The sequence below is a fragment of the Terrabacter sp. GCM10028922 genome (assembly GCF_042666095.1).
GTDB lineage: Bacteria > Actinomycetota > Actinomycetes > Actinomycetales > Dermatophilaceae > Terrabacter.
This window is the reverse complement of sequence record NZ_JBHTFG010000001.1, coordinates 57,672-170,387: the sequence shown is the minus strand read 5'-3', so window position 1 is coordinate 170,387 and position 112,716 is coordinate 57,672. Positions and strand designations below refer to the sequence as shown.

Genomic DNA, 112,716 nt, shown 5'->3' with positions numbered 1-112,716 from the left:
CCCCGAGGTGGCCGCAGATGCGGTCGGCGAGCGCCGGGTGCGCCGAGCCGCTGAACACGACGACATCGTTCACTTCGAGACCATCCCTCTCGAGACCCGCGTGCGTTCGCAGACTATCCGACCTGGCCGGGCCGTGCGTGCCGGGTGACCCAGTCGACCAGCTCGGTGCGGGCGGCGGCGCCGGACAGGGTGGCTCCGGGGAAGCTCAGGAAGCCGTGCGGCACACGCGGGTAGTTCGTGTGGTGCACCGTGACCCCCGCGTCGTGCAGGGCCAGGGCGTACTGGGCCCCCTCGTCGCGGAGCGGGTCGAGGTCGGCGGTCTGGATGAGTGTGGGTGGCAGACCGCTGAGGTCGCGAGCGTGCAGAGGTGAGACGAGGGGGTCGCGCACGTGGAGGGCGTCGTCGGCGTCGCCGAGGTAGTGGGCCAGGAACGCGTCCATGTCGGCCCGCGTGAGGATCGGGGCCTGCGCGTGCTGGGCCACCGACGGCGAGCTCATCGTCGCGTCGAGGGCGGGGTAGACGAGCGCCTCGTAGGCGACGTCGACGCCACCCTCGCCGCGGAGCACCTGGGCGACGACGGCCGCGAGGTTGCCGCCGGCGGAGTCGCCCGCGAGGCCGAGACCCGAGTGCCGGATGCCGGCTCCGGACGCGTCGGAGGCCGCCCAGCGGGCGGCGTCGACGCAGTCGTGTGCGGCCTGCGGGGCCCGGTGCTCCGGGGCGAGGCGGTAGTCGACGTTGAGCACGGCGACCCGGGCGCGGTGCGCCACCCAGGCACAGATGGGGTCGTACCCCCGCGTGTTGCCGAGCACCCATCCGCCACCGTGGAACCACAGCATCGCGGGCAGGATCTCGTCATCGGTGTGTCGTGGGCGGTAGGTGCGCACGTCGACCTCGTGGCCGTCGCGCGCTTCGAAGCTCGTGCCGGAGATCTCGACGCCGGTCGGCACCGGGCCCGTGACCCAGGTGAACGGCACCCTCGCGGGGGCGAACCATGCTCTGCTGCGGGCGATCTCGTCGGCCGACTGCATACGCTCGGCCCCGCGCGACCGACTCAGCGCGCGGACGAGCAGCTTGGTCCGCAGAGGCATGTCCCACGAGTCGGTGGTCGTCACGGGCGCCAGTCTGGCACTCGGGGCACCTGACTGCCTTGGTGTGCCACGGCTGTGCATACGGTGCCGCTGCAGCCATTCCGCGGTGGGCTCAGGCAGGATTGGCCCATGCCCGGCAACTCGGAGCGGACGCGGAGCCCCACGGAAGGGCCCCCGACCCCCCACGCCGCGCAGCCTGACGACACCACGGGGGAGACCATGCGCCGAATGGCGGAGGACGTGCACGAGAGCGAGGAGCGCGAGGTCCACGACCTCGCGGAGCCCTTGGCCGGGACACCGGAAGTCAACGAGGCGACGGAGACGGCGGACACGACGGAGAGCGCGGACAGGACAAGGACGGCGGACACGACCGAGGGGTCGGCCGGCGCGCCCGCCTCACGCGAAGCCGAGGCGCCCGGCGTCGAGGTCGTGGAGCCGCCGATCCCCGAGCGTGTGCGGCGCCCGATCGACGGCGTACGCCTTGCCGCGGCGGTCGTGCTCCTGGTCGTCGGTCTCGTCGTCGCCGACCTCGCCGCGGACACGCGCGGCGCCGTCGAGCAGGACCTCACCGAGGTCACGAGCGGCCTGCCGCGCCTCGTGCTGACCCTGCTCGGCTGGATGAGCGGCATCGGCGTGCTGCTGCTGCCGATCGGCGTCGGGGCCGACCTGCTCGCGCGTCGTCGTCCGATGCAGCTGATCCAGGCCCTCGGTGCCGCGGTCGTAGCCGGCATCCTCGTCATCGTCCTCGCCGTCCTGGTGCAGTCGGGCAACGGCGGGTTCGTCACGGACGTCCTGACCCGCCCGACGGCGACCGGCCACACCGGGCCCCTCGACATCGTCATCGTCTCGATGGTGGCGCTGCTCACCGTGGCCGACATCTCCGGACGCAAGTGGATCTCGCCCATCGCCACCGGGGTCGTCATCGCCACCCTCGTCACGACGCTCCTCTCGGGCGCCATGACGTTGGCCGCGCTCGCCTGCTCCCTGCTCGTCGGCTGGATCGTCGGCCTCGCGTTCCGCCTCGGTTTCGGAGTCACCTCGACCCGCCCACCCGCGACGGAGGTGGCAGCGGTGCTCGTCGCGGGCGGCATACCCCTGACGCGGCTCGAGCTCGTCGACGCCAACGACGCGGGCGACCGGAGGTATGCCGGCACGACCCCCGAGGGCCCCCTCGACGTCCACGTGATCGACCGTGACACGTTCGGTCTCGCGTCCGGTCGACGCCTGCTGCGCGTCCTGCGGCTGCGCAGCGGCTTCACCCGCCCGCCGGCGCTGACGCTGCGCTCCGAGATCGAGCACCGCACGCTCATGGGGCTCGCGCTGCACGATGCCGGCATCGGAGCACCACGCCCCGTCGCCGTCTCCGAGGTCGGCCCGTTCTCGGCCGTCATCGCCTACGTCGAGCCGGTGGGGACACCCGTCGCCGACCTCGGCGACCGGATCGACGACGCCCAGCTCGCGGGCATGTGGCGACTGGCCGCCACCTTGCACCAGCGGCGCATCGTGCACCGCCATCTCAGCCCGTCGACGGTGCTCGTCGACGACCAGGGCCGGGTGTCCCTCGCCAGCCTCGGCAGCGGCGACGTCGCCGCCGACGACATCAGCCTGCGCATCGACCTCGCGCAGCTGCTGACGACGGTGGCCCTCGCGGTCGGCCCCGAGCGGACCGTGGACTCGGCCGTCGCGGCACTCGGCGAGGACGCGGTCCTGCGCGCCGTCCCCGTGCTCCAACCCGTCGCGCTCAGCCCCGACACGCGTGAGGCGCTCAGGCTCTCGAAGTCCGTCATGGGGGAGCTGCGCGAGCTGCTCGTGGCGCTACGCCCCCGGACAGAGGCCGTCGAACCCGTCCAGCTGCGACGCATCTCGGCGCGCGGCGTCGTCACGATCATCGGTGGCGGCATCGCCGGGTACCTGCTGCTGACCCAGCTCGCCCAGGTCGACATCGGCCAGGTCGTCAGCACCGCGGACTGGCGGTGGGCCGCGCTGCTCGTCGCCTTCGCGGCTGCGACCTTCGCCGGAGCCTCGCTCGCCCTTGCCGGCGCCGTGCAGATCAGCCTGAAGTTCATCCGCACCTACATGACCCAGCTCGCGGTCGCCTTCAGTGGTCTCGTCGCGCCTGCGGCCGTCGGCAACATCGCGCTCAACACCCGCTACCTGCAGACGTCCGGCCTTCCGCCGACGGTCGCCGGCGCGAGCGTCGGCGTCGCCCAGGTGGCCCAGTTCTGCTCGTACTTCGTGCTGCTCGTCATCTCGGGCGTGGTGGCCGGCACCGGGCCTGCCGTGTCGTTCAGCCCCTCGCCCGTCCTCGTCGCGGGCATCCTGGTCGTCGTCATCCTCGCGCTCGGCCTGCTCGCCGTGCCCAGGATCCGGGGGCTGCTGTTCGACCGCGTGCTGCCGCAGGTGAGGTCGGCCGTGCCGCAGGTGCTCGCCGTGCTTCAGCACCCGAAGAAGCTGACCCAGCTCCTCGGGGGCGCGCTGCTGCTCGACGTGTCGTTCGTCGCCGCGCTCGTCTGCGCGACGAAGGCCTTCGGCGCAGACGCGTCGATCGCGGCGATCGCCGTCGTGTACTTCGCGGGCGCCATCGTCGGCTCGGCGGTTCCGACCCCCGGTGGCCTCGGCGGCATCGAGGCGGCCATGTCGTTCGGTCTCATCTCGATCGGCGTCGACAGCGGCACCGCGGTCTCGTCCGTGCTGCTCTACCGGCTCGCGACGTACTGGCTGCCGATCCCGTTCGGCTGGTTCTCGCTCAACCGCCTCCAGAAGGTGGGGGCCATCTAGCCGGGCCCGCTGTCCACGGCACAGGGCGACGGACCGGCGACGATGACCGGGAAGCGGGCGGTTATCGTCGGGCCATGACGGTGCGGCGGATCATGGGGCTCGAGACCGAGTACGGCATCTCGGTGCCCGGCGACCCGATGGCCAACCCGATGTTCCTCTCCGGGCAGGTCGTCAGCGTGTACGCAGCCGCCCAAGGGATCCGCTCCAACCAGTCGAGCTGGGACTACGCGTTCGAGGACCCGCTGCGCGACGCGCGCGGCTGGCAGCTCGACCGGCAGACCGCCGACCCGAGCCAGCTGACCGACATCGAGGACCCGACCCTCGCCAACGTCGTGCTGACCAACGGAGCCCGCTACTACGTCGACCACGCGCACCCCGAGTACAGCTCGCCCGAGGTCACGCTGCCGCGAGACGCGGTCGTCTGGGACCGCGCCGGCGACGCGATCGCCCTCGAGTCCGTGCGCCTGCTCGCGGCACGCCCCGGGCAGGCGCCGGTCAACCTCTACAAGAACAACGCCGACGGCAAGGGCCAGTCCTACGGCACGCACGAGAACTACCTCATGCCGCGCCGCACCGCCTTCCCCGACATCGTGCGCCACCTCATCCCCTTTTTCGTGACGCGTCAGGTCGTCTGCGGCGCGGGCCGTGTCGGGCTCGGGGTCGACAGCAGGGGAGTGGGCTACCAGATCTCCCAGCGCGCCGACTTCTTCGAGACCGAGGTCGGGCTCGAGACGACGCTCAAGCGGCCGATCATCAACACGCGCGACGAGCCACACGCCGTCGCCGACCGCTACCGCCGCCTCCACGTCATCATCGGGGACGCCAACCACCTCGACGTCGCGTCCCTGCTCAAGACCGGGACGACCTCGCTCGTGCTCGGCATGATCGAGGACGGTCACCTCACCGAGGACTGGTCGATCCGCCGCCCCGTCGCCGCCCTCCAGGCGATCTCCCACGACCCCGGTCTGACTGCGACGGTCGAGCTCGTCGACGGCCGCACGATGACCGCCGTCGAGGTCCAGTGGATGTATCTCGAGGCGGCCCGAGCCTGGCTCGACCGACGCGGCTCGGACCCCGAGCCCGAGGCCACAGCGGAGGTGATGACGCTGTGGGAGGAGGTCCTGACCCGCCTCGGCAGTGACGTCATGTCGTGCGCGCCCATGCTCGACTGGGTGGCCAAGCTGAAGCTCCTCGAGGGCTACCGCGCACGCGACGGACTCGCGTGGGACGACCACCGTCTCTCCGCGATCGACATCCAGTGGGCCGACGTGCGCCCGGAGAAGGGTCTCGTGCACCGCCTCCGCGACCGCGGCATGCTGCACGACCTTGTGACACCCGAGGAGATCAAGGCCGCCCAGACGACGCCGCCGGAGGACACCCGGGCGTGGTTCCGGGGAGAGTGCGTCCGGCGCTTCACCCAGCAGGTCTTCTCCGCGAGCTGGGACTCCGTCGTGTTCGACGTGCCCGGACGCGCGAGCCTGCAACGAGTGCCGATCCTCGAGCCGGAGCGTGGCACGCGGGCGCAGGTCGGCGCCCTCCTCGAACAGAGCGCCGACGTCGTGGAGCTGCTTCGCGGCCTCGCCACGCCCGAGTAGTCGGTCCGACTGCCTGACCGCGCCAGGGCCGTGAGGAAGCGAGTCCTGCCGGGGCGGAGGCGGCCGTCGGCGTACGCGTGTCCACCGTGGGCCGTGGGTGCTCGGAGTGCGAGGTGGGCACGCGTTAGGGTCAGGGCAAGAGGTCTTACACGTCTGGGAGGTAGCCATGCCGGGTCAGGAGCACGCCAAGCCGCAGCGTCGTGACGAGGAGCCGCCGGAGACTCCGGAAGCCCCTCCCGCCGCACCGGCCGGGGCGGCCGTCAAGGAGGGCCTGTCCGACGACATCGACAGCGTCCTCGACGAGATCGACGGCGTTCTCGAGTCGAACGCCGAGGAGTTCGTCCGCGGCTTCGTCCAGAAGGGCGGCCAGTGACCCACTCCGACCCGGGGCGACCTCGGCGTCTCGACGACGCCTTCCTCACGGCCGGCTCGTCGTCGTTCACCGACTTCGTGTCTGCCTACCGTCCTGAGCTGCTCCCCGCAGGCCGGCGCCTGCCCTCGGGGGCGAGCATCGAGGCTCCGCACGGCACGACGATCGTCTCGCTCCTCTTCGAGGGCGGCGTCGTCATGGCCGGTGACCGTCGCGCGACGATGGGCAACATCATCGCCAACCGCGACATGGAGAAGGTCTTCGCGGCCGACGACTACAGCGTCGTCGGGATAGCCGGCACCGCAGGCATCGCCATCGAGCTCGTCCGGCTCTACCAGGTCGAGCTCGAGCACTACGAGAAGATCGAGGGCGCGATCATGTCGCTCGAGGGCAAGGCCAACCGGCTGGCCTCGATGATCCGCAGCAACCTCGCCCTCGCCATGCAGGGACTGACGGTCGTGCCGACGTATGCCGGCTTCGACCTCGAGTCCGCGACGGGTCGGATCTACTCCTACGACGTCACGGGCGGCTGCTACCAGGAGAACGGCCACCACTCGTCGGGGTCGGGCTCGGTCTTCGCGCGAGGGGCCCTCAAGAAGCTGTGGCGCCCCGGGCTCGACGAGCAGCAGGCCGTGGCCATCGCCGTGGAGTCGCTCTACGACGCCGCCGACGACGACTCCGCGACCGGCGGGCCCGACCTCGGCCGCCAGATCTGGCCGACGGTCGCCGTCGTCGACCACTCCGGCGCGAGGTTCGTGGGCCAGGACGCCCTCGAGGAGCACGTCCAGCGCATCGTGGCGGCACGTCGTGACAACCCGGGAGGCGCCCGATGACCATGCCGTTCTACGTCCCGCCCGAGCAGGTCATGAAGGACCGGGCGGACTTCGCGCGCAAGGGAATTGCCCGTGGCCGGTCGGTCATCGTCATCGGCTACGACCGCGGCATCGCCTTCGTGGCCGAGAACCCCTCCCGGGCCCTTCACAAGGTCTCCGAGATCTATGACCGCATCGCCTTCGCTGCGGTCGGCCGCTACAACGAGTTCGAGAGCCTGCGCGTCGCCGGCATCCGCTACGCAGACCTCCGGGGCTACTCCTACGACCGCACGGACGTCACCGCGCGGGCCCTGGCCAACACGTACGCGCAGACCCTGGGCGCCGTCTTCACCCAGGAGTCCAAGCCCTTCGAGATCGAGATCGTCGTGGCGGAGGTGGGCGCCGACAGCGACGCCGACCAGATCTTCCGGCTCACCTACGACGGATCGGTCGCCGACGAGCAGGGCTTCGTCGCCATGGGCGGCGCGAGCGACGCCGCAGAGGAACGGCTCGGCACAGCGTGGCGCCCCGGCATGACGCTGAGCGAGGTCCTGCGCCTCGCCGTCGACGTGCTCGATGCCGGCGACAACGGCGAGCGGCGCGCCCTCGACGCCGGCCAGCTCGAGGTGGCCGTGCTCGACCGGGACCGGCCGCGTCGGTCGTTCCGCCGCGTGGTCGGCCCGCTGCTGACGAGGCTGCTCGGCGACCGGGCGGAGGTGACCGACGCTCCCGCCCCTGCCCTGGGAGCCGAGCCGGAGTCACAGGCCGATGCAGGGACGGACGAGGCCTTGCCGGGCGCGGGGTCCGACGGGCCGCCTTCCTGACGACTCCTCCCAGCGCCCGGGCTCCCGCGAGCGAGGATGCGGCGGATGGATGCCAGCGGCATCCGTGAGACGACACGACGGAGGCCGCCCACCCGGTTGGGTGGGCGGCCTCCGTCGCGCGCGGAACCCCTGGCGGACGGTCAGCGTCGCTGGGAGCCGACCTTCTGTCCCGACGCGCTGCCCTCGTAGTACGACGACTCGTCAGAGCCGTACGACGAACCCTCGCCGTCACCGGCGTCCGACTGCTCGCCCTGCTCGGTGCTCTCGTCCGCGGGCTGCTCGTCTGCCTCTGACGTCGCGTCCTCGTCGGACTCGGCGGCAGCGGCCTCCGGCGCGGTGTCGGCCGCCTGCTCGGCCTGTGCGGGCTCGACGGTCGCGGGCTGCGCCTCGGCCACCGGGGCCGGCTGCGCGGGCTTGTCGGGCGCACCCAGCGAGTCCATGAGCGCGCCGCCGCCGAGAGTGGCGAGCATCTGGCGGACGTTGCCGAGCTGGGCGGTGATGCTGTCGCGCTGGGCCGTCGCAGCCGCGAGCTCGCGGTCGGACTCCTCCCGCAGGCGCGACGCGTGGTCGCGCGCCTCGGACACGATCTGGTCGGCCTGGGCCTGGGCGTTCTCGAGCAGCCGCTCGGCCCTGGCGCGCATCTCGTGCGCGTCGTGCTCGGCCCGCTCGGTGACCTGGCGCAGGCGCGACTCGCTCTCGTTGAGGGCGGCCTCCTGCTGCTGGCGGCGCGCCTCGAACTCGGCGTCGGCCGACTCGCGGCGCGCGGCGAGCTTGACCTCGAGCTCGGCGGACGCGGTCGATGCCCTGAGGCGGTGGGCCTCGTACTCGGCCGCGGCCTCCTGGCGCTGCGCCGAGGTGACGCTCTGTGCCTCGGCGACGACGGCCTGGGCCTCGCGGTTGGCCTGCGCGATGATCCGCACGGCCTCCTCGTCGGCGCGGGCGCGGGCCTGCTCGGCGTACGCGCCGGTCGTCGCCTTGAGGTCGGCGGCGGCACGGTGGGCGCGATCGCGGATCTCGTCGGCCTCAGCGGCCGCGCGGGTGCGCATCTCGCCGGCCTCCTGGTCGGCGAGCGACAGGATCTGCCCGATGCGCTCACCGAGGTCGGCGAACGTCTGTGCGGGCGCCGGTGCACTGTTCTTCTTGAGGTCGGCCATCACGCGCGATTGCTGACCGAGCTGTCCCCGCAGGTCGGTCAGGGCGGCGTTGAGCTTGGTCAGCTCGACGCTGCGCTCGGCGGCGTCCTTCTTGGCGGCCTGGAGGGTGCGGTTCTGCGACTCGATGAAGGCGTCAACCTCTTCGGGCTCGTAGCCGCGTCGGGAGAACTTGAAGTGTGGTCTGTCGATCATTTCCGTCCAATGCAGGGAGGTGGAGGGGTACGGCGGAGGGGACAGCCGTCATTGTGACAGCCGCACGTGACTGACTATCACAGAGATCGGCACGTCGGACTACCCGTCGGGACGAGGTCGTGACCCGTCCGTGAGCACCGAGCCGCGCCGAGTGACAACGGCCGCCGACGGTGCAGGCCTCGCGCCGCCTAGAGTTGGTTCATGGAGCGGCGGATCTTCGGGATCGAGAACGAGTACGGCGTCACCTGCACGACGCAGGGCCAGCGCCGTCTGACTCCCGACGAGGTCGCCCGGTACCTCTTCCGCCGGGTCGTCGCGTGGGGTCGGTCGAGCAACGTCTTCCTCGGCAACGGCGCCCGCCTCTACCTCGACGTCGGCTCGCATCCCGAGTACGCCACGGCCGAGTGCGACTCCGTGCGTGAGCTCGTCATCCAGGACAAGGCGGGGGAGCGGATCCTCGAGGGCCTCGTGGAGGACGCCCAGGGGCGTCTGCGTGACGACGGTGTCGAGGGCGAGATCTTCGTCTTCAAGAACAACACCGACTCGGCAGGCAACTCCTACGGCTGCCACGAGAACTACCTCTACGGCCGCACGGGCGACTTCCAGCGCGTGTCCGACATGTTCATCCCGTTCCTGATCAGCCGTCAGATCACGTGCGGTGCCGGCAAGGTCGTCGCGACCGCGCACGGCGCGAGCTTCGCGGTCAGCCAGCGCGCCGACCACATCTGGGAGGGCGTGTCGTCGGCGACGACACGCAGCCGGCCGATCATCAACACGCGTGACGAGCCGCACGCCGATGCCGAGAAGTACCGTCGCCTGCACGTCATCGTCGGCGACTCCAACATGTCGGAGACGACGAACCTGCTCAAGGTCGGCAGCGCCGACCTCGTGCTGCGGATGATCGAGTCCGGGGTCGTGATGCGGGACCTGTCGATGGAGAACCCCATCCGGGCCATCCGCACCATGAGCCACGACCCGACGGGTCGTGCGACCGTGCGCCTCGCCAACGGGCGCGAGCTGTCCGCCCTCGACATGCAGCGCGAGTACCTCGACAAGGCGATCGAGTTCGTCGACCGCGAGGGCATGGACAGCCCCGACACCAAGCAGGTCATCGACCTGTGGGGGAGGGCTATCGACGCCATCGGCAAGGGCGACCTCGATGCGATCGACACCGAGATCGACTGGGTCATCAAGCACCGTCTCATCGAGCGCTACCGCGAGCGCCACGGTCTGGCGCTGACCGAGGCGCGCGTCCAGCAGCTCGACCTCGCCTACCACGACATCAACCGCAGACGGGGCCTCTTCTACCTGCTCCAACGGCATGGCCGGACGGCCCGAGTCGCCTCCGACGTGGAGATCTTCGAGGCGAAGGTACGCCCGCCGCAGTCGACGCGGGCCAAGCTGCGCGGCGACTTCATCCGCGCTGCGCAGGCCCACGGCCGCGACTTCACGGTCGACTGGGTGCACCTCAAGCTCAACGACCAGGCGCAGAGGACGGTGCTCTGCAAGGACCCGTTCCGCGCGGTCGACGAGCGCGTCGAGCGTCTGATGGAGACCATCGACCGCTCGCCGTCGATCCAGCGACCCCTCTGACCCGAGACCCTCTGACCCGAGACTGGCGATCCCGGCGGGCGTGCCCCCGGGTGGCCGAGACGTCCACCACGGGAACCTGTCAGTGCGCTGTGTGTCCCCCACATGGGAGGGCGTTACAGTGGCTGGGCTTTGCCCTGCGGGACCTCCACCACCCGCCCGCCCCGACCGAAAGTCATTCCCTGTGCGCCCCAACCGCCCGGCCGCTCGCACGGCCCTCGCCCTGATCGCTGCCCTCGGGCTCACGACCGTCGCCGCGTGCGGCAGCAGCCCGAGCGGGTCGTCGGGCTCGACCACCACCGCACCCGCGTCGGTCGCACTCAAGAGCGTGACCGCCACCGGCGCCGTCGATCTCAAGACCGCCCCCAAGATCTCGCTGGGCAAGACCCCGATCAGCTCCAAGGCCGTCGAGCACAAGGTGCTCACGGCGGGCACGGGCAAGGCGGCGACCAAGGCCGACACCGTTCGGCTGCGCGCGCAGATCTACAACGGCACCAGCGGCAAGCTGATCGACGACGGCTACGCCAAGGGTCGGGGGGAGGAGGCCTACCGCCTCGGCCGCACGGACATCGTCGCCGGCTTCACCGAGGGCCTCGTCGGGGCCACGAAGGGCGGCCGCATCGCGTTCACCATCCCGCCGGACAAGGGCTTCGGCGCGGCGGGCAACGACCAGCTCGGCGTCAAGGGCACCGACACCATCGTCGTGGTGGCCGACATCGCCGACGTGCACACGCCGTTGACGCAGGTCGACGGCACCCAGACCGCGGCTCCCGCGGGACTGCCTGCCGTCGAGTTCAAGAACGGTCCGACGAAGGCGCCCACCGTCACCGTCCCGAAGTCGGCGGCTCCGGCGACGACGCAGCAGGCGACGCTCGTCCAGGGCACCGGCGCGACCGTCCAGAAGGGCCAGACCATCAGCGCCCAGTACCACGGCGTGCTCTGGAAGGACGGCAGCGTCTTCGACTCCTCGTGGCAGCGCGGGGCGGCGGCCGACTTCCCCATCGGTGTCGGTGGCGTCATCCCCGGTTGGGACAACACCCTGGTGGGCAAGAAGGTGGGGAGCCGGGTGCTGCTCGTCATCCCGCCCAAGGACGGCTACGGCACCGCGGGCCAGCCCCCCAAGATCTCCGGCACCGACACCCTCGTCTTCGTCGTCGACATCCTCGACGCGTACTGACCGACCGCCACAACGAAACGGAGCACGCAGCATGGCACTCGACCCGAACCGCACCAAGCCCGAGATCGACTTCCCGGAGGGCGACGCACCCGCCGACCTCGTCGTGGAGGACCTCATCGAGGGCGACGGCCGCGAGGCCAAGGCCGGCGACACGGTCAGCGCCCACTACGTCGGCGTAGCCCACTCCACCGGGGAGGAGTTCGACTCGTCGTGGAACCGCGGCAACCCGCTCGACTTCCGTCTCGGCGTCGGCATGGTCATCCCCGGCTGGGACAAGGGCATCGAGGGCATGAAGGTCGGGGGCCGTCGCAAGCTGACCATCCCGGCCCATCTCGCCTACGGCGACCGTGGTGCGGGTGCGGCCATCGCACCGGGAGAGACGCTCATCTTCGTCGTCGACCTCGACGACGTGCGCTGAGGTCAGCCACCACCGACCAGCAACCGGGCGGCATACCGCCCCGCGACGGCCGCGCCGAGGAACCCGGCGCGGTCGTCGTCGTATCCGCGCCCCATCGTGCGCAGCGGCACGGGCGCCGCACGGAGCGCCGCGTCGAGCCCGTCACACGCCACCTCGTGCAAGGCGAGTCGACCGCCGGTCGAGGCGCACAGCTCGCGTGCCTCGTGCAGCACGCGCTCGCCCACCTCCCCGTCGAGCACCGGCACCGCCACGGCGGCCGGCACGAGCGCCACGCGTCCGTATGCCGTGTGGCTGTGGTGGGAGACGCCGCGGTGGCGTTCGCGCGGGTCGGCCTCCGAGATGCGGAGGGAGCACACGGGACGGCCGCCGAGCGTGCCGGCCGCGTTGACGGCCTCGCCCGCCGAAGTTCCCGAGAAGCCCCAGCGGGTGCCGGTACCGAGGTTGCCCGGCCCCTGCGAGACGACGACGAGGTCGGCGCCGACGACGTGCCGGGCGGCGAGCAGCCCGGTGTGCACGTTGACCGCCTCGAGGTCGCCGCCGAACGACTGGCCGACCGTGACCGACGCCGCGAGCCAGCCCGACTCGCGCAGCCCGGCGACGGTGCGGGAGAAGTCGATCGGGAGGGCGCCGCCGTCGGTCATCACGTAGGCGACGCGGAGCTCGGGGTCGGACTCGCGGATCCCCGCGATGATCGCCGGGAGGGCTGAGTGGAGGTCGGCGACGACCACGGGCATCTCGTCGAGGTCGTCGGCGTCAGCGAGCAGGCCGTGGTGCTCGCTGTCCTGCTCGTCGACACCGAGCACCATGGTCTGGCTCGGGGTGTAACGCGCCTTGACGAGGTGGCCCGCGACGGAGGTGACGTCGACGGGGTCGGGCAGGGCGTCGGGTGCGGCGACGACGATGGCGAACCCGCCCGTGCCGAGCCCCCGCTCGAGGGCGGTCGTGTTGAGCAGCACGTCGGTGCCGGGGCCGAGGGTGCCGACGACGTCGACGTAGCCGAGGGCCCGGACGACAAGGCCCTCGCCGCCGCCGTCGCGGGGGTCGACGCGGACGGCGTACTCGACGGCGCCCGCCCAGCGGGCGCGAGCCTCGACGACGACACCCCGGCGCCACTGGATCATGTCGTGACCCTATCGATCGCATGTTCGGGTAGCGTCGGACTGCCCGCCCGCGCCCGCCGCGCATGCCCACAGGAAGGTCTCGATGAGCCCTGCGTCTGCCTCCTCCGAGAAGACCGAACGGCTGCTCAACCTCATCCTCGCGCTGAAGTCGGCCCGCCGTCCCGTCTCGAAGCAGAAGATCCGCGAGTCCCTGCCGGCCTATGCCCAGGCGAGCTCCGACGAGGCGTTCGACCGGATGTTCGAGCGCGACAAGGACGAGCTGCGCGAGATGGGCATCCCGATCTCGACGACGGTCATCGACGTCCTCTTCGACGACGAGGTGGGCTACCGCATCGACTCGAGCGAGACGACGCTGCCGGCCATCTCGTTCGAGCCGGACGAGGTCGCAGCCCTCGCGCTCGCGGCTCGCGCCTGGTCGACCGCGTCGATCTCGGGGGCCGCGTCCGCAGGCCTGCGCAAGCTGCGGCTGTCGGGCGTCGAGATCGACGAGTCGATGGCCGCCGGCGCAGAGCCGCGCATCCGCACGAAGGAGCCCGCGTTCGAGGCGGTGCACGCCGCCGTGTCGGCCCTGCAGCCGATCACGTTCGACTACCGCAGGAACGACGGCGAGCTCTCGACCCGCCACGTGCAGCCCTGGGCCCTGAAGAACTGGCACGGCCGCTGGTACCTCACCGGCTTCGACGTCGACCGCGGCGAGGAGCGGGCCTTCCGCCTGAGCCGGTTCGAGGGGCAGGTCCGCAAGAAGGGCAGGGCCGGCACCTACGCCGTCCCGGCCGACCACGTGCCCGAGGTGGCCCTCGAGGGTCAGCCGGCCGAGCCGGAGGGGGTGGCGGTCGTGCGGGTGCGTCACGGACGGGGTCACACCCTGCGACGCCACGCCCAGCGCACGACCGAGCTCGACGAACGGTGGGCCGAGGTCGAGCTGCCCTACCGCCGGGGTACGACCGAGCGCGACGTCGCGGCTCTTGGCACGCACGCCGTGGCCGTCTCGCCACCGGAGCTCGTCGAGGGCGTGCGTTCGGCACTGCTCGCGGTGCTCGGCGAGCATGCCTCGGTCCCGAACGACGGCGACTCGAAGGGGGAGGGCTCATGAGTGGCGCACGTCGAACCGCAGCACGGCGACCGCCCGAGACGGCGACCCAGCGGCTGGGACGCCTGCTCGACATGGTCCCGTGGCTGCTGCAGCACCGCGGCGTCCCCATCGCCGACGCCGCCCGCGAGTTCGGGGTGTCCGAGGACCAGATCGTCGAGGACCTCGAGCTGCTCTTCGTGTGCGGCACGCCGGGCTACGGTCATGCCGAGCTCATCGACGCCCAGTGGGACAGCGGGCACATCTACCTCGACAACGCCGACGACATCGCTGCGCCCATGCGTCTTGGCAGGGACGAGGCCGTGACCCTCACGGCTGGGTTGCAGGCCCTCGGCTCGACACTTGTCGGCTCCGACGTGGCCGAGCGCACGCTCGCCAAGATCCGCGACGCGGCGGGCACCTCGGTCGGGACCCCCACGGGCCGCATCGACCTCGACCTCGACGATGGCAGCCAGCACGCGGCGATGGCCACGCTCAAGGACGCCTTCTCGCGCGGTCGCCGAGTGCATCTGCGCTACTACGTCGCGACGCGGGACGAGTCGACCGAGCGCGACGTCGACATCATGCGCATCCTCAACCTCGACTCCCAGTGGTACGTCGAGGGCTACTGCCACCGGGCCGAGGACGTGCGACTGTTCCGGCTCGACCGCATCGAGGATGCCTCGGTGCTCGACGAGGACGGCACGCCTCCTGAGAGCGCTCGTCCCCGCGACCTCGATGACGTCTTCGTGCCGGGCGAGAACGACCTCACCGTGGTGCTCGAGGCGAGCAGGTGGGCGGCGTGGATCGCCGACTACTACCCCAACGAGGGCGTCGAGCGGCGTTCTGACGGCTCGCTGCGGGTCACGCTCAAGGTCGCCGACCCTGCCCTCGTGCGCCGGCTCGTGCTCCGGCTCGGGGGAGAGGCGCGCGTCGTGGAGCCGCCCGAGCTCGTGGACGCGGTGGCCGAGGAGGCCCAGTCCGCTCTGGCCGCGTACGACGAAGCCGGCTGAGCGGGCACGTCCGGACCCCCCGACGACGGCGCGCCTGACGGCATCCGGACACGGCATCCCACATGGCGGTCACATCGTGAGCTCATGGCCACCGCACAGGTCACGTTCACCGAGCGCACGTATGCTGGACACCTGCAGCATCGAGGCTGCACCTGACGACCGATCGGGTCGCCAACCGACGAGGAGAGAACCACCATGCAGCTTCCTGGCGCCCCCGAGCTGATCATCATCGCGATCGTGCTCATCGCCCTGTTCGGATGGAAGAAGCTGCCCGACATGGCGCGCAGCCTCGGCCGCTCGGCCCGGGTGTTCAAGTCCGAGGTCGACGAGCTGAAGAAGGACGGCAAGCCGGTCCCGAGCGACGCCTCCGAGACCACGGTCAAGGGTGACGTCGTCGACGCCGAGGCCGAGCGCCGCGCCGCGGACGCCAGGCTCGCCGACGCCGAGCGCCGTGCCGCCGAGGCTCGCGCCGAGGCCGACCGCCTGCGCGCCGGCGACCCGTCCACCACGCCCACGAGCAGCACCGAGAGCGACGTCCGTCGCGACACGACGCTCTGAACGTGGGGCGGACCACGCGCCCTGACGCCAACGGCCTCCCACACGGACGTATCTGAATATGCCCTCGCTCCGACGCAAGCGCGACCCCGAGGGGCGGATGTCGCTCGGTGACCACCTCCGAGAGCTGCGCAACCGCATCACCATCAGCGCGATCGCGATCCTCATCGGCGCGATCTTCGGCTGGATCTACTACAACAGGATCATCGGCAAGCTCATCGAGCCGCTCAAGGAGCTCGCCGACAAGAGCGACGGCCTGATCAACATCAACTTCGCGGGGATGACTGACCCGTTCGCGATCCAGATCACGGTCTCGCTCTTCGCCGGGCTGATCATCGCCTCGCCGATCTGGCTCTTCCAGATCTGGGGCTTCATCGTCCCGGGCCTGACCGGCAAGGAGAAGCTCGTCGCGCGCCTGTTCGTCGTCGCGGCGGTCCCGCTCTTCCTCGCGGGGTGTCTCTTCGCGTTCGTCATGGTGCCCAAGGCCGTCACCGTCCTGCTCAGCTTCACGCCCACCGGGACGGCCAACCTCCAGGACGCCACGGCCTACCTCACGTTCGTGCTGAAGTTCATCATCGCGTTCGGCTGCGCGTTCCTGCTGCCCGTCTTCCTCGTCGCTCTCAACCTGGTCGGTGTGCTGCCGGCACGGTCGATGCTCAAGGGCTGGCGCCCGGCGGTCATGGTCATCCTCGTCTTCGCCGCGATCATGACCCCCACGCCCGACGCGTACACCATGCTCTTCCTCGCAACCCCGATGGTGCTGCTCTACTTCGCGTCGGTCGGTGTCGCGTTCCTGTTCGACCGCCGCAAGGAGGAGCACAAGCCGGACTGGCTGGACGTCCCCGACGACCAGGCCTCCTCCCTGTAGCGTTCGGGTGTGTCCCAGCGTGTCGCCCTGATCGTCAACCCCACCTCCGGGAAGGGCGTGGGGCGGGAGATCGGCGCCGAGACCCGCCGCCTGCTGCGCGAGGCCGGCCACGACGTCCTCGACGTCTCGGGCGACGGGTACGAGCAGGCGCGGGACCAGGCGTCCGCGGCGGTGGCCGACGGTGTCGACACCGTCGCCGTCGTCGGCGGTGACGGCATGGTGCACCTCGGTGTCAACGCCTGCGCGCAGACCTCGACCCGGCTGGCGGTGGTGGCTGCCGGCACCGGCAACGACTTCGCCCGCAACCTGGGTCTGCCCATCCGTGACGCGCGGTCGGCGGTCGCGCTTCTGGCGTCCGGGCGCACCCGGGAGATCGACCTCGGCCGGGTCAGCCACGGCGTGGCTGGGGAGAAGTGGTTCGGCGGGGTGCTCGGTGCCGGTTTCGACGCCATCGTCAACGAGCGTGCCCGGCGGATGACGTGGCCGTCCGGCCAGCTGCGCTACGCGCTTGCCGTGCTGCGTGAGCTGCCCGTCTTCCGGCCCATCCCGTACGTCGTCGAGCTCGACGGGCATCGGCTGGAGACCCGTGCGATGTTGGTTGCCGTGGCCAACACGTCGTCGTTCGGTGGGGGCATGAGGGTCTGCCCCGACGCCGACGTGGCCGACGGACTCTTCGACGTCATGGTGGTCCACGCTCTGTCCGTCGCTGCCTTCCTGCGGGTCTTCCCGAAGGTCTACTCCGGCACGCACACCACCCACCCGGCCGTCGAGATCCATCGCGCCCGGCGAGTTCGCTTGGAGGCGAGCGGTATCCACTCACAAGCCGACGGCGAGGCCTTTGCCGAGCTCCCGATCGACGCCGAGGTGGTCCCCGGCGCGCTGCGTCTCGTCGTGCCGTCGGAGGTGGCCGCATGATCGCCTCGTGGCCGCGCCTCGCGGAGTTCGCGGCGCAGTTCGACTTCCCGCTCGACGACTTCCAGATCGAGGCCTGCCGGGCGGTCGAGGACGGCCGCGGTGTCCTGGTGGCGGCCCCGACGGGCGCGGGCAAGACGATCGTCGGCGAGTTCGCCGTCCACCTCGCCCTCGCGACGGGGCGCAAGGCGTTCTACACGACGCCCATCAAGGCCCTGTCGAACCAGAAGTACACCGATCTCGTGCGCCGGCACGGAGCGGACCGGGTCGGCCTGCTGACCGGTGACGCCTCGATCAACGGCGAGGCGCCCATCGTCGTCATGACGACCGAGGTGCTGCGCAACATGATGTATGCCGGGTCGACCACGCTGCGTGGTCTCGGCTGGGTCGTCATGGACGAGGTCCACTACCTCGCCGACCGGTTCCGTGGGGCCGTGTGGGAGGAGGTCATCATCCATCTGCCGCCCGACGTCAGCGTCGTCTCGCTGTCGGCGACGGTGAGCAACGCCGAGGAGTTCGGGGCCTGGCTCGACGAGGTGCGCGGCGACACCGAGGTCATCGTCTCCGAGCACCGGCCGGTGCCGCTCTGGCAGCACATGATGGTGGGTCAGACCCTCTTCGACCTGTTCGTCGAGGAACGCGACTCACGCGAGGACGACGAACACTTCACGGCCGCCCCGGGCCGCTTCTCGGTGAGCGTCAACCCCGACCTCGTCCACGCGATCCGCGGCACCGAGGGCCGGGGCGCCTGGGACTCCCACTGGGTCAGCAACCGCGGCGGCCGTGACAAGGGCAGGTCGAAGTCGCGAAACGGGCGTGGCCGCGACGCGCGAGGTGGTCGCGACGACTGGGCCGGCCGCGGCCGGCGGGGGAGCGACTCCTCCGGCGGTCGTGGACCCGGCGGCGGGGACGGCGGGCGCGGCTTCGCCCGCGGCGGTCGCCCCGGAGGCGGGGCCACCCGGGCAGAGGTCATCGAGCGCCTCGAGCGGGAGGGTCTGCTCCCCGCCATCACCTTCATCTTCAGTCGTGCCGGCTGTGACGCCGCGGTCGGCCAGCTGCTCGCGAGCGGGATGCGCCTCGTCCCGGAGTCGGACGGCGAGGCCAACCGCCGTCTCGTGGAGGAACGCATCCAGGGGCTCGCCGAGGAGGACCTCTCGGTGCTCGGCTACTGGGACTTCGTCGACGGCATCTCGCGGGGTTTCGCCGCTCACCACGCGGGCATGCTGCCGACCTTCCGCGAGATCGTCGAGGAGCTCTTCACCGCGGGCCGCGTCCGCGCGGTCTTCGCGACGGAGACGCTCGCCCTCGGCATCAACATGCCGGCGCGCACGGTCGTGCTCGAGAAGCTCGTCAAGTTCAACGGCGAGAACCACGTGGACATCTCACCGGCCGAGTACACCCAGCTGACCGGTCGAGCCGGACGCCGCGGCATCGACATCGAGGGTCACGCCGTCGTCATCTGGAACCGTGGCCTGGATCCCGCCGGCGTGGCGGGTCTGGCCTCCACGCGCACGTACCCGCTGCGCTCGAGCTTCCGCCCGACGTACAACATGGCCGTCAACCTCGTGCGGCAGTTCGGCCGCGAGACTGCGCGCGAGATCCTCGAGACGTCGTTCGCCCAGTTCCAGGCCGACCGGGCCGTCGTCGGGTTCGTGCGCACCATCCGGCGCAACGAGGAGGCGCTGGCCGGCTACGCCGAGCAGATGACCTGCCACCTCGGCGACTTCACCGAGTACGCCGCGATCCGCAACGAGATCCGCAACGTCGAGAAGGAGGGGGCCAAGGCGCGCTCCGCGTCGGTGCGGGCCGCGGCGGCCATCTCGCTGGAGTCCCTCAAGCTGGGCGACATCGTGCGCATCCCCGCCGGTCGGCACAGTGGCCTCGCCGTCGTCGTCCTGCCCAACCGCGGCGGCAAGGGAGAGGCGCCCTCGCCCTCGGTCGTCACCGAGGACCACCAGCTGCGACGGCTGACCCTGCACGACGTGCCGACACCCCTCGAACCGCTGGGGTCGATGCGTGTGCCGAAGCAGTTCAACGCTCGCAACCCCAAGGCGAGGCGCGACCTGGCCGCCACCCTGCGCGCGACGATGCCGCACGACCCGCCGCCGCGACGGCGTGGCGCCGAACCCGATCCGGACGACCAGCGTCTCGACGGGCTGCGGCGACAGCTGAAGGCGCACCCGTGCCACCGCTGTCCCGACCGCGAGAACCACGCTCGGTGGGCCGAGCGCTGGTGGCGGCTGCGGCGTGAGACCGACGGACTCCAGCGGAAGGTCGACGGACGCACGAACTCCGTCGCCAAGACCTTCGACCGGATCTGTGACCTGCTCGTCGAGATGGGGTATCTCGGTGCGGGCGGGCAGACGGTGACCGCAGAGGGTGACCGGCTGCGTCAGCTGTACACCGAGAAGGACCTGCTCGCGGCCGAGTGCCTGCGTGTGGGCGCGTGGCGACGTCTCGACGCGCCGTCGCTGGCCGCGATCGTGTCGGCGCTGGTGCACGAACCGCGTCGTGAGGAGAGCGGGCTCACCCCGCGGTGGCCCAACGACGACGTGCGTGAGGCGTACGACCGCATGGTCGAGATCTGGTCCGACCTCGAGGACGCCGAGGGCGCCCTGACGCTTCCGCGCACCGGTATGCCGGACGGCGGGATCGCGTGGGCCGTGCACCGGTGGGCGAGCGGCCAGCGCCTCGAGGACGTCCTGCGGGGCACGGACCTCGCGGCCGGCGACTTCGTGCGTCGGTGCAAGCAGGTCATCGACCTTCTCGGCCAGCTCACCGACGCGGCTGACCCCGACCTCGCCGCGACGGCGCGCAAGGCGAGCGACGGTGTGCTGCGTGGCGTCGTCGCCGCCGACCGACTCGACTGACGCGCCCGGGCGACGAGCGTCCGGAGAGGCGGCACGAGTCGTCGTTTCGCGGCGGCCTCCGCTAGACTTCGCGGACCGTCGACGTTTTTGGTGCTCGTGTTCTCACACGCTCGCAGGAACGACCAGCGAGCGCAGTTTCTTCAGGTTTGAAGTGTTGCGTCGTCCGACGACACAGGGTCTCCCGTCCGGGCGTCCCATCTCTCAACCTGAAGGAGCCAGTCATGGCGCAGGGTACTGTCAAGTGGTTCAACTCGGAGAAGGGCTTCGGCTTCATCGCCCCCACCGAGGGCCCCGACGTCTTCGTCCACTACTCGGAGATCACCGGTAACGGTTACCGCAGCCTCGAGGAGAACCAGGCCGTCGAGTTCGACATCGAGCAGGGCCCCAAGGGTCCGCAGGCGATGCGGGTTCGCGCGGTCTGAGCCCACGGGCCCAGCAAGCACAGCCGTACGACGAAGGCCGGTCCCGTGTGGGACCGGCCTTCGTCGTGCCCGGCGCAGACGCAGCGAGGGCCCCGACGCCCCGTGCGCGTTGGCTGTCCGCCCATGCCCCGATCGTGCCCAGAGGAGCCCAGAGGAGCCCAGAGGCAGCCGAGAGGCAGCCCAAGGGCAGTCCGCGGTGAGGCCGGTCAGGTCACAGGTGGGTCAGCCGCTCGAAGGGGCTGTTGACGCGCACGAGGCCGGACTCGAAGCGCAGAGTCACCGATGCGCCGCTGCTCGCGACGACGACACCCAGGCCGTGACGCATGTGCGACACGCGGTCACCGACCGCGAACGTCTCGATGACGGGGGTGGGGGCCGGCCTGAACGGGCTGTTGGCGAGGTGGCGACGGCGGTCGGGCGTTCCGTGAGAAGTCACCCTTCAGTATGCGCCCTGCGCGGCTGTCCGCAGAGCCATGCGGGCGCCCAGGGGGTCGCTCTCCCGCTCACCGCGTGCGTGTCGTGACCGGATCGTGACCGGTTAGGGCGCCGCGGGACAGGTCCCTCCGGACCCCGACCGGTTCTCCCACACGCGCCTCCAAAGGCACACACACGGCGCAGATGCACCCGCCCGGTGGCTGGTCGCGCGTCAGTCGACCGACTCCTGCGCGGCCTGCCAGGCACCGAGCTCGTTGCCCGCCGGATCGGTGAAGAAGAACCTCCGGCCACCCGGAAAGTCGTAGGGCTCACGGGTGACGGTGCCTCCGGCGGCGACCACGGCGGACACCGTGGAGTCGAGGTCGTCGGAGTAGAGGAGCACGAGTGTGCCGCCCGGCGAACCGGACGCCTCCGGGTTGAGTCCCCCGACCTCGCCGTCGCCGTCAGGCGCCTGGATGCCGGCGTAGTCCGGCCCGTAGTCGTTGAAGGCCCAGCCGAACGCGCCGGCATAGAAGGCCTTCGAGGCCAACAGGTCCGGGGCGGCCAGCTCGACGTAGTCGATCGCGTGATGGATGTGGGCCATGTCGTCTCCTTCGGCGCCGTGTGTTGGCTGCGTGTGGGCTGCGTGTGGGGAGGGTGAGGGCTTGTCAGGCGATGCCGAGAGCGGTGACGACGCGGTCGAAGGAGGACGTGAGACCGTGCTCGACCGCGAGCTTCGACATGAGGACGGGGTCGGCCACCGACGTCGGGACCGTGATGTCCGCGTCGGGGAGCGGGGCGTCCTTGACGACCGCGACGACGCGCGGGGCCGCATCGAGGTAGTCGCCGGCCGCCTCGAGGCGCGCCCGCTGAGCCCCCTTGAGCGCGGGGTCTCCCGCGGCGATGGCCGCGCGCAGGGCCGAGAGCGTGCCGTACGTCGTGATGAGCTTGGCGGCCGTCTTCTCGCCGACGCCGGCCACCCCGGGGAGCCCGTCGCTCGTGTCTCCGCGCAGGACCGCCATGTCGGCGTAGGCGGCGCCGGTGCCGACGCCGTACTTCTGCGCGATGAACGCCTCGTCGACGAGGTCGGGTGAGCGCACGCCTCCACGGGCCGTGTACACGACGCGGACCTGGTTGGCGTCGTCGACGAGCTGGAAGAGGTCACGGTCGCCCGTGACGATGTCGATGGGCATCCGTCCGCTGTATGCCGTCGCGTAGGTCCCGATGACGTCGTCCGCCTCGCAGCCGTCGACCCCGACGCGCGCGATGCCGAGGGCGGTCAGCGCGTCGGCGATGATCGGCACCTGGACCGCGAGCGCCTCGGGGACCTGCTCGCCGGCGAGCTGGTCGTCGCCCGGCTCCGCCACGCGGTGGGCCTTGTACGAGGGGATCGCGTCCACCCGGAAGGCCGGTCGCCAGTCGTTGTCCCAGCAGGCCACGAGATGCGACGGCCGACCGCGCTCGACGAGTGAGGCGATCATGTCGAGGAGTCCGCGGACCGCGTTTGTCGGGACACCGCTCGGACCGATGACCTCCGGCACCCCGAAGAAGGCGCGGAAGTACAGCGACGCGGAGTCGAGCAGGAGCAACCGGGAGGCGGAGGACGGCATACGCGAGAGGCTACCGGGACGACCCGGCACGGCACCTCGCCCCGCCAGGGCGCGCTCGACGAGCACCGTGCTCTCGTCGCCCGGGCGAGGCGTACCGACATGAGGAATGGAGCCACCGCCTCACAACCCCTGGTCTACCCTTCGGCCATGGAAGATCTCGACCGTCGCCTCGTCGGCCTGCTCCTCGCGGACGGCCGGATGAGCTACACCGACCTCGGCAAGGCCACGGGCCTGTCCACCTCGGCGGTGCACCAGCGCGTGCGGCGACTCGAGGAGCGCGGGGTCGTGACGGGGTACACCGCCCAGGTGTCTCCCGAGGCGCTGGGTCTCCCGCTCACTGCGCTCATCTCGGTGACGCCGTTCGACCCGAGCGCGCCGGACGACGTGCCGGAGCGCCTTCGCCACATCTCCGAGATCGAGGACTGCCACTCGGTCGCGGGCATCGAGAGCTACATCCTCAAGGTGCGCGTCGAGACGCCGGGCAACCTCGAGGACCTCCTGGCTCGGATTCGCTCGGCCGCCAACGTCTCCACGCGCACGACGGTCGTGCTGTCGACGCCGTGGGAGGGCCGCAGCGCCTCCGCCGCGCCACGCGACGACGCCTGACACGCTGGGTTCGTCTGCCGTGTGCCGGCGGTCCGCTGCTCGGAGCCGTCTGGCCGCCTCAGAGGTCTGACGTGTCGGTGTTGGCCCCACAGAGGACGACGGCGATCCTCTCGTCCGGCTGGGGCCGGTAGGCGCCGGAGGTCAGGCCGGCCAGAGCCGTGGCGGCGCCGTGCTCGACGACGATGCGCCAGCGGTCCCACAGCATGGAGCGCGCCGCGACGATGTCGTCGTCGGTGACGACCACGCTCGTGACCGGAAGGCGGCTCGCGACGTCGAACGCGATCTCACCGAGCCGCCGGGCACCGAGCGAGTCCGCCGCGACCCCGGAGACCGGGACGTCCACGGGGTGGCCGGCGTCCAGTGCCGACCGGAGGGTCTGCGCACCCGTGGGCTCGACACCGACGACCGCCGCGGCGCCGTCGACGGCGGCCGTGACTCCCGCGAGAAGGCCGCCACCCCCGACGGCGACGACCACCGTGTCGAACCCCGCCGGCACCTGCTGCAAGAGCTCCAGCGCGAGCGTGCCTGCGCCGGCAGCGATCTCAGGCTGGTCGTAGGCGTGGCAGTAGAGGGCGCCGGTGCGTGACACCTCCTCCTGCGCCGCCTCGTAGGCGGTCGCGTACTCACGTCCGGCAGGACGACGCGGGCTCCATACCTCTCGAGCCGGGCGACCTTGACGGCCGGTGCCGTCTCCGGCACGAAGACCGTGGCGGGCACGTCGAGGCGGGCGGCCGCGTATGCGTTGGCCATGCCGGCGTTGCCCCCGGAGGCCACGACGATGCCGGTGCCCGGGTCGAGGACGCCGTCCTCACGTGCCCGGAGGATGCGGTTGAAGGCGCCCCTGGCCTTGAACGAGCCGGTGTGCTGGAGGTACTCGAGCTTGAAGACTGCGCGGCCGCCCGTCAGATCGCGGTCCACGGTGCACCACGGTGTGGTGCGCACGTGGTCGCGGATGCGGTCGCGGGCCTCGTCGACGTCGCTGCGCTGGATCACGGTCTCGACAGTACGACGCCGTCGTCAGAGCTGGTCGGTCGGCTCCACCGCCGGGCCGTGGACGTCGACGACGTCGTCCCGCGCGGCCCCGGAGCGCGCGAGCGTCCGGGTGCGGTGCCACCACCACAGCGCGAGGGCCGTCAGAGTCATGCAGCCGGCGACGACCGCAAGCGTCGTCAGAGACCCGCTCACCAGCGGGGACACGGCGCCGGCGACGAGGGCGTTGACGCAGGTGCTGAGGAACGACTGGAACGACGAGACGGCGCCTCGCTCGCGGGGCCGCGAGTCGAGCAGCGCGATCGTGAGGATCGGGAACACGAGCGAGACGCCGAACGACGCGGTGGCGACGGGCAGGACGGTCCAGACCAGTCCGGGGACGTCGACGACCGCCTGGTAGACGACGGCGAAGACACCTCCCGCCAGGGCCACGACCATGCCGGCTAGAACGAAGGCTCCCTGCCGGACCCGACCCGCGAGACGCCCCGTGAGGAAGGAGCCGAGCATCATCGTCACGACGAGGGGGACGAAGAGCACGCCGAAGTCGCGCTCACCGAGCCCGAGGTGGTCGACGACGATCGCCGGAGCCGAGGCCACGTAGAGGAACAGCGCGCCGAAGTTCAGCGCGATGGCGGCGCTGAGCCGCAGGACGCCGCCGTCGCCGGCGGCCGAGACGAACGACGCGATCAGCGGACGTGGCCGGAACGGGACACGAACGCCGGCCGGGTGCGTCTCGGGCAGCGAGGTCAGGGTGATCGTCACGAGGACCACGCCGTATGCCGACAGCACCCAGAAGATCGTGCGCCACGAGCCCCAGCCGAGGATCCACCCTCCGACGATGGGGGCGAGGGCGGGCGCCACTGCGAAGATCATCGAGATGTGGCTCATGAAGCGCTGTGCCCGTGCACCGTCGAAGAGGTCGCGCACGACGGTGCGCCCCACGATCATGCCGGCGCCCGCGACGAGGCCCTGCGCGGCTCGCGCGCCGAGCAGGAGCGGCATGCTCGGGGCCAACGCGCACAGGGCGCTCGCCACGGCATACAGCAGGCATCCGGTGACGATGACGCGACGGCGACCGAGCGCGTCCGACATCGATCCGTGGAAGAGGCTCGCGACGGCGAAGGCGAGGAGGTAGACACTCAGCGTCTGTTGCATCGTGACCTCGTCGACCTGGAGGTCGCGGGTCATGACGTCGAACGCCGGGAAGATCGCGTCGATGGTGAACGGCCCCACCATCGTGAGTGCGGCGAGGACGAGGACGAGGCGCAGACGGGACAGCCGCGACCCAGCCGCGGTGGGGGCCTCGCGGGTGAGGGTCACCCGCGCCCGATCCGGGCGCGCACGGCGCGGGTGAGGGTCGCCAGGTCGGCGGGGGAGAGCCCGATGTCAAAGCCGCGCCGCCCACCTGAGACGTAGACGATGTCGAAGCCGTAGGCCGTGTCGTCGAGCACCGTTGGGAGAGCGCGCTTCTGCCCGATCGGGGAGATCCCTCCGACGACGTAGCCGGTGCTCCGCTCGGCGGACGCCGGGTCGGCCATCGCCACGCTCTTCGTGCCGAGCGCGGCTGCCACCGCCTTGAGGTCGAGCTGTCCGTCGACGGGTACGACGCCGACGGCGAGTCCCTTGACAGTGTCGACGAGCAGGGTCTTGAAGACCTGCGCCGGGTCGACGCCCAGGGCCGCGGCGGCCTCCAGGCCGTAGCTGCCGGCCGACGGGTCGTGCTCGTAGGGGTGGCGGGTGTAGGCGACACCGGCGCGGTCGAGTGCCACGGTGGCAGGCGTGGAGGGCCCGTCGGGCTGGCGCTGCCGGCCCATCAGGCGTTCGCGACGGACGCGAGCCCGTCCCAGATCGTCGTGACGACGAGCTCGGTCGCCTCGTCGGCGGTCGTGCCCGGGTGGGCGCTGCGCCACACCGCGAGCCGCTCGCATCCGCCGATGAGGATCTCGGCCATGACCGTGACCCGGCGCGGCTCGAGCGCCGCGAACGTCGGCAGGGTGCGCAGTCCCTCGGCGAACGCCTTCGCGGTCTGCTGCCGGATGCGCTCGACGGACGCCGACGCCTCACCGATGAGGGCGCCCTCCGTGCGCAGCAGCGCGAACGCCTGCTCGTGCTCGTCGATGAACGAGAAGAACGCGTGGACGACGTCGCGCACCCGGTCGCGGGCCGGCGCCGTCGGCTGGGCGACCCACGAGTCGATCAGGGCCGCAAGCAGCTGGCCCCGGGCTCGTTCGATCGTGGCGGCGAGCAGGCCTTCCTTCGACCCGAAGTAGTCGTAGATGAGGGGCTTGGTCACGCCCACGAGCTCAGCGATCTCGTCCATCGTCGCAGCCTGGATGCCTCGGCTCGAGAAGACCTGCTCGGCCACGGCCAGCATCTGCGCCTCACGCTCGGCACGAGGCATGCGGACGCGGGTGCCGGGGGCGCGGGAGGTCACCGCCGCAGTCTACGTGCGGGCCCTGCTTGTGGCGGTCGCGTGTCAGACGAGCTGGGACTCGGCAGCGAGGCGGCTGTTGGCGGCCTTCTCGGTCGCCACGGCGAGGACCGACTCGTGGTCGACCGACGCGTGCCACCACTGCTGGCCCGACTCGGGGAGGGTGTAGATCGGGTCGTAGTACACGTACTCGCGCGACAGCGCCTCGGTGTCGTCGCCCTCGATCGAGGTGCGGTAGTTCTTGCGCCAGTAGGAGATCCCGCGCTCGGTGTCGTACTCCTCCACCTGGTGCACCCAACGCTTCCCCACGAACGGCACGTCGCAGACGATGCGCGGCGTCGAGAACCCCGGGAGGTAGCCCATCATCGAGTGCTGCAGGTGCTGGGCCTCGGCGAGCGAGAGCCGCCAGTGCTCGGAGAACGGGATCATGTCGCACATGTAGAAGTAGTACGGCGCGATCTGCGCACCGTCGGCGAGGGCGAAGCACAGGTCGAGCAGCTGCTCGGTGGTGTCGTTGACGCCGCGCATGAGGACGCCCTGGTTGCGGACGTCGCGGACGCCGGCGTCGAGCATCGCCTTCGAGGCGCGCGCGACCGACGGCGTCACGGACTGCGCGTTGTTGACGTGGGTGTGGATCGCGAGGGAGACGCCACGTGCCCGTGCCTTGGCCGACACCCGGCCCACGCCCTCGACGACGTCCTCGGCGAACCAGTGCTGGGGCAGGCCCATCAGCGCCTTCGTCGCGAGACGGATGTCACGGATGTTGTCGATGTCGAGGAGCTGGTCGATGAATGCCTCGAGGTTCTTCCACGGCATGTTGGCGACGTCGCCGCCGGAGACCACGACGTCGCGCACGACGGGCGAGGAGCGCAGGTAGTCGAGCATCGCGGCGTAGCGGTCGACGGGCTTGAGGTCGAACTTGAGCTTGGCGACCTGGGGTGTCGAGTTGCCGACGAGGTCCATGCGGGTGCAGTGGCCGCAGTACTGCGGGCACGTCGGCAGCAGCTCGGCGAGCACCTTCGTCGGGTAGCGGTGCGTCAGGCCCTCGGCGACCCACATGTCGTGCTCGTGGAGCGAGTCACGCGAGGCGTGCGGGTGCGACGGCCAGTCGGTGCGGCGGTCGGAGAAGACCGGCAGCATGTAGCGGCGGATCGGGTCGGCGTAGAACGCCTCGGTGAAGTCGTGACCGGCCGACGGCGCGGGGGTGTCGGTCGACGGGACCATCGTGTTGAGCATCTGCGGCGGGACGAGCATCGACATCGTCGCGCGCTCGGCCTGGTCCTTGGCGAGGTCGTCGTAGAAGCGGTCGTCGAGCAGGTCGCCCAGGAGGGTTCGCAACTGCTTGATGTTCCTGACACAGTTGACCCGCTGCCACTGTGCGCTGTCCCAGTCGGCCTGGGTGACGTCGGCCCATCCCGGGAACCGCGTCCAGTCGGGCTCGACGAGCTCGCGCCGATGGTAGGCGTAGGGCTGCTCAACCTTGCTCATGCCGGCAACAGTAATGGCACGGATGTCGTCGCTCAAACACGTCCGGGTCGCGGATTGGTGAAGATGTGCCTTTCGTGGCTCTATGCTGACGCAAGATCTTCGGCCTCCGTCCGTACAGACAGAAGGATTTGTGAACGTGTCAGACCCGATGTCGGCCGCCCCGGATCCCGTGGCCGCAGCCCGCGTGTCGTCGCCCGTCGGCCTCCACCGTGTCCTCGAGCCCAGCGGGGACGCCATCACGCTGCCGCAGGCCGCTCGCCGCCTCGACGCCCGGCCCGAGCTGTGGGACGACGAGGTGCGCATCGCGGTCGAGACCCTCAACCTCGACGCCGCGTCGTACCGCCAGCTCGCCGAGAAGCATGGCGTGGATGGGCAGGTCGACGGTGAGGCCGTTCGCGCCGAGGTGCTCGACATCATCGCGACACGCGGCAAGATGCAGAACCCGGTCACCGGTTCGGGCGGGATGCTCATCGGCACCGTCGACGAGGCCGGACCCGACAGCCCCCTGGGCCTCTCCGTGGGAGACCGTGTGGCGACGCTCGTCTCGCTGTCGCTGACGCCGCTCGCGATCACCGACAGGCTGGAGCGCTGGGACGGCCTCTCCGAGCAGGTACCCGCGGCCGGTCACGCCATCCTCTTCGGGCGCAGCATCGCCGCGACGCTGCCCGACGACCTGGACCCGCACCTCGCGCTCATGGTCATGGACGTCTGCGGCGCGCCGGCGCTCGTCGAGCGGGTCGTCGGGGAGTATGCCGTCCGCGGCGTCGCGCCGACCGTCGCGGTCCTCGGTGGGGCCGGCAAGTCGGGCTCGCTCTCCCTCGCCGCAGCGCGCGCCGCGGGCGCCGCCCGCACGATCGGCGTCGTGCCGGTGGAGCGTGAGCGCGAGGTCCTCGAGGCGAGTGGCCTCGCGGACGCGGTCGTGCTCGCCGACGCCCGCTCACCGCTCGGACTGGCCGCCGCGGTCGAGTCGGCCGGTGGCCCTGCCGACATCACCGTCGTCTGCGTCGACGTGCCCGGCTGCGAACAGCCCGCCATCCTGGCCACCGCGCAGGGCGGCACCATCATCTTCTTCAGCATGGCGACGAACTTCGCCGCCGCCGCCCTCGGCGCCGAGGGTCTCGCGGCCGACGTGCGGATGCTCATCGGCAACGGCTACGTCCCCGGCCACGCCGAGACCGCGCTCCGGCTCGTGCGCGAGGTGCCCGCCGTGCGGGCGCTCTTCGAGGGCCGGCTGGCGGCCGAGACGGCAGGATCGGACGCATGACGAGGCAGGCGCCCATGCTCGAGCTGGACCCCACCGTCGTACGGCGCGCCCGGTCCCTGGCCCGGAAGGCCGCGGCACCCGTCGTCACGATCGCCCGGAGCCACACGACCGTCTCCGTCGAGCGCGCGACCCTGCGTCTCGCGGGCCTGTCCGGCGCCGACCACGAGCGCGTGCCGTGGGTCAACCACCTCGTGAACGCCGTCCGCGACGAGGTGGGCCTCGAGCACGGTGTGACGACGCCGGTCTACGACGCGCTGCTGCGCGGCGAGGCACCCGACCTCACGACGCTCGCCCAGAAGGCCGCGAGCGGCAACGTCTCGTTCCGGCTGCCGACGGGGCGTGAGGGCTCGGCCGCCCGGCGCGCCGCAGCCAAGGGTGTCGGGGTCGGGTTGCGCACCATCGACCGCTCGCGCGCCACCCGCGACCGCCTTGTCCGGCGGCACGGCGACCCGAAGACGAAGCCGTGGATCTACCTCATCGTCGCGACCGGTGACATCTACGAGGACATCCCGCAGGCCCAGGCCGCCGCACGTGAGGGCGCCGACATCATCGCGGTCATCCGCTCGACCGGTCAGTCCCTGCTCGACTACGTGCCCGAGGGCGCGACCCGTGAGGGCTTCGCGGGGACGTACGCCACCCAGGAGAACTTCCGCCTGATGCGCGCGGCCCTCGATGACGTGAGCAAGGAGCTCGGTCGCTACGTGCGCCTGACGAACTACGCGTCCGGGCTCTGCATGCCCGAGATCGCTGCCCTCGCCGGCATGGAGCGTCTCGACATGATGCTGAACGACTCGATGTACGGCATCCTCTTCCGCGACATCAACCCGATCCGCACCTTCGTCGACCAGCGCTTCTCGCGCCAGGTCCACGCCCGCGCCGGCATCATCATCAACACCGGTGAGGACAACTACCTCACGACCGCTGACGCGGTCGAGGCGGCCCACACGGTCACCGTGAGCCAGCTGCTCAACGAGCGGTTCGCCAAGGAGGCCGGTCTCGAGGACTGGCAGCTCGGTCTCGGGCACGCGTTCGAGATCAACCCGGAGATTCCCGACAGCTTCCGGATGGAGCTCGCTCACGCGATGCTGGCCCGCCAGCTCTTCCCGGACGCACCGCTGAAGTGGATGCCGCCCACGAAGCACATGACCGGCGACGTGTTCCGCGGCTACCTGCTGGACGGGTTCTTCAACCTCGTCGGGGCGATGACCGGTCAGGGCATCCTCCTCGTCGGCATGATGACCGAAGCCGTCGTGACGCCGTTCCTGTCCGACCGTGACCTGGCGCTGCAGAACGTCCGCTACGTCATGAACGCGGCGAGCGGGCTCACCGAGGACTTCCACCCGCCGCGTGACGGCTTCATCCAGACCCGCGCCCGCCAGGTGCTCTCCGAGGCCGTCGACCTGCTCGACCGCATCGTCAGCGACACCGACGCCGCCGGGGACGCGCCACTGCTGGCCGCGATCGCGGACGGCACGTTCGGCCTCATGAAGCGTCCTCCCACGGGCGGCAAGGGGCTCGACGGTGTGTTCCGGCGCGCCGACGGCTACGACAACCCGGCGACCACCGCCCTCGACGCGTGGACGCCGCCGGCCCGGGGGGCGAAGCGATGAGCAGCGGCACGGCTGCGCAGGGCAACATCATCCGGCCCTACGGGGACACGACGGGCGACGGCATGGTGCAGATGTCGTTCACGCTGCCGCTGCCGCACGACAAGAAGGCCGAGGGCGCAGCGCTCCAGCTGGCGCGCAAGATGGGCCTCGACCCGGCGCTGCTCGTCCACGCCAAGGCCATGGGCCCGGACTTCACCTTCTTCGTGGTCTACGGCAGCTCGACCCACCTCGTGAACCTCGACGACGTGCACGTCGTCGAGCGCGAGTACCCGCTGCTCAGCGCCAAGGACGCGAACCTGGCGATCAGGAAGCAGCTGCGCCGCAAGCTCGTCGTCGTCGGTGCCTGCATCGGCACCGACGCGCACACGGTCGGCATCGACGCCATCCTCAACATCAAGGGCTTCGCGGGCGAGAAGGGCCTCGAGTACTACCGCGAGATCAAGGTCGTGAACCTCGGCGCCCAGGTGCTCGTACCCGACCTCGTCGCCCGGGCCCGCGCCGAGAAGGCCGACGCCGTCCTCGTCAGCCAGGTCGTCACCCAGAAGGACGCCCACATCCACAACACGACCCAGATGTCCGCAGCGTTCCGCGAGGCGTACCCGGCCGGCCAGGTGCCCGTCCTCATCGCCGGCGGCCCCCGCTTCGAGGACGGTTCGGAGAAAGCCCTCGGGGTCGACCGCATCTTCGGCCGCGGCACGACGCCCGGCGAGGTCGCGAGCTACCTCGTCCACGAGATCGGTCTCCGGAAGGGAAGGAAGCCATGACCGACGCCAGTACCGAGCCCACGGAGCCCACGGCTCCCACCACTCCGGCAACCGCCTCGACGACGCCCGCGGCCCGCACCAAGGCGAAGGTGGGGCTGCGCATCATGCACCGCCGCTACGTCCCGTACGGTCATGCGCACTACGCCGGCAACCTCGTCGACGGCGCCTACTCCCTGGCCGCGTTCGGCGACGTCGCCACCGAGATGTGCATCGTCACCGACGGCGACGAGGGTCTCTTCGCCTCGTACAGCGACGTCCAGTTCCGGTCCCGCATCACCGCCGGCGACGTCATCGAGATCTCCGCCGAGATCATCCGTGTCGGCACCCGCTCGCGCGAGATGGACTTTGAGGTACGCGTCGTGGGCCGCGGCAACCAGGAGCGCGGCGCGTCCGCGGCCGAGATGCTCGACCCGCCGATCGTGGCCACGACCGCGCGCGGCGTCGTCGTCGTACCCTGAGCCCCCTCGGCGTGACCGGCCCCGCCCGGTGGGCCGGTGCGCAGGGGACCCGACCGCACCGCATACGGTGAACCCCGTGCGGCGTCTCCTCGTGTCCCTCCTCGGCGGAGGGCTGCTCTGCTTCGCCTTCCCCACCTTCGACGTGTGGCTCGCCGCCCCGCTGGCGCTCGCGCTGTGGGCGTGGGCGTGGACCGGAACGGGTGCACGCCGCGGCTTCCTGCTCGGCCTGGCCGGCGGCCTGGTGTTCTTCGTGCCCATGCTCAGCTGGTCCGGCATCTACGTCGGGTCGCTGCCGTGGATCGCGCTGGCGACGCTCGAGTCGCTCTTCGTCGGTCTCGCCGGGGCCCTCGTCGGGTGGCTGGGACGCGCGGGACGCGTCCGCCCGCTCGTGTTCGCCCTCGTCTGGGTCGTCACCGAAGGACTCCGGGCGCGGACGCCGTACGGCGGCTTCCCGTGGCTCAAGCTCGCGTTCGGCCAGGCGGACTCGCCGTTCGGCCGGCTCGTCGCGCTGGGCGGCGCCCCGTTCGTCGGCTTCGTCATCGCACTCGCGGGCGCGCTCCTCGCGCTCGCGGTCCAGCTGGTGCTCAGCCGCCCCCGAATGCCGGCGCGCCGAGTCGGGGCACCCGTGGCTGCAGCGCTCGTGCTGGGCGTCGTGGGCTTCACCGTACCCCTGCCGACCGACGGGCAGCCGGCCCAGTTCCTCGGCGTGCAGGGCAACGTCCCCCGGCCGGGTCTGGACTTCAACTCCGAGCGCCGGGCCGTCCTCGACAACCACGTGGCCGCCACCCTCGCGGCCGAGAAGGACGTCGACGCCGGTCGGGTCCCGGCGCCCGACCTCGTCGTCTGGCCCGAGAACGCGTCCGACATCGACCCCCTTCGCAACGCGGACGCCAAGGCGCTCATCCTCGAGACGGTCGACACGATCGAGCGGCCGCTCATCGTCGGCGGTCTGCTCGAGGAGCCCGTCGGCTTCCTGTCGAACGTGGCGCTCCTCTTCGAGCCGGGCAAGGGCAACACCGCTCGCTACGTCAAGCGCCACCCCGTGCCGTTCGGGGAGTACATCCCGAACCGGTCGTTCTGGCGAGTCTTCAGCAAGGAGGTCGACCTCGTCCGGCGCGACTTCGTGCCCGGGCCGGGGCCCGGTGTCTTCGACGTGTCGACGAGCAGCGGGACCCAGATCCGGGCCGGTCTCGCCATCTGCTTCGAGGTGGCCTACGACGACATCATGCGCGACGCCGTCGAGGCCGGCGCGAACGTGCTCGTCGTCCAGACCAACAACGCGACCTTCGGCTTCACCGCCGAGTCACCGCAACAGCTCGCGATCAGCCGGCTGCGCGCGATGGAGTTCGGACGTTCGGTCGTGCACGTGTCGACCGTCGGTCAGAGCGCCCTCATCACGCCTGACGGAACCGCACACCAGGTGACGTCGTTGTTCACACAGGCGGTGGTTCGAGGGGCCCTACCATTGCGGGACGCCACGACCTTGGCCACCCGCGTCGGTGAGGCCCCCGAGTGGGCCGCCGCCGCAGGACTGCTCGCGATGCTCGCCCTGGGCATCCGTGGCGCTCGCCGAACGGTGCCGGAGACGGCGCACGACCCGGCGCCGCACAAGACGAAGGACGAGGATGACGACGACGCAGCGTGAGCCGGTCACCCGGGTGGCCGTGCTCATCCCGACGTACAACGAGCGGGAGAACCTGCCCGGCATCATCGCCCGGGTGCGTTCGACCGTGCCCGGTGCCGATGTCCTCGTGCTCGACGACAGCTCGCCCGACGGCACCGGGCAGATCGCTGACGACCTCGCGGGCTCCGACCCGCAGGTCAGGGTCGTGCACCGCGCCGTCAAGGAGGGCCTCGGCAAGGCCTACCTCGCCGGCTTCGCGCGCGTCCTCGACGAGGGCTACGACGCCATCGTGGAGATGGACGCGGACGGGTCGCACCTGCCAGAGCAGCTTCCCTCGCTCCTGGCGGCACTCGGCGACGCGGACGTCGTCATCGGGGCCCGCTGGGTGCGTGGCGGCGAGGTGCGCAACTGGCCGGCCCGGCGCAAGGTGCTCTCCGTGGGGGCCAACGTCTACACCAAGGTGCTCCTCGGGATGCCGGTCAACGATGCGACCGCCGGATACCGTGTCTATCGCGCGAGCGCGCTGCGGACGATGGGCCTTCAGGGCGTCGAGTCCCAGGGCTACTGCTTCCAGATCGACCTGACGCTGCGTGCCGTGCGCGCCGGCCTCACGGTCGTCGAGGTGCCGATCACCTTCGTGGAGCGCGAGGTCGGCGTCTCCAAGATGGGCCGTGACATCGTCCGTGAGGCGCTGACCAGCGTCACCCGGTGGGGGATCGAGCACCGGGTCGGCCAGCTGCGATCCCTCGCCGGCCGCGCCCGTGGCCGCCAGCCCGTGGGGGAGCGCTCGTGAGCACCACCCCTCGACCGCGCCCTCGCCGGTTGCGTCCGACCCGGCTGGCGGCGGCCGCGCTGCTCCTGCTGCCCATCGTCGAGATCCTCGTGCTGCTGGCCGTCGGCCAGGCCATCGGTGGCTGGCCGACGTTCCTGCTCCTCGTCGCTACCTCGCTGCTCGGCGTGTGGCTCATCCGCCGTGAGGGTGGCAAGGCATGGCGCGCCCTCGAGCAGGCGGTCCGGAGCGGGCGCATGCCCGCCCGCGAGATCGCTGACGGGGTCGTCGTGCTGGTGGGCGGAGCGCTGCTCGTCGCCCCGGGCTTCGTCACCGACGTCCTCGGCCTGCTGCTCGTGCTGCCCTTCACGCGCCCGGTGGCACGCAGCATGCTCGCGGCGGTCATCTCGCGGCGGCTCGTAGCGCAGACCGCTCGCTTCACCGGACCCACCGTGACCGGCCAGCCGGACTGGGAGCAGCCGCCGCCCCAAGGGCCGCGTCGGTCGACCTCGAGCGACGAGGTCGTCGAGGGCGAGATCATCGACGAGGACTGAGCGGACGGTCGGGCTTCAGAAGCCCGCTCGGCAGCGAGAACCCCCCACGAAACGGTCGGGCTCAAAGCCCTCCCCATGGCGAGAAGCCCGCCTCCACGAAGCGGAACGGTCGGGCTCAAAAGCCCTCCCATGGCGAGAAGCCCGCCCCCACGAAGCGGAACGGTCGGGCTCAAAAGCCCTCCCCATGGCGAGAAGCCCGCCTCCACGAAGCGGAACGGTCGGGCTCAAAAGCCCTCCCCATGGCGAGAAGCCCGCCTCCACGAACGGGACGGGCTTCTCGGTGTTGCGGTCGGTGGTGCGCCGTGTCAGGCGGTCTTGCGACGCCGGGGCTTCTCGCCACGGGACTCGCGCAGCAGCGTCAGGCGCTCCTCGAGGAGCTCCTCCAGCTCGGGGATGGAGCGCCGCTCCAGCAGCATGTCCCAGTGGGTGCGCTGGTGCTTCACCGGCTTGGCCTCCGGCTCGGGGCCACCGCCCTGGAGCTTGGCATCGAGGCCGCAGCGGCACTCCCACGTCGCAGGCACGTCGGCCTCGATGGAGAACGGGAGCTCGGTGCGGTGACCTTCTGGGCAGACGTAGACGGTGAGCTGACGCTCACTCGGGACGACGTTCTCGTCGGACTCCATGCTCCTCGTGCCGAGGTTGGAACCGCGTAGTGCTCGATCGGCCATGTGGACCCCTCCAAGACTCCTGCCACTGTGACACCCAATGGTGTCTTACCCTCACAGACGCTTGAACGACCGAAACGGTTGACTTGTTCCCTGCGGGGCCGCGAATTGTAAGCCTGTCTCAGATGACGGCGGGCACCGGGTTGCCCGCCTGTTCGATGCCTTCACGCATGCGGACGCGGGAGAGAAGCAGGCCTCCGACGGCGAAGAAGACGATGAGCGCGATGATCGCCCAGCGGTAGCTGAGGGTGAACTGGTAGACGAGGCCGAAGATGAGCGTGCCGAACCAGCTCGTGCCGCGCTCCATCGCCTGGTAGAGGCTGAAGTACTCGGCCTCGCGGCCCTTGGGGATCAGCTGGCTGTAGAGCGAGCGCGAGAGGGCCTGGGTGCCGCCGAGGACGATGCCGATGAGCAGGCCCAGGGCCATGAAGATGACGAACGACTTCGACGGCACGAGGAAGGCGAAGACGACGACGACCGTCCACAGCCCGATTCCGTAGAGGACGGTGCGCCACGCGCCGATGGTGGCGGCGACGCGGCCGAAGAGGCGGGCGCCGAGGAATGCGACGAACTGCACGAAGAGGAAGACGCCGAGCACCGTCGTCTCGGAGAAGCCGAGCTCCTTCGAGCCGTAGACGCTGGAGCTGCCGATGACGGTCTGGATGCCGTCGTTGAAGAAGAGGTACGCGAGCAGGAACAGCTTGGTCTGTGGGTAGTTCGCGAGGTCGCGGAAGGTGCTGCGCAGCTGCGCCACGCTGCCCCCGACGACGCCCGCCGACCGCGCCACCGGCGTCTCGAGGGTGCCGGTGAGGTGGCGTAGGCCGAGGTAGGGGATGAGTGTGAAGCCGGCCCACCAGAGGCCCGCCGACAGGATGCTGATGCGGGTCGACATGGCGCGGTCGAGCCCGAGGTCCTCGTGGAAGAAGTCGAGGGCGAAGTTGAGGGCGAGCAGGATGCCGCCGCCGAGGTAGCCGAACGCCCAACCCTTGGAGGACACCCGGTCGCGCTCGTTCTCGTTGGCGATGCGGCACAGGATCGAGTCGTAGACGACGAGCGAGGAGCCCAGGCAGATGCCGGCCACGACGACGAGAGCCGCACCGAGCTGCCAGTTCGTGCCCGCGACGAGGAACATGAGGCTCGCAGCGAGTGCGCCCGCCCAGGCGAAACCGGCGAAGAGGCGCGTCGGGTGCGGGCTGCGGTCGGCGATGGCACCGATGAAGATGAGGACGATGGCCGACAGGATCGTCGTGAAGGTCACCGTGAAGAACCACAGTGACCCCGGCGCCACCGGGATGCCGATGACCGACAGGTTCGCCAGGCAGTCCTGGCCCTCAGCGAGACTCGGGCACGCCGCCTCCTCGGCAACGGACGTGAGGTACGGGCTCATGAGCACCGTGGCGGTGGTCGTGACGTAGGCCGAGTTGGCCCAGTCGTACCAGTACCAGGCCCGCTGCTCCCGGGTCTCCGGGCGGGCCGCGTTGACGACGACGTGCGACATGCGCCGACTGTCCCACACGGCCGGGCGGAGCGGGGGTGGGTGGCGCCGAACACGCCGGGGGAGGCGAGCGGGCGAACTCGTCACCGGGGGAGTGCGCGAGGAGGGGCTCTGTGGCGTGGTCAGCGGACGGCATACGTCCACTCCGTGGACAGCACATCTCGCGTCAGGAGTTGGCAAGCCGGAGCCAAGTCTTCACAGGGCGCATTGCCGGGGAACGGGAGGGTCGACAGGGTTTCGCTCGCCCAACCCCTTCACGCACAAGGAGATCCATGCGCAAGCGCACCCTGCTCACCCCGCTGGTGCTCGCTGCACTGACAACGGCCGGCCTGACCATCGCCCCACCCGCGGCGTCGGCGGCCGGACCGGACATCTCGGTGACCAACACCAAGGCCCACCTCGACCAGCTCCAGTCCATCGCGAACGCCAACGGCGGCAACCGCAGCACCGGCAAGCCCGGCTACAAGGCGTCCGTCGACTGGGTCAAGGCCAAGCTCGACGCCGCCGGGTACACGACGACGGTGCAGCCCTTCAGCACCTCGTCGGGCACGTCGTACAACCTCGTCGCCGACCTGCCCGGCGGGGACAGCTCGTCGGTCGTCATGTTCGGCGCGCACCTCGACTCGGTCTCCGTCGGACCCGGCATCAACGACAACGGCAGCGGCAGCGCGGGCGTGCTCGAGACCGCCCTGGCGTATGCGGCGAGCGGCCAGACCCCGCGCAACCATGTGCGCTTCGGGTTCTGGGGAGCCGAGGAGCTCGGGTTGCTCGGCTCCACGTACTACGTCGGGCAGCTGACGAGCGGACAGCGATCGGCGATCAAGAGCTATCAGAACTTCGACATGATCGCCTCGCCCAACATCGGCTACTTCGTCTACGACGACAACGCCGCGGGCACCGACGTGCGCGACGACTTCACGGCGTACTACGACCGCAAGGGCATCCCGTGGGAGTACGTCGACGTGCAGGGCCGCAGCGACCACGCGGCGTTCCGCTCCAACGGCATCGCGACGGGCGGGATCTTCAGCGGCGCAGAGTCGACGAAGACGAGCGCGCAGGCGGGCAAGTGGGGCGGCACCGCCGGTCGGCCCTTCGACGCCTGCTACCACCGTTCGTGCGACACGATCACGAACCTCGACCTCACCGCACTCGACGTCAACGTCGACGCCATCGGCGCGATGGTGTGGACGTACGCCGTCAAGGACTACGGCACGACGCCCCCGCCCACGGCTGGCAACCTGCTCGCGAACCCGGGCCTCGAGTCGGGGGCGGTCTCCTGGACCGGCACGAGCGGCCCGATCACGAGCTCGACGAGCCGGCCGGCGCACTCCGGCGCGTGGAAGATGTGGCTGGGCGGCAACGGCTCGGCCACGACGGAGTCCGAGCAGCAGACGGTGACGATCCCGGCGGCGGCTGCGACGGCCCGACTGTCGTTCTGGGGCCGCTTCGACACGTCCGAGACGGACAGCACGGTCTACGACACCCTGAAGGTGCAGGTCGTCTCGTCGGGCGTCACGACAACGCTCGCGGCGTACAGCAACGTCGGCGCCGACGCGACCTGGCTGCAGCGCTCGTTCGACCTCAGCAGCTACCGCGGCAAGAGCGTCTCGGTGCGGTTCGTCGTCACGGAGGACTCGTCCCTGCAGACCTCGTTCGTCGTCGACGACACCGCGCTCACGACGACCTGACCCGAGGGAGATCCGCACGCTGCGGGGCCGGGGTTCGTGCCCGGCCCCGCAGCGTCGCCTCCGCAGCCGCGGTGTGAGCGCAGCGTCTCGTCGGCTCAGCCGGCGAGCAGGGCACCGCCGTTGACGTGGACGACCTGACCGGTGATGTGGCCCGCGTCCGGGGACAGCAGGTGTCCGACGACGGCGGCGACGTCCTCGGGAGTGCCGGCGCGACCGTTGAGGGTCTCGGCGACGAGCCGGCCGTGTCGCTCGGACGTCATTGCGGCACCGAAGAACTCGGTGTGCGCGACGTAGCCCGGCGACACGACGTTGGCGGTGATGCCGCGCGGGCCGAGCCGCCGGGCAAGGTCACGCACCCATGGGACCAGGGCCGCCTTGGCGGAGCCGTACGAACCGCCGCCACGCGCCCCGGCGATGGAGCCCATCGTCACGATGCGGGCGTGGTCGGCGAGGAACGGCTCGAGGGCAGCCACCGTGAGGACGGCGGTGAGGACGTTGAGCCGCCAGTCGCTCTCCCACGCCGCCGCGGTCGTGACGAGACCGGACGGCATCCCCGGGGCGTCCGGTGCCAGGCCACCGGCGCAGAGCGCCACGCCCTGCACGGGCTCGAGCCCGGCGCCGAAGGTCGCCTCGACGGCTTCGGGCCGCTGGAGGTCGCACGCGAGCAGCAGGGGAGGGGGCGCGGAGGGTGCGGCCGCTGCCACGAGTGACGCGGTCGCGGCGAGGGCGTCCCGGCGGCGTCCGACGAGGACGAGCCGGCGTCCGGGAGCAGCCCTCGCGAGCTGGAGGGCCACGGCCCGGCCGATGCCGGAGCCGGCTCCGGTGATGACATGGATGCTCATGCAATCACTTTAGCCCTAAAATGTTCCGGCCCGTCGATGCCGGCCAGCAGGGCGGGCCGTGCGATTTAGCGCTAAACTATTGGCGTGGAGACGGGACCGGGGGACCAGGTGGGTCAGATCATCGCGGCGTGGCGCCGTGAGCGTCCGGATGTCGACGTGAGCTCCATCGGGATCATCACGCCCGTGTGGCGGCTCGGAGCGATCGTCGTGGACAACCGCGCACGCGTCCTCGCCGCGCACGGCCTCGAGCAGAGCCATCTGGACGTCCTCGGCACGCTGCGCCGCAGCGGCCCGCCGTACCGCCTCACGGCCGGTGAGCTCTCGAGGCGCTGCCGAGTGACGCCCGGGGCGACGACGCAGCGCGTTCAGGCGATGGAGAAGCTCGGTTTCGTCGAAAGGGTCCGTGAGGAGCCGGACCGCAGGACTGTCTACGTGCAGCTGACGCCTGAGGGCGTGGCGCGGCTCGACGAGATCTTCGCCGACGTCATGGCGGGTGACGAGTCGCTTCTGGCCGCCCTGTCACCGTCAGACCGCACGTCGTTGGAGCAGCTGCTGCGCACGTGGCTCGCCGCCCTCGAGACCGGGCCGTCCGAGCTCCCGCCCGCGACCCCATAACGCCGATAATCGACATTATGTCACTTTGCCTCCAAGGGGCCGCTCCTCCGCACCTCTACCGGTGGTCCTAGACGAACCGCGCGAGCCGTAGCCTTGGCGCGATGCAGTGCGACTACTTCGACGCGAGACGGTGCCGCTCGTGCGCCCTCATGGGCGTGCCGTATGCCGTCCAGCTCGCCGACAAGAACGAGCGCTGCCGGCAGGCGCTGTCGTCCGTGGCCCCGCACGTGCACTGGCTCGAGCCCTTCGCCAGTCCGGAGTCGGCCTTCCGCAACAAGGCCAAGCTCGTCGTCGGCGGGCGCACGGGCGCCGTCACCGTCGGCATCCTCGACGCGGACGCGAACGGCGTCGACCTCCGAGCGTGTGGTCTGCACGAGGAGCCGCTACAGGACGTCATCCCGCGGCTGGCCGACGTCGTCGACGAGATCGGGCTCGAGCCCTACGACGTCTCGGCACGACGGGGCGAGCTCAAGCACCTGATCCTCACCCTCTCCCCCACCGGGGAGGTCATGCTGCGGCTCGTGCTGCGGTCGCGGCGCCACCTCGCGCTGCTCGAGTCACGGCTGGCCGGCCTGCTCGCACGCCTCCCGGAGGTGCGCGTCGTCTCGGTGAACCTCCAGCCCGAGCACAAGGCCGTCCTCGAGGGTGCGACGGAGATCGTCCTGACCGAGCAGGGGTCGCTGCCGATGCCGGTCAACGGCCTCACCCTCGAGCTGAGGCCCAACAGCTTCTTCCAGACGAACACCGCGGTGGCTGCGGGTCTCTACCGGCAGGCCGGCGACTGGGCACAAGAGGTCACGCCCTCGGCGGTGCTCGACCTCTATTGCGGCGTGGGCGGATTCGCGTTGCACTGCGCCGCGGCGCCCGGTGCGCCGGCGCGTCACGTGCTCGGTGTCGAGGTATCGCCCGAGGCGGTGGAGAGCGCCCGGCTGACGGCTTCCAGTCGTGGCCGCGAACTCGGTGACGTCGCGTTCCGGATGGGCGACGCCACCGACGTCGAAGCCCTCGAACCCGACCTCTTGCGTGGGCCCCGGTCGATGGTGGTCGTGAACCCCCCGCGGCGAGGGATCGGACCTGACCTTGCCGCTTGGATCGAGGCGTGCGGCGCGAGCCATCTGGTGTACTCGAGCTGCAACGTCGACAGCCTCGCCCGGGACCTCGCTCAGCTGCCGTCGTTCATGGCCCGGCAGGCACGGCTCTTCGACATGTTCCCGCAGACGTCCCACCATGAGGTCATCCTGCTCCTGGAGCGCCAGACCCATTCTGCGACAACCCAAGCCACGACAGGAGCAGCACGCACATGATCCACCAGGCCCCGACGGTGTGGACGGCTCCCGAGGTCGAGCGTCCTGGCGGCTCGCTCGTCGCACCGGAGACCGAGATGCTCCCCGACCTGCTGGCGTGGCACCGCTCCACCCTGTTGGCAAAGTGCTCCGGGCTGACGGCCGCCCAGCTCGCCGAGCGCCCCGTCTCGCCATCGGGCCTCAGCCTGCTCGGGCTGCTGCGGCACCTGCGCAAGGTCGAGCGGGTCTGGCTGCGCCAGCGTGTGGCAGCCGAGGACGTCGAACCGCTCCACGGTTTCGGCAGCGGGAAGGACCTCGACTTCGACGACATCGACCCCGCGGCTGCGCGCGAGGACTACGAGGCCCTCCTCGCCGAGTGGCGCGAGTGTGACCGCGTGGTGGCAGGGCGCGACCTCGACGACGTCTTCGAGGCCGGCGGCGACCCGTTCTCGCTGCGTTTCGTCTACCTCCACCTCATCGGTGAGTACGCGCGCCACAACGGTCATGCCGACCTCGTTCGCGAGCGGCTCGACGGCGTCACCGGTGCCTGACGAGGCAGGCCCGCACGGCCGGGAGGGTGCTGACCGCCTGGCCCGGATCCAGCGCCGCTTCGCCGAGTTCGCCGCGGAGTATGCCGCCCTGCCGCTCTATTCGACCCTGTGCCGCCATCTCGCCCGGGATGCCGAGGCGGCATCTCTCCTGATCGCCGCCCGGCCCGGCCAGGCGCGACCGGTGCTCTGGCTGGCCGCCCTTCACGAGCTCGTGCTCCGCAGGCCCGACATGCCTGCGGCGCGGTGGTATCCGAGCGTCGTGGGTCACGATGCGGTGCCGCACGGCGACCCGTGGCCCGACGTTCGTCGCGCGGTGCTCGAGCATCGCGACGAGCTCGTCGAGCGGATCGCGACGCACGGCACGCAGACCAACGAGGTCAACCGCGCCGTCTACGTGGCCGTCGGTCTCGCCGTCGCGGCAGCGGATGTGGCCGGCACACCGGTCGCGCTCGTGGAGCTCGGCGCCAGCGCCGGGCTCCTGCTCGGGGTCGACCGGTATGCCGTCGACCTCGTCGGTGCCGAACGCACGCTGACGCTCTGCGACCCCGCATCGCCGGTGCGGTGCTCGGGCATCGATCGGGCCGAGGTCGGTGCCCAGCTCGATGCCGGACCGGGTCTGCCGCCGGTCGTGGCCAGGGTCGGACTGGACCTCAGCCCCGTCGACCTGGACGACGAGGATGCCGTCCGCTGGCTGGAGGCCTGCCTGTGGCCCGACGTCCCCGGCCGCGTCGAACGGTTCCGGTCAGCCCGAGCCCTCCTCCGCACCGACCCGCCGGTGGTGCTTGCCGGGGACCTGGTCGACGACATCGACCGCGCCGTCCGCCGTGCACGAGAGGCACCCGGACCCGATGCTCACGTGGTCGTCATGAGCTCGTGGGCCCTGACCTACGTCGCCGCACCGCGGCGGCTGGAGCTCGAGACACGGTTGAGAACGCTCGCCCGCGACGTCCCGGCCCTGTCGTGGCTCACGGCTGAGCCTCCTGGCTGTGCACCCGGCATCGCCGCCGACGATGTGCGGGAGGACGGCGGGGGCACCGTCGTGGCAGTCCGCCGGTGGCGTGGCGCGCGCGATCTGGAGCCCGTCGTGCTTGGGACGTGCAACCCGCACGGCCAGTGGATCGACCTCAACGTCGGAGCGCGCGACAACCGAACATCATAATGTCGATTACCGGCGAAGTTCATTGTGCTGCAAGGGAATTCGTCACCTCACGCGGCGCCCGAGCCCAGCCGCGTACCCGTCGAGGGCCCGAAGCACCGCCGGGGCGCGGTACACCCGGTTGCGGCGGTGACCCGTCGACTCGAGCAGGATGCCGTCGTCGACGAGCCGCTGGAGCGCTGACTGCGCGGTCGGGGCGGAGACGCCGAGCTCACGCACGACGACTCGCGCCGTGACGACGGGCTGGCGGAGCAGCAGGTCGAGCATCGCCCACGAGGCCGACCCCGCCCGCGCCGAGAGCTGCTCGGCCCAGTCGGCGCGGACCGCACGCAGCGTCCCGACGAGCCGCTCGCCGATGTGGGTGCCGTTGCGCGCGGCCTCGGCGACGCACCTGAGGATCGGCTCCACGTCTCCCCCGCGGTAGGCCGTCAGCGCGTCGAAGTAGTCGTCGCGGATCGCGAGCAGGCCGGCCGAGATCGGCACCGTGACCCTGCGGATCGCACCCGTGTGGAGCAGGACCGAGTGGAGCAGGGCGCGACCCGTGCGGCCGTTGCCGTCGGTGAACGGGTGGATCGTCTCGAACTGCGCGTGCGCCAAGGCCGCGTGCGCGAGCGGCGGCAGGTCGTCTCGGTCCATGAAGCTCACGAGATCGGCCATGAGCCCCGGCACGTCGACCGCGAGGGGAGGCACGTACTGCGCGTCGCCGGGGTGCAGCGGCGACCCGCCGACCCAGACCTGCTGGTCGCGCCACTGCCCGGCCGGGTGCTGGGACTGCTGCGCCATGAGCGCCCGGTGCATGGCCAGCACGGCGTCCTCGTCGAGCCGACCGGCGAGATCGAGGGCAGCCTGCATCGTGCGCACGTTGCCGAGGATGACGGCGGCGTTGGCCCGGTTGCCCTCCCCGATCTCGGCCTCCGCAAGGGCCCGTGCCGAGGAGGTGAGGTTCTCGATCTGCGAGCTGGCCGCACTCTCGGACCGCAGCAGCACGGACGCGAAGGGGGCGATCTCGCCTGCTCCCCCGGCGTCGAAGGCGGCCAGCATGCGCGTGGCCTCGTCGAGGTCGGCGGCGAGGTCACCCGGCAGCACGAGCTGGACGTGCGAGATCTGGGGGACCACCGCCGCGTCGAAGGTCGCGGGGGTCGACCGCAGGGCACGCCGGGACAGGTCGAAGAGCCCTTCGATCGGCTGCCACAGAACCGTCCGAGACCCGAGCGCCGGCCAGGTCGTCACCATCTGCCCACCTCCTTGGTTAAGGTTATCGCACAACCTTTATCAAGGTGCGGTCGTGGTGAGGTCAGGCATGCAGGACGTCGGAAGGCGCCTCGATGAGCCACCAGGCGGCATACGGGCTCAGGGCGGCCAGCCCGTCGGCGCCACCGAAGACGGGAAAGCCGCCCAGGGCGTCATAGGGGTGCGTGATGCCCGCGTCGGCGAAGTGGCGCACCGGGAAGGTCTGCCACGAGGACGTGACGTTGTAGACGCACAGCATCGACCCGCTCGGATGGGTGCGCAGGAGCGCGAGCACACCGTCGTCGGTGTCGAGGAGCAGCCTGGTCTGGGCCGACGCGTGCAGCTGCGGCAGCCCAGCGCGCACCGACGCGAGATGGCGCAAGCCCTGGAACACCTTGCCCTCGGTCGTGTCGAGGTCGTCGCGTTGGGCCGCGCGCTCCCAGTCGAGGCGTTCGCGGTGCGCCCACCGGTTGTCGTCCTCGTGACCCGGCTCCAGCGCCCAGAAGGGGTCGTTCGCCATGCCGAGCTCGTCACCGCTCCAGACGACCGGGATGCCGCCCCAGCCGGCGACGACGGCGTGCCCGAGGAAGAGCCGGGCGAGGCCCTGGCCGATGGCCTCCTCGTCGCGCCGCACCTCGGCATCGGCCAGGCCCGTCAGCGACGCCGTGGTGCCGCTGATGCGCTTGTCGCCCGTCGCCGGGTTGTGCTGGAAGACGAGCCCGTGCGCCCACGAGCCCGGATGCTCGCCGGCGTACCAGTTCGACAGGAAGCGCCGGTGCGCGTATCCGTCGAGGCCGGCGGACGCGGCATCACCGTCGTCGATGGCCCACCCGATGTCGTCGTGGCAGCGCACGTAGCAGATCCACGTGCCGCTCTGAGGGGTCGGCGGCAGCGCCGAGAAGGCCCGCTTGGCCAGGCCGGTGCTGCCCGTCGCCAGCATCGACCACACCTGGACCATGAGGCTGTTGTGGTACGCGATGTCGCTGACACGGCCGGCGTGCTGCCCCTGACCGAGGTACTGCACGAGGTCCCGCGGCCCCACGATGGCCTCGGCCTTGAACGCCAGCGCGGGGCACGCGATGCGGGCCACGGTGCGCAGCGCCTGCGTCACCGCGTGCACCTCTGGCTGGTTCTGGCAGTTCGTGCCGAGCCGCTTCCACGTGAACGCGATCGCGTCGAGCCGGAGCACCTCGACGCCGAGGTTCGCGAGGTAGAGGACGATGTCGGCGTACTCGACGAGCACGTCGGGATTGGCCCAGTTGACGTCCCACTGCCACTCGTTGAACGTCGTCCAGACCCAGCCGTCGAGCTGGTCGTCCCACGTGAAGTTCCCTGGCGCGAAGTCGGGGAAGACCTCCGGGAGGGTGCGCTCGTAGGCGTCGGGCATGACGCGGTCGGGATAGACGTGGAAGTAGTCGCGGTAGTGCGACTCCCCCGCCCTGGCCCTCCGGGCCCATTCGTGCTCGCGCGCCACGTGGTTGAGCACGAGGTCGAGGACGAGCGAGATGCCTTGTCCGCGTAAATCCCTCGCGAGCCGACGCAGGTCGTCGACGTCGCCGAGATCGGCCCTGACGGTGCGGTAGTCCTGCACGGCGTAGCCGCCGTCGTTGTCGCCCTCGCGCGGCTCGAGCAGCGGCATGAGGTGCAGGTAGGTGACCCCGAGCTCGCGGAGGTAACCGATGCGTGACCGCATTCCCTCGAGGTCGTCGCCGAAACGTTCGGTGTAGCAGGCGTAGCCGAACATGTCCGGCTGCTGGAGCCAGTCCGGCCGCAGCAGCCGCTGCTGGTCGAGGCGGCGCAGGTCGGGCGCACGCTCACGATAGGCGGCGACCGCACACTCGACGAGCCGCAGCGCGAGGGCCGAGACGTCCCGCTCGGGATAGAGCACCATGAGCGCCGCGACGAGGTCGTCGGACCATCGCTCCAGCCTCAGCTCGAGCGTCTCGCGGTCGGCGGGCTCGAGGCCGGCGAGCAGCGAGTGCACGGACTCCGTGGTCGGTCGGACGTCATGGGCGCCTTGGCTCATGGGCCGATTGAACAGCAACGGGCGCCTGCGCGACAGGGGCACGCCGCACTCCTCGGCCCGCTCACTCGAACGGCCTCGGGTCGCCGGCGCCGACGCGGACGACCTCCGGGTAGCCCTCGGACCAGTCGACGACGGTGGTCGGCTCGAGGCCACACTCGCCGGAGTCGATGACCGCGTCGACGACGTGGTCCAGGCGGTCCTTGATCTCCCAGCCCTCCGTCATCGGCCCGTCGTCGTCGGGCAGCAGCAGCGTGCTCGAGAGGATCGGCTCGCCCATCGCGCGGAGCAGCCCGTGCACCACGGGGTGCTCGGGGATGCGCACCCCGACGGTCTTCTTCTTCGCGTGGAGCAGCCGCCGCGGCACCTCCTTCGTCGCGGGGAGGATGAAGGTGTAGGGCCCGGGGGTCGCCGCCTTGATGGCGCGAAACACCGAGTTGTCGAGGTGGACGAACTGTCCGAGCTGGGCGAAGTCCGAGCAGACGAGCGTGAAGTGGTGCTTGTCGTCGAGCTGCCGGATGCGCAGGATGCGCTCCTTGCCCTCGGGGTTGTCGAGCGAGCAGCCGAGCGCGAAGCACGAGTCGGTCGGATAGGCGATCAGGCCACCCGTCCGCAGGATCTCGGCCGCCTGCCCGATCGCCCGGGGCTGGGGGTCCACCGGGTGGACGTCGAAGTACTTCGCCATGCACTCACCCTGTCATGCTGGGCCGATGACGGAGACGACGGGCGAGGTCCAGATCGAGGTCGCAGACAACCCGGAGCGCGGCCGCTTCGAGCTACGTGACGGCGGGCATGTCATCGGAGTCGCCAACTACGCACTCGTCCAAGGTGATTCGTCCGGCGATGGCCAAGGGCCGGACCGGGTCGTCTTCTTCCACACCGAGGTCCGCCCCGAGTACGAGGGCCAGGGTCTCGCTGCACGGCTCGCGGCGTTCGCGCTCGACGAGACCGTCACCGCAGGCCGGGGCATCGTCGCGCTGTGCCCCTACATCAAGCTCTACCTGCGCCGGCACCCCGAGCCGTATGCCGCCCACGTCCTGGCGCCGACCCGTGCCGACGTCGACGCGGCCGATCGGGCGGCGGAGCGCGCGGCTGCCGCAGCGGGGTGACCCGGCCGCACGTCGTCGTCGTGGGCGGCGGGATCGTGGGCTCGGCCGTCGCCCGCAGCCTGACCCTCCACGGTCACCGCCCGGACGTGACGCTCGTCGAGAAGGAGGCGGCCCCGGCCACGCACCAGACGGCGCGCAACAGCGGCGTCGTGCACGCCGGCCTCTACTACGCCCCGGGGTCGGCGAAGGCGACCCTGTCTCGCGAGGGCGTGCGACGCCTGCGCGCGTACTGTCGTGAGCGGGCTCTGCCGTACGAGGAGGTGGGCAAGCTCGTCGTCGCCCTCGACACGGTCGAGGAGGCCCGCCTGCGCGACATCGAGGCGCGTGCCGTCGCGAACGGCGTGCCCGGCCTGCGCTGGCTCGACGCGGTCGCCCTGCGTGAGGTCGAGCCGCACGTCGTCGGGCGTGCTGCGCTGCACTCGCCAACGACCGCCATCACGGACTTCGCGGCGGTGGCGGCGGCGATGCTCGACGACGCTCGTGACGGCGGTGCCGAGGTGCTGACCGGGTTCGAGGTGAGCGCGCTCGACCAGCGCTCGGGCCGCGTGGAGGTCCGTGGCACGGACGGTCGTCGGGTCGAGGCCGACCGGGTCGTCGTCGCGGGAGGGCTGCACGCCGACCGGCTGGCCGTGCTCGCCGGTGACGGACCGGACCCGCGCATCGTGCCCTTCCGCGGGGAGTACCACCGCCTCGCCCCCGCGGCGACGCACCTCGTGCGAGGACTCGTCTACCCGGTGCCCGACCCCCGGTACCCGTTCCTCGGCGTGCACCTGACGAGGCGCGTGGGCGGCGACGTGCTCCTTGGGCCCAACGCCGTCCTCGCGACAGCCCGGGAAGGCTACCGGTGGCGCGACGTCGACCCGTCGACCGTGCTCGCCCTCGCTGCGTCGCCGGGGTTGCGGCGGTTCGCACGCGCGAACCTGCGCACGGGCGTGCACGAGGTGGTCGGCTCGCTGAGCCGCCACGCCTTCGTCGAGCGCGCCCGTCGCTACGTGCCGGCGATCAAGGCCGCGGACGTGCTTCCCTCGGGCGCGGGCGTGCGGGCCCAGGCGATGGACCCCGACGGCTCGCTCGTCGAGGACTTCCGGTTCAGCCGCGTGGGCGCCGTGCTCTGCATCCGCAACGCACCCTCACCCGCCGCGACCGCCTCGCTCGCCATCGCCGACCTGGTCGTGGACCGCCTCGACCTCGGCTGAGCGGTCCGCGTGGCACCCGGAGCTGGGTCAGCCGCGACGGTGCTGCACGACCGCGCGCCCCAGCAGTCCCACGGCCAGGACCACGAGTCCGGCCAGGAGCGAGGTGGCCGGCACCGCGAGCGCGAGGACCACACAGCCGAGGAGACCGGCGACGGCGACGACCCGCGGGTAGCGGCGATGGGCAGGGTCCTGCGTGAGCGCCGACGCGTTGGCGACGGCGTAGTAGGTGAGCACCCCGAACGACGAGAAGCCGATCGCACCACGCAGGTCGGTCAGCACGACGAGCAGGCACACGAGGACCGCGAGGACGACCTCGGCGACGTGCGGGACGGCATACCGCTCCTGGACGGCCGCCAGCGGCCGCGGGAGGTCGCCCTCGCGCGCCATCGCGAGGGCGGTGCGACCGACGCCGGCGATGAGCGCCAGGAGTGCACCGAGGGTGGCTGCTGCGGCCGCGGCGCCGACGACCACCGTCAGCCACCCGGCAGAGGGCACGGTGGCAGCCGCGTCTCGCAGCGGAGCCGTGCTGGCGGCCAGGCCCTCCGTGCCCAGGGCGCGCACCAGCACGACGGCCGTGACGGCATACAGGGGCAGGACGATCGCGAAGGCTCCGAGGACCGCGCGCGGGATGGTCCGGGCCGGGTCGACGACCTCCTCCCCGAGGGTGGCGATGCGCGCATAGCCGGCGAAGGCGAAGAAGAGGATCGCGGCGCCCTGCAGCACTCCCCCGGCCCCCACCTGTGTCACCATCTCCGCCGTCGGCGACGGCCCGGCGCCTGGGTCGAGACCCAGCACCCAGACGGCGACGAGGACGACCGCCAGGGCCGCGAGGACGGAGGCCACGATGATCCGGGTGAGCCGGGCCGTACGCGTGATGCCCCGATAGTTGACCGCCGCGAGCGCCGCGACGACGGCGACCCCGACGGGCTTCTGCCACGGCTGCGGGACGAGGTACGCGGCCACGACGAGCGCCATCGCGGCACAGCTGGCGGTCTTGCCGATGACGAAGCCCCAGCCCGCGACGAAGCCCCACCAGGGGCCGAGCCGCTCCCGCCCGTAGACGTAGGTGCCCCCGGACGTCGGGTACTGGGCCGCGAGCTGCGCCGAGGAGGCGGCGTTGCAGAAGGCGACGACGGCAGCCACACCGAGCGCGGCCAGCAGCCAGCCGCCTGCGGAACGTGCGGCCGGTGCGAACGCGCTGAAGAGCCCGGCGCCCACCATCGACCCGACGCCGAGGATGACGGCGTCGGGCGTGGTGAGGCGCCGGGCGAGTGACGGTCCGGGACCGTGGGTGGTCATGACCCGAGTCTGCCTGTCACGCGTGCCGGGTGCTCCACCGCCCGGCGTCCCGGTGCGCACCTGGGCGCACCGGGAGGAGCCTCAGCGGTGCACGCCCGCGAGCAGGGCCTCGAAGGGCGTGACGTCCTCGAACGGGTCGACCCGCTGCTCCCGCGGGTGCCCTGCGACCAGGGCCGCGAAGGACGTGCCGGCGCGCTCGATCCGCTCACCGAGCCGGCCCGCGTCCACGCTGCCCCAGTCCTCGCTGGCCGCGAACACCGCGACGGGGGCGACGAGCGCACCGAGGTGCGCGAAGAGCGGGCGCAGCGCATGGTCGATGGCGAGCGAGTGCCGGGCCGTGCCGCCCGTCGCGCCCAGCAGCACCGGGGTGTCGCGCAGGGCGTCCTGGGGAAGCACGTCGACGAGCATCTTGAACAGCCCGCTGTACGACGCCGCGTAGACGGGGGTCGCGACCACCACGGCGTCGGCCTCGACGATGGCATCGAGGCGCACCTGCAGCTCCGGAGACGCGAAGCCCGTGAGGACGTTGTTCGTGAGGTCGTGCGCGACGTCGCGCACGTCGATGACCTCGACGACGACCTCACTCGGGGCGAGGGCGCGAACGGTCGCCTCGGTGAGGCGGTCGGCGAGCAGGCGCGTCGAGGACGGCTGGGTGACGCCGGCGGTGATGACGGCGAGGTGGATCGTGGTCACGCGGTCACCTCCAGGGTGCTGGTGCTGCTCGCGGTGTCGATGGGCTCCGGCGAGGCGCCGGTCACGTCGTCGACGCCGTGGACGGTGGCGTCGTGCGCGCCTCCCGCTGCCGCGAGACGGCTCGCGTGGGTCGGGGCGTCCGGGACGTGCGCCGGCTTGAGGGCGGCGAACTCCTTGCGAAGGACCGGCACGACCTCCTCGCCGAGGAGGTCGAGCTGCTCGAGGACGGTCTTGAGCGGCAGCCCGGCGTGGTCGAGGAGCCACAGCTGGCGCTGGTAGTCGCCGACGTAGTCGCGGAACCCGAGCGTGCGCTCGATGACCTCCTGCGGGCTGCCGACCGTGAGCGGCGTCTGGCTCGAGAACTCCTCGAGCGAGGGACCGTGCCCGTAGACCGGGGCGCTGTCGAAGTAGGGCCGGAACTCGCGGACGGCGTCCTGGCTGTTCCTGCGCATGAAGACCTGGCCGCCGAGGCCGACGATGGCCTGGTCGGCGCCCCCGTGCCCGTAGTGCTCGAAGCGGCGACGGTAGAGCTGGACCATCTGCTTGGTGTGGCTGGCCGGCCAGAAGATGTGGTTGGAGAAGAAGCCGTCGCCGTAGTAGGCCGCCTGCTCGGCGATCTCGGGGCTGCGGATCGAGCCGTGCCAGACGAACGGCGCGAGCCCGTCGAGCGGACGGGGGGTCGATGTGAAGCCCTGGAGCGGGGTGCGGTACTTCCCCTGCCAGTCGACGACGTCCTCGCGCCACAGGCGGTGCAGCAGCGCGTAGTTCTCGATGGCGAGCGGGATGCCGTCCCGGATGTCCTTGCCGAACCACGGGTAGACCGGACCCGTGTTGCCGCGGCCCAGCATGAGGTCCATGCGGCCGTTGCTGACGTGCTGCAGGTACGCGTAGTCCTGGGCGAGGCGGACGGGGTCGTTCGTCGTGATGAGCGTCGTCGACGTCGAGAGCACGAGCCGCTCGGTGACCGCGGCGAGGTGGGCGAGCAGGACGGGCGGGCTGGCCGGCGCGGCGAACGGCGGGTTGTGGTGCTCACCGGTGGCGAAGACGTCGAGGCCGACCTCCTCGGCCTTCTTCGCGATCGCGATCGTGGCCTTGATGCGCTCGTGCTCGGTCGGCGTCCGGCCCGTGGTGGGGTCGGTCGTGACGTCGCCGACGGTGAAGATCCCGAACTGCATGTGTCCCAACTCCTCAGTGATTGATGTTTCAATCATACCGAACGCCGGGACCCACTCTCCCATTCCCGGGCCGTCGGGCGTGTCACCGCCGCTGTGGGATCCTGTCGCGGTGACGCCGGAGACCTCGCCCCCCGCAGGACCTTCCCCGAAGGACCGCTTCATCACGGTCTACGGCCGCAACCCCGTCCACGAGGTGCTCCTCGACGAGGAGCTCCATGTCGACAAGGTCGTCATCGCCGAGGGCGCTCGCGGCAGCGGGCTGCGCGAGATCCAGCAGGCGGCCCGCCGCCGCCGCGTCGACGTGCAGTTCACGAGCGCGGAGCGGGTCAAGAAGCTCGCCGGCAACGGCCGGCAGGACCAGGGCGTCTTCGCCGACGTCGTCGCGCCCCGGATGCGTGCGCTCGACGCGGCACTCTCGGGGACCGGGGTGGGCGGCCTGTCCACCGTCCTCGTGCTCGACGGCGTCACCACCCCCGCCAACGTGGGGATGATCCTCCGGTCGGCCACCGCAGCCGGGATCGACGGCATCGTCGTGCCGCGCAAGGGAGTCGCGTCGCTCGACCCCCTCGTCGTCAAGGCGTCCGCGGGGGTGGCCTTCCGCGCGCCCATTCTCAAGGCGTTCACGGCCCACCAGGCCGTCGCCGACCTCAAGGCGCACGGCTTCCACGTCGTCGGCCTCGACGCCGGCGGCGACGACGACCTCTTCAGCGCCCACCTGCCCGAGCCGGTGGCCTTCGTCCTCGGCAGCGAGACGGCCGGCCTCACACCGGAGGTCGCTGACCTCGTCGACACGTGGGTGTCCATCCCGATGGCGGCCGGCGTCGAGTCGCTCAACGTCTCCGCAGCAGCAGCCGTCGTCTGCTTCGAGCTCGTCCGCCGCGCCCGGCTCTGACCCTCGCCTGCACCAGCTGCCGGGCGCCCGGCCTCCCGGCGTATGCCGTCAGCCGCCCCACTTGTCGGCGAGCGCCCGCACCACGGCGATGTTGCGTGCCGTCCCGACCGCACCGGTGAGCTTCTCGATGCGGGCGTTGGTGAGCTTGGCGCCCTGCACGCCCGCCGCGAGGAACAGCACGACGTCGTTGCCCACGACCCGGGCACCCTCGGTCGCGGCGTCCCACGCGTGGAGTGCCTCGACGCCCGCGGGGTCGAGGTCGCCCGTCATGAACGTGACGTAGCGACCGGCATCCTTCGCGATGGGTGACTCGAGGGCCTCGGCCTCGTCGGCGAGCTTCCGCAGCTGCGCCGGCGTGCGCACGACGACGGGCACGTCGAAGCCGAACTCGGCACTGATGGCACGACGCAGGTCGTTCTCGACGTTCGCGGCACTGCGCGTGCCGGACCGCACCTTGAGGTTGCCGCTCTGGATGTGTGTCTCGACGTCCTCGTAGCCCTCGGCCTCGAGCAGCTCGCGCAGGACCTGCATCTTCACCTGCCGCTTACCGACGTTGACGGCGCGCAGGAACCCGATCCAGGTCGGCACGTCAGCCGCGCACCAGCGAGCAGGTGCCCCGGCCGACGACGTCCACGCGGCCACCGACGTGCACCGCGCCCGCCCCGTCGATGTCGAGCCGAAGTCGCGACGGCCGTCCGACGGCCGCGCCCTGGCTGACGACGACCGACACGTCGCGGGTTCCCTGTGCGACGAGCCAGCCGCCGAGGTTGGCGCACGCCGAACCCGTCGCCGGGTCCTCGAGGACCGACTGGCCCTCCGTGTAGAAGAGGCGCGCCTCGATGGTCTTGGGGCCGGTCCAGGCCCACGCGTACACGTGCGGCGGGCGCCCCGGGGCGGTCATGTGCTGCGCCATGAGCTGCCCGTCCGGTGCGCAGGCCCGGACGGCGTCGACGTTGTCGAGCCGGACGAGCAGCTGCTCGACACCGGCGTCCACCCAGGCGGCGTCCGAGCGCACGACGAGCGTCCGGCGGAGGCCGAGCGCGGCCGCGAGATCGGCGCCGCTCGCGGTGACCTCACGCACCGTGGCCGGCCTGGCCTCGAGGCGCCAGCCGTCGCCGATGCGCACGACGGGGATGCGCCCCGCCGGCATCGTCAGGTGGACGGAGTCGAGCTCGCCGCCGAGACCGGCGAGCACCTCCGCCGTGCCGAGCGTGGGGTGGCCCGCGAACGGCATCTCGTGCCCGGGCGTGAAGATCCGCACGTGCGCCTCGCCGTCCTCGTCGTGGCGCGCCGTGACGAACGTCGACTCGCTGAGGTTGAACTGGCGGGCCCAGGCGAGCATCTCCTCGTCGGGCATCCCCGTCGCGTCGGGGAAGACGCACAGCGGGTTGCCCGAGAAGGGCTCGCCGGGGATCGAGAAGACGTTGACGAGGTGGAAGGGCAGGTCCATGCCCCGAGTCTGCCGGAGGGCGCCCGTCCGTGGCACGGAGCCCACCCCGACCGACGCCGATAGATTGACGGCCATGGCCTCCCCCGACGGCATCTTCCCCGGCAACATCTACCTCTTCCGGCACGGCGAGACCGAGTGGTCCCTGTCGGGCCAGCACACCGGAACCACCGACCTGCCACTGCTGCCTCAGGGTGAAGCCGCCGCGCGCGAGCTCGCCGACGTGCTGCGCAAGCACCGCTTCGAGCGGGTGCTCGTCTCACCGCTGCAGCGGGCGAGACGCACGGCAGAGCTCGCGGGCTTGGGCGACTTCGAGGTGGAGCCGTTGCTGCGCGAGTGGGACTACGGCGCCTACGAGGGCATCACGACGAAGCAGATCAGCGCCGAGCTCGGCCATCCCTGGGAGGTCTTCGTCGACGGCGTCAAGCCGGGCGTCACCCCCGGCGAGTCCGTCGAGGACGTCTCGGCTCGCGCACAGCAGGTCATCGACAAGGTCTGGCCCGACCTCGAGCACGGCGACGTCGCACTCTTCGGCCACGGGCACGCACTGCGGGTCCTCACGGCGACCTACCTCGGGCTGGACCCCAGGTTCGGGCAGAACCTCATCCTCGACGCGGGCTCGATGAGCGTGCTCACGCACCACCGCTCGACGCGCTGCATCGGCATGTACAACCTGTCACCCTGGCGGCTGCTCGCCGACTGAACCCGCGAGACCGCGTATGCCGTGTGGCCGGCAACACGGCATACGCGGGCTGCGTTGTGGCACAGGTGAGCCCGCGTCAGTCGCGGGGCAGCTCCCAGGTGTGCACGGGCTCGTTGGCCATCATGCCCTCGATGTAGCGGGCGAGCATCTCACGGAGCGCCTTGTCACGGGTCAGGCCCTGTGCCTCGAGCCGGGTGACGCACTCGGACTGCCACGAGGCGCCGTTGACGCCGAGGATGCAACGCTGCTCGATGATCGAGAGGAACCGGTCGCGCACGGCTGCGGACACCCCCCACCGCTCCAGGCCCTCGTGCGCCATCGGGAGCAGGCGACGCAGCACGAGCTCGGTGGCCGGCACCTCGCCGAAGCCGGGCCAGTAGGTGCGGGCGTCGATGCCGAGGCGGGCGCCCTCCTCGAAGTTCGACTCGGCAGCCGAGAAGCTCATCCGGGTCCAGACGGGCCGGTCCTCCTCCGCGAGCACGCGCATCGTGCCGTAGTAGAAGGCGGCGTTGGCCATGACGTCGGCGATGCTCGGCCCCGCCGGCAGGACGCGGTTCTCGACGCGCAGGTGCGGGCGGCCCTCGACGATGTCGTAGATGGGACGGTTCCAGCGGTAGACGGTGCCGTTGTGGAGCCGCAGCTCCTTGAGCTCGGGCACGTCACCGCGCTCGAAGACGTCCTCGGGCTCCTCGTCGTAGAGCTCGGGCAGCAGCGCCGGGAAGTAGCGGACGTTCTCCTCGAAGAGGTCGAAGATCGAGGTGATCCACCGCTCGCCGAACCAGACCCGCGGGCGCACGCCCTGGTTCTTCAGCTCGACGGAGCGGGTGTCGGTGGCCTGGGTGAAGAGCGGGATGCGGGTCTCGGCCCAGAGGCGCTGGCCCAGGAAGAACGGTGAGTTGGCCCCGAGGGCGAGCTGCGGGCCGGCGAGGACCTGGGCGGCGTTCCAGTGGTCGGCGAAGCGCTCGGGCTGCACCTGCAGGTGAAGCTGGATCGACGTGCACGCCGACTCGGGGGCCAGGCTGTCCGAGTAGCGGGCGATCCGCTCCCCCGTGGGTCCCTCGAGCTCGAGCCACACGTCCTCGCCGCGCGCGTCGAGCACGGCGTTGTTGAGCGCGGCGTAGCGGATGTTCTCGCTGATCCAGTCGCCCTCGAAGTGCTCCGGCATGACCGTCGGCAGGATGCCGATGGCGACGATGCCGGTGTGCAGCTCGGCCGCCTTCTCGGACGCCCGGTTGAGCGACTCGCGCAGCAGCCCCTCGAGCTCGATCGCCGAGTCGCCCGGCAGCGGCCGGGGATGCACGTTCAGCTCGATGTTGTAGCGCGCCAGCTCGGTCTGGTAGTCCTCGTCGGCGATCTGCTCGAGCACCGTCTTGTTGTCGAGCTTCGGACTGAGGTCCTCGTTGACGAGGTTGAGCTCGATCTCGAGCCCAGTCATGGGCCGGTCGAACTCGAACTCGCTCTTGCCCAGCATGCGTTCGAACACGTCGAGGTCGCGGCGGACCTTCTCGCGGTACTGCTGCCGCTGCTCTCGTGTGTACCTGGCCTGTTCGACGTCGGCTCCCACGAGCCGAGACAACCACACTCAGGGGCCCGGCGCGAGAGGCGCGCGGGCAGTGATCAGCCCTCGAACGCCTCCGGCGGCGGGCACGAGCACACGAGGTTGCGGTCGCCGTACGCTCCGTCGATGCGGCTGACCGGCGGCCAGTACTTGTCGGCGGCGTTCACGCCGACCGGGAAGGCGGCCTCGGTACGGGCGTACGGGTGGTCCCACTCGCCGGCGATGTTGAGGGCCGTGTGCGGCGCGTGGCGCAGCATGCTGTCGCCCACGGTCACCTCACCGGCGCGGATGGCCTCGATCTCCCCGCGGATCGCGATCATCGCGTCGCAGAAGCGGTCGAGCTCGTAGAGGTTCTCCGACTCGGTCGGCTCGACCATGAGCGTGCCGGCGACCGGGAAGCTCATCGTCGGCGCGTGGAACCCGTAGTCGACGAGCCGCTTGGCGATGTCGTCGACCGTCACGCCCGTCTCGGCCGTGATCTGGCGGACGTCGAGGATGCACTCGTGGGCGACGAGCCCGTCGTGGCCGGAGTAGAGGACCGGGTAGTGCTCGCGCAGCCGGGCCGCGACGTAGTTCGCGCCCAGGACCGCCACCTGCGTGGCATGGCGCAGGCCCTCGCCGCCCATGAGGCGGACGTACGCCCACGAGATCGGCAGGATGCTCGCGGAGCCGTAGGGCGCGGCCGAGACCGGGCCGACGCCCGACTCCGGACCGGCCTCCGGGGCCAGCGGGTGGTTGGGCAGGTGCGGTGCGAGGTGGGCGCGGACCGCGACCGGGCCGACGCCGGGACCACCGCCACCGTGCGGGATGCAGAACGTCTTGTGCAGGTTGAGGTGGCTGACGTCGGCGCCGAACTTGCCCGGCTGGGCGAGGCCGACGAGGGCGTTGAGGTTGGCGCCGTCGACGTACACCTGGCCGCCCGCGTCGTGCACGAGCTCGCACAGCTCGGTGATGGTGTCCTCGTAGACCCCGTGCGTCGACGGGTAGGTCACCATGATCGCGGCGAGGTCGTCGCGGTGCGCCTCGACCTTCTCGTGCAGGTCGTCCATGTCGACGGTGCCGCCCGCGGCGGTCTTGACGACGACGACCTTGAGCCCGGCCATGACGGCCGAGGCCGCGTTGGTGCCGTGGGCGCTCGCCGGGATGAGGCAGACGCGGCGGTGGCCCTCGCCACGAGCCTGGTGGTACGCGTGGATCGCCAGCAGCCCGGCGAACTCGCCCTGCGAGCCGGCGTTGGGCTGCAGCGACACGGCGTCGTAGCCCGTGATCTCGCACAGCCAGCCGGACAGGTCGTCGATGAGGGCCCTGATGCCCTCCGTCTGCTCAGCCGGGGCGAACGGGTGGAGGTTGGCGAACTCTGGCCACGTGACGGCCTCCATCTCGGTCGTCGCGTTGAGCTTCATCGTGCACGAGCCGAGCGGGATCATGCCGCGGTCGAGCGCGAAGTCGCGGTCGGACAGGCGGCGCAGGTAGCGCAGCATCGCCGTCTCCGAGTGGTGCGAGTGGAAGACCGGGTGGGTGAGGAACTCGGACGTGCGCTGCAGCCCCGCCGGGATGCCGGTTCCGAGGGTCGTGCCCGAGGTGTCCTTCAGGTCGTCGGACGCACTCACACCGAACGCGTCGAGCACCGCGAGCAGCGTTGCGGCAGTGGAGGTCTCGTCGAGGCTCAGGGAGACGCGGTCGGCGTCCACGTGCCACACGTTGATGCCGCCCTCGGCGAACTGGCTCGTCACCTCGCCCGCGCGGCCCGGCACGACGACGGTCAGCGTGTCGAAGAACGCAGCCGTCTCGACGTCGAGGCCACCGGCGATGAGAGCCTCGCGCAGGCGTGCCGTCAGGCCGCTCACCCGGCGGGCGATGCCGACCAGGCCCGCGGGACCGTGCCACACGGCATACATGCTCGCCATGACCGCGAGGAGGACCTGGGCCGTGCAGATGTTGGACGTGGCCTTCTCGCGGCGGATGTGCTGCTCGCGAGTCTGGAGGGCGAGGCGGTACGCCTGGTGACCCTCGGCGTCGACGGACACCCCGACGAGGCGGCCGGGGATCTGGCGCTCGAGCCCACGGTGGACGGCCATGTAGCCCGCGTGCGGGCCCCCGAAGCCCATCGGCACCCCGAAACGCTGCGCGCTGCCGACCGCGATGTCGGCGCCCCACTCACCCGGAGCGCTGGCGAGGGTCAGGGCGAGCAGGTCGGCGCACGCCGTGACGAGGCCCTTCGACTCGTGCACGGCGGCGGTGAGCGGCGTCCAGTCGACGATCTCTCCGGTGGCGTCGGGGTACTGGACCATGGCACCGACGACGTCCCTGCCACCCGCGGCGGCGGCCAGCGAGTCGGTGTCGTGGACGGCCCGCAGGTCCGCGACGACGACGCGTAGGCCGAGCGCCTCGGCGCGGGTGCGCATCACGGCGATCGTCTGCGGAAAGAGCCGCTCGTCGACGAGGACGACGGCGTCGGCGGCCGCCCGGCTGGCGCGGCGCATGAGCGACATCGCCTCGGCCGCGGCGGTCGACTCGTCGAGCAGTGACGATCCCGCGACGTCGAGGCCGGTGAGGTCGGTGACGACGGTCTGGAAGTTGAGGAGCGCCTCGAGGCGGCCCTGGGAGATCTCCGGCTGGTACGGCGTGTACGCGGTGTACCAGGCAGGGTTCTCGAGGACGTTGCGGCGCACGACCGGCGGCGTCACCGTGCCGTAGTAGCCGAGGCCGATGAGCGAGGTGAGCACGGTGTTGCGGGAGGCGAACGCCCGCAGCTCGTCGATGACGGCGCTCTCGCTCGCGGCGGCCTCGACCCGCAGCGGGGCCTCGGAGCGGATGGTGCCCGGGATGGCGCGGTCGCACATCGCGTCGAGGCTCGGCTGGCCGACGACCTCGAGCATGCGTCGCACGTCATCGCCGGCGGGGCCGACGTGGCGGCTCACGAAGTCGGCCATCACCGTCTCGGTGGACGTTCCGGTGGTGACGGGCACGAGCTGGTCGATCGACATGCGGGCTCCTGGCGGGTTCGAGCGGACGACACACGCTCCCCGTCTGTCGAGCACCGCACGGTGCCTTCAGAGTTGCCTCGCCCGCATGGTCCTGGCGCCTGAGAGGTTCCGGGGATGTTGCCCCTTCGGCGCCTCGCAGGTGCTGCGCACCCCGAGGACTCTCCCACGCAGGGTCGATCGGCAGGGCCAAATCTACCAGCCGGTGGGAGCCCTGCGGTCACGCGAGCGGCCCGCCCGGAGACTCCGGTCGGGCCGTTGGACGATGCCGGCGCAGGTGCTCAGGCCATGCGGCGAGCCTGGCGGCGCGCGGTGAGCTCGTCGCCGGGGTGCTCCGCGGGTGCGTCGTCATCGGCGCGCTCGCTCGGCAGCTGCGCGAGCTCACCCTCGACCTCGCGCCAGACGCGGCCGACCGCGATGCCGAAGACGCCCTGGCCGCCCTGGACGAGGTCGATGACCTCGTCGGCGGACGTGCACTCGTAGACCGAGGCGCCGTCGCTCATGAGCGTGATCTGGGCGAGGTCCTCCACGCCGCGCTCACGGAGGTGGCTGATGGCGACGCGGATCTGCTGGAGGGAGACGCCCGTGTCGAGGAGGCGCTTGACCACCTTGAGCACGAGGATGTCGCGGAAGCCGTAGAGGCGCTGGGTGCCCGAACCGGTGGCGCTGCGGACCGAGGGCTCGACCAGCCCGGTGCGCGCCCAGTAGTCGAGCTGGCGGTAGGTGATGCCGGCCGCCTTGCAGGCGGTCGGTCCCCGGTAGCCGGTGTCCTCGGCCAGCTCGGGCAGGTCGTCGGTGAACAGCAGTCCCTGGGACCCGACGGGCAGGGTGCGACCGGCGTCGCGGGCGTCCTCGATGGCGGCCATGCCGTCCTCCTCCTGCTCGGGCTGCGGGCCGCTGTGGTGCGTGCGCGCAGACGACATGCAGATAACTACACTCACGTCGTTCTCCTGACGGTAGGCCGCGTCCCCCGTCCGGTCAATCACCGAGGCCCCTGCGAGAGGGCGTGTCGGTACCATCCGTCAGACCTTCACGTTGTACTGGAAGGTCAGGGTAACGACCGGTCCGACCGGCCGCTCCGCCACCCCGAGCTCAGTCGGGCCGGTCGGGCAGGTCCGGGCGGTCGCCCGGCTCGCCCTCCGGCGCGGGGCCCTCGAAGTCCTCTGCGGACACGTGGTCGAGGAACTCCTTGAACCGTTCGACCTCGTCGTCCTCCTCCGAGGAGACGACGATCGCGGCCTCGTCGAGAATGGCCGGCTCGACGAGCACCTTGGCCCCCGTGCGCAGTGCGAGCGCGATGGCGTCGCTGGCCCGCGAGCTCACCTCGGCCTTGCCGTCGATGATGAGCGCCGCGTGGAACACCTGGTCCTTGAGGGCGACGATGCGCACCTCGGTCAGCTCGTGGCCCAGGACCGTGAGCAGGTCGCGCATCAGGTCGTGGGTCAGTGGCCTCGGCGGGACGACGCCCTGCTGTGCATAGGTGATCGCGGCGGCCTCGGCCGCGCCGATCCAGATCGGCAGGTAGCGTCCGCCGTCGCGCTCCCGCAGCAGGACGATCGGCTGGTTCGTGGGCATCTCGACACGGACACCCAGGACATCGACCTCTCTCACACCTCCACCGTACCCCGCCCTCCGCGCGACTCGCGGGCCGTCAGCGCGCGAGTCCGGCGCGGACGAGCGCGACGTGCAGGGCGATGCAGGCAGAGGCGATCTCGGCGGTGCGCTCCTCGCGGGTCCCGCTCCCCCGGCGTGTCGCGAGCACCTGCTCGACGAGGCCGATCTCGCGGTCCGCGGCGGTCCGGAACGGGCGCAGGTGCCGGGGCTCGAGCCCGTGCCCCGCCAAGGCGTGCGCCGACGCAGCGATGGCCAGCGCCTCGTGCCCGAAGTGGCCTCGGGCGTCCGGCTGGAGCAGGCCGTACGTCTCGAGCGCGTGCATCGTGTCGCGGTCGATGCCGGTCGCCTCGCGCAGCTCGGGACCCGTCAGCGAGACGTCGTGGTGCCCGAGGAGCTCGTGCGCCGCCGGCACCTCGGGGTCGACGTGGGGCGTCGGCGGGCGCGGTCGGCCGTCAGCGTCGTCGCCCGGATCGGTCAGGCCACGATCGAGCGCGTCGAGCGCGTCGCGGATCACCTTCAGCGGCCAGTACCGGTCTCGTTGCGCAGCAAGGATGTAGCGCAGCCGGCGGACGTCGTCGTCGGTGTAGGTGCGGTAGCCGGAAGCGGTGCGGTGCGGCGTGACGAGTCCCTCAGCCTCGAGGAATCGGATCTTGGACGCGCTGACGTCGGGGAACTCCGCGGACAGTGACGCCAGCACCTTGCCGATGGTCAGGCGCGGCGGAGCCGGGGACGCGCCCTCGGCTCCGGTCGTGCGTCCGGTCATGCGGGTGCGTGGTGCGCGGCTCCGGCCGAGTAGTAGACGAGGCGGAACTTGCCGATCTGGACCTCGTCACCCTGGTGCAGTGGGGCCTCGTCGATCCGCGCCCGGTTGACGTACGTGCCGTTGAGCGAGCCCGAGTCACGCACGACATAGCCCCCGCCGCGGGCGATGAACATCGCGTGCTTGCGCGACACCGTCACGTCGTCCAGGAAGATGTCGGAGTCGGGGTGGCGACCGGCCGCCACCTCCTGGTCGTCGAGCAGGAACCGGGCGCCTGTGTTGGGGCCGCGGAGCACCACGAGCAGCGCCGTGCCCGGCCGAAGCGCCTCGATGGTCGCCTGGTCCTCGGCCGTGAGCCCACGAGGGTCGATGGTCTCGACGTGGTCGCTGTCCTGCGACGGGACGCCTTGGAACCGCATGGTGCGGGGTTCGACGTTCATGTCGTCGGGGTCGGGCAGGTCGCTCGACATGCGGTCCTCCTCTTTTGCGGGGGCGGATTCGGGTTCATCCAACTCTAGTTGACCCGGCCGGGTCGGCATCGGACCGGATCAGGCGAGGGGTACGACAGGTGTCAGGACAGCGACGCGGTGTAGGTCGAGGCATCCATGAGCCCCTCGACCGACGAGGCGTCGGCCAGGCGCAGCTCGAACATCCAGCCTTCGCCGTAGGGGTCGGAGTTGATCAGCTCGGGAGACGCGTCGAGCGCGGCGTTGGTGGCCGTCACCTCACCGTCGAGCGGGGCGTACACGTCGCTGACCGACTTCGTCGACTCGACCTCACCACACGACTCCCCCGCAGCCACGGTGTCGCCCACCGACGGCAGCGACACGTAGACGACGTCGCCGAGCGCGTCCTGGGCGAACGACGTGATGCCGATGCGGACCACGCCGTCGTCGCCGACGCGGACCCACTCGTGGTCGCTGGTGTAGCGCAGGTCGGAGGGGTAGTCCAGGTCGCTCATGTCGCTCCTTCGTCGGTGGTCGGCTCATGTCGTGGCTGTCGAGGCCGAGGCGGCCGCAGTGGCTGCGCGGTGCCGGCGCCGGCAACGCTGCGCCGGCACCTGAGAGGATGCCATGCCCGTGCCACGCATGCAGGCACCGGTCCCCACCGCGTGGCGTCGGCGTGGACGCGGCATCCGCGAGGGGTCACTCGACCGGCTTGGCGTGCGTCATCTCGGTCGGCCGGTGCAGAGATCTGATCTCGACGAGGCTCGACTCGGTGATGGTCGCGGTGGCGCCCTTCTGGCGGACCGACTCGACGATGCCGCCGGGGATCGTCATGGCCGACGACAGGGTCTTCGAGTCGCCGATGACCGTGATGACCAGGGGCCGGCTGACCTGGGTGCCGTCGATGAGGATCTCTCCGTCGCGGTCGCCGACGAAGGACGAGGCCACCACGCGCACCCCGCCGACGTCGATCGCCTCGGCGCCCGCGTCGCGCAGCTCCTGGATGATGTCGAGGACGATCGGGCCGGTGACCTGGTTGGTCGGGTCGCTGATGCGCAGCGTGATGCCGGGGCCCCTGGCGCCGATCGTCCCGGCGAGGATGCCGAGCGTGTCGACCCGCTTCTGCGCCTGCTCGAGCGCCTCGCCCGCCGTGCCCGTGCCGCTCTTGAGCCGGTCGCGGGTCGTCTCGAGCTCGCGTACCTGCTGGTCGAGGCGAGACGAGCGCAGGGAGATGTCGTCGAGGACGCGCACCAGGTCGGTCTGGCTCAGCTCGTCGAGGCCGCGCTGGTTGGTCAGCTGCACCTGCGCGGCGATACCGGCCCCGAGCAGCATCGCGAGGAGGGCGCTCAGCAGGTTGGCGCGTGTGCCACGCGGGCGACTCATCTTGAGCAGGCGCACCCACGCGGCCTTGCCGTCCACGGGGATGCGGCTCGTGCCCTGCTCGTGCGCGTCCAGGGGCGTGAGGTCGTCGTGGGGGCCGTCGCCGAGGCCCCTGTCGGACACCGGGGCGAACACGGGCGCCGGCGGTGTGGCGACGTCTGAGTCGTCCGGCCTGCCGGCGGAGCCCGTGTCGGGCTCGTCGGCGTGGTCGACGTCGGCCGCCTCAGCCGCGGGCGCCGCCTCAGCCGCGGGCGCCGCCTCAGCCGCGGGCGCCGCCTCGGCCGCGAGGCCCGCCTCAGAGATCCCGGGCGACTCATCGGTCGTTGCCTCCGGCTCGAGAGCGGGAGGCGACTCGGGACGTGGCTTCTTGGGCTTGCCCACGATCACGCCCTGAAGAGATGCCGACGGATGGAGGCGACGTTGGAGAAGATCCGCACGCCGAGGACGACGACGACGCCGGTGGACAGCTGAGACCCCACCCCGAGCTGGTCGCCGAGGAAGACGATGAAGGCGGCCACGACCACGTTGGACAGGAACGAGACGACGAAGACCTTGTCGTTGAAGATGCCGTCGAGGATCGCGCGGATGGCTCCGAAGACCGCGTCCATCGCCGCGATGACCGCGATCGGGAGGTACGGCTGCAGCCACACGGGCACCGACGGGTCGAGGAAGAGCCCCACCGCGAGTCCCGCCACAAGGCCGAGAACTGGGATCACGAGGGGTTCTCCTGACTGGTCGGTGGCGCGGGACTCGAGGTGCCGCCCGGGGTGCGTCCCGTGCTCGTCGGGCTGGGTGAGCTGGGTGAGCTGGGTGAGCTGGGTGAGCCCGTTCCCTTCTTCAGCCCGGTCACGGCCGGGCTGCTGGGCGCCGACGAGCCTATGGGTGAGCCGATCGGTTCCGCGACCTCGAGCCGCGCGGCCGAGTCGCCCGGCACGGTCAGCGAGTCGCTGGTGGCCAGGATCGAGCGGATCTTGAATTCCTCGGTCAGCTGGGAGAGGTACAGGCCGGCGAACGATGGCTCGAAGAGCTGCTGCATGCCCTGCGGGTCACCCAGCGCGGTGATGACGTAGGGCCGCGCCAAGGGGCGGAAGTCCACGATGATCGCCTGTCCGGCGAAGCGGATCGCGGCGGTCGAGCTGAGCCGGTGGCCGTTGATCGAGATCGCCTCGGCGCCCGCGCCCCAGAGGCCGTTGACGATGATCTGGAGATCGCCCGACGCGACGCGCCCCTCCTGGAAGCCGCTGCTCGGGCGGTTGCCGGCGTTGGCGTCGGCGTCGGCGGACACGGCGTCGTCGAGGGTCAACGTCAGTCCGGGCCCGCGGAGGGGCACGGCGCCCGCCTGCACCTCGAGAGCCTTGATGGTGCCGGTGAGGTCGGGGCCACCCGACTGCTGAAGGGCCAGGGCCTCGTAGTCACGTACCTGCTTGCCGAGGCTCGCGACCTTGGCCTCCTGCTGCGTGCCGTGCTGCTGCAGCGCCTCGATGCGCGTCACGAGCTCCTTCTTCACGGCCGCCGCAGCCGTGGGCTTGGGCCTCAGCGACTGGGACGCCACGGCGAAGAGGAAGCCCGTCAGCAGTGCGAGCACGACGACGAGGACCGTACGCGTGGAGGTGGCCCGGGGCAGCCCTGCCGCGGCCCGGCGGTCCGCGGCCTCCTGGTACCCCGCGTCGAGGGGCCGCTCCATCATCGTCGTGAGCAACGTCATCGACGCGTCGACCCGTCGTCCGGGCTCCCCGCGCCGCGGTCGCTCTGGTCGCTGCTCCCGGGTCACGGCGTCGCCACCCGGGTGCCACCCGAGCCACCCCGGAGCACGATCCGCGCGTGGACGGCATACAGCACCGCGGCCAGCCAGTAGAGCACGACGCCCCACCACGCGAAGCCCCAGCCGATGGGTCGCGCGAGCTCCCCGACCCAGTCGTCACGGTGCGCGAGGAGCAGCAGGGGAAAGGCGTAGAGCAGGTTGAAGGTGGCCGCCTTGCCGACGAAGTGCACCGGAAGACCGAGCTGCCCCCTGGTCCGCAGATAGAGCAGCATGAGCGTCATGACCGCCTCGCGGACGAGCAGGACGATGACGAGCCAGACGGGGATGATCTCGCGCCAGGCGAGCCCGAAGAGGGTCGTCAGGATGTAGAGCCGGTCGGCGATCGGGTCGAGGAACTGGCCGAGCCTGCTCTCCATGTCGAAGACCCGGGCGATCTTGCCGTCGAGGTAGTCGGTGATGCCCGAGAGGAGCAGGAGGAGCAGCGCGAGGGCGTCGCGCTCGGAGAGGATCGCCCACAGGAAGACCGGCACGCCGAGCAGCCGCAGCACCGACAGAGCGTTGGGGATCGTCAGCAGGCGCCCTGACACGACGTGCTCGCGTACTGCCTTCTCGACCTCCACGGCGGCAAGCCTAACCGGCGGTCCCGACCGGCCGGCCCACGTCCTCGGCATCGATCGAGACACGGAACCGGTTCGGCCCGTCCGCGTGCACGGCGTGGGTCCCGGCAACGCTCTGGCACACTCTGCACATGCCCGGCGGACACGCGCACTCGCACGCCCACGGATCCCACGACACAGACGCGAAGGTCACCGTGAGCACGCTCGCGCGGGTCGGCCTGACGCTGTTCCTCGTCCTTGCTGCGGCAGCGACCGTGTTCGGGGTCGTCCGATACTGGCCGGGTGACGCCCGGACCCCCAACCAGGTGAGCACCACCGACTTCGCCGCACCGGGCGTGACCTTCCCGGTTGCCGAGGTCCAGAAGGTGCTGCCGCTCTGTGAGGGCGCCGACGCCGGCACGGGCGCAAAGCCGGCCGAGGGCCAGGGCGGCGACGTCGTCGGCTCGGACGCGACGTGTGGCGCGATCACCGTGCAGCTCGAGCAGCCCACGGCGACCTCGGGCGACGTGCGTCCCGTCGTCTCGGTGTCGGTGCCCCCGGCGATCTCCACGTCCGGGCTGCGCGACGGGGACACGGTCCAGCTGCTGCGGATCCCGGCCCAGGACGACCAGCCCGAGGCGTACTCCTTCCTGCAGGTCCAGCGCGGCGCTCCGCTGTCCCTCATGCTCGCGCTGTTCCTCGTCGTCGTCGCCGTCGTGGCGCGCTGGCGAGGCCTCCTCGCGCTCGTCGGACTCGGTTTCGGCGGCCTCGTCGTCGTCAAGTTCATGCTGCCGGCGCTGCTCGACGGACAGTCCGGGCTGCTCGTCGCCCTCATCGGCTCCTCGGCGATCATGTTCGTCGTCCTCTACCTGGCGCACGGACTGTCGGTGCGCACGAGCACCGCGCTCGCCGGCACCCTGTTCGGCGTCGGGATCACGGCAGGGTTGGGTCTGGTGGCGGTCGACCTGGCGCGGCTCAGCGGTGTGGCCGACGACGAGGGTGCCACCCTGGCCTCGTTCGTCACGACGATGAGCCCGCAGGAGCTGCTGACCTGCGCGATCATCGTCGCCGGCCTGGGTGTCCTCAACGACGTCACGATCACGCAGTCGTCCGCAGTCTGGGAGCTGCGCGCCGCCGCCCCGGACATGGGTCGCCGCGAGCTGTTCCACTCCGGCATGCGGATCGGTCGCGACCACATCGCCTCGACGATCTACACGATCGTCTTCGCCTATGCCGGTGCAGCCCTGCCCGTGCTGCTGCTCCTCTTCCTCTACGACCGTCCCGTGCTCGACCTGCTGCAGACCGAGTCGATGTCCGAGGAGATCGTGCGCACCCTCGCGAGTGCGATCGGGCTGGTTCTCGCCGTGCCGGTGACGACCGCGATCGCCGCCCTGACGGTCGGGCCGGCCAAGGCCCCGAGGGCTGCACCGAACGGCGGCGAGCCGGGCGAGCCAGGTCGGTCCGTGCCCGCCCGGGCGCACGGCGGCGTCGACGCTGCCGGCCCGTCCGCGGCCGACCTCGTCCGCGCGGCGAGCGGCCCTCCGCCGCCGTCGACGCGGGCTGAGGCTCGGTCGCGGATGTCCTCGGGCTGACCCGACCAGTGGCGCGAGGCGTGTGTGGCCGGCTCGGCGGAAACCACTAGGCTCCCGCCCATGCATCGTGTGACGACCCTTGAGGCGTTCGAGGACGACCGGGGCAACCGCATCGAGTTCGAGGGGAGGGTCGAGGACGGCATCCGGGTGAAGTTCAAGGGACGCAACAACGTCCTGCGGGTCGCCAGCCAGGCGAACATCGCCCAGCTGTTCATCGACTTCGACTGCGACCAGGGCCTGGTGGAGATCGGTCCGAGCAAGGGCGTCCCTCCCCTGCGCGCCGCGATCCGCGTCGGCGACGGGTGCACCGTGACGATCGGCCGCAACGTCTCGTCCACCACGACGGTCGCCATGTCGACGGCCGAGGGCACCTCCATCACCATCGGCGACGACGTCATGATCGCCACGGACATCCAGATCCGTGCCGATGACGGCCACCCCATCTTCGACATCCGCACGGGCAAACGTGTCAACGTCTCTCGTTCCATCGTCATCGGGAACCACGTATGGCTGGGCCTCGGCTCGTGCGTGCTGGGCGGCGTGACGATCGGCGACGGCACCGTCGTCGGCATGCGGTCCGTCGTGACGCGTTCGCTGCCCAACAACGTGGTCGCCGCAGGCTCCCCCGCCAAGGTCGTCAAGCGCGACGTCGCCTGGGAGCGACCCCACCTGACCATGACTGCGCCGTTCCGCAAGCCCACGGTGGACACGGTGAAGAAGTCGGCCTACTGGATGCTCACCGCGGACGGCACCTCCGGACCGAAGCCCCACCGCTCGGCGTATGCCGCCGCGCGTCGTCGGGCGAAGAAGGTCCTGAGGCGCGTGCGGGCCAAGGTGGCCCTCCCGGAGCGGTAGCCGACGGCTGGCCCTCAGCCGCTGAAGTTGCGTGAGGTCGGTGCGCTCACCACTCCCCCGCGGACGCCGTGCACCCAGAACGTCTGGTTGCCGTTCCTCGTCGCGAACGTGTGGGGAGAGGTACAGGCAGCCCACCCCGTCGCCAGCGGCGAGCTGCTGCCGGTCGCGAGCTGGCACTCGTAGGTGTATCCCGCGAGGCTCGTCCACGTCGCGAGGGCGGTGCCGACCGCGGGCACGACCACGAGGTTGGCCGGAGCGGTCGGCGCCGCCGCGACCTCGATCGACAGCGACTTCTGTGGCGCGGCCTCGTAGACAGCGTTGCCCGGCTGGTCGGCGAGAACGGTGCACGTGCCGGTGGCGACGTAGGTGACGGTCGTCCCGCTGACGGTGCAGACCGCGGGCGTGCTGCTCGAGAAGATCACGGCCAGCCCGGAGGTCGCCGTGGCGCTGACGGTGTGGGTCGGGCCGCCGACGGTCGCGTTCGTCGGGGCGCTCGAGGTGAAGGTGACCGTCTGGGTGGCCCTGGCGACGGTGAACGACTGCGACACCTGCGGGGCGGCGGCGTACGTCACGTTGCCCGACTGGACGGTGGAGACCGTGCACGTGCCGGCGGCCACGTAGCTGACGGTCGTCCCGCTGACGGTGCAGACCGCGGGCGTGCTGCTCGAGAAGGTCACGGCCAGGCCGGAGGTCGCCGTGGCGCTGACGGTGTGGGTCGGGCCGCCGACGGTCGCGTTCGTCGGGGCGGTCGAGGTGAAGGTGACCGTCTGGGACTGCTTGGTGACGACCTGTACCACCGGGGCCGACGTGGAGCCGGCCCAGGAGCCCGATGCGGCGTAGGCGGCCGTCACCTCATGGCTCCCCGGGGAGGCATAAGCGAGGCGGCACGTCGCCACTCCCGACGCGTCGAGGGTCTGGCTTCCGGATGCGCACGAGATGGTCGAGCCGGCGTCGCGGAAGGTGACGGCTCCGGACGGCGTGCTCTGGCCGGACGCCGACACGACGGTCGCCGTGTAGGTGACCGTCTGCCCGACGTTGGCGGGGTTCGGCGTCGCCGACACGGTCGTCGTCGTCGCGACCGCGAGGTGCACCGTCACGACGGCACTGGGGAGGCTTGTCGCCGTCCACCCGCCGCGGACGGCGACCACCGAGTAGCGGTACGTCCCGTCGGGGACCGAGCTGTCGGTGCACGACGTCGCCGCGACCGGAGACGACGCAGAGCTGCCGCACGCGGGGCTGTCGTCACCGCTGGCCGTACTGGTCCGCACGACGACGTAGCCGGCCGCGGCGACTCCCGTCGAGGCGGCCGCCCAGGTGACGGACACGTTCGTGCCACCTGCGGGGACGGTGCCCGAGACCCCGGTCGGGGCGGCGAGCGTGCTTGTCATGGCGGCGCCGGAGCCGCCCCCGAGGGATGCCCAGGACGACCACGCGCTGCCGCAGACCGCCATGAGCGTCACGAACAGCACGCAGACGTGAAGGGCGCGCACGCCGCGGCTCACTGCGGCACGGCGTGCGCGCGTCTGCGGGTTCGCCGGGGACGGCATCAGCCGCTCGCCGCCCAGGATCCGGTGGGCGGCGGCGTGTCCTTGACGACGTTCTGGATGACCTGGCTGGTGCCGGGGACCCGTGGACCCGACCAAGCCGTCGGCATCCCGTGCACCGCGACGAGGAGGGCGACGAAGACACCGAGAAGCGCCAGCGCTGCCTGCCTGGCGGTCATGGGCCTCTTCATGGGTTCCTCCGGTGGGATCTGGCTGCGGTCGGTGCCGCCCCTTGCTGGGCGTGGAACGAAGGGATGGGTGCCGGGGTCGAGACGGCACCCATCCCGGTCTCGGTCAGCTCGCGATGTAGTGAAGCGTCACGTCGGCGCCCTTGCAGGCGTCCTGGTTCGCGGCCTTGTTGTTGAACTGGAGTGTGAAGTCGACGGTGGTCGTGGCGGCCGGGGCGAGGTCGACCGGGCTCACGCCCAGCGAGACGGCGGTGACGGCGGTCGACGGAGCGGCCGTGCCGTTGAGCTTGTAGTCGCTGCCCGTGCAGCCGTCCTTGTTCGTCGTGACGAAGGCCGTCACGCTCTGGATCCGGTAGTTCTCGGACGCCGTGTTCTTGACGGTGGCCGTCGCGTTCTGGGCCGAGTCACCCGGGAACATGGCGTTCGCGACGCCGCCCGTGACGAGGAAGACGTTCTCGGATCCGGCCGAGGTCGAGGCGGTCCCGGTGCCACCACCGTTGGTGGTCCAGTAGGCGTACGCCCCACCCGCGGTCGCCAGCCCGAGCACACCGGCGGTGACGACGGCGGCCGTCTTCTTCTTCGAGCTCGTCTTGTGAGTGCGCATGGTGTCGCCCATGACCTTTCCTTCTGCGGTTGCTGGAGTGGTGCTGGTGGAACCATGGCATGCGAAAAGGGCGAAATCGCCCGGGCCCGGGCAACGTTGCGGATACCTTGCGGATCACTTGTGCAACCACGGGAGTCCTTGCACTGCATGTCGGATGCCCTTGCAGAGCAAAGGGATTCACGCAGCCCACTAAACAGGGCGTCGACCATGGTCGGGCACCTTCCGCCGCCGTTCCTGAGCGGTGTGGGGAGACGCGGGACGAGGGTCAGGTCGTCACAGGCTGCCGCTGCGGCTGCGGTGGCAGGACGACCGGCTCGGTCGTCCTCACGGCGAGCCGCGACTCCTGGGCACGTCCGAACCTGAGGTACAGCGAGGGGACGACGAACAGGTTGAGCAACGTCGAGGTGATGAGACCGCCGAGGATGACGATCGCCATGGGGTACTCGATCTCGTGACCGGGCACGTCACCCATCACGACGAGCGGAACGAGAGCGAGGGCCGTGGCGAGCGTCGTCATCAGGATCGGTGCGAGGCGCTCGCGAGCCGCGCGGACGACGAGCTCGGGGCCGAACGTCACGCCCTCGACTGCTTCGAGGTGCTGGCAGTGGCTGATCATGAGGATGCCGTTGCGGGCCGCGATTCCCAGGACCGTGAAGAGCCCGACGAACGAGCCGATCGTCATGGTGCCGGTCGTGAGCCAGGCGGCGAGCACTCCGCCGACCAGGGCCATCGGGAGCGTGAGGAGGCTGAGCACCGCGAGTCTCCAGCGACGGAACGACCCGTACAGCAGGCAGAGGATCACCACGAAGGCGACACCGGACAACAGCTGCAGGCGTTGCGAGGCCGCTGTGCGCTCGGTGTCCTCGCCGGTGACCTCGAAGCGGTAGCCCAGCGGCATCTGGACGCTTGCCACGGCTGCCCTGACGTCTGCGGCGACGTCAGCGAGCGGTCGCCCCTCCACGTTCGCGCCGACGTCGAGGCGTCGCGAGCCGTCGATGCGACGGATCATGCTCGGCGTCGACTTCATCTCGACCTTGGCGATGTCGGCCAGTCGCACCGTGCCACCGGACGGGGTGTCGATGAGCAGGTCACGCACGTGGTCAGGGCTCTTGCGCGACTGCGGCACGCTCCACACCACGACGTCGTAGGACTTGCCGCTTCGGTAGACGTCGGACAGCTCTTCGGCGGCCAGGTAGACGGCTGCCTGGCGGCGCACGTCGCCGGGCTTCAGGCCGACGGCCTGCGCCTTGTCGAGGTCGACCTGCACCACCAGGTGCGGGACTCGGGTCTGGAGGTCGGTGTGCGGGTCCTTGACGCCCGGGATGGCGGCGATGGCCTCCTCGATCTCGTGCGCCTTCTGCTCGATCACGTCCAGGTCGTCCCCGTAGACGCGGACGACGACGGCCTCGCCGGTGCCGGTCAGCACCTCGCGAATGCGTTCCTTGAGGTAGGTCTGCACGTCACGCCGCAGTCCGGGGTACCCGTCGACCACGCTCTGGACGCGGCTGAGCGTCTCCTCGTAGTCCTGCTCGGGGTCGATGCTGATCCAGTTCTCGACGAAGTAGATCCCGTAGACCTCGTCGCCCATGGCCGCCTGCCCGACGTGGGCACCGAAGTTCCGTACCCCGGGGACCGCGCGCAGCTCCCGGCTCGCCGCCTTCGTGACCCTCATCGTCTCGTCGTAGGACGCACTCGGCTCGAGCACCCAGTGCATGAGGAAGTCGCGCTCGCGGAAGGTGGGAAGCAGGTCCTGGCCCAGCCTGGGGACGACGACCGCGCCCCCGGCCACGAGGGCCACGACGACGGCGTATGCCGCGAGTGGGCGACGCACGGTCGGACGCAGCAGCCGGGTGTAGCCGGCCTGGGTCCAGCGCACCAGAGGCGGGGGTTGTGCGTGCAGCGTGGCCTTGCGGAGCAGGATCACGGCCATCGCCGGTGTGACGGTGATGGCGACGAGCATGGAGGCCGTCACCGCGAGGGTGTAGGAGAGAGCGAGCGGCTGGAAGAACGAGCCCATGAGACCGGTGAGGAAGAAGACCGGGATGGCGGCCGCCAGGATGATGAGCGTCGCGTAGACGATCGGGCTGCGTACCTCGAGCGAGGCCTCGAGGACGATGGAGGCCGTCGACCGGGTGCCGCCTGCGGCACGGTGCTCACGCAGCCGACGGACGATGTTCTCGACGTCGATGATGGCGTCGTCGACGACCACCCCGACGGCGATGACGAGCCCCGCCAGGACCATCGTGTTCGTCGTCTCGCCCCGATGGTGGAGGACGAGCGCTGCCGCCACCAGCGACAAGGGAATCGCGACGAGTGAGATGACGGCCGTGCGCCACTGGAACAGGAAGAACACGAGCACGATCGCGACGAGCAGGACGCCGAGGGTGAGTGCCTGGCTCAGGTTCTCGATGGCCAGCTCGACGAAGCTCGCAGGGCGGAAGATGGTGGTGTCGATCTCGAGGTCACCGAGCGCCGGCTGCATCAGGGCAAGGGTTTCCTCGACCGCGTGGGTGACGTCGAGGGTGTTGCCCCACGGCAGCTTCTCCACGATGAGCAGCAAGCCTTCGCCGTCGTTGATGACGGCGTCACCGAGCAGCAGCTGATGGCCCTTGACGACCTCGGCCACGTCGTCCATGAGGATGGTCCGGGCGCCCTCGCGCTTCACGACGATCTGTGAGATGGACTCTGCCGAGTCGAGGGGCAGCACGTGCTGTACGGCGAGGCGCTGGTCGCCGGAGTCGACGGAGCCGCCGGTGCCGATCTTGGTGCCGGTGCGGTGCTTGAGCAGGCCCGCGTCCGTGCCTGCCGACGCTGCGGACATCACCTCGTCCAGCGTGACGCCGGCGGCCCGCATGCGTTCGGGGTCGATCTGGATCTGCCACTGGTTCTTGCGCATGCCCCACACGGCGACGTTCGCGACGCCGGGCAGCGACATGAGCTTCGGGCGGATCTTGTAGCGCACCAACGTCGCCTGGTCGATGAGGTCGAGCGAGTCGGAGCGGACGCCGATCTTCATGACGCGGCTCGTCGCTGACAGGGGCTGCAGCACGACCGGCGGGGTCGCCCAGCTGGGCAACGTCGGTGTCAGGGTCTGGAGTCGTTCCGCCACGAGGCGCCGGGCCTCGATGACGTCGGTCCCCTTGGCGAAGATGAGCTCGATCGAGGACTGCTGCGGGATCGACTTGGAGCGCAGCGTCTCCAGGCCCGGCATCCCGTTGAGGCCCTGCTCCATCGGGACGGTGATGAGCTCTTCGACCTCCTGGGCGGACAGCCCCAGCGCGTCGGTCTGCACCTCGACGCGTGGGGGCGCGAACTCGGGGAAGACGTCGATGCGGGTCTCTCGCAGCTGCAGCCCACCGATGATGAGCATGGCCATCGACGCCGCCACGGCGATGTAACGGAACCGGAGGCTCACCGTGAGGATGCGACGCATCATGGCCTGACCTCCTAGTGCCCGCCGCCGACGCCGTTTTCGGCGCCGTAGAGCTTGATGACCGCTTGTGTGACGATCCGAGTGCCCGCCGGAGGCCCGTCGGACACGGTGGCGGTCTCTCCCTGCACGCGGTCGATCGTCAGGGGGACCCGGATGAAGGTGCGGTCGTGTGGGTTCGTGTACACCCACGGCTCGCCCTTCTTGTCGTAGACGACCGCGGAGTACGGCACCGACGCGGGGTTGTCGACGACCACGGTGAGAAGCTCAAGCCGACGGACGGCCTCAGAGGTCAACGTCAGGGACTTCGGCGCCGACTCATCCTCTCCGTCGGCGATCGAGACGGCCGGCTGCGGCTCATGCACGGTCGGCTCGACCGTGGCGCAGGCGGCGGGCATCGTGGCGATGACAGCGGCGACGACGAGGGTCGGAACCCACTGGGCCCTACGCATGGCTGCCGACACCCACGGGTTCGTAGATGGCGGCCTGGTAGGAGGGGTCGTCGGGGGCCTCTTCACGGCTGCCGTATCGGGCCGCGATCGCCGGGAGGACCACCGTCGACACGATCCCCGTCGTCAGGGCACCGCCGGCCATGACGATGGCGAGGTCCGTGAGGGCCTCGAGACCTGCCCGGTCGCCGAGCAGTGCGACACCGAGCCCGACGAGGAAGGTGAGCGCCGCCGCCGGCAGCACTGCACCGGCGGTCGACGCGAGGGTGCCGTTCTCCGTCGCGCGGTCCGCGCGAGCTCGTGCCAGCCGGATGACCGTCAGGGCGTTGTGCACGCCGACGACCGCAAGCGCGAGCAACCCCGTGAGCGCCCCGATGGTCAGGCTGCCGACGAGCAGCGCTCCGAGGAACCCACCGAGCATGCCGAGCGGGACGGCAGCCGTGGCCGCGACGGACGTCCACCAGTTGCGGGTCGCCGCCTGGAGCAGGAGCAAGACGCCGAGGACCGCCGCGACGGCATAGAGGAGGACGTCGCGCTGGTTGTCGGCGATGGCCGCCCCCTCGTCGCGGACCTCTGCGTGGTACTCCGCGGGAAGCCGCATGGCCGCGAGGTTCGAGGCGACCGCGTCCCGGACGCCGCCGCTGGAGATCTCGGCGACGATGTCCAGACGGCGCTGCACGGCCTCACGGTCGATGACCGTCGGCTGCTCCGAAACGGCGATCGTGGCGACGTCGCCGAGCCGGACCCGAGCACCGCTGGGCGTGTCGATCGGGAGCTGCCGGATCTTGTCCGTGCTGTTGCGGAGCTCCTCAGGAGTCCACACCTGCACGTCGAAGACCTTCTGCTGCTCGAAGATCGCGCCGACCTCGAGTCCTCCCACGAGCGTGGCGGCCTGGCGCCGGACGTCGCCCGGCGTCATCCCCAGGGCCTCTGCCTTCGCGAGGTCCACGGTGATCTGGATGTTCTGCTCCGTGGGGGCCTCGACCAGTCGAGCGCCGCTCACACCATCCGTTCGGGACACGACGTCGAGCGCGCTCCTGGCGCTGGCCCGCAGGGTGTCCGGAGCCGGACCGTACACCGACACGACCAGCCCGCCATCGGGTTCCGGGAGGATGGAGTCGAGCCGACCGTCGAGGAACGTGCCGATCGACGGGTTGAGGTCTCCCACCGATCGCGCGGCATCCGTCGCGGCGGCCGCGACCGCGTCGCGATCGGCCTCGTCGTCGAGCGTGATCCACAGCTCTCCGGAGTTCGCGCCGCCGACGCGATCTCCCGTGACGGCGCGGCCGACATGGCCCCCAACACCGGCCACGCCGTCGAGGCCGCGCACCTGAGCCGCCAGCGATCCGAGCGTGCGCGTCAAGGCTTGGGGTGATGTGCCTTCCGGGGCCGTGGCCCGTAGGACGAGGGTTCCCTCGTGGTAGGTGGGGCGTGTCTGAAGGTCCACACCGACCGCCACGGCGGCTGAGCCCGCGATCCCGACCGCGATGACGGCGATGAGGACCACAGCGGAGGAGGAGACGCGGCGGGTGGCGCCGGACAGGCGTGAGGACACCCCGTGTGGCACAAGCGTCCTCGCGGAGCTCGGCGGTGGGATGAGCGCGGCGATGCCGGGGGCGACGAGCAGGGCGACGAGGAGCGAACTGGCTGTGGCCAGAAGGAAACCCTTGGCGGCCTCCGGCAAGAAGGCGCCGGCCCGGCCCTCCAACGTGAACACCGGCAACGCCAGCAGCACGGCTGCCACGGTCGTGTACACGGCGTTGACCCCGACGCTGCTGTACGCGTTGCCGACCCGTTCGACCGGCGGAAGCTCGCGCGGCGCACCCGCCAGGCCGTGGACGGCCGCAACGCCCTGCGCGATCGCGAGGACCGTGCCGGCCGCCAGACCGGTGAGCGCGACGAGGTTCATGGGTGTGTCGAGGAGCCAGAGGACGAGCCAGCCGGCCAGGAGCGACAACGCGACGGTGGAAGCCACCGTGACGACGGGTCGCCAGGATCGGTAGAGCAGGGCAGAGCCCAGCACGACCAGTAGCAGGGTGAGCAGCGCGGCCAGGGCGAGGTTGCGGCCGACGCCGGAGACGTAGTCGGCCGGGCGGTAGAGCGAGGCGTCCATCGTGACCCCGGGCAGGCCCACGGCGAGTGCGGCAAGGGCGTCCTCGATCCCTTCGCTGACCTCGGCAGTACTCGCCCCCGGCTGCTTCTCGACAACGAGCACGAGGCCCGAGGTGTCAGCCACGATGCCGTCGCCGATGATCGTCGGGGGCGCCTCGACGATGTCGGCGACGTCGGACAGGGTGATCGGCGTGCCGGTCGATCCCTCGACGGCGATGCGCCCCAGCGCGCCGGCGTTCGTGATGGGTGAGACGTGCTGGACGTTGACCCGCTGTTGCGGCAGGTCGAGGAAGCCGCCCCGGCCAGGGGTCGATGCCTCGAGGAAGCTGAGGGGGGACACCCACAGGGCGTTGCCCGTCGTCGCGATCAGCTCGTCGAGGGTGACGCCGTGCTGCTGCATCCGGGCCGGGTCCGCCTGGACCTGGAGCTGGCGGTCGCGCATGCCCCACACCGTGACGTTGGCGACGCCCTCGACGCTCATGAGCTTGGGACGCAGGGTCCATCGGGAGAGCACCGACAGGTCGACGAGCGACTGGTCCCGGGCGGAAAGGCCGATCATCATGACGCGGTTCGCCGACGAGGTCGGTTGGAGCATCACGGGAGCCTTCGCGGCGTTGGTGAGCAGGGCGCCCTGCGTGAGGCGCTCCTGCACCACCTGCCGTGCGCGGATCGGGTCGGTCCCGTCCTCGAACGTCATGATGATCGAGGACAGGCCAGGGATGGACGACGACCGCATCTGGTCGACCCACGCGACGCCGCTCAGGAGGTTGGACTCGAGCGGGACCGTGACGAGGTCCTCGACCTCCTGTGCCGACAGGCCCAGCGCCTCGGACTGCACCTCGACCGTGACGGGGGCGAACTCGGGCGCGGGCTCGACAGCGGTGTCCTTCATCTGAAGCACCGTGAAGCCCGCGACGACGAGCGCGAGGATGGCCACAAGCAGCCGGGAAGTGGCGCCTGCCTTGACGATTCGACTTGTCATTTCTGCCCCCGTTCGGCGACGGCCTGCAGTGGCAGGCGCGGGGAGAGCTACGTGTTATCGCTCAACGGGAGCGTAGTTACGTCGGAACGTCGGGCTGTACTGCAAAGGACGTAGGCCGTTGCCGGGTCCGCTTCTCGAACTGGCGCGGACCACGTGAGGCCCAGCACGGACGCTGCCGGGCTTCGGCTGCGCAGGCGCCCCGGGCAGATGCGCAAAACCGGGATTCGAACGCCCTCCTTGTGCTAGGACGGATCCCGGGGGTTCACCACACTCGGGGTCTTCAGTTGGAGGGTCCCATGAGGAGTCGTTCCGCAATTGTCATCACCGGGCTGGTCGCCGGAGTCCTGGCCACCAGCACACCCGCGACCGCCGCGCCGCTGGACAAGGGCCGCTTCCACGACGTTGCCACGAACTTCTTCGACTGCGACGGCACACCGGTCCGAGAAGACGTCGACGTGTCCGGCAGCTTCCTGTTCAACCAGCGCGGCTCCCAGCACCCGTTCCCGTACTTCCGGGACAGCGTGCACGGGACGATCGCGTGGACCAACCTGAACACCGGCGGCACGTTCAGCCAGATCTTCACCGCCAACGGGAGGGACCACAGCATCGTCGACAACGGTGACGGCACCATCACGATCACCGTGTTCGTCTCGGGCGGTGCCCGCTACTACGACCAGAACGGCAAGCTGGTGCTCAAGGATCCTGGCCAGTTCCGGTTCGCGTTCGAGCTGGACTACAACGGCACCCCGGGCAACCCTGACGACGACGAAGAGGTTCCCGACTCGTTCCGGGTCGTTCGCGACTCCACCGGACGCAACGACTCCGAGGGCCGCGACTTCTGCGCTGACGTGGTGGAGTTCACCACCTAGGCCGACGGCTCACGTGGGGCATGAAGACGGGCCCTGACCTGCCGAAGCAGATCAGGGCCCGATCGGTCGGGCTGACAGTGTGCTGGCTCAGGACATCCGCGACAGGTGTCTCAAGACATCGGCGACAGGCTGTCTCGGGTCATCGGCGACAGTGTCGGGTGGGGCTGATGCTCAGCCATGTCAAAGGCGCGACTGGTGATCACGGCCCTGCTCACTGAAGGTCAGACGGTCTCCGAGGTGGCCGCTCGGTACGGGGTGCACCGGTCTTGGGTATACCGGCTCAAGGCCCGGTACGACGACGAGGGCGAGGCCGCGTTCGAGCCCAGGTCGCGTCGCCCGCTCACCAGCCCGAGCGCCATCCCGGACGCGACCGTCGAGCTCGTCCTGCGGTTACGCAAGGAACTGGCCGACGCCGGCCTCGACGCCGGCGCGGACACGCTGTGCTGGCACCTGCGCCGCCACCACCGGGTCGTGATCTCGCGCGCCACGGCCCACCGCATCCTGGTGCGCCATGCCACGGTCACCCCCGACCCGAGCAAACGACCCAAGTCTTCCTACATCCGTTTCGAGGCCGAGCAGCCGAACGAGACCTGGCAGTCCGACTTCACCCACTACCGCCTCACCACCGGCGCCGACGTCGAGATCATCACGTGGCTCGATGACCACTCCCGGTACGCCCTGCACGTCACCGCTCATCACCGGATCACCGGCCCGATCGTGCTGGACACCTTCACCACCGCCGCCGCCGAGCACGGCTACCCGGCCTCCACCCTCACCGACAACGGCATGGTCTACACCGTCCGGTTCGCCGGCGGCCGCGGCGGCCGGACCCGGCTCGAGGTCGAGCTACGCCGGCTCGGGATCACCCAGAAGAACTCCCGCCCCAGCCACCCCACCACCTGCGGCAAGGTCGAACGTTTCCAGCAGACCCTGAAGAAGTGGCTCCGCGCCCAACCCCGACAGCCCGCCACGATCACCGCGCTGCAGGCACTGCTCGACACCTTCACCGACGAGTACAACCACCGCCGCCCACACCGCTCGCTCCAGCACCGGGCCACCCCCAGCGCCGCCTACACGACACGACCCAAAGCCACCCCGGGCGAGCGCCACAGCGACACCCACGACCGAGTCCGCCAGGACAAGGTCTCCAAGACCGGCAACCTCACCCTGCGCCACAACGGCCGCCTGCACCACATCGGCATCGGCCGAACCCACGCCGGAACCTACGTCCGGCTCCTGGTCCAAGACCTCGACATCACCATCGTCGACACGCCACCGGCGAGATCCTGCGCGAGCTGACCCTCGACCCCAGCCGCGACTACCAGCCACAACAGCCCAGACAAAACAACAGTGGCCCTACGTTTCCGTAGGGCCACTGTCGCCGATGTCCTGAGACATCACATCGGTCGGGCTGACAGGATTTGAACCTGCGACCCCTTGACCCCCAGTCAAGTGCGCTACCAAGCTGCGCCACAGCCCGATGCCCCTTGGGGCGATCGAAACCCTAGCGCACGGTGGGCCGCTCGTCCCAATCGGCCCCCTTTGTGGTCGGGGTCAGCGCCGGCGCTTCTCGCGCACCCGCACCGACACCTCGATCGGGGTGCCCTCGAAACCGAACTGCTCGCGCAGACGACGCTCGATGAAGCGGCGGTAGCCGGCCTCGATGAAGCCGGACGCGAACACCACGAAACGCGGCGGGCGGGTCGACGCCTGGGTGGCGAAGAGGATGCGGGGCTGCTTGCCGCCACGTACCGGGTGCGGGTGCGCGGCCACGACCTCGCCGAGGAACGCGTTGAGCCGAGCCGTCGGGATGCGGGTGTCCCATGACTCGAGGGCGGTCTCGATGGCCGGCACGAGGCGGTCCATGTGGCGGCCGGTGAGGGCCGAGATGTTGGCCCGCGGGGCCCACGGCACCTGGACGAGCTCCTTCTCGATCTCGCGCTCGAGGTAGTAGCGCCGCTCCTCGTCGAGCTGGTCCCACTTGTTGTACGCGATGACGAGTGCGCGGCCGGCGTCGATCACCTGCTGCACGACGCGGACGTCCTGTTCGGCGATCGGCTCCTCGGCGTCGATGAGCACCACCGCCACCTCCGCCTTCTCGAGTGCCGTCTGCGTGCGCAGCGACGCGTAGAAGTCGGCGCCGCGCGTCTGGTGCACCCGTCGTCGGATGCCGGCCGTGTCGACGAACCGCCAGGTCTTTCCGCCGAGCTCGATGAGCTCGTCGACGGGGTCGCGGGTCGTGCCGGCGACGTCGTCGACGACGACGCGGTCGGAGCCGGCCAGCCGGTTGAGCAAGCTGGACTTGCCGACGTTGGGGCGCCCGATGAGCGCGACGCGCCGTGGTCCACCCTGCGCATACGCGCCGTGGGCGGAGAAGTCGGGCAGCACCTCGAGCACGGCGTCGAGGGCGTCGCCGCTGCCGCGGCCGTGCACGGCCGACACCGGCCAGGGCTGGCCGAGCCCCAGGTTCCACAACATGGCCGCATCGGCCTCGCCACGCTGGTCGTCGACCTTGTTGGCGACGAGCACGACCGGCTTGCCCGAGCGGCGCAGGAGCTTGACGACGGCCTCGTCGTCGTCGGTGGCGCCGACGGTCGCGTCCACGACGAACATGACGACGTCGGCGAGGTCGACTGCGATCTCGGCCTGCTCTGCGACACGCAGGTGGATGCCTGTGGCGTCGGCCTCCCACCCGCCCGTGTCGACGACCGTGAAGCGGCGGCCGCCCCACTCCGCCTCGTAGGAGACGCGGTCGCGGGTCACGCCGGGGACGTCCTCGACGACGGCTTCGCGGCGGCGCAGGATGCGGTTGACCAGGCTCGACTTGCCGACGTTGGGGCGGCCGACCACGGCGACGACGGGAAGCGGTCCCTGCTCGGCGGAGTCGGCGGCATACGGCCCCTCGGCGTCGAGCAGGGCCTGGTCCTCGGGGCTCAGCTCGAAGTCGTCGAGCCCGGCGCGCAGGGCGCGCTCCACGGAGGTGTCGTCGACGGAGGGGTCGGCGGTCGAGATCGGAGCGCCCTCGTCGATGGGGCGGGCGGTCTCGTCAGTCACGGTGTCCTCGAATCAGTGAACGTCTGGTGAGGAACCATTCTCCACCCGCGAGCGGCGTACATGTGACGCGAGGGCGTCGCGCAGCTGCTCGGTGGCCAGGCGGAGGCGGTCGCGACCCGGGACCGCGGGGTCGACGGTGAGTGCGAACGGGTCGCCGAAGTCGACGAGCAGCCGCGACCGGAACGCCGGCCAGTCGTCCTTGGTGGCGCCCGGGACACGCGTACCCAGGACGGCGACCGGGACGATCTGGGCGTGGGTACGCAGCGCGATCCACGCGGCGCCGGAGTTGACCTGCTCCACCTCGCCGGAGCCGCGGTTGCCCTCCGGGAAGATGCCGACTGCTCCCCCACGCTCGAGCACCACCGTCGCGGCGGCCAGGGCGGCCCGGTCGCCGACCGTGCGGTCGATGGGGATCTGGCCGACCGCGTTGATCGTCCAGCCCCAGAAGCCGGAGAACGCCTCCTGCTTGACGAGGAAGCTGACGGGGCGCGGCGAAAGGCCGAAGACGAGCGGACCGTCGAGGAATGCCGCGTGGTTGGCCACGAGGATGACGGGCCCGGTCATCGGAACCCGCTCGGGGTGCAGAGCGGCACCGCGGTAGAGCGTGCTGAAGATGAACTTGCCGATCGGGCGGCCGATCCGAGCCCGGTTCGGGTGGGGAGCGACCGCCTGGTTCATGCCCTAGCCCCCTCGACCACCGAGAGGACCGCCTCGACCGAGCCCTCGAAGTCCAGGTGTGACGTGTCGATCGTCGTGACGCCGTCGGCAGCGACGGTGAACTCCGACACGGCGGAGTCGGCCCTGTCGCGGTCGACGATCTGCGAGCGGGTCGCGGCGACGGCATCGGCGTCGGCGGCGCCGTGCAGCTCCTTGGAGCGGCGGGCCAGGCGGGCCTCCTCCGAGGCGGTGAGCAGGATCCGGACCGGGGCGTCCGGGGCGACGACGGTCGTGATGTCGCGTCCTTCGGCGACGACGCCGCCTCTGGCTCGTCCGGCCTCGGAGATGAGGCGACGCTGGAGCAGCCGCAGGATCTCGCGGACCGGGATGATCGCGGCAACGGCCGAGACGTTGGTCGAGATGCGGGTCTCGCGGATCGCCGCGGACACGTCGATGCCGTCGACCTCGACCACCGACGCGTCGGGGTCGGTGCCGATCAGGAGCGGAAAGCGCTGGGCCGCAGCCGTGACGGCGTCGGCATCGGTGAGGTCGACACCCTCGTGCAGGGACCACCAGGTGAGGGCCCGGTACATCGCACCGGTGTCGAGGAAGCCGTAGCCGAGCCTGCGCGCGACCTGCTTGCTGACGCTCGACTTGCCGGAGCCCGAGGGGCCGTCGATGGCGACGACGAAACCGGACAGATGCTCCTCGGGGGTGACAGGCATGCGCTCGAGGATAGTGCCTGACCATGGTGGGCCCACGGCCTCCCCGACGCGCCCCGGGTCAGTCATGAACGCGCCAGCCGAGACGCTCGAGCTCGGTGCGCAGGGGCTCGACGGAGGCCGGCACGACCGAGATCTCGGCGATGCCGACGGCCTGCCCGAGGCCGTGCTCGAGGTGCAGGTCCTCGAGGTTGATGCCGGCGTTGCCGACGTCGGTGAGCAGCCGGGCGAGCGAGCCGGGCTCGTCGGGCACGACGACCGACACGACGTCGTACGCAGCCGGCGCCGAGCCGTGCTTGCCCGGGATCCGCGCGTGGCCGAGGTTGCCGGCCTCGAGGACCCGGCTCAGGGTGCCGAGCGACCCCTCTCCGTCGGCGTCGACCAGACCGTCGAGGGCACCCACGACGTCGTCGACCTGGGCGCGGACCTGCCGCAGGACGTCGCGCACGGCCGGTGCGTTGCCCGCGAGGATCTGGGTCCAGAGACGCGGGTCGCTGGCCGCGATGCGGGTGACGTCGCGCAGGCCCTGGCCCGCGAGGCCGACAGCCGACTCCGGAAGCTCGCGCAGGCAGGCCGCGATGATGCTCGCGACGAGCTGCGGCACGTGTGAGACGGCCGCGACGGCCTCGTCGTGCTCGTGGGCGGGCATGACGCGCACGGCGGCCCCGACCTCGGTCGCGAGCTCGCGGACCCGGCGTACGGCGGCGGCGGTGGACGCCTCGTGCGGCACGACCACCCAGGCACGACCGTCGAAGAGGTCCGCGCGGGCTGCGGCCGCCCCCGAGCGCTCGCGTCCGGCCATGGGGTGCGAGCCGACGTAGCGGCTGGCGTCGGCCCCCGAGTCGAGGACGACGCGCAGCACGGACTCCTTGACGGACGCCACGTCGGTGACGACGGCTTCGGGCCAGCGGCTCAGAGCGTGCACGACGACGTCGGCGGCGACGTCCGGCGGCGCCGCGACGACGACGACGTCAGGCGCGCCGGCCGCCTCGTCGGCGATGTCACCAGCGCGCAGGTCACGCGCGAGCAGCACCGCCGTCGGGGACGGGTCTTCGATGGTCACCCGAAAACCCTTGTCGGACAGAGCGATTCCGAGGCTCGTGCCGATCAGGCCTGCTCCGACGATGCGGACGTGCGTGGTCACCTCGCCAGCGTAGCGAGGGCGTCACGGCACGGACGGGACGTCCGGATCACAGACCTGCTGCCTTGTAGAGGGCCCCGATCTCCGCCTTGTTGAGCCGGCGCATACGGCCGGACTTGAGGTCGGCGAGCCGGATCGGCCCGACCTCGGTGCGGACGAGCTCGAGGACGGGGTGCCCGACCGCCTCGAGCATGCGGCGCACGACATGCTTGCGGCCCTCGTGGAGCACCACCTCGACCATGGCCCTGCCGGGCTGGTGGTCGACGATGCGGAAGGAGTCGACGCTGACGGGACCGTCCTCGAGCTCGACGCCGTCACGCAGGCGTTTGCCGACGTCACGCTGCACCGGCCCGCGGATCGTCGCGACGTACGTCTTGAGGACGCCGTATGCCGGGTGCTGGAGCCGGTGCGCGAGATCCCCGTCGTTGGTGAGCAGGAGCAGGCCCTCGGTGTCGGCGTCCAGGCGCCCGACGTGGAAGAGGCGCTCCTCGCGGTTGCCGACGTAGTCGGCCAGGGAGATCCGGCCCAGCTCGTCGTGCATCGTCGTGACGACGCCCTTGGGCTTGTTGAAGGCGAGGTAGACACGCTCCTCGTCGAGGTTGACGCGGACGCCGTCGACGTGGACGACCTGGGTGCGCGCGTTGATCCGGACGCCCAGCTCGGTGACGACCTGGCCGTCGACCTCGACGCGGCCCTGCTCGATGAGGTTCTCGCAGACGCGGCGCGACCCGACGCCGCCCGCGGCCATGAGCTTCTGGAGGCGCACCCCCTCGGGGTCGTGCACGTCGATCTGCGGCACCGCCTTGCGGTCGGGCAGCCTCGTCGGCTGGCTGGGCCGGGTCGTGCCGGCGAAGCTGGGGCCCGCGGACTTGCCGCCCTTACCGACCCGTCCAGCACCCGTGCCGGCCTTGGGCCCGCGAGGGGCGGCGCCGGAACGGCCCGTGCCGCCTGGACCGCCCGACGCACCCGTGCCCTTCCTGCGGGGCTGACGGGGGGACCTGGAGTACTCGCTCATGCGTGTCCTTCCTCGATGAGCTCGTCGATGACGTCGGCGTCCGGTAGGTACGGCGCCAGCGCCGGGAGGTCGTCGAGCGAGGAGAGCCCCATCCGCTGGAGGAAGTAGGGCGTCGTGCGGTAGAGCACTGCGCCACTCTCCCCCACGTCCTCGACCTCCTCGATGAGGCCTCGTGACACGAGCGTACGCACCACGCCGTCGACGTTCACACCGCGGACGGCACTGACCCGGGCGCGCGAGACCGGCTGCCGGTAGGCGATGACGGCCAGCGTCTCGAGCGAGGCCTGGGTGAGCTTGGCCTGCTGACCGTCGAGGACGAACTTCTCCACGACCGGCGCGAAGTCGGCGCGGCTGTAGACGCGCCACCCGCCGGCGACGCTGCGCAGGGTGAACCCGCGCTGCGCGGCGGCATACTCCTCCTCGAGGCCGTCCAGATGGCTGCGCACGTCCTCCACGGGCAGCTCGAGGGCGGATGCGAGGGCGACCTCCGTGACCGGCTCGTCGACGACCATCAGCACCGCCTCCAGAGCTGAGCGGGCTCCACCCGGGAAGTCGTTGATGTCGAAGGCGATCTGCTCGTCGGCACCCTCGCGCTCGTCGAGCACCTCTGGCTCGACGGTCGCGTCGGGCCCCTGCGCCGACTGGTCACTCATCATCTGCTCCTGTCACTGGGGCGGCCTCGCCGCCCGTATCGTGCCGTGCTGCGTCATCGTGCGCCGGCTCGTGCGCCGGCTCGTGCGCCGGCTCGTCGTTCGGTTCGTCGTTCGGTTCGTCGTTCGCGCCGCTGTCGGTGGCGTCCGGTTCCTCGTCGAACTCGTCGTCGATCGCGATGTCGCCCGCCTCGGTGCCGGTCCAGCGGATGTCGAGCTCGCCGAGGGCCTCGGCCTGCTCGAAGGCGATGGCCGCCTCCTTGAAGAGCTCGAGCAGGGCGAGGAATCGGGCGACGATCACGAGGGTGCTGTCGGCGTCGGCCACGAGGCTGCGGAACGAGACCTGGCCGCGGCTGCGCAGCCGCCTGACGATGATCGCGGCCTGCTCCCGCACGCTCACCTGCGGCGCGTGGAGGTGGTCGAGACCGACGGTCGGCGGGATCTTCGGCGTCATGGCCCGCGCCGCGATCATCGCGAACTGCTCCGGGGTCACGGCGATGACGAGCTCCGGGAGCAGGGTCGCGAACTCCGGCTCGAGACCGGCCTGCCGCGGCGTGATGCGACCTGCCGTCGCCATCCGCTCGCGGAACGTGGCCGCGATCTGCTTGTACGCGCGGTACTGCAGCAGCCGCGCGAAGAGCAGGTCGCGCGCCTCGATGAGGGCGAGGTCCTCGTCGTCCTGCGGGCCCGACTGCGGCAGCAGGCGCGAGGCCTTGAGGTCGAGCAGCGTGGCGGCGATGAGCAGGAACTCCGACGCCTGGCCGAGGTCCCAGTCGCTGTCGATGGCCTGGGCCGCCTTGATGTGCGCGACGAACTCGTCGGTGACCTTCGCGAGGGCCACCTCGGTGATGTCGAGCTTGTGCTTGCTGATGAGGCCGAGGAGCAGGTCGAAAGGACCGGAGAAGACGTCGAGGTGCACCTCGAACGGCGTCGCCGCACGCCGCGTGATGATGCCTCCCGGCGTCAGCTCGGGCGGCGGGGCCACGGCGTCCGAGCCGTCCGCGCTCATCGAACCCACCGCTGGGTCCGAGGAGCCCATGGCAGCGTCGTCGACGTCGACCGCGCTCCGGTCGACGGTGTCCTGCTCGGCCATCAGCGCACTGCGGATCAGGCTGCGCCGCCGCGCGCGACGAGCTCGCGGGCGAGCTGACGGTAGGCGTTGGCACCGGAGTGCTCGGACGAGTAGGACGTGATGGGCTCGGCCGCGAGGGTGGCGTCGGGGAACTTGACCGTGCGGCTGATGACGGTGTGGAAGACCTGGTCGCCGAAGTGGTCGACGACCGAGCGCACGACCTCGCGGCTGTGCAGGGTGCGGCTGTCGTACATCGTGGCGAGGATGCCGTCGACCTGCAGGCGCGGGTTGAGCCGGTCGGTGATCTTGTCGATCGTGTCGATGAGCAGGGCCACGCCGCGCATCGCGAAGAACTCGCACTCGAGCGGGATGATGACGCCGTGCGACGCGGTCAGCGCGTTGACGGTGAGCAGGCCGAGCGAGGGCTGGCAGTCGATGAGGATGACGTCGTACTCGTCGAGGACGGGCCGCAGCACGCGCGAGAGGATCTGCTCGCGGGCGACCTCGCCGACGAGCTGGACCTCCGCCGCCGACAGGTCGATGTTGGCCGGCACAAGGTCGAGGTTGGGGGTGCGCGTCTGCTGGATGACCTCGTGGATCTCGTGGCCGCGCTCGATGAGGAGGTTGTAGATCGTCGTGTCGAGCTCCTGGGCATTGACCCCGAGACCCACGGACAGTGCGCCCTGCGGGTCGAAGTCGATCACGAGGACCTTGCGGCCGAGCTCTGCCAACGCCGCACCGAGGTTGATGGTGGTCGTCGTCTTGCCGACGCCGCCCTTCTGGTTGCACATGGCGATGACGCGGGCGGGGCCGTGGCTCTGCAGCGGCGCCGGATGCGGGAAGTCGGGCAGTGGGCGGCCGGTCGGTCCGAGCCCAGCGGTGCCGGCGGACTCGGTGCCGGGCAGGTGCGCGACCCGAAGGGCGTCACGGGAGGCGTCGTGGCGGGCCGGCGCGAGGTCCTCGGACGGCTCCGACTGCATGGTCTCGTGTGACTCCTCGTTCACCGGGTGTTCCACTCCGCTCGGCCTTGCCCCTGAGATGCTGCGGTCAGCCTCTCGCTGATCACGTGTGACCTTATCAGCGGGCACGTGGGTGGGCGCCCGCATAGACCTCTCGGAGGCGGTGCACCGAGACCATCGTGTAGATCTGCGTCGTCGTCACCGAGGCGTGTCCCAGCAGCTCCTGGACGACTCGGACGTCGGCGCCGCCGTCGAGCAGGTGGGTCGCGAACGAGTGCCGCAGCGTGTGGGGCGAGACGTGCTGGAGGTCGGCGCGCGCCGCCGCGCGCTGGATGATCCCCCAGGCGGACTGCCGCGACAACCGGGCTCCGCGCTGGTTGAGGAACAGCGCCGGCCCCCCTTTCCCGTGCGTGGCGAGGGCCGGACGGCCCCTCACGAGGTATGCCGCGGCGGCCTCCACGGCGTAGCGGCCGACCGGGACGACGCGTTCCTTGCCGCCCTTGCCGCGCAGTCGCACCGAGCCGACGCCCCCGCGGCCCCCGGTCGCGCCGGCTCGGCCGTCGGCGCCGTCCGTGTCGAGGTCGTCGACGTCGAGACCGACGGCCTCGCTGATGCGGGCGCCCACGCCGTAGAGGATCTCGAGGAGTGCACGGTCACGCAGCGCCTCGGGCGTGTCGCCCACCGACGAGGCCGCGAGAAGGCGCTCCACGGCCTCGACAGGGATGGCCTTCGGCAGGCGTGCGGGCGGCTTCGGCGGGGCGACGTTGGCGGCCGGGTCGGTCATCACCTCACCCTCGAGGGCGAGGAAGCGGTGGAAGCCCCGGACCGCGACGAGCGTCCGGGCCGCGGAGGAGGCCGCGAGGCCCCGCTCTCGCAGCGACGCGAGGAAGTCGGTGACGTCGACCTCCCTGACGCCACCGGCGTCGGCGATGCCACGGGCGGCGAGGAATGCCGAGTAGCCACGCAGGTCGCGTGCGTAGGACTTCAAGGTGTTGTCCGAGGCGCCCTTCTCGACCCGGACGTGGTCGAGCCACCCGCGGACGTCCCGCTCGAGACGTGAGAGACGCGCCGCAGGTGGCTCGGTGGTGACGTGCTGGGTCAGGACAGGGCCTCCTCGACAGTGACGGAGGACATGCCGTGCGCCTCGGCGACGCCGGCGTAGGTGACGTGCCCGTCGTGGGTGTTGAGGCCGAGGCCGAGGGCGCGGTCGGCGCGCAGCGCGTCGCGCCACCCCAGGTTGGCCAGCTTCACGGCATACGGCAGCGTGGAGTTGGTCAGGGCGTACGTCGAGGTGTTGGGCACCGCGCCGGGCATGTTGGCCACGCAGTAGAACACCGAGTCGTGCACGCGGTAGGTCGGGTCGGCGTGTGTCGTGGGGTGGCTGTCCTCGAAGCAGCCGCCCTGGTCGATGGCGATGTCGACGAGCACGGAACCCGGCTTCATCGCGGAGACCAGCTCGTTCGAGATCAGCTTGGGAGCCGCGGCACCCGGGATGAGCACGGCCCCGATGACCATGTCGGCCTCCAGCACCTGCTGCTGGATGGTCAGCTTGGACGACGCCAGGCCGTGCACCTGGTTGTCGTAGCGCCAGAAGGACATCCGCAGCTTGTCGAGGTCGGTGTCGAGCAGCGTGACGTCGGCCCCCATGCCGAGCGCGATGTTGGCGGCGTTCTGGCCCGAGACGCCGGCGCCGAGGATGACGACCTTGGCGTTGGCCACGCCACCGACGCCGCCCATCAGGACGCCGCGGCCGCCCTGGGCGCGCATGAGCGCGTGGGCGCCGACCTGCGGCGCGAGACAGCCGGCCACCTCCGACATGGGGTAGAGCAGCGGCAGGCCCCCGGAGGGCAGCTGCACCGTCTCGTACGCGATGCCGGTGACCTTCCGAGCCACGAGCTCCTCGGTGAGCGGCTTGTCGGCCGCCAGGTGCAGGTAGGTGAAGAGGGTCAGGCCCTCGCGCATCCGGTGGTACTCCTCGGCCACGGGCTCCTTGACCTTGAGCACCATGTCGGCCTCGCCCCAGACGTCGTCGGCGGAACCGATGATGCGTGCCCCGGCGGCGACGAAGTCCTCGTCGCTGATCTGCGAGCCGACGCCGGCGTCCTTCTCGACGAGGACGTCGTGGCCGTGCTCGGTGAGCTCGTGGACCCCGGAAGGGGTGATGGCCACGCGGTACTCGTGGTTCTTGACCTCGCGAGGGATGCCGACCTTCATGCGCTAGCACTTCCTTGTCCGAGTTGCGCCGACGGGGGTGGCGGCCGGTCGACTGTGACCGGCGAGCCCACTCTAGCCACGCACTGACACACCTCTTGACAGGTAGGTGATGTCTGCGTCGGCCGGGCGCGGCGGCCGTGTCCTAGGTTGGGCTCCACCCCGATGGAGAGGCGCCATGAAGCTCTATGCAGACAGCCCAGGCCGCCGCACCCGGCAGCTCCTGTCAGACGTCCTCGTGCTCCTGTGGACCGGCTTCTGGGCGTATGCCGGGCGCCAGGTCCACGACGTCGTCGAAGGGCTGCGCGCACCGGCCGACTCGATCACCTCGGCGGGGCGGTCGGTGGGCGACGCCCTCACCGGGGCGGGCGAACAGGCCGGACGGATCCCGCTCGTCGGCGAACAGCTGCGGGACTGGCTCACGCAGGCCGCCGGGTCCGGCACGACCCTGCAACAGGCAGGCACGTCGATGGCCGAGACGGTCGACCAGCTGGCCCTGGGGCTCGGTCTCGCGACCGTCCTCGTCCCTGTCGTGCCCGTGCTGGTCGTGTGGCTGTACGTGCGAGTTCGGTTCGTGCGCAACGCCACTCGGTCGCAACGCTTCATCGACGCCGGGGAGGACCTTGACCTGTTCGCGCTGCGGGCCATGGCCACGCAGCCCATGCGTGCGCTGGCGCGGGTCTCCGACGACCCGGCCGGAGCGTGGCGACGTCAGGACCGCGAGGTGATCCGTCGTCTTGCCCTGCTCGAACTGCGCCACCAGGGACTCCGCCCTCCGCGCGATCGCTGAACCGGCCGTACCGGCCCGCGCCGCTCAGCCGTCGACGCGCGTGACGAGCGGGGTGAGGTCCTCGCTCGGCGGCATCCACGTGTCCGCCGAGGCGGGGAGCTGCTCACCGGAGCGGATGTCCTTGACCTCGTCGCCCGACTCGCCCGCCCCGGGGAACCAGACGTACGGGATGCCCCGGCGCTCGGCGTACCGGATCTGCTTGCCGAACCGCGCGGCCGACGGCGCGACCTCGCAGGCGATGCCCCGTCGGCGCAACGCGGTCGCGATACCGACGGCGCCCTCACGGGACTCGTCGTCCTTGAGGGCCACGAGCACCGCTGCCGGCGTCGAGCGCGAGGCCGTGACGAGGCCACGACCGACGAGCAGCCCGAGGATGCGGGTGACGCCGATCGAGATGCCGACACCCGGGTAGGTCGTCTTGCCGTCGCTCGCGAGCGCGTCGTAGCGGCCCCCCGAGCAGAAGGACCCCCACGACTCGTGACCGACGAACTGCGTCTCGTAGACCGTGCCGGTGTAGTAGTCGAGGCCGCGCGCGATGCGCAGATCGGCGACGAGCTTTCCTGGGGCGTGCGCCATGCCCGTGCGGATGACGTGGGCGAGGGACTCGAGGCCCTCGTCGAGGAGGGGGTGCTCGACCCCGAGGGCGCGCACCTGCTCGACGAAGCCGAGGTCGGTGGAGCGGATCGCGGCGAGCGCCAGGCACTGGTCCGCCTGGTCGTCGGTCGCGCCCGCCTCCAGCAGGAGGGCCTTCACCTTCTCCGGCCCGATCTTGTCGAGCTTGTCGACGATGCGCAGGGTCCCGATGACGTCGGTGAGGCCGATGCCCTGGTAGAAGCCGTTGGGGATCTTGCGGTTGTTGACCTGGATGACGAACTCGCCCACCGGGAAGCGGCTGAAGACGTCGGCGATGACGAGCGGCATCTCCGCCTCGAAGTGCGACGACAGCTCGCCCACGTCGACGACGTCGATGTCGGCCTGCGTGAACTCGCGGTAGCGCCCCTCCTGGGGCCGCTCGCCGCGCCAGGCCTTCTGGATCTGGTAGCGCCGGAACGGGAACGCCAGCTTGCCGGCGTTCTCGAGGACGTAGCGCGCAAAGGGCACCGTCATGTCGAAGTGCAGGCCCCACCGGGCGTCGTCCTCGCCCCCGCCACCGAGGCGCGAGACCGCGTAGATCTCCTTGTCGGTGTCCTCCCCCTGTGAGCTGAGCCGGTCGATCGGCTCGATGGAGCGTGTCTCGATCGAGGAGAAGCCGTGCAGCTCGAACGTCTCCCGGATGACGTCGAGGAAGCGCTGCTCGACGATGCGCTCGGACGGGAGGTACTCGGGGAACCCGCTGATCGGGGTGACCTTGGCCGTGGCCTTCGATGCGGAACGCGTGCTCACGCGGGCAAGTCTCTCAGGTAGGGGTTGGTGGCGCGCTCATGGGCCATGGTGGTCGCCTGGTAGTGCCCGGGAAGCACGAGGGTGGTGTCGGGCAGCGGCAGCACGACGTCGCGCAGGCTGCGCTGCATCGCGGCGTGGTCTCCGCCGGGCAGGTCGGTGCGGCCGATGGAGCCGGCGAACAGCACGTCGCCGGTGACCATGGTCCGGTCGACGTCGACCTGGTCGCGGATGCCGTCGGGCACGCGGTCGATCCCGAACATCACCGAGCCCTCCGTGTGGCCGGGTGCGTGGAGGACGTCGAGATCCATCCCGGCGAGCGTGAGGCGTGTCGCGTCGCCGATCTCCACGACGTTGGTCGGCTCGGCCCACGTGGCGGCCGTGCCGAACTGCTGCTCCAACATCGCGATGAGGCCGGGGTTGCTGCGACCGAGCAGGTCGTGCAGCCGGTAGCGGTCGTCCTTGTGGATGTACGCGGCCGTGTCGGAACCGCAGACCGGCGTCACGGAGTACACGTGGTCGACGTGACCGTGCGTCAGCAGCACCGCGGCCGGCCGCAGGCGGTGGGCCGCCAGCACCTCCCGCAACGTCTCCTCGACCCCGATCCCGGGGTCGACCACGACGCACTCCTCCCCCGCCTGGGGCGCGAGGACGTAGCAGTTCGTGTCGAACGCCTTGGCCGGGAACGCGATGGTCAGCACGCCGGGAGCCTAGCGAGGTCACCCGGCCGGCCATCCGGCATACCGTGCCTCAGGTGGGTGCGCCCCACCCGGCGTATGCGGTCCCGGCCCTTCGTGACCGCAAATCCGCGCGTCCAGGGGGAGATGTCACGCAGTCGTGACCGGTCCCGCTGCGAACGCACGGCAGTCGTTCCATAAAATGACCGAACGCCCGGGGACAACCCACGTGGCCCGTACGAGGAGAGGTTCGTGACCAAAGAGCAGGAACGCGCACGTGCGCGCCGCCGCCACGAGGAACAGCAGAAGACCGCCAAGCCGCCGGTGAGCGACGCCACGCGCGACAAGCAGGTCTTCGGTGTGATCCTCGCGTTCATCCTCATCGTCGCAGCCGTCATCGCCGTGCCCAAGCTCCTCGGCAGCTCCGACGGTCCCCAGCCGGCCGCCGGGGGATCCACCACCCCGGCGACCTCCACCTCCCCGACGAGCTCCGGTGGCCTCGCCGAGGGCCAGAAGCTCGCCGCGGGCTGCACCGCTCCCCCAGCGCTCCAAGCCACCCCGAAGAAGCAGACGAAGGTGCCGGCCAAGGCCACCGCCGCCGGCAAGACGTTCGTCGCGACCGTGAAGACGAGCTGCGGTGTCATCACGCTCGAGCTGGACGGCGCGAAGGCGCCGCAGACGGTCGCCTCGTTCGTCAACCTCGCCAAGACCGGCTACTGGGCGCCGAGCCCCTGCCACCGGGTCACGACGCAGGGCATCTACGTCCTCCAGTGCGGCGACCCGACCGGCACCGGCCAGGGCGGCCCCGGGTACACCTTCGGCATCGAGAACGCCCCCAAGAACGGCACCTACGGCAGGGGCGTGCTCGCGATGGCGCGCACCCAGGACCCCAACAGCAACGGTGGGCAGTTCTTCATCACCTACAAGGAAACCCGCTTGCCGACCGAGGGTGGTGGCTACACGATCTTCGGGAAGGTGACCAAGGGCCTCGACATCGTCGAGAAGATCGCCGCCAACAAGGCCCTGGCCCCGAGCCCGACGGACGGCACCCCCGTGTCCCCGATCAGCATCCTCAGCGTCAGCGTGACGGAGAAGAAGGCATGACCGACATCAACCAGCCCGAGCCTGACCAGACGACGGACGCGCACGACGCGCCGGAGCCCCTGACGGGGGCGACGACGGAGGCGACGTCGGTCGGGACGGAGTCGACGGACCCGCTCGAGTCGGTCGCCGTCACGCCGGCCGCCGAGGGCGCCGCCAGCGCCGAGACGGTCGACACTGCTGAGTCGATCGAGTCCGTGGCAGCGACGGAGTCCGGCGACACCGCCAACGCCTCCGAGGAGGTCCCCGGCGCACCGGACGACACGCCGCCGGCCGAGCAGCCCTCTCCCGGCGAGGAATCCGCTCCCGTCGAGCCCGCAGCCGCGCAGAGCGCGGTCGTCGAGCCGGCCGACGCCCAGCCGGCCCCCGTGGTCCCTCCGGAGTCCGCCGAGCCCGCCATCACCGAGCCGGTCACCGAGCCGGTCACCGAGCCGGTCACCGAGCCGGTCACCGAGCCGGTCACCGAGCCGGGCACCGAGCCGGTCACCGAGCCGGTCACCGAGCCCGTCACCGAGCCAGCCGACATCGAGACGGCGGACGCCATCGCCTCGGTCGAGGCCACCGAGGCCACGGAGGCGGCCGGCTCGACCGAGCAGCCCTCGGCTGACGCGGCTCCCGTGGCTCCCACCCCTGCGAGCATCCCCAAGCCGTCGGTCATCCCGACCCCGGCGGCCCTCGCCAAGGCCGTGCCGCACCCGGTGACGCCGGCCGCACCCGCGCCGATCACGACCGACCACTCCGCGTCCGCGGCATTCGGCCGGGTCGACGAGAACGGCACGGTCTTCGTTCGCACCAGGGAGGGCGAGCGCGAGGTCGGGTCGTACCCCGGTGCCACCGACGAGGAGGCGCTGACGTACTTCGCCAGGAAGTACGACGAGCTCTACGCCTCAGCCGTGCTCCTCGAGCAGCGGCTCGAGCAGCCGGAGGTCCCGTCGAAGGACGTCGCGGAGGGCCTCAAGACCCTCCAGGCCCAGGTGAAGGACGCGACCGTCGTCGGCGACCTCGACGCCCTCGCGGTGAAGCTCGACGAGATCCAGTCCGGGCTCGCCGCGAAGCGCACCGTCGAACAGCAGCACCGGGCCGAGGCCCGGGCCGCCGCCACCGCCGAGCGCGAGCGGATCGTGTCCGAGGCCGAGTCCATCGCCGGGCAGCCCGAGAGCCGCATCCAGTGGAAGAGCAGCGGTGCCCGTATGCGCGAGCTGCTCGACGAGTGGAAGGCGCACCAGCGCTCCGCGACGCGCCTCGACCGTGAGACCGAGTCGGCCCTCTGGCAGCGCTTCAGCGCCGCACGCAACGGCTTCGACAAGGCCCGGCGCAGCCACTTCGCCGGCCTGGACGCGGCGCACGCCGATGCCAAGTCGGCGAAGGAGCGGCTCGTCGCCGAGGCCGAGAAGCTCGCGACGAGCACCGACTGGGCAGCCACCGCGGGGGCCTTCAAGCGCCTCATGGACGACTGGCGTCGCGCCGGTCGTGCGAGCCGCACCGACGACGACAAGCTGTGGGCGCGCTTCAAGGCGGCCCAGGACAGCTTCTTCGCGGCCAAGGACGAGGTCGTCGCCGCCGAGGAGGAGCAGTTCCGTGGCAACCTCGCGGTGAAGGAGGCGCTCCTCGTCGAGGCCGAGGCGATCCTGCCCGTGACCGACCTCGAGAAGGCCAAGGCCCAGCTGCGCCTCATCCAGGACAAGTGGGACGCCGCCGGCAAGGTCCCCCGAGCCGACATGGACCGCGTCGAGAAGGCCATGCGCCGGATCGAGCAGACCGTGCGCGACGCCGAGGACAAGAAGTGGAAGTCGACCAACCCGGAGGTCGCGGCGCGCGCCCGCGCCATGGTCGACCAGCTCGAGCGAGCGGTCGCCGACCTCGAGGACGACCTGGCGAAGGCCGAGGCGTCCGGCAACGCGAACAAGGTCAAGAAGGCGCGTGAGGCCCTCGAGGCCCGTCAGGTGTGGCTCGACCAGGCCCGCGCCGGCGTCGCCGAGTTCGGCGGCTGACCACCCCTCGCCGTCGAGAGGGCAGAACGTGTGGCCTCACCGCTGTCGAGAGGTCAGTTTGCGCGGGTTTCGCCCCGCGGAAACTGGCCTCTCGACGGTGACGGGACCGCGGAAGCTGGCCTCTCGACGGTGGGTTTGCGGCCTTGGGGGGCGTCAGGTGCGCATCACGGCGTCGGTCGACTTGCTGCCGCTGACGCGGTAGACGTCGAAGACGCCGTCGATGCGGCGCACCGCCTTGATGACGTGGTCGAGGTGCGCCGGGTCGCCCATCTCGAAGGTGAACCTCGAGATCGCGACGCGGTCGCGCGACGTCTGGACCGACGCCGAGAGGATGTTGACGTGCTGGTCGGACAGCACCCGGGTCACGTCGCTGAGCAGTCGGTTGCGGTCGAGCGCCTCGACCTGGAGCTGGACGAGGAAGACGCTGGCCGAGCTCGGTGCCCACTCGACGTCGATGAGCCGCTCCGGGTTGGCCGTCAGCTGGTCGGCGTTGGTGCAGTCGACCCGGTGCACCGAGACGCCGTTGCCGCGGGTGACGAAGCCGATGATCGGGTCACCCGGCACCGGCGTGCAGCACTTGGCGAGCTTGACCCAGACGTCGGCGGTTCCCACGACGACGACACCCGGGTCGCCCGACCGGCGGCGCGTCGCGGCTCGGGTCGGCACCGTGGCCTCGGCGAGGTCCTCGGTGGCTCCGTCCACACCGCCCATCGAGGTGACGACCTTGCTGACGACGTGCTGGGCGGAGACGTGCCCCTCGCCGACGGCGGCATACAGCGCCTCGATGTCCTGGTAGCGCAGGTCGGTCGCCACGGCCGTCATCGACTCGTGGCTCATCAGGCGCTGGAGCGGGAGGTTCTGCTTGCGCAGGGCCTTGGCGATGGAGTCCTTGCCCGCCTCGATGGCCTCCTCGCGACGCTCCTTGCTGAACCACTGCTTGATCTTGTTGCGGGCGCGAGGGCTCTTGACGAACTGCAGCCAGTCGCGGGACGGCCCGGCCCCGTCGGCCTTGGACGTGAGCACCTCGACGACGTCGCCGTTCTCGAGCGTCGACTCGAGCGGCACGAGCCGGCCGTTGACACGAGCACCGATGCAGTGGTGGCCGACCTCGGTGTGGACGGCGTACGCGAAGTCGACGGGTGTGCCGCCCACCGGCAGCGCCACGACCGAGCCCTTCGGGGTGAAGACGTAGACCTCGCTGCTGCCCATCTCGAAGCGCAGCGAGTCGAGGAACTCGCCGGGGTCCTCGGTCTCCCGCTGCCAGTCGAGCAGCTGGCGCAGCCAGGCCATGTCGTTCTGCGGCGTGATCTCCCCGGGTCGCGCGGGCCCACCGCCGGTCGCCTGGTCCTTGTACTTCCAGTGCGCCGCGACACCGTACTCGGCACGGCGGTGCATCGTGTGCGTGCGGATCTGGATCTCGACCGGCTTGCCCTGCGGACCGATGACCGTCGTGTGCAGCGACTGGTACATGTTGAACTTCGGCATCGCGATGTAGTCCTTGAACCGGCCCGGGACCGGGTTCCACCGCGAGTGCAGGGCGCCCAGCGCCGCGTAGCAGTCGCGCACCGTGTCGACGAGGACGCGCACCGCCACGAGGTCGTAGATCTCCTCGAAGTCACGGCCCCGCACGATCATCTTCTGGTACACGGAGTAGTAGTGCTTCGGCCGGCCCGTCACGGCGGCCTTGATCTTGGCGGCCGTGAGGTCCTCGGTGACCTGGCTGCGCACGCCGGCGAGGTACTCCTCGCGTGCGGGAGCGCGCTCCGCGACGAGGCGCACGATCTCGTCGTACACCTTCGGGTAGAGGGTCGCGAAGGAGAGGTCCTCGAGCTCCCACTTGATGGTGTTCATGCCGAGGCGGTGCGCGAGCGGCGCGTAGATCTCGAGGGTCTCGTTGGCCTTGCGCTTGGCCGACTCGGGGCTGACGTAGCGCCACGTGCGGGCGTTGTGCAGCCGGTCGGCGAGCTTGATGACGAGCACGCGGATGTCGCGCGCCATGGCGATGACCATCTTGCGCACCGTCTCGGCCTGAGCGGCCTCGCCGTACGTCACCTTGTCGAGCTTCGTCACGCCGTCGACGAGCATCGCGATCTCGTCGCCGAAGTCACGTCGCAGCTCGTCGAGGCCGTATGCCGTGTCCTCGACGGTGTCGTGCAGCAGCGCCGCCGCGAGCGTCGGCGGCGTCATGCCGAGCTCGGCGAGGATCGTCGTCACGGCGAGCGGGTGCGTGATGTACGCGTCGCCGCTCTTGCGCATCTGCCCCTCGTGGGCGCGCTCCGCGACGGCATACGCCCGCTCGATGACCGACAGGTCCGCCTTGGGGTGGTTCTGGCGGACGGCCGTCATGAGGGGTTCGAGGACCGGGTTGCCCGCAGGCCGGGTGGCCCCGAAGCGCGCGAAGCGGGCGCGCACCCGCGAGGGGGTGGACAGCTCGCTGCGGACGTCCTCGCTCATGCAGAGAGTCTAGGCGGTCTGCCGGGGATCAGACCGTGAGGATGGCGTTGACCGGCCGGTCTGCAAGGCGCGTGCGGCCGTCGAGGAAGGCCAGCTCGAGGACGACCTCGATGGCGGTGACCTGCGCGCCGGCCTTCTCGACGAGCAGGGCCGCCGCCTCGGCCGTTCCGCCCGTTGCGAGGACGTCGTCGATGACGAGGACGCGCTGGCCGGGGGTGAAGGCGTCGGTGTGCACCTCGATCTCGGCGGTGCCGTACTCGAGGGCGTACGACTCCTTGAGCGTCGCACCCGGCAGCTTGCCGGCCTTGCGGACCGGCACCATGCCCAGCTCCAGCTCGTAGGCGACCGCGGCGCCGAGGATGAAACCCCGCGCCTCGATGCCCACGACGACGTCGACCTGGCCGGCATACCGCTGGGCGATGTCGCGGACGAGCGCACCGAACGACGGTCCGTCGGCGAACAGGGGCGTGAAGTCCTTGAAGAGGATGCCCGGCTTCGGGAAGTCGGGGATGTCGCGCAGCTTGCTCGCCACGAGGTCACTGATCTGGCTCACGCCGTCTCCTGCAGGGTGTCGAACGAGCGGTGCGCGGTCGTGCGGCCCGCGGCTGCGGGCCGCACGTCAGCGGCGGGACTTGGGCGCCCGCCTGGGCTGGTTGCGCGGTCCGGCCTGGGCGTACTTGTGGACCGGACGCGGCGCCCCGTCGACCGCCGGGGGCGACGACGCGGACGCGGCGCCGGTCGCGTCGGCCCCGACCGCCGCAGGCTCGGCGGCGTCGTCGACCGGCTGCGTGCCGGTCCGCGCACCGTGCCGGGCGACGTACTTGTCGAGCTGGCGCACCGCCGGCTCGTTGCGACGCAGGTCGGCGAGCAGCGGGGTCGCGATGAAGATCGACGAGTAGGCACCGACCGCGATGCCGATGAAAAGGGCGAGCGACAGGTCGAGCAGCGTGCCCGGCCCGAGCAGGGTGAAGCCGACGAACAGCACGGCCGCGATCGGCAGCAGGGCCACGACGGTCGTGTTGATCGAGCGGACGAGCGTCTGGTTGACGGCGAGGTTGGCGGCCGCGGAGTACGTCGTCCGCTTGGTGCGGAACGCCTCTGCGGTGTTCTCGCGCACCTTGTCGAAGACGACGACCGTGTCGTAGAGCGAGTAGCCGAGGATCGTGAGGAACCCGATCATCGACGAGGGCGTGATCTCGAAACCGAAGAGGGCGTAGATGCCGACCGTGATGACGAGGTCGTGGAGGAGCGCCACCAGACCGGCAACGGCCATCTTCCACGTGCGGAAGTAGAGCGCCATCACGATCGTCACGAGGATGAGGAAGACGATGAGACCTCGGATCGCCTGCTGGCTCACCGACTGCCCCCAGCTCGGTCCGATCAGCGAGGCGCTGACCGCGCCCGGCTTCACGCCGAACTCGCGCGCCAGGGCCGTGACGGCCTCGTCGGTGCGCTCCGAGGCGGCCTCCGACTGCACCCGGACGGTGTCGCGCCCGACGATCGACGAGACGACGTTGCCGCCGATGCCCGCGTCGGCGATCGCGGACTGCGCCTTCTCCTCGTACGCCTGGCTGCTCGTGACGCCCTGGACGCGGAACTCGGAGCCACCGCTGAACTCGATGCCGAAGTTGAGACTCCTGACGAAGATGCCGACGAGGGCGAGCGCGAGGAGCACGGCCGACAGGGCGTACCAGGTCTTCTGGCGCTTGATGAACTCGATCGAGCGCTTGCCGGTGTAGAGGTCGTTTCCGACCTGGGAGAAGCTGATCATGCCTGGGCCTTCCCCTCGGCGACGCGGGCCGAGCCCACGGTGGCGGGCGGGCGTTGGGCGCCGGGTGCCCCGAACTGGCCACGGCCGCGGTAGCGCAGCGACTCCTTGGCGCCGAGGCGCTGCGGGTCGAGGCCGGACCACTTGTGACCGCCGCCGAAGAACTTCGTGCGCGCGAGCAGCTGCACCGTCGGGTGCGTGAAGAGCACCACGACGAGCAGGTCGATGAGCGTCGTCAGGCCGAGCGTGAACGCGAAGCCGCGGACGTTGCTCGACGCGAGGAAGTAGAGCACGCCGGCCGCCATGAAGTTCACGGCGTCGGCAGCGATGATCGTGCGACGCGCGCGCTTCCATCCGGTCTCGACGGCCGCGATGAGCGGACGCCCGTCACGGACCTCGTCGCGGATGCGCTCGAAGTAGACGATGAAGCTGTCGGCCGTGACGCCGATGGCGACGATGAGGCCGGTGACACCGGCCATCGTCAGGCGGAACCCGTGAGTCGTGCCGAGCACCGTCACGGCGAGGTAGGTGACCGCCGAGGCCACGACGAGCGAGACGACGGTGACCAGGCCGAGGGCGCGGTACTGGAAGAGCGAGTAGACGACGACGAGCAGCAGGCCGATGAAGCCGGCGAGCAGGCCGATGCGCAGCTGCTCCTCACCGAGCTGGGGCGTGATGTTGTCCTGCGTCTGGAGCGCGAAGGAGATCGGCAGGGCACCGAACTTGAGCTGTTCGGCGAGCTGCTTGGCCGAGTCGATGGTGAACGAGCCGGTGATCGAGGCCCGGCCGTCGGTGATGACCGCGCGGGCCTGCGGCGCGGTGATGACCGTCTTGTCGAGGACGACGGCGAACTGGTCGAAGGGCGGCTCGGACTGCAGGCCGTAGAGGCGCTTGGTGACGGCCGCGAACTTCGCCTTGCCGGTGTCCTTGAAGGACAGCGCAACCTCGACGATCGAGGTGGGCTGACCGTTGGGGCCCGGCTGGTAGCCGCTCGTGGCGTCCGCGATCTCGCTGCCGTCGATCTCGCTCGGGCCGAGGACGTACTTCGTGACGCGGTCCTCACCGCACGTGGCGATGGGCAGCTTGGGGTCGTCGACGATCTTGTCGACCGAGCCCGGCGTCGCGCAGTTGAGCGCGGTGTACTGCTTGGCCACCGTGTCGGCGGCCTTGTCGGCCTTCGCCTTCTCCCAGCCGAGGCCGACGAGGCCCTTGCTGGCCTGGGCCTTGACGGCGGACTGCATCTGGGCAGGGGTCGGCGCCGGCTGGGTCTCGGTCGGCGCCGGGGTCGTGGCGCTCGGGGCCGGCGTCGTCGCCGTGCCGGTGGCGGTCGCCGGGGTCGTGGCCGCACGCAGCGCGTCGGGCACGATGCCGTTCGCGGCCGTGGCGCTCGTCGACGGTGTGGCCGCACCGGTGCCGGTGGCGCTGGGCGTGCCGGTCGCGGGCGTCGTGGCCGTGCCCGACGGGGTCGGCGTGCCGCTCGGCGTCCCGCTCGGGTTGGCTTGCGGGGCATTCGTGTCGAGGGCCTGAACGTAGACGGCGCGGAAGCGCAGCTGTGAGGGCTTGCGGATCGCGTCGAGCTGCTCCGCCGTCGCGGCTCCCGGGATCGAGATGACGATGTTCCGGCCGCCCTGGGTGGCGATCTCAGCCTCGGACACGCCGTTGGCGTCGATGCGCTGGCGGATGATGTCGACGGCGCGGTTGACCTGGCCCTCGTTGATCGTCTCGGACCCGTTGAGCACCGGCTGGAGCACGAGCTCCGTGCCGCCCTCGAGGTCGAGGCCGAGGCGCGGGGTCAGCGACCCGTCGCCCCACTTCGCGAGTCCGCCGGCGAGGGCGCTGAGTCCGAGGATGACGACGATGAGCGCCAGGAGGCTGCGTCTCGCCGACTTCTTGGTGGAGCTGCGTGCCACGAAACCCTCACTGACCGTTCTGTGGCGTGCCCGGCGTCGTGCCGGGGGCGTCATCGGTGGACGCATCCGTGGATGCATCGGTGGACGTCGTGGTGCTCGTGGCTGCGGTGTCGGTCTGCTTCATCGCGACCGCGCGACGGTCGAAGCGGATCGTCGTGCCCTCGGCTACCTCGAGCCAGGCGCTGCTGTCGTCGAGGTGCTTGATGGTGCCGTAGATGCCGGACGAGGTGACGACCAGGTCGCCCACGTTGAGTGACGAGCTGAACTCGCGCATCTGCCTCATCCGCTTGTTCTGTGTGAAGAACAGCCAACCCAGCAGCAGGAGGGGCAGGGCGAAAATCAGCAACGAGAAGGTCCCGTTGGTGTTCATGTCAGCTCAGTCCTTCGTGTCTTCGTCCGGTCGTCACGTGCGCACGCCACGACCCGTCGATCTGGGGTCGGATGTCGCGTCAACGACCGGGGGCACCGGATGGTGCCGCGGCAGCGGCTATGGTGCCCGCAGGAGTCTACGTGCGCCGGTGCAGTTTGTCAGAACGGATCGCAGGCCCGCGACGCGCCGTCGTGTCACGTTTTGGCCGCACTTGGACGGCTGCGTGGCCGCTCGTCGCAGGCGGTCAGCCGGTCAGCCGTCGAACCGGCCGCCACCGGCTTCGTCGAGGGGAAGGGTCGCCGACCACAGCGACTGGGCGTCAACCGGGGGCGTGAGCCCGAGGTGCTTCCAGGCGAGCGAGGAGGCGGCACGCCCACGGGGCGTGCGCACCATGAACCCCTCCCGGACGAGGTAGGGCTCGGCGACCGTCTCGACGGTGTCGGGCTCCTCCCCCACGGAGACAGCCAGGGTGGAGAGCCCCACCGGGCCCCCGTTGAACCGACGGCACAGCGCGTCGAGGACGGCCCGGTCGAGCCTGTCAAGGCCGCGCTCGTCGACGTCGAAGAGGGCGAGGGCCTGCCGGGCGGCCGTGTGGGTGACGCGCTGGTCGCCGTGCACCTGCGCCCAGTCGCGGACCCGGCGCAGCAGGCGGTTGGCGATGCGCGGTGTGCCGCGCGAGCGGAGCGAGATCTCCCGGATGCCGTCGTCGTCGGCCTCGAGGCCGAGGAGCCGGGCCGAGCGGTGCAGGATCGTGACGAGGTCGGACGCGTCGTAGTAGTCGAGGTGACCGGTGAAGCCGAACCGGTCGCGCAGCGGCGCCGGCAGCAGGCCGGCCCGCGTGGTCGCGCCCACCACGGTGAAGGGCGGCAGCTCGAGCGGGATCGCCGTCGCGCCCGGACCCTTGCCGATGATGACGTCGACACGGAAGTCCTCCATGGCGAGGTAGAGCATCTCCTCGGCCGAGCGCGACATCCGGTGGATCTCGTCGAGGAAGAGGACCTCTCCCTCGGCCAGCGAGGAGAGCACCGACGCGAGGTCGCCGGCATGCTGGATGGCGGGTCCGGACGTGATGCGGATCGGCTGCTCGAGCTCACTCGCGACGATCATCGCCAGGGTCGTCTTGCCGAGTCCGGGTGGCCCGGAGAGCAGGACGTGGTCAGGTGGGGAGCCGCGGCGCCTGGCCGCCTTGAGCACGAGCCCCAGCTGGTCGCGCACGCGCGTCTGGCCCGGGAAGTCGTCGAGCCGCTTGGGCCGCAGGGCGGCTTCGACCTGACGTTCCTCGGTGTCGCTGCCCGTGTCGACGATGCGCGCCGTGGCGTCGAACGAGCCGTCGTCCCACACCTCGGGGGCGCCGGCCTCGTCGACCTCCCAGGGCCGCTCGACGCTCATCGGCCGAGCTCCTGGAGGGCCGAGCGCAGCAGTGCGGAGACTCCCGCGCCGTCGGCTGCAAGGGGCGCGATCCGGTCGAGCGCGTCGTCGGACTGCCGCACCGTCCAGCCGAGCCCCACGAGCGCCTCGCGGACCTGCTCGCGCCACTCGTCGCCCGTGTCGAGGCGCACCGGCGCGGACGTGCCCGCCGAGCCGGGCAGCGCGCCGAGCTTGTCCCTCAGCTCGAGAACCATCCGCTCGGCGCCCTTCTTGCCGATGCCGGGCACCTTCGTCAGCGCGACGATGTCGCCCGTGCCGAGGGCGACGCGCACCGCGTCGGGCGAGTGGACGGCGAGCACGGCGAGGGCGAGCCGCGGGCCGACACCGGACACCGTCTGCACCGTCTCGAAGACGTGCTTCTCGTCGTCGGTGGCGAAGCCGTAGAGGGTGAGGGAGTCCTCGCGCACGACGAGGCTCGTGGCGAGCTCGGTGGGCTGCCCGGTGCGCACCGACGCAGCCGTGGCGGGCGTCGTGTGGACGAGCATGCCGACTCCGCCGACGCCGACGACGACGGAGTCGAGGCCGACCTTGAGGACGGTGCCGGAGAGCGAGGCGATCATCGGGGCTGGGCTCCAGGGTTGCTTCGGGTGGGTCGGGCGGTGCGGACCGGGGTGGCACCGGACGCCGTGCGTCGGGGCGCGGCGGCGCTGGGCGGGACGCGCCGGGGTATGCCGCTGCCCCGGCTCCCGGTGCGCGCGAGCTGCTCGAGGCGCGCCTGCTCGAGCCGGCTCTGGGTGCCTCCGCGCCAGACGTGGCAGATCGCGAGGGCGAGGGCGTCGGCGGCGTCGGCCGGCCGAGGCGGCGTGTCGAGCCCGAGGAGCCGAGTGACCATCGTCGTGACCTGGGCCTTGTCGGCGCGCCCGCTGCCGCTCACCGCCGCCTTGACCTCGGTGGGCGTGTGCAGGGCCACGGGAAGTCCGCGCCGCTCGGCGAGCATCATGACGATTCCGGTCACCTGAGCGGTGCCCATGACGGTCGACATGTTGGTGTCGGCGAAGACGCGTTCGACGGCCACCGTCTCGGGGCGGTGGCGCTCGAACCAGGTGCGCATCTCGTCCTCGATGGCGACGAGCCGTTTCGGCGTCGGGTCGCCCGACGGCGTGCGGATGACGCCGACCTCGACGAGCGAGAGCCGTCGACCGGGGAGGCCGTCGACGACACCCACGCCGCAACGGGTCAGGCCGGGGTCGACCGCGAGGACGCGCACGGCATACCTCCTGGGTCGTGGCCGGCGGGGCGATACGAACAGGTGTTCGGGACAACGCTAACGGGGCTGCCCCGAAACGACGGGAGGCACGCCGGTCACCGGCGTGCCTCCCTGTGGCCCGTGGCGGGTCGTCGGCGTCAGGCCGGCGTCATTCCTCGTCGTCGAGCTGGGCCAGGACGTCGTCGGGGATGTCGCCGTTGGCGAAGACGTTCTGCACGTCGTCGCTGTCCTCGAGCGCCTCGATGACGCGGATCATCTTCTTGGCGCCGTCGAGGTCGAGCGGCACCTGGAGGTTCGGGACGAAGGAGGCCTCGGCCGACTCGTAGTCGATGCCGGCGTCCTGGATGGCCTTGCGGACGGCGACGAAGTCGGAGGCCTCGGAGACGATCTCCCACGTCTCGCCGTTGTCGTTGACCTCCTCGGCGCCCGCCTCGAGCACGACCTCGAGGATGTCGTCCTCGGAGCCGGCGTCCTTGGGCACGATGACGACACCCTTGCGGTTGAAGACGTACGAGACCGAACCGGGATCGGCGAGCTGGCCGCCGTTGCGGGTCAGCGCCGTGCGCACCTCGGCGGCGGCCCGGTTGCGGTTGTCGGTGAGGCACTCGATCAGCACCGCGACGCCGTTGGGCGCGTAGCCCTCGTACATGATCGTCTGCCAGTCGGCGCCGCCGGCCTCGGCACCCGAGCCGCGCTTGACGGCGCGGTCGATGTTGTCGTTGGGGACCGAGGTCTTCTTGGCCTTCTGGATGGCGTCGTAGAGGGTGGGGTTGCCGGCCGGGTCACCGCCGCCCTGCCGGGCCGCGACCTCGATGTTCTTGATGAGCTTGGCGAAGAGCTTGCCGCGCTTGGCGTCGATGGCAGCCTTCTTGTGCTTCGTGGTGGCCCATTTGGAATGGCCGCTCATGCAGTGTCCTCGCGTTCCGGTGACTGGCGTGCGCCCGACTGCTGGAGTCGGTGCTCTCTGACGATCGAGACGAACTCGGCGTGGATCCGGCGGTCGCCGCTCACCTCGGGGTGGAACGACGTGGCCATGACGTTGCCCTGCCGGACCGCGACGATCCTACCGGCGGCCACGCCCTCGCTCACGCGCGCGAGGACCTCGACGCCGGGGCCGGCCTCCTCGACCCAGGGCGCGCGGATGAAGACGGCGTGGACGGTGCCGTGCCGGGACCGGTCTGACCACGCGTAGTCGAGGTCCTGCTCGAACGAGTCCACCTGGCGGCCGAATGCGTTGCGGCGGACGGTGACGTCGAGGCCCCCGAGGGTCTGCTGGTCGGGGCGCGCGTCGACGATGCGGTCGGCGAGCATGATCATGCCGGCGCACGAGCCGAAGGCGGGCATGCCCTCCGCGATGCGCCGCAGCAGCGGCTCGCGCAGGTCGAAGGCACGCACGAGCTTGTCCATGACGGTGGACTCGCCGCCGGGGATGACGAGCCCGTCGATCGCCTCGACCTCCGCGGGTCGGCGCACCGTGACGGCCTCGGCCCCGAGCGCCGTCAGCGCTGCGAGGTGCTCACGCACGTCACCCTGGACGGCGAGGACCCCGATGAGCGGCTTGGCCCCCGCGTCGGCAGAGGTGCCCGCGCGGGGGTCCGTGGCTGGGTGCGTCACTGGATCCGTGCCGGGGCTCGTCGTGGGGCCGGTGGTGGTGCTGGTGCTCACCGGGTCAGCGTAGAACGCGTGCGCCGAGGCGCGGACCACGGGTCGGGTCGTGGGAACCGTCTCGGATGCGAGACGCGGGTGAGATGGGGCCTGACATCGGCGCGACACCACCGGATACGTTGCGGCCATGACGACCGTGCACACCCACGACGCCCTGACCGCCCGTGCGCAGGAGGCGGACGACTCCTCCGCCCTGCGGGGCACGCGAGAGCTCTTCACGCTTCCCGACGACGTCGTCTACCTCGACGGCAACTCCCTCGGAGCGCTGCCGAGCGCCGTGCCCGCCGTCGTCGACGACGTCACGCGCCGCGAGTGGGGTGAGCGGCTCATCCGGTCGTGGAACGAGGCGGACTGGTGGGGCGCGCAGACGCGCGTCGGCGACCGCGTGGGCCGGCTCGTCGGCGCCGCACCGGGACAGGTCGTCGTCACCGACTCCACGTCGGTCAACCTCTTCAAGGCCGTCGTCGGGGCCGGACGGCTGCGCCCCGGTCGGCGGGTCGTGCTGACCGACCCCGACTCGTTTCCCACCGACCTGTACATGACCGAGTCGGCCGCCGCCCTCGCCGGCCTCGAGGTGCGCAGGGTGCACCCGCGTGACGCCGCCAGCGCCATCGCCGAGGTCGGCGACGAACTCGCCCTCGCGTCCTACTCCAGCGTGGACTACCGCACCGGCGAGCTCTGGGACCTGCGCGCCGTCACCGAGGCCGCCCACGCCGTCGGCGCCCTCGCCTGCTGGGACCTCTGCCACTCGGCCGGGGTCATCGAGGTCGACCTCGACGCCGGTGGTGCCGACCTCGCCGTCGGCTGCGGCTACAAGTACCTCAACGGCGGCCCCGGCGCGCCGGCCTTCCTCTACGTCGCGTCACGCCACCAGGACGACTTCGACCAGCCGCTGACCGGATGGCAGGGGCACGCGCGTCCCTTCGAGATGCGCCCCGACTACGAGCCGGCGCCGGGCATCACGCGCGCCCGCGTCGGCACCCCGCCCCTGCTGTCGGTGCTCGCCCTCGAAGCCGCGCTGTCGGCATACGACGGCCTCTCCCCCGCTGACGTCCGGACGGCGTCGCTGTCGGTGACGGGCATGTTCATCGAGGCGCTCGACTCGCTCGGCGTCGACGTGGCGCTGGCGACGCCCCGTGAGCCCGAACGCCGCGGCTCCCAGGTGTCGTTGCGGCACCCGCAGGCCTTCGCGGTCGTGCAGGCGCTCATCGCGCGCGGCGTCATCGGCGACTTCCGGGAGCCCGACATCATCCGGCTCGGCTTCGCGCCGCTCTACGTCACCCACGTCGACGCGGTGCGGGCCGCCACGCACCTCAAGGAGGTCCTCGACGGGCGCGAGTTCGAGCGGCCCGAGTTCGCCGAGCGCGGCGCCGTCACCTGACCCGTCGTCACCCCTGTCCTCATCGGGGCCTACGGCGGCGGGGGTCTCCGAGGACGTCGACGCTGTTGCTCCACTGCTCGGCCGACCCGACCCCACGTGGCAGCGCCCGCACCACTGGATCGGTGACGCTGGCCTCGAGGAGGGCGACGACCTCCTCCCGTACCCCGCGGTACGGCCGGTCCCAGAACGGCTCCACGGGGTCGTCGGCCACCGGCAGGCCGGCCGCGTCCTGGACGGCGTTCAGGGTGCGGAGGGCGTCGACGAGCCCGGACTCGCGCTCACGCCAGTCCGGAGCCGACAGCGCCTGCTGGAGGGGCTCGAGCGCCGCGGCCGCCCGTGGCAGTCGTCCGAAGCTCGTGCCCAGCCACTTGGCGTAGGGCGGCCACCGTCGCTCGAGCAGGTGCCCCAGGTGCAGCGTGACGCCGATGAGACGTGCCGCCACCACCCGCGACCCGAGGTCGTCTCCACGCTCCGCCGTTCGTCCGACGAACGGCAGCTCCTGTGCCAGCCGAGCCCAGTCGGTGGCGACGACGTAGCGCCACACGTCGTCGGGGTACCACTCGAGCCGCTTCCGTATGCCGTGCAGCTCAGCCGCGTCGTCGGCGAACACCTCCCCGGCCGTGACCTCCAGGACGGCCTGACCCGTGAGCGAGAGCCAGTCGTCGACGGCGAGGTCGTGCGTCGGGTCGAGGCCCAGCCGTGAGACGGCGAGGTCGCGAGCGGTCTCGACCTGGACCCGGTGACGGACGGATGGGTCCCACGTCGTGGCGAACCGCGTCGGGTGGCCTTGGTACTCCTCGGGGAGGCGTTCGGCGAGGTGCGCGTCGACGTCGGCGACCATCTCGGCCGGGACGAGCAGGTTGAGGCGCAGCCCCCAATCGTGGTCGCGCGACATGCCGTCGTCGAGGCCGAGGACGTCGGAGCCGCTGCCCAGCCGAGCGGCCGCCTGCGGCAGGGCTGGCCAGCGCCGGCGGACGAGGGGCTGGACGACGTGTTCGTAGTACGAGCGCGACAGCTCGGCTCCGGTGGCGTGCACGTCACGATGCTGCCACCCTCCCCCTCCGCAACACACCGAGTAGTCGCCGGCGCACCGGGATCCGATGCCGGTGTGTTGCTGGCTTCTGGGTGTGTTGCGGGGGAAGAGGGCTGGGATGACGGATGCCGCCGGGCCCGGTGGGGCTCGGCGGCATCCGTCAGCGTGCTGCTCGGTGAGTGGTCACCAACCGCGCTCGGAGAGGCGGTGCGGCTGGGCGATCTCGTCGACGTTGATGCCGACCATGGCCTCGCCCAGGCCACGCGAGACCTTCGCGATGACGTCGGGGTCGTCGTGGAAGGTCGTCGCCTTGACGATCGCCTCGGCGCGCTGGGCCGGGTTGCCCGACTTGAAGATGCCGGAGCCGACGAAGACGCCCTCGGCGCCGAGCTGCATCATCATCGCCGCGTCGGCCGGGGTCGCGATGCCACCGGCGGTGAAGAGCACGACGGGCAGCTTGCCGGCCTGCGCGACCTCCTTGACGAGCTCGTAGGGCGCCTGCAGCTCCTTCGCCGCGACGTAGAGCTCGTCCTCGGGCAGGTTCTGCAGGCGACGGAGCTCCTGGCGGATCTGGCGCATGTGCGTCGTCGCGTTGGAGACGTCGCCCGTGCCCGCCTCACCCTTGGAGCGGATCATCGCCGCGCCCTCGGTGATCCGGCGCAGCGCCTCGCCGAGGTTCGTCGCGCCACAGACGAAGGGCACGGTGAACTGCCACTTGTCGATGTGGTTGGCGTAGTCGGCCGGGGTGAGCACCTCGGACTCGTCGATGTAGTCGACGCCGAGGCTCTGCAGGACCTGGGCCTCGACGAAGTGGCCGATGCGCGCCTTGGCCATGACGGGGATCGAGACGGCCTCGATGATGCCGTCGATCATGTCGGGGTCGCTCATGCGCGACACGCCGCCCTGGGCGCGGATGTCGGCGGGGACGCGCTCGAGGGCCATGACGGCGACGGCGCCGGCGTCCTCGGCGATCTTGGCCTGCTCGGCGGTGACGACGTCCATGATGACGCCGCCCTTGAGCATCTCGGCCATGCCGCGCTTGACGCGGGTGGTACCGGTTCCGGACTGCTGGTCAGCCGCGGGCGTGCTGCCCGTGGTCGGGGTGGTGCTCACGATGTCCTGCTTTCCCGTGATCTGGTCTGGGGTTGCCTCAAAGGGTAGGCCCCCACGGGCCCTGCGCACGACACGGTCCCTTCAGGTGGGCACCGCTGTGACGCACGTCGCGTGCGCCTGGCTGTCGTCCCGCGGGCAGGTCGCCCCCGGACCCGTCGCGTACCCCCCCGGTCAGCCGGCGGACAGGTGCTCGGGCGCCTCGTCGTTGAACTCGACCGTGTGCGGCATCGTCGTGTAGCCCGCCAGGTGGAACAACCGGATCGCCCACTTGCGGCGTACGCGCCGTACGTCGGTGACGGCGTCGTTGTGGAAGCGCCGGGCGAGCTGGACGCGGGTGCAGGCCGAGGCCAGGCGGGACAGCACGTCGGTGCCGAGGGCGCTTCCACGGAGGTTGTCGACCGCCTCCGGTGTCAGCGCGAGGTCGAGCGCCTCGGTCAGGTCGTTCTCGGCCTGCTCACGGGCGTCGCCGTGCTCCGAGGGAGCCTCGAGCGACTGGGCTGCGGCGTTGGCGAGGATGAGCGAGGTCGCACCGTCGAGCAGCCCGCTGTTCGCCAGCTCGACGACGGCCTCGGCGCGGCGCACGAGACGGGCGTCGAGAGCCGCGAGCGTGCCGCTGAGGCGCACGTGCAGCCGGTCGAGCCGGGCGGCGGTGTAGGAGAGGTACCACCCGACGATGACCAGCACGAACAGGGTCGCGAAGACCCACGAGAGAACCTCGCTCACCGGGCACCACGCAGGAAGCGGTTCCAGCGGCCCTGCGCCGGCACCGCGGCGGCCCGCCCCTCGATGACCGTCTCGTACACGGCGAGGATCTCGTCCGCCACGACCGACCAGTCGAAGATGCGGGCGCGCTGCTGGCCGGCCGCGGCGAGCTCGGCGCGGCGCTCGGGGCGGCGGAGCAGGTCGACGAGGGCGCGCGCCAGGGCGTCGGGCCGCTCGTTGGCGAACATGGCACCCGCCCGGCCGCCGTCGAGCACCCGGGAGAACGCCGACAGGTCGCTGGCCAGGACGCACGCGCCCGCACTCATCGCCTCGATGAGGATGATGCCGAAGCTCTCGCCACCGGTGTTGGGCGCGACGTAGACGTCGACCGATGCGAGCAGGGAGGCCTTGTCGTCGTCGGACACCGAGCCGAGGAACTCGCACGCGGCGACGACCTCGGCCGGCCAGTCCTCGGTCACGTCGTCGGGGTCGCCGGGGCCGGCGACGAGCACCCGCAGGCCGGGCACGGAGCGCAGCACCTCGGGCAGGGCCGCTGCGAGGACCGGAAGACCCTTGCGCGGCTCGCCCATGCGGCCGAGGAACGCGATCGTCGGGGCCGTCGGCGTGCCGATCCACGGTGAGCGCCGGGGCGCCTCGGCGAACCGGTCGACGTAGACGCCGTTCGGGATGACGACGGCGTCGCCGCCGACGTGCGTCGTTACCGTGCGACGGGCGTCCTCGCTGACGGCAATGCGCCCGGCGATCTTCTCGAGGCTCGGCCGGATGATGGGGTATGCCGTCTGCATCGTCCGCGAGCGCAGCATCGACGTGTGGAAGGTCGCGACGATCGGGCCCTCGGCGGCCATGAGAGCGAGCACGCTCACGCTGGGCGTGACGGGTTCGTGCAGGTGCAGCACGTCGAACTCGCCGGCCTCGAGCCACTTGCCGACCTTCGAGGCGGTGACCGGACCGAAGTTGAGGCGCGCGACTGAGCCGTTGTAGCGCACTGCCGTGGCGCGTCCGGCCGAGGTGACGTAGTCGGGCAGCTCCGTCTCGCTGTCGGCGGGC

General features: G+C 71.1%; 105 protein-coding genes, 1 tRNA gene, 1 pseudogene and 1 riboswitch (2 of these 108 running past the window's edge). Of the genes and pseudogenes, 40 read left to right on the top strand and 67 right to left on the bottom strand.

What is annotated here, in order from left to right:
- Both ACFQU3_RS00785 and ACFQU3_RS00780 read right to left on the bottom strand, forming a co-directional pair.
- On the bottom strand, positions 1–73 hold the 5' portion of the coding sequence (locus ACFQU3_RS00785) for a ribose-phosphate diphosphokinase (RefSeq protein WP_385905028.1). It extends 917 nt beyond the left edge of the window; 73 of the gene's 990 nt are visible here — the first part of the coding sequence; its start codon is at positions 71–73; its stop codon lies off the left edge, out of view.
- Between the two features lie 40 nt (positions 74–113).
- Positions 114–1,112, bottom strand: coding sequence for an alpha/beta hydrolase (locus tag ACFQU3_RS00780; protein WP_385905025.1), 999 nt, complete (start codon positions 1,110–1,112; stop codon positions 114–116).
- Positions 1,113–1,307: 195 nt separating this feature from the next.
- Here ACFQU3_RS00780 and ACFQU3_RS00775 point away from each other — a divergent pair, with 195 nt between their 5' ends.
- The 5 genes from ACFQU3_RS00775 to prcA all read left to right on the top strand — a co-directional run bounded on the left by ACFQU3_RS00775 (position 1,308) and on the right by prcA (position 7,467).
- Positions 1,308–3,866 (top strand): lysylphosphatidylglycerol synthase domain-containing protein, encoded by a 2,559-nt coding sequence (locus ACFQU3_RS00775; protein ID WP_385905022.1) that lies wholly within the window; start codon positions 1,308–1,310, stop codon positions 3,864–3,866.
- Positions 3,867–3,940: 74 nt separating this feature from the next.
- A complete protein-coding gene (gene dop / locus ACFQU3_RS00770) occupies positions 3,941–5,461 on the top strand; it encodes a depupylase/deamidase Dop (protein ID WP_385905019.1) in 1,521 nt (506 codons plus the stop codon).
- A 166-nt stretch (positions 5,462–5,627) separates the two neighbouring features.
- Positions 5,628–5,834, top strand: coding sequence for a ubiquitin-like protein Pup (locus tag ACFQU3_RS00765; protein ID WP_385905016.1), 207 nt, complete (start codon positions 5,628–5,630; stop codon positions 5,832–5,834).
- Positions 5,831–6,664 carry a proteasome subunit beta gene (gene prcB, locus ACFQU3_RS00760; protein WP_385905013.1) on the top strand — a complete coding sequence of 278 codons (834 nt, stop codon included), beginning with the start codon at positions 5,831–5,833 and terminating at the stop codon, positions 6,662–6,664. The genes ACFQU3_RS00765 and prcB overlap by 4 nt, the downstream gene beginning before the upstream one ends.
- A complete protein-coding gene (prcA, locus tag ACFQU3_RS00755; RefSeq protein ID WP_385905011.1) occupies positions 6,661–7,467 on the top strand; it encodes a proteasome subunit alpha in 807 nt (268 codons plus the stop codon). The genes prcB and prcA overlap by 4 nt, the downstream gene beginning before the upstream one ends.
- A 140-nt stretch (positions 7,468–7,607) precedes the next feature.
- On the opposite strand, the gene ACFQU3_RS00750 is transcribed toward prcA, so the two are convergent.
- Positions 7,608–8,813 carry a hypothetical protein gene (locus ACFQU3_RS00750; protein ID WP_385905008.1) on the bottom strand — a complete coding sequence of 402 codons (1,206 nt, stop codon included), beginning with the start codon at positions 8,811–8,813 and terminating at the stop codon, positions 7,608–7,610.
- 201 nt (positions 8,814–9,014) lie between these two features.
- Between ACFQU3_RS00750 and pafA the strand changes: the two genes are divergently transcribed.
- The 3 genes from pafA to ACFQU3_RS00735 all read left to right on the top strand — a co-directional run bounded on the left by pafA (position 9,015) and on the right by ACFQU3_RS00735 (position 11,998).
- Positions 9,015–10,406, top strand: coding sequence for a Pup--protein ligase (pafA, locus tag ACFQU3_RS00745; protein ID WP_385905006.1), 1,392 nt, complete (start codon positions 9,015–9,017; stop codon positions 10,404–10,406).
- A gap of 181 nt (positions 10,407–10,587) precedes the next feature.
- The gene (locus ACFQU3_RS00740) at positions 10,588–11,580 is read left to right on the top strand and encodes an FKBP-type peptidyl-prolyl cis-trans isomerase (RefSeq protein ID WP_385905003.1); all 993 of its coding nucleotides are present in this window, start codon (positions 10,588–10,590) and stop codon (positions 11,578–11,580) included.
- Between the two features lie 31 nt (positions 11,581–11,611).
- On the top strand, positions 11,612–11,998 hold the full coding sequence (locus tag ACFQU3_RS00735; protein ID WP_385905001.1) for an FKBP-type peptidyl-prolyl cis-trans isomerase: 387 nt from the start codon (positions 11,612–11,614) through the stop codon (positions 11,996–11,998).
- Between the two features lie 2 nt (positions 11,999–12,000).
- On the opposite strand, the gene ACFQU3_RS00730 is transcribed toward ACFQU3_RS00735, so the two are convergent.
- The gene (locus ACFQU3_RS00730; protein ID WP_385904998.1) at positions 12,001–13,119 is read right to left on the bottom strand and encodes a DUF3866 family protein; all 1,119 of its coding nucleotides are present in this window, start codon (positions 13,117–13,119) and stop codon (positions 12,001–12,003) included.
- A gap of 82 nt (positions 13,120–13,201) precedes the next feature.
- On the opposite strand from ACFQU3_RS00730, the gene ACFQU3_RS00725 reads away from it, so the two are divergent.
- The 7 genes from ACFQU3_RS00725 to ACFQU3_RS00695 all read left to right on the top strand — a co-directional run bounded on the left by ACFQU3_RS00725 (position 13,202) and on the right by ACFQU3_RS00695 (position 20,828).
- Positions 13,202–14,212 (top strand): helix-turn-helix transcriptional regulator, encoded by a 1,011-nt coding sequence (locus tag ACFQU3_RS00725; RefSeq protein ID WP_385904995.1) that lies wholly within the window; start codon positions 13,202–13,204, stop codon positions 14,210–14,212.
- Complete coding sequence (locus ACFQU3_RS00720) at positions 14,209–15,201, top strand: helix-turn-helix transcriptional regulator (protein WP_385904992.1); 993 nt, start codon at positions 14,209–14,211, stop codon at positions 15,199–15,201. The genes ACFQU3_RS00725 and ACFQU3_RS00720 overlap by 4 nt, the downstream gene beginning before the upstream one ends.
- A gap of 195 nt (positions 15,202–15,396) precedes the next feature.
- Positions 15,397–15,759: a Sec-independent protein translocase subunit TatA gene (tatA, locus tag ACFQU3_RS00715; protein ID WP_385904990.1), complete on the top strand. Its 363-nt coding sequence runs from the start codon at positions 15,397–15,399 to the stop codon at positions 15,757–15,759.
- Positions 15,760–15,817: 58 nt separating this feature from the next.
- Positions 15,818–16,624, top strand: a complete 807-nt coding sequence (tatC, locus tag ACFQU3_RS00710; RefSeq protein ID WP_385904987.1) for a twin-arginine translocase subunit TatC — start codon at positions 15,818–15,820, stop codon at positions 16,622–16,624.
- Between the two features lie 9 nt (positions 16,625–16,633).
- Positions 16,634–17,539, top strand: coding sequence for a diacylglycerol/lipid kinase family protein (locus ACFQU3_RS00705; RefSeq protein WP_385904984.1), 906 nt, complete (start codon positions 16,634–16,636; stop codon positions 17,537–17,539).
- Positions 17,536–20,406: a DEAD/DEAH box helicase gene (locus ACFQU3_RS00700; RefSeq protein WP_385904981.1), complete on the top strand. Its 2,871-nt coding sequence runs from the start codon at positions 17,536–17,538 to the stop codon at positions 20,404–20,406. The genes ACFQU3_RS00705 and ACFQU3_RS00700 overlap by 4 nt, the downstream gene beginning before the upstream one ends.
- Positions 20,407–20,627: 221 nt before the next feature.
- The gene (locus ACFQU3_RS00695) at positions 20,628–20,828 is read left to right on the top strand and encodes a cold-shock protein (RefSeq protein ID WP_385904978.1); all 201 of its coding nucleotides are present in this window, start codon (positions 20,628–20,630) and stop codon (positions 20,826–20,828) included.
- Positions 20,829–21,039: 211 nt separating this feature from the next.
- Here ACFQU3_RS00695 and ACFQU3_RS00690 read toward each other — a convergent pair whose 3' ends face one another.
- The 3 genes from ACFQU3_RS00690 to ACFQU3_RS00680 all read right to left on the bottom strand — a co-directional run bounded on the left by ACFQU3_RS00690 (position 21,040) and on the right by ACFQU3_RS00680 (position 22,852).
- On the bottom strand, positions 21,040–21,264 hold the full coding sequence (locus ACFQU3_RS00690; protein WP_385904975.1) for a hypothetical protein: 225 nt from the start codon (positions 21,262–21,264) through the stop codon (positions 21,040–21,042).
- A 210-nt stretch (positions 21,265–21,474) separates the two neighbouring features.
- The gene (locus ACFQU3_RS00685; protein WP_385904972.1) at positions 21,475–21,846 is read right to left on the bottom strand and encodes a VOC family protein; all 372 of its coding nucleotides are present in this window, start codon (positions 21,844–21,846) and stop codon (positions 21,475–21,477) included.
- A 64-nt stretch (positions 21,847–21,910) separates the two neighbouring features.
- Entirely contained in the window at positions 21,911–22,852 is a 942-nt protein-coding gene (locus tag ACFQU3_RS00680) for a 5'-3' exonuclease H3TH domain-containing protein (RefSeq protein ID WP_385904969.1), read from the bottom strand.
- Between the two features lie 147 nt (positions 22,853–22,999).
- Between ACFQU3_RS00680 and ACFQU3_RS00675 the strand changes: the two genes are divergently transcribed.
- Positions 23,000–23,458 (top strand): Lrp/AsnC family transcriptional regulator, encoded by a 459-nt coding sequence (locus ACFQU3_RS00675; protein ID WP_385904968.1) that lies wholly within the window; start codon positions 23,000–23,002, stop codon positions 23,456–23,458.
- 58 nt (positions 23,459–23,516) lie between these two features.
- Here the strand turns inward: ACFQU3_RS00675 and ACFQU3_RS00670 are convergent.
- From ACFQU3_RS00670 to ACFQU3_RS00650, 5 genes and pseudogenes are all read right to left on the bottom strand, one after another.
- Positions 23,517–24,451 (bottom strand): annotated as a pseudogene (locus ACFQU3_RS00670) (threonine/serine dehydratase).
- A gap of 24 nt (positions 24,452–24,475) precedes the next feature.
- Positions 24,476–25,768 carry a multidrug effflux MFS transporter gene (locus ACFQU3_RS00665; RefSeq protein WP_385904965.1) on the bottom strand — a complete coding sequence of 431 codons (1,293 nt, stop codon included), beginning with the start codon at positions 25,766–25,768 and terminating at the stop codon, positions 24,476–24,478.
- Positions 25,765–26,262, bottom strand: coding sequence for a Cys-tRNA(Pro) deacylase (gene ybaK, locus ACFQU3_RS00660; RefSeq protein ID WP_385904962.1), 498 nt, complete (start codon positions 26,260–26,262; stop codon positions 25,765–25,767). The genes ACFQU3_RS00665 and ybaK overlap by 4 nt, the downstream gene beginning before the upstream one ends.
- Complete coding sequence (locus tag ACFQU3_RS00655; RefSeq protein WP_385904959.1) at positions 26,262–26,882, bottom strand: TetR/AcrR family transcriptional regulator; 621 nt, start codon at positions 26,880–26,882, stop codon at positions 26,262–26,264. The genes ybaK and ACFQU3_RS00655 overlap by 1 nt, the downstream gene beginning before the upstream one ends.
- Positions 26,883–26,924: 42 nt before the next feature.
- The gene (locus ACFQU3_RS00650; protein WP_385904956.1) at positions 26,925–28,367 is read right to left on the bottom strand and encodes a KamA family radical SAM protein; all 1,443 of its coding nucleotides are present in this window, start codon (positions 28,365–28,367) and stop codon (positions 26,925–26,927) included.
- 136 nt (positions 28,368–28,503) lie between these two features.
- Between ACFQU3_RS00650 and ACFQU3_RS00645 the strand changes: the two genes are divergently transcribed.
- The 7 genes from ACFQU3_RS00645 (at position 28,504) to ACFQU3_RS00615 (ending at position 35,410) form a co-directional block, all read left to right on the top strand.
- Positions 28,504–29,631, top strand: a complete 1,128-nt coding sequence (locus ACFQU3_RS00645; RefSeq protein ID WP_385904953.1) for an L-erythro-3,5-diaminohexanoate dehydrogenase — start codon at positions 28,504–28,506, stop codon at positions 29,629–29,631.
- Entirely contained in the window at positions 29,628–31,241 is a 1,614-nt protein-coding gene (locus ACFQU3_RS00640; protein WP_385904950.1) for a lysine 5,6-aminomutase subunit alpha, read from the top strand. Before ACFQU3_RS00645 ends, ACFQU3_RS00640 begins: the two co-directional genes overlap by 4 nt.
- Complete coding sequence (locus tag ACFQU3_RS00635) at positions 31,238–32,005, top strand: OAM dimerization domain-containing protein (RefSeq protein ID WP_385904947.1); 768 nt, start codon at positions 31,238–31,240, stop codon at positions 32,003–32,005. The genes ACFQU3_RS00640 and ACFQU3_RS00635 overlap by 4 nt, the downstream gene beginning before the upstream one ends.
- Positions 32,002–32,463, top strand: coding sequence for a hotdog domain-containing protein (locus ACFQU3_RS00630; protein ID WP_385904944.1), 462 nt, complete (start codon positions 32,002–32,004; stop codon positions 32,461–32,463). The genes ACFQU3_RS00635 and ACFQU3_RS00630 overlap by 4 nt, the downstream gene beginning before the upstream one ends.
- A 76-nt stretch (positions 32,464–32,539) precedes the next feature.
- Complete coding sequence (lnt, locus tag ACFQU3_RS00625; protein WP_385904942.1) at positions 32,540–34,108, top strand: apolipoprotein N-acyltransferase; 1,569 nt, start codon at positions 32,540–32,542, stop codon at positions 34,106–34,108.
- A complete protein-coding gene (locus ACFQU3_RS00620; RefSeq protein WP_385904939.1) occupies positions 34,089–34,880 on the top strand; it encodes a polyprenol monophosphomannose synthase in 792 nt (263 codons plus the stop codon). The genes lnt and ACFQU3_RS00620 overlap by 20 nt, the downstream gene beginning before the upstream one ends.
- Positions 34,877–35,410: an FxsA family protein gene (locus ACFQU3_RS00615; RefSeq protein WP_385904936.1), complete on the top strand. Its 534-nt coding sequence runs from the start codon at positions 34,877–34,879 to the stop codon at positions 35,408–35,410. Before ACFQU3_RS00620 ends, ACFQU3_RS00615 begins: the two co-directional genes overlap by 4 nt.
- Before the next feature lie 305 nt (positions 35,411–35,715).
- Here ACFQU3_RS00615 and ACFQU3_RS00610 read toward each other — a convergent pair whose 3' ends face one another.
- Together ACFQU3_RS00610 and ACFQU3_RS00605 are read right to left on the bottom strand one after the other, a co-directional pair.
- Positions 35,716–36,078, bottom strand: coding sequence for an RNA polymerase-binding protein RbpA (locus tag ACFQU3_RS00610; RefSeq protein ID WP_188032034.1), 363 nt, complete (start codon positions 36,076–36,078; stop codon positions 35,716–35,718).
- A gap of 118 nt (positions 36,079–36,196) precedes the next feature.
- Positions 36,197–37,573, bottom strand: coding sequence for an MFS transporter (locus ACFQU3_RS00605; protein ID WP_385904933.1), 1,377 nt, complete (start codon positions 37,571–37,573; stop codon positions 36,197–36,199).
- A 269-nt stretch (positions 37,574–37,842) separates the two neighbouring features.
- Between ACFQU3_RS00605 and ACFQU3_RS00600 the strand changes: the two genes are divergently transcribed.
- Positions 37,843–39,258: a M28 family peptidase gene (locus ACFQU3_RS00600; protein ID WP_385904930.1), complete on the top strand. Its 1,416-nt coding sequence runs from the start codon at positions 37,843–37,845 to the stop codon at positions 39,256–39,258.
- 95 nt (positions 39,259–39,353) lie between these two features.
- Here the strand turns inward: ACFQU3_RS00600 and ACFQU3_RS00595 are convergent, their stop codons facing one another.
- Complete coding sequence (locus ACFQU3_RS00595; RefSeq protein WP_385904927.1) at positions 39,354–40,100, bottom strand: SDR family NAD(P)-dependent oxidoreductase; 747 nt, start codon at positions 40,098–40,100, stop codon at positions 39,354–39,356.
- An 84-nt stretch (positions 40,101–40,184) separates the two neighbouring features.
- On the opposite strand from ACFQU3_RS00595, the gene ACFQU3_RS00590 reads away from it, so the two are divergent.
- The 4 genes from ACFQU3_RS00590 (at position 40,185) to ACFQU3_RS00575 (ending at position 43,708) form a co-directional block, all read left to right on the top strand.
- Complete coding sequence (locus ACFQU3_RS00590) at positions 40,185–40,715, top strand: MarR family winged helix-turn-helix transcriptional regulator (protein ID WP_385904924.1); 531 nt, start codon at positions 40,185–40,187, stop codon at positions 40,713–40,715.
- Positions 40,716–40,816: 101 nt separating this feature from the next.
- Positions 40,817–42,019: a methyltransferase domain-containing protein gene (locus ACFQU3_RS00585; protein WP_385904921.1), complete on the top strand. Its 1,203-nt coding sequence runs from the start codon at positions 40,817–40,819 to the stop codon at positions 42,017–42,019.
- Entirely contained in the window at positions 42,016–42,549 is a 534-nt protein-coding gene (locus tag ACFQU3_RS00580; RefSeq protein ID WP_385904918.1) for a DUF664 domain-containing protein, read from the top strand. Before ACFQU3_RS00585 ends, ACFQU3_RS00580 begins: the two co-directional genes overlap by 4 nt.
- Positions 42,503–43,708, top strand: a complete 1,206-nt coding sequence (locus tag ACFQU3_RS00575; protein WP_385904915.1) for a DUF2332 domain-containing protein — start codon at positions 42,503–42,505, stop codon at positions 43,706–43,708. The genes ACFQU3_RS00580 and ACFQU3_RS00575 overlap by 47 nt, the downstream gene beginning before the upstream one ends.
- A 42-nt stretch (positions 43,709–43,750) precedes the next feature.
- Here the strand turns inward: ACFQU3_RS00575 and ACFQU3_RS00570 are convergent, their stop codons facing one another.
- The 3 genes from ACFQU3_RS00570 to ACFQU3_RS00560 all read right to left on the bottom strand — a co-directional run bounded on the left by ACFQU3_RS00570 (position 43,751) and on the right by ACFQU3_RS00560 (position 47,643).
- Positions 43,751–44,938, bottom strand: coding sequence for a Fic family protein (locus ACFQU3_RS00570; RefSeq protein WP_385904912.1), 1,188 nt, complete (start codon positions 44,936–44,938; stop codon positions 43,751–43,753).
- 61 nt (positions 44,939–44,999) lie between these two features.
- Positions 45,000–46,961 carry an amylosucrase gene (locus ACFQU3_RS00565; protein WP_385904909.1) on the bottom strand — a complete coding sequence of 654 codons (1,962 nt, stop codon included), beginning with the start codon at positions 46,959–46,961 and terminating at the stop codon, positions 45,000–45,002.
- Positions 46,962–47,022: 61 nt separating this feature from the next.
- The gene (locus tag ACFQU3_RS00560; protein WP_385904907.1) at positions 47,023–47,643 is read right to left on the bottom strand and encodes an L-threonylcarbamoyladenylate synthase; all 621 of its coding nucleotides are present in this window, start codon (positions 47,641–47,643) and stop codon (positions 47,023–47,025) included.
- Positions 47,644–47,668: 25 nt separating this feature from the next.
- On the opposite strand from ACFQU3_RS00560, the gene ACFQU3_RS00555 reads away from it, so the two are divergent.
- Both ACFQU3_RS00555 and lhgO read left to right on the top strand, forming a co-directional pair.
- Positions 47,669–48,067 (top strand): GNAT family N-acetyltransferase, encoded by a 399-nt coding sequence (locus ACFQU3_RS00555; protein ID WP_385904904.1) that lies wholly within the window; start codon positions 47,669–47,671, stop codon positions 48,065–48,067.
- Positions 48,064–49,263 carry an L-2-hydroxyglutarate oxidase gene (gene lhgO, locus ACFQU3_RS00550; protein WP_385904901.1) on the top strand — a complete coding sequence of 400 codons (1,200 nt, stop codon included), beginning with the start codon at positions 48,064–48,066 and terminating at the stop codon, positions 49,261–49,263. The genes ACFQU3_RS00555 and lhgO overlap by 4 nt, the downstream gene beginning before the upstream one ends.
- A gap of 27 nt (positions 49,264–49,290) precedes the next feature.
- Here the strand turns inward: lhgO and ACFQU3_RS00545 are convergent, their stop codons facing one another.
- From ACFQU3_RS00545 to ACFQU3_RS00535, 3 genes are all read right to left on the bottom strand, one after another.
- Entirely contained in the window at positions 49,291–50,562 is a 1,272-nt protein-coding gene (locus ACFQU3_RS00545) for an APC family permease (protein WP_385904898.1), read from the bottom strand.
- An 81-nt stretch (positions 50,563–50,643) separates the two neighbouring features.
- Positions 50,644–51,255: an FMN reductase gene (locus ACFQU3_RS00540; protein WP_385904895.1), complete on the bottom strand. Its 612-nt coding sequence runs from the start codon at positions 51,253–51,255 to the stop codon at positions 50,644–50,646.
- Positions 51,252–52,430: an LLM class flavin-dependent oxidoreductase gene (locus ACFQU3_RS00535; protein WP_385904892.1), complete on the bottom strand. Its 1,179-nt coding sequence runs from the start codon at positions 52,428–52,430 to the stop codon at positions 51,252–51,254. The genes ACFQU3_RS00540 and ACFQU3_RS00535 overlap by 4 nt, the downstream gene beginning before the upstream one ends.
- A 109-nt stretch (positions 52,431–52,539) precedes the next feature.
- Here ACFQU3_RS00535 and ACFQU3_RS00530 point away from each other — a divergent pair, with 109 nt between their 5' ends.
- Positions 52,540–53,322 carry a TrmH family RNA methyltransferase gene (locus ACFQU3_RS00530; RefSeq protein ID WP_385904889.1) on the top strand — a complete coding sequence of 261 codons (783 nt, stop codon included), beginning with the start codon at positions 52,540–52,542 and terminating at the stop codon, positions 53,320–53,322.
- 48 nt (positions 53,323–53,370) lie between these two features.
- Here ACFQU3_RS00530 and ACFQU3_RS00525 read toward each other — a convergent pair whose 3' ends face one another.
- Entirely contained in the window at positions 53,371–53,910 is a 540-nt protein-coding gene (locus tag ACFQU3_RS00525) for a DUF1697 domain-containing protein (protein ID WP_385904886.1), read from the bottom strand.
- Between the two features lies 1 nt (position 53,911).
- On the bottom strand, positions 53,912–54,772 hold the full coding sequence (locus tag ACFQU3_RS00520) for a PhzF family phenazine biosynthesis protein (RefSeq protein ID WP_385904884.1): 861 nt from the start codon (positions 54,770–54,772) through the stop codon (positions 53,912–53,914).
- 73 nt (positions 54,773–54,845) lie between these two features.
- On the opposite strand from ACFQU3_RS00520, the gene ACFQU3_RS00515 reads away from it, so the two are divergent.
- Complete coding sequence (locus ACFQU3_RS00515) at positions 54,846–55,472, top strand: histidine phosphatase family protein (RefSeq protein WP_385904881.1); 627 nt, start codon at positions 54,846–54,848, stop codon at positions 55,470–55,472.
- 76 nt (positions 55,473–55,548) lie between these two features.
- Here ACFQU3_RS00515 and ACFQU3_RS00510 read toward each other — a convergent pair whose 3' ends face one another.
- The 11 genes from ACFQU3_RS00510 to ACFQU3_RS00460 all read right to left on the bottom strand — a co-directional run bounded on the left by ACFQU3_RS00510 (position 55,549) and on the right by ACFQU3_RS00460 (position 66,596).
- A complete protein-coding gene (locus ACFQU3_RS00510; RefSeq protein ID WP_385904878.1) occupies positions 55,549–57,036 on the bottom strand; it encodes a glutamate--cysteine ligase in 1,488 nt (495 codons plus the stop codon).
- 53 nt (positions 57,037–57,089) lie between these two features.
- The gene (gene gcvP / locus ACFQU3_RS00505) at positions 57,090–60,017 is read right to left on the bottom strand and encodes an aminomethyl-transferring glycine dehydrogenase (RefSeq protein WP_385904875.1); all 2,928 of its coding nucleotides are present in this window, start codon (positions 60,015–60,017) and stop codon (positions 57,090–57,092) included.
- A 76-nt stretch (positions 60,018–60,093) separates the two neighbouring features.
- A riboswitch (glycine riboswitch) is annotated at positions 60,094–60,193 on the bottom strand.
- A 102-nt stretch (positions 60,194–60,295) separates the two neighbouring features.
- Positions 60,296–60,880 carry a MerR family transcriptional regulator gene (locus tag ACFQU3_RS00500; protein WP_385905372.1) on the bottom strand — a complete coding sequence of 195 codons (585 nt, stop codon included), beginning with the start codon at positions 60,878–60,880 and terminating at the stop codon, positions 60,296–60,298.
- Between the two features lie 226 nt (positions 60,881–61,106).
- Complete coding sequence (locus ACFQU3_RS00495; protein ID WP_385904872.1) at positions 61,107–61,625, bottom strand: bifunctional nuclease family protein; 519 nt, start codon at positions 61,623–61,625, stop codon at positions 61,107–61,109.
- Between the two features lie 40 nt (positions 61,626–61,665).
- Complete coding sequence (locus tag ACFQU3_RS00490) at positions 61,666–62,391, bottom strand: MerR family transcriptional regulator (protein ID WP_385904869.1); 726 nt, start codon at positions 62,389–62,391, stop codon at positions 61,666–61,668.
- On the bottom strand, positions 62,388–62,858 hold the full coding sequence (locus ACFQU3_RS00485; protein WP_385904866.1) for an FHA domain-containing protein: 471 nt from the start codon (positions 62,856–62,858) through the stop codon (positions 62,388–62,390). The genes ACFQU3_RS00490 and ACFQU3_RS00485 overlap by 4 nt, the downstream gene beginning before the upstream one ends.
- Before the next feature lie 101 nt (positions 62,859–62,959).
- The gene (gene gcvH / locus ACFQU3_RS00480) at positions 62,960–63,349 is read right to left on the bottom strand and encodes a glycine cleavage system protein GcvH (protein WP_385904863.1); all 390 of its coding nucleotides are present in this window, start codon (positions 63,347–63,349) and stop codon (positions 62,960–62,962) included.
- Positions 63,350–63,533: 184 nt separating this feature from the next.
- Positions 63,534–64,595 (bottom strand): DUF881 domain-containing protein, encoded by a 1,062-nt coding sequence (locus ACFQU3_RS00475; RefSeq protein ID WP_385904860.1) that lies wholly within the window; start codon positions 64,593–64,595, stop codon positions 63,534–63,536.
- A 2-nt stretch (positions 64,596–64,597) separates the two neighbouring features.
- A complete protein-coding gene (locus ACFQU3_RS00470) occupies positions 64,598–64,930 on the bottom strand; it encodes a small basic family protein (RefSeq protein ID WP_188032056.1) in 333 nt (110 codons plus the stop codon).
- Positions 64,927–65,919: a DUF881 domain-containing protein gene (locus ACFQU3_RS00465; protein ID WP_385904857.1), complete on the bottom strand. Its 993-nt coding sequence runs from the start codon at positions 65,917–65,919 to the stop codon at positions 64,927–64,929. Before ACFQU3_RS00465 ends, ACFQU3_RS00470 begins: the two co-directional genes overlap by 4 nt.
- 62 nt (positions 65,920–65,981) lie before the next feature.
- Positions 65,982–66,596, bottom strand: coding sequence for a CDP-alcohol phosphatidyltransferase family protein (locus ACFQU3_RS00460; protein ID WP_385904854.1), 615 nt, complete (start codon positions 66,594–66,596; stop codon positions 65,982–65,984).
- 128 nt (positions 66,597–66,724) lie between these two features.
- Here ACFQU3_RS00460 and ACFQU3_RS00455 point away from each other — a divergent pair, with 128 nt between their 5' ends.
- Both ACFQU3_RS00455 and ACFQU3_RS00450 read left to right on the top strand, forming a co-directional pair.
- A complete protein-coding gene (locus ACFQU3_RS00455; RefSeq protein WP_385904851.1) occupies positions 66,725–68,164 on the top strand; it encodes a YibE/F family protein in 1,440 nt (479 codons plus the stop codon).
- Between the two features lie 60 nt (positions 68,165–68,224).
- Complete coding sequence (locus ACFQU3_RS00450; protein ID WP_385904849.1) at positions 68,225–69,019, top strand: acyltransferase; 795 nt, start codon at positions 68,225–68,227, stop codon at positions 69,017–69,019.
- Positions 69,020–69,033: 14 nt separating this feature from the next.
- On the opposite strand, the gene ACFQU3_RS00445 is transcribed toward ACFQU3_RS00450, so the two are convergent.
- The 6 genes from ACFQU3_RS00445 to ACFQU3_RS00420 all read right to left on the bottom strand — a co-directional run bounded on the left by ACFQU3_RS00445 (position 69,034) and on the right by ACFQU3_RS00420 (position 78,328).
- Positions 69,034–70,566 (bottom strand): Ig-like domain repeat protein, encoded by a 1,533-nt coding sequence (locus ACFQU3_RS00445; protein ID WP_385904846.1) that lies wholly within the window; start codon positions 70,564–70,566, stop codon positions 69,034–69,036.
- Complete coding sequence (locus ACFQU3_RS00440) at positions 70,566–70,742, bottom strand: hypothetical protein (RefSeq protein WP_385904843.1); 177 nt, start codon at positions 70,740–70,742, stop codon at positions 70,566–70,568. The genes ACFQU3_RS00445 and ACFQU3_RS00440 overlap by 1 nt, the downstream gene beginning before the upstream one ends.
- Positions 70,743–70,857: 115 nt before the next feature.
- Complete coding sequence (locus ACFQU3_RS00435) at positions 70,858–71,367, bottom strand: hypothetical protein (RefSeq protein WP_385904840.1); 510 nt, start codon at positions 71,365–71,367, stop codon at positions 70,858–70,860.
- A 253-nt stretch (positions 71,368–71,620) separates the two neighbouring features.
- Positions 71,621–74,791 (bottom strand): efflux RND transporter permease subunit, encoded by a 3,171-nt coding sequence (locus ACFQU3_RS00430; RefSeq protein ID WP_385904837.1) that lies wholly within the window; start codon positions 74,789–74,791, stop codon positions 71,621–71,623.
- An 11-nt stretch (positions 74,792–74,802) separates the two neighbouring features.
- The gene (locus ACFQU3_RS00425; RefSeq protein ID WP_385904834.1) at positions 74,803–75,237 is read right to left on the bottom strand and encodes a hypothetical protein; all 435 of its coding nucleotides are present in this window, start codon (positions 75,235–75,237) and stop codon (positions 74,803–74,805) included.
- Positions 75,230–78,328 (bottom strand): efflux RND transporter permease subunit, encoded by a 3,099-nt coding sequence (locus tag ACFQU3_RS00420; RefSeq protein ID WP_385904831.1) that lies wholly within the window; start codon positions 78,326–78,328, stop codon positions 75,230–75,232. Before ACFQU3_RS00420 ends, ACFQU3_RS00425 begins: the two co-directional genes overlap by 8 nt.
- A 296-nt stretch (positions 78,329–78,624) precedes the next feature.
- Between ACFQU3_RS00420 and ACFQU3_RS00415 the strand changes: the two genes are divergently transcribed.
- Positions 78,625–79,197: a hypothetical protein gene (locus tag ACFQU3_RS00415; protein WP_385904828.1), complete on the top strand. Its 573-nt coding sequence runs from the start codon at positions 78,625–78,627 to the stop codon at positions 79,195–79,197.
- A gap of 195 nt (positions 79,198–79,392) precedes the next feature.
- Positions 79,393–80,496 (top strand): IS481 family transposase, encoded by a 1,104-nt coding sequence (locus ACFQU3_RS00410; RefSeq protein WP_385904825.1) that lies wholly within the window; start codon positions 79,393–79,395, stop codon positions 80,494–80,496.
- Positions 80,497–80,603: 107 nt separating this feature from the next.
- Here the strand turns inward: ACFQU3_RS00410 and ACFQU3_RS00405 are convergent.
- The 11 genes from ACFQU3_RS00405 to ald all read right to left on the bottom strand — a co-directional run bounded on the left by ACFQU3_RS00405 (position 80,604) and on the right by ald (position 90,681).
- Positions 80,604–80,677: transfer RNA gene (locus ACFQU3_RS00405), tRNA-Pro, on the bottom strand.
- A 74-nt stretch (positions 80,678–80,751) separates the two neighbouring features.
- Positions 80,752–82,251 (bottom strand): ribosome biogenesis GTPase Der, encoded by a 1,500-nt coding sequence (gene der, locus ACFQU3_RS00400; protein WP_385904822.1) that lies wholly within the window; start codon positions 82,249–82,251, stop codon positions 80,752–80,754.
- A gap of 12 nt (positions 82,252–82,263) precedes the next feature.
- Positions 82,264–82,929 (bottom strand): lysophospholipid acyltransferase family protein, encoded by a 666-nt coding sequence (locus ACFQU3_RS00395; RefSeq protein ID WP_385904819.1) that lies wholly within the window; start codon positions 82,927–82,929, stop codon positions 82,264–82,266.
- Positions 82,926–83,633, bottom strand: a complete 708-nt coding sequence (gene cmk / locus ACFQU3_RS00390; RefSeq protein ID WP_385904816.1) for a (d)CMP kinase — start codon at positions 83,631–83,633, stop codon at positions 82,926–82,928. The genes ACFQU3_RS00395 and cmk overlap by 4 nt, the downstream gene beginning before the upstream one ends.
- A 58-nt stretch (positions 83,634–83,691) precedes the next feature.
- Positions 83,692–84,774, bottom strand: a complete 1,083-nt coding sequence (locus tag ACFQU3_RS00385; RefSeq protein ID WP_385904813.1) for a prephenate dehydrogenase — start codon at positions 84,772–84,774, stop codon at positions 83,692–83,694.
- A 46-nt stretch (positions 84,775–84,820) separates the two neighbouring features.
- A complete protein-coding gene (locus ACFQU3_RS00380; RefSeq protein ID WP_385904810.1) occupies positions 84,821–85,786 on the bottom strand; it encodes a pseudouridine synthase in 966 nt (321 codons plus the stop codon).
- A complete protein-coding gene (gene scpB / locus ACFQU3_RS00375) occupies positions 85,783–86,439 on the bottom strand; it encodes an SMC-Scp complex subunit ScpB (protein WP_385904807.1) in 657 nt (218 codons plus the stop codon). The genes ACFQU3_RS00380 and scpB overlap by 4 nt, the downstream gene beginning before the upstream one ends.
- On the bottom strand, positions 86,432–87,445 hold the full coding sequence (locus ACFQU3_RS00370) for a segregation and condensation protein A (RefSeq protein ID WP_385905369.1): 1,014 nt from the start codon (positions 87,443–87,445) through the stop codon (positions 86,432–86,434). The genes scpB and ACFQU3_RS00370 overlap by 8 nt, the downstream gene beginning before the upstream one ends.
- 98 nt (positions 87,446–87,543) lie before the next feature.
- Positions 87,544–88,488 carry a ParA family protein gene (locus tag ACFQU3_RS00365; protein WP_385905366.1) on the bottom strand — a complete coding sequence of 315 codons (945 nt, stop codon included), beginning with the start codon at positions 88,486–88,488 and terminating at the stop codon, positions 87,544–87,546.
- 97 nt (positions 88,489–88,585) lie between these two features.
- Positions 88,586–89,569 (bottom strand): site-specific tyrosine recombinase XerD, encoded by a 984-nt coding sequence (locus ACFQU3_RS00360; RefSeq protein ID WP_385905363.1) that lies wholly within the window; start codon positions 89,567–89,569, stop codon positions 88,586–88,588.
- Positions 89,566–90,681: an alanine dehydrogenase gene (gene ald, locus ACFQU3_RS00355; protein WP_385904804.1), complete on the bottom strand. Its 1,116-nt coding sequence runs from the start codon at positions 90,679–90,681 to the stop codon at positions 89,566–89,568. Before ald ends, ACFQU3_RS00360 begins: the two co-directional genes overlap by 4 nt.
- Before the next feature lie 175 nt (positions 90,682–90,856).
- On the opposite strand from ald, the gene ACFQU3_RS00350 reads away from it, so the two are divergent.
- Positions 90,857–91,468 carry a hypothetical protein gene (locus ACFQU3_RS00350; protein WP_385904801.1) on the top strand — a complete coding sequence of 204 codons (612 nt, stop codon included), beginning with the start codon at positions 90,857–90,859 and terminating at the stop codon, positions 91,466–91,468.
- 24 nt (positions 91,469–91,492) lie between these two features.
- Here ACFQU3_RS00350 and hisS read toward each other — a convergent pair whose 3' ends face one another.
- Positions 91,493–92,851 carry a histidine--tRNA ligase gene (gene hisS / locus ACFQU3_RS00345; RefSeq protein WP_385904799.1) on the bottom strand — a complete coding sequence of 453 codons (1,359 nt, stop codon included), beginning with the start codon at positions 92,849–92,851 and terminating at the stop codon, positions 91,493–91,495.
- The gene (locus tag ACFQU3_RS00340; RefSeq protein WP_385904796.1) at positions 92,848–93,549 is read right to left on the bottom strand and encodes an MBL fold metallo-hydrolase; all 702 of its coding nucleotides are present in this window, start codon (positions 93,547–93,549) and stop codon (positions 92,848–92,850) included. The genes hisS and ACFQU3_RS00340 overlap by 4 nt, the downstream gene beginning before the upstream one ends.
- Before the next feature lie 228 nt (positions 93,550–93,777).
- Here ACFQU3_RS00340 and ACFQU3_RS00335 point away from each other — a divergent pair, with 228 nt between their 5' ends.
- Together ACFQU3_RS00335 and ACFQU3_RS00330 are read left to right on the top strand one after the other, a co-directional pair.
- The gene (locus ACFQU3_RS00335; protein WP_385904793.1) at positions 93,778–94,629 is read left to right on the top strand and encodes a peptidylprolyl isomerase; all 852 of its coding nucleotides are present in this window, start codon (positions 93,778–93,780) and stop codon (positions 94,627–94,629) included.
- The gene (locus tag ACFQU3_RS00330) at positions 94,626–96,617 is read left to right on the top strand and encodes a DUF349 domain-containing protein (protein WP_385904790.1); all 1,992 of its coding nucleotides are present in this window, start codon (positions 94,626–94,628) and stop codon (positions 96,615–96,617) included. Before ACFQU3_RS00335 ends, ACFQU3_RS00330 begins: the two co-directional genes overlap by 4 nt.
- 153 nt (positions 96,618–96,770) lie before the next feature.
- On the opposite strand, the gene ACFQU3_RS00325 is transcribed toward ACFQU3_RS00330, so the two are convergent.
- The 10 genes from ACFQU3_RS00325 to pdxT all read right to left on the bottom strand — a co-directional run bounded on the left by ACFQU3_RS00325 (position 96,771) and on the right by pdxT (position 107,419).
- Positions 96,771–99,071, bottom strand: a complete 2,301-nt coding sequence (locus tag ACFQU3_RS00325) for a RelA/SpoT family protein (protein WP_385904788.1) — start codon at positions 99,069–99,071, stop codon at positions 96,771–96,773.
- A gap of 28 nt (positions 99,072–99,099) precedes the next feature.
- Positions 99,100–99,624: an adenine phosphoribosyltransferase gene (locus ACFQU3_RS00320; RefSeq protein ID WP_385904785.1), complete on the bottom strand. Its 525-nt coding sequence runs from the start codon at positions 99,622–99,624 to the stop codon at positions 99,100–99,102.
- A 66-nt stretch (positions 99,625–99,690) separates the two neighbouring features.
- Positions 99,691–100,842 (bottom strand): protein translocase subunit SecF, encoded by a 1,152-nt coding sequence (gene secF, locus ACFQU3_RS00315; RefSeq protein ID WP_385904782.1) that lies wholly within the window; start codon positions 100,840–100,842, stop codon positions 99,691–99,693.
- Positions 100,839–102,749, bottom strand: coding sequence for a protein translocase subunit SecD (gene secD / locus ACFQU3_RS00310; RefSeq protein WP_385904779.1), 1,911 nt, complete (start codon positions 102,747–102,749; stop codon positions 100,839–100,841). Before secD ends, secF begins: the two co-directional genes overlap by 4 nt.
- A gap of 7 nt (positions 102,750–102,756) precedes the next feature.
- Entirely contained in the window at positions 102,757–103,119 is a 363-nt protein-coding gene (gene yajC / locus ACFQU3_RS00305) for a preprotein translocase subunit YajC (protein ID WP_385904776.1), read from the bottom strand.
- 252 nt (positions 103,120–103,371) lie between these two features.
- Entirely contained in the window at positions 103,372–104,508 is a 1,137-nt protein-coding gene (ruvB, locus tag ACFQU3_RS00300; RefSeq protein WP_385904773.1) for a Holliday junction branch migration DNA helicase RuvB, read from the bottom strand.
- Positions 104,505–105,107 (bottom strand): Holliday junction branch migration protein RuvA, encoded by a 603-nt coding sequence (gene ruvA / locus ACFQU3_RS00295; protein WP_385904770.1) that lies wholly within the window; start codon positions 105,105–105,107, stop codon positions 104,505–104,507. Before ruvA ends, ruvB begins: the two co-directional genes overlap by 4 nt.
- Positions 105,104–105,754 carry a crossover junction endodeoxyribonuclease RuvC gene (ruvC, locus tag ACFQU3_RS00290; RefSeq protein ID WP_385904767.1) on the bottom strand — a complete coding sequence of 217 codons (651 nt, stop codon included), beginning with the start codon at positions 105,752–105,754 and terminating at the stop codon, positions 105,104–105,106. Before ruvC ends, ruvA begins: the two co-directional genes overlap by 4 nt.
- Positions 105,755–105,902: 148 nt before the next feature.
- Positions 105,903–106,661: a YebC/PmpR family DNA-binding transcriptional regulator gene (locus ACFQU3_RS00285; protein WP_385904764.1), complete on the bottom strand. Its 759-nt coding sequence runs from the start codon at positions 106,659–106,661 to the stop codon at positions 105,903–105,905.
- On the bottom strand, positions 106,658–107,419 hold the full coding sequence (gene pdxT, locus ACFQU3_RS00280; protein WP_385904761.1) for a pyridoxal 5'-phosphate synthase glutaminase subunit PdxT: 762 nt from the start codon (positions 107,417–107,419) through the stop codon (positions 106,658–106,660). Before pdxT ends, ACFQU3_RS00285 begins: the two co-directional genes overlap by 4 nt.
- Positions 107,420–107,546: 127 nt before the next feature.
- On the opposite strand from pdxT, the gene kynU reads away from it, so the two are divergent.
- On the top strand, positions 107,547–108,800 hold the full coding sequence (kynU, locus tag ACFQU3_RS00275; RefSeq protein ID WP_385904759.1) for a kynureninase: 1,254 nt from the start codon (positions 107,547–107,549) through the stop codon (positions 108,798–108,800).
- Positions 108,801–108,819: 19 nt separating this feature from the next.
- On the opposite strand, the gene ACFQU3_RS00270 is transcribed toward kynU, so the two are convergent.
- The 4 genes from ACFQU3_RS00270 to ACFQU3_RS00255 all read right to left on the bottom strand — a co-directional run.
- The gene (locus tag ACFQU3_RS00270) at positions 108,820–109,836 is read right to left on the bottom strand and encodes a DUF4037 domain-containing protein (protein WP_385904756.1); all 1,017 of its coding nucleotides are present in this window, start codon (positions 109,834–109,836) and stop codon (positions 108,820–108,822) included.
- 180 nt (positions 109,837–110,016) lie between these two features.
- Complete coding sequence (gene pdxS, locus ACFQU3_RS00265; protein ID WP_385904753.1) at positions 110,017–110,946, bottom strand: pyridoxal 5'-phosphate synthase lyase subunit PdxS; 930 nt, start codon at positions 110,944–110,946, stop codon at positions 110,017–110,019.
- Between the two features lie 171 nt (positions 110,947–111,117).
- Entirely contained in the window at positions 111,118–111,669 is a 552-nt protein-coding gene (locus ACFQU3_RS00260) for a hypothetical protein (protein WP_385904750.1), read from the bottom strand.
- Positions 111,666–112,716 carry the 3' portion of a glycosyltransferase family 4 protein gene (locus tag ACFQU3_RS00255; protein WP_385904747.1) on the bottom strand. It continues 116 nt past the right edge of the window, so 1,051 of the gene's 1,167 nt are visible here — the last part of the coding sequence; its start codon lies off the right edge, out of view — the gene reads right to left on this strand; it ends in the stop codon at positions 111,666–111,668. The genes ACFQU3_RS00260 and ACFQU3_RS00255 overlap by 4 nt, the downstream gene beginning before the upstream one ends.

Coding starts and splice junctions, on each gene's coding strand:
- ACFQU3_RS00680 (WP_385904969.1), bottom strand. CDS start 22,852: ATGCCGTCCTCCGCCTCCCGGTTGCTCCTGCTCGACTCCGCGTCGCTG.
- ACFQU3_RS00720 (WP_385904992.1), top strand. CDS start 14,209: ATGAGTGGCGCACGTCGAACCGCAGCACGGCGACCGCCCGAGACGGCG.
- ACFQU3_RS00500 (WP_385905372.1), bottom strand. CDS start 60,880: ATGGCCGCCATCGAGGACGCCCGCGACGCCGGTCGCACCCTGCCCGTC.
- ACFQU3_RS00565 (WP_385904909.1), bottom strand. CDS start 46,961: ATGAGCCAAGGCGCCCATGACGTCCGACCGACCACGGAGTCCGTGCAC.
- gcvP (WP_385904875.1), bottom strand. CDS start 60,017: ATGTCGATCGACCAGCTCGTGCCCGTCACCACCGGAACGTCCACCGAG.
- ACFQU3_RS00370 (WP_385905369.1), bottom strand. CDS start 87,445: ATGAGCGCGGACGGCTCGGACGCCGTGGCCCCGCCGCCCGAGCTGACG.
- ACFQU3_RS00365 (WP_385905366.1), bottom strand. CDS start 88,488: ATGCAGTCGGAGCCGTCCGAGGACCTCGCGCCGGCCCGCCACGACGCC.
- ACFQU3_RS00725 (WP_385904995.1), top strand. CDS start 13,202: ATGAGCCCTGCGTCTGCCTCCTCCGAGAAGACCGAACGGCTGCTCAAC.
- ACFQU3_RS00695 (WP_385904978.1), top strand. CDS start 20,628: ATGGCGCAGGGTACTGTCAAGTGGTTCAACTCGGAGAAGGGCTTCGGC.
- ruvB (WP_385904773.1), bottom strand. CDS start 104,508: ATGAGCGTCGAGCGGCCCTGGGAGGTCGACGAGGCCGGCGCCCCCGAG.
- ybaK (WP_385904962.1), bottom strand. CDS start 26,262: ATGGGCCGGCAGCGCCAGCCCGACGGGCCCTCCACGCCTGCCACCGTG.
- ACFQU3_RS00595 (WP_385904927.1), bottom strand. CDS start 40,100: ATGAGCATCCATGTCATCACCGGAGCCGGCTCCGGCATCGGCCGGGCC.
- ACFQU3_RS00420 (WP_385904831.1), bottom strand. CDS start 78,328: ATGACAAGTCGAATCGTCAAGGCAGGCGCCACTTCCCGGCTGCTTGTG.
- ACFQU3_RS00450 (WP_385904849.1), top strand. CDS start 68,225: ATGCATCGTGTGACGACCCTTGAGGCGTTCGAGGACGACCGGGGCAAC.
- dop (WP_385905019.1), top strand. CDS start 3,941: ATGACGGTGCGGCGGATCATGGGGCTCGAGACCGAGTACGGCATCTCG.
- prcA (WP_385905011.1), top strand. CDS start 6,661: ATGACCATGCCGTTCTACGTCCCGCCCGAGCAGGTCATGAAGGACCGG.
- ACFQU3_RS00560 (WP_385904907.1), bottom strand. CDS start 47,643: ATGGCGAAGTACTTCGACGTCCACCCGGTGGACCCCCAGCCCCGGGCG.
- scpB (WP_385904807.1), bottom strand. CDS start 86,439: ATGAGTGACCAGTCGGCGCAGGGGCCCGACGCGACCGTCGAGCCAGAG.
- ACFQU3_RS00545 (WP_385904898.1), bottom strand. CDS start 50,562: ATGACCACCCACGGTCCCGGACCGTCACTCGCCCGGCGCCTCACCACG.
- ACFQU3_RS00700 (WP_385904981.1), top strand. CDS start 17,536: ATGATCGCCTCGTGGCCGCGCCTCGCGGAGTTCGCGGCGCAGTTCGAC.
- ACFQU3_RS00395 (WP_385904819.1), bottom strand. CDS start 82,929: ATGAACCAGGCGGTCGCTCCCCACCCGAACCGGGCTCGGATCGGCCGC.
- tatA (WP_385904990.1), top strand. CDS start 15,397: ATGCAGCTTCCTGGCGCCCCCGAGCTGATCATCATCGCGATCGTGCTC.
- ACFQU3_RS00575 (WP_385904915.1), top strand. CDS start 42,503: ATGCCGACCTCGTTCGCGAGCGGCTCGACGGCGTCACCGGTGCCTGAC.
- pafA (WP_385905006.1), top strand. CDS start 9,015: ATGGAGCGGCGGATCTTCGGGATCGAGAACGAGTACGGCGTCACCTGC.
- ACFQU3_RS00490 (WP_385904869.1), bottom strand. CDS start 62,391: ATGACCGGACGCACGACCGGAGCCGAGGGCGCGTCCCCGGCTCCGCCG.
- gcvH (WP_385904863.1), bottom strand. CDS start 63,349: ATGAGCGACCTGGACTACCCCTCCGACCTGCGCTACACCAGCGACCAC.
- ald (WP_385904804.1), bottom strand. CDS start 90,681: ATGAAGGTCGGCATCCCTCGCGAGGTCAAGAACCACGAGTACCGCGTG.
- ACFQU3_RS00675 (WP_385904968.1), top strand. CDS start 23,000: ATGGAAGATCTCGACCGTCGCCTCGTCGGCCTGCTCCTCGCGGACGGC.
- ACFQU3_RS00580 (WP_385904918.1), top strand. CDS start 42,016: ATGATCCACCAGGCCCCGACGGTGTGGACGGCTCCCGAGGTCGAGCGT.
- ACFQU3_RS00630 (WP_385904944.1), top strand. CDS start 32,002: ATGACCGACGCCAGTACCGAGCCCACGGAGCCCACGGCTCCCACCACT.
- ACFQU3_RS00735 (WP_385905001.1), top strand. CDS start 11,612: ATGGCACTCGACCCGAACCGCACCAAGCCCGAGATCGACTTCCCGGAG.
- kynU (WP_385904759.1), top strand. CDS start 107,547: ATGACGACCGTGCACACCCACGACGCCCTGACCGCCCGTGCGCAGGAG.
- ACFQU3_RS00750 (WP_385905008.1), bottom strand. CDS start 8,813: ATGATCGACAGACCACACTTCAAGTTCTCCCGACGCGGCTACGAGCCC.
- secF (WP_385904782.1), bottom strand. CDS start 100,842: ATGATCAGCTTCTCCCAGGTCGGAAACGACCTCTACACCGGCAAGCGC.
- ACFQU3_RS00425 (WP_385904834.1), bottom strand. CDS start 75,237: ATGCGTAGGGCCCAGTGGGTTCCGACCCTCGTCGTCGCCGCTGTCATC.
- ACFQU3_RS00730 (WP_385904998.1), bottom strand. CDS start 13,119: ATGATCCAGTGGCGCCGGGGTGTCGTCGTCGAGGCTCGCGCCCGCTGG.
- ACFQU3_RS00640 (WP_385904950.1), top strand. CDS start 29,628: ATGACGAGGCAGGCGCCCATGCTCGAGCTGGACCCCACCGTCGTACGG.
- ACFQU3_RS00515 (WP_385904881.1), top strand. CDS start 54,846: ATGGCCTCCCCCGACGGCATCTTCCCCGGCAACATCTACCTCTTCCGG.
- ACFQU3_RS00415 (WP_385904828.1), top strand. CDS start 78,625: ATGAGGAGTCGTTCCGCAATTGTCATCACCGGGCTGGTCGCCGGAGTC.
- ACFQU3_RS00445 (WP_385904846.1), bottom strand. CDS start 70,566: ATGCCGTCCCCGGCGAACCCGCAGACGCGCGCACGCCGTGCCGCAGTG.
- ACFQU3_RS00555 (WP_385904904.1), top strand. CDS start 47,669: ATGACGGAGACGACGGGCGAGGTCCAGATCGAGGTCGCAGACAACCCG.
- ACFQU3_RS00570 (WP_385904912.1), bottom strand. CDS start 44,938: ATGGTGACGACCTGGCCGGCGCTCGGGTCTCGGACGGTTCTGTGGCAG.
- ACFQU3_RS00325 (WP_385904788.1), bottom strand. CDS start 99,071: ATGAGCGAGGACGTCCGCAGCGAGCTGTCCACCCCCTCGCGGGTGCGC.
- ACFQU3_RS00440 (WP_385904843.1), bottom strand. CDS start 70,742: ATGACCGCCAGGCAGGCAGCGCTGGCGCTTCTCGGTGTCTTCGTCGCC.
- ACFQU3_RS00285 (WP_385904764.1), bottom strand. CDS start 106,661: ATGAGCGGCCATTCCAAATGGGCCACCACGAAGCACAAGAAGGCTGCC.
- ACFQU3_RS00610 (WP_188032034.1), bottom strand. CDS start 36,078: ATGGCCGATCGAGCACTACGCGGTTCCAACCTCGGCACGAGGAGCATG.
- ACFQU3_RS00430 (WP_385904837.1), bottom strand. CDS start 74,791: ATGATGCGTCGCATCCTCACGGTGAGCCTCCGGTTCCGTTACATCGCC.
- yajC (WP_385904776.1), bottom strand. CDS start 103,119: ATGAACACCAACGGGACCTTCTCGTTGCTGATTTTCGCCCTGCCCCTC.
- ACFQU3_RS00535 (WP_385904892.1), bottom strand. CDS start 52,430: ATGCAGTTCGGGATCTTCACCGTCGGCGACGTCACGACCGACCCCACC.
- ACFQU3_RS00585 (WP_385904921.1), top strand. CDS start 40,817: ATGCAGTGCGACTACTTCGACGCGAGACGGTGCCGCTCGTGCGCCCTC.
- ACFQU3_RS00435 (WP_385904840.1), bottom strand. CDS start 71,367: ATGGGCGACACCATGCGCACTCACAAGACGAGCTCGAAGAAGAAGACG.
- ACFQU3_RS00620 (WP_385904939.1), top strand. CDS start 34,089: ATGACGACGACGCAGCGTGAGCCGGTCACCCGGGTGGCCGTGCTCATC.
- ACFQU3_RS00455 (WP_385904851.1), top strand. CDS start 66,725: ATGCCCGGCGGACACGCGCACTCGCACGCCCACGGATCCCACGACACA.
- tatC (WP_385904987.1), top strand. CDS start 15,818: ATGCCCTCGCTCCGACGCAAGCGCGACCCCGAGGGGCGGATGTCGCTC.
- ACFQU3_RS00350 (WP_385904801.1), top strand. CDS start 90,857: ATGAAGCTCTATGCAGACAGCCCAGGCCGCCGCACCCGGCAGCTCCTG.
- ACFQU3_RS00635 (WP_385904947.1), top strand. CDS start 31,238: ATGAGCAGCGGCACGGCTGCGCAGGGCAACATCATCCGGCCCTACGGG.
- ACFQU3_RS00600 (WP_385904930.1), top strand. CDS start 37,843: ATGCGCAAGCGCACCCTGCTCACCCCGCTGGTGCTCGCTGCACTGACA.
- ACFQU3_RS00605 (WP_385904933.1), bottom strand. CDS start 37,573: ATGTCGCACGTCGTCGTCAACGCGGCCCGCCCGGAGACCCGGGAGCAG.
- ACFQU3_RS00765 (WP_385905016.1), top strand. CDS start 5,628: ATGCCGGGTCAGGAGCACGCCAAGCCGCAGCGTCGTGACGAGGAGCCG.
- ACFQU3_RS00330 (WP_385904790.1), top strand. CDS start 94,626: ATGACCGACATCAACCAGCCCGAGCCTGACCAGACGACGGACGCGCAC.
- ruvA (WP_385904770.1), bottom strand. CDS start 105,107: ATGATCGCCTCGCTCTCCGGCACCGTCCTCAAGGTCGGCCTCGACTCC.
- ACFQU3_RS00465 (WP_385904857.1), bottom strand. CDS start 65,919: ATGACGTTGCTCACGACGATGATGGAGCGGCCCCTCGACGCGGGGTAC.
- ACFQU3_RS00775 (WP_385905022.1), top strand. CDS start 1,308: ATGCGCCGAATGGCGGAGGACGTGCACGAGAGCGAGGAGCGCGAGGTC.
- ACFQU3_RS00485 (WP_385904866.1), bottom strand. CDS start 62,858: ATGTCGAGCGACCTGCCCGACCCCGACGACATGAACGTCGAACCCCGC.
- ACFQU3_RS00380 (WP_385904810.1), bottom strand. CDS start 85,786: ATGAGCGAGTACTCCAGGTCCCCCCGTCAGCCCCGCAGGAAGGGCACG.
- ACFQU3_RS00685 (WP_385904972.1), bottom strand. CDS start 21,846: ATGGCCCACATCCATCACGCGATCGACTACGTCGAGCTGGCCGCCCCG.
- ACFQU3_RS00650 (WP_385904956.1), bottom strand. CDS start 28,367: ATGAGCAAGGTTGAGCAGCCCTACGCCTACCATCGGCGCGAGCTCGTC.
- ACFQU3_RS00520 (WP_385904884.1), bottom strand. CDS start 54,772: ATGGACCTGCCCTTCCACCTCGTCAACGTCTTCTCGATCCCCGGCGAG.
- cmk (WP_385904816.1), bottom strand. CDS start 83,633: ATGCCTGTCACCCCCGAGGAGCATCTGTCCGGTTTCGTCGTCGCCATC.